Source organism: Arthrobacter oryzae, from assembly GCF_030718995.1.
GTDB lineage: Bacteria > Actinomycetota > Actinomycetes > Actinomycetales > Micrococcaceae > Arthrobacter > Arthrobacter oryzae_C.
Genome location: NZ_CP132204.1, coordinates 736,127 through 849,459 on the forward strand (window position 1 = coordinate 736,127; position 113,333 = coordinate 849,459).

Below are 113,333 nucleotides of genomic sequence, written 5' to 3' on the forward strand. Positions count from 1 at the left end.
CGGTCCGCTGGAGCACCGGTTCCAGGTCTGCGACGTCGCTGACGCGCAGCCAGCCAACCTCATTGCCCACCACCATCTGGTCGGCGTCGAAAATGGCCACGACGTCGAATCCCCGCGACTCAAATCCGCCGTACCGTGCCAAGGCCTTGCCGAGGTTGCCGGCGCCCACGATGGCCACTTTCCAGTCCCTGGTGAGCCCAAGCGCGGCTGAGATATGGCGGCTCAGGTACTGCACTTCGTAGCCGACGCCGCGGGTGCCGTACGACCCGACGTGGGAGAGGTCCTTGCGGAGGGTGGACGAACTCACGCCGGAGGCTTCCGCAAGGGATTCAGAGGAGACGCGCTCTACGCCTTCCGCCAGCATTGTGGTGAGGGCACGCAAATAGATGGTCAGCCGGGCCACGGCCGCGGGCGGAATCTGCTTGGCCGCAGTTCCGCTTTCCCCATGGACGGCCTCGGGGGATGAATCCAGCGAAGTCACTATCTGCTCCATTGCGTCGCGTTGTGAGTCCACTCTAGAGCCCCGTCCGTAATGCCAACAAAGCAGGAGTAGCCAAGCCTACTTGGCCGCTGCCTGTCGAAGGATCCGTTCCAGGCGGGTTTCGTCAATCTTCCAGAAGTCGCGCTGGACCCCGTCCACCAGGACCACGGGAATCTCCTCGGCATACCGCTCGCGGAGCTCCGGCAGGTTGTCCACCAGTTGTTCCGTCCACTCGAGTCCCAATGCGGCCGTGACCCGTCCGACGGCGTCGCGCGCCGCGTCGCAGAGGTGGCAGTCAGTTTTGGTGATGAGGACGACGTCGGGATGTGCCATGCATCAACCGTAGCCCGGGCTGCCGCCCCGCCGCGACGGCAGGATAGTCGCGCCGCGACAACACGGACATTGCCCATTGACTAGACTCGAGTCATGCCCGAGGAGAAGTACGTCGCCGTGATCCGGCAGCCGGCCGGTGCGTTGCAGCACGGCGAGGCCGCCTTCTTCGACGTCGACAACACCCTCATGAAGGGCGCCAGCCTGTTTCATGTGGCCCGGAAAATGCACCAGCGCGGCGCCTTCACGCTGCCGCAGGCGGCCGGGATGGCCTGGAAGCAGTTCAAGTTCGTCCTCCGCGGCGAGAACATGGACGACGTCCACGCGGTCCGCGATTCGGCCCTGACGCTGGCGGCCGGCATCACCGTGGAAGACATCAAAGCCCTCGGCGAAGAAGTCTTCGATGAGATGATCGAGTCCAGGATCTGGCCGGGCGCCAAGGCATTGGCCCAGCAGCACCTCCGGGTGGGCCGCATGGTGTGGCTGGTGACGGCGACCCCCATCGAGGTGGCCACGGTGATTTCCACCCGGCTGGGCCTGAGCGGCGCACTGGGAACCGTGGGCGAAATCAAGGACGGCGCGTACACCGGGCGGCTGGTGGGTGACATCCTGCATGGCCAGGCCAAGGCGGTGGCTGTCCAGGGCATCGCGGACGCGGAGGACCTGGATCTCAAGCGCTGCTGGGCCTACAGCGATTCCCACAATGACATTCCGCTGCTGAGCATGGTGGGCCATCCCGTGGCCATCAACCCTGATGCCCGCCTCCGCCGCCATGCGCGCGAAAACAACTGGCCGGTCTACGACTTCCGCTCCGGACGACGTGCCGCCACGCTTGGCCTCAAGGCCGCCACGGTTGGCGGGGCTGTCTACGGACTCTGGAGGGGCTTCACCCGCTTCCGCGGCCCCACGGTCTAACTCACTACAGAGTGGCGCGCCGGGCGCTGCTGCCGGCGGCTTCCCGCAAAAGAAAAATGCCCGCTGCCAAAGGCAACGGGCATCTCACGCTGTAGGAAGTATCTCTACTTCTTGTTACGGCGCTGGTGGCGGGTCTTACGAAGCAACTTGCGGTGCTTCTTCTTGGCCATACGCTTGCGACGCTTCTTAATAACTGAACCCACGAAAGTTCCTTACAAACTAGATGGAGTACCTGTCTGATGGAAGAGGTCCGTGGACTAGGCAACAGACTAAACAACAAACAGATTCTTACAATAACGAAAAACGTTCCCTAACAGGGTACCGCTTATCCGGCGGACTCACTGACCGACCGCCTGGCTGCGCACCTTGGGGCGGCCATACGGCGGGTTCGAGGGAGCTTACGCCGTGTCCGACTGGCCTTCCACAACAGCACCCTTGACGTACTGTTCGACGGCGGACTCCGGCACCCGGAAGGACCGGCCGAAACGGACGGCAGGCATCTCTCCGGAGTGAACAAGGCGATACACGGTCATTTTGGAAACACGCATGCGCTCGGCCACTTCGGCCACAGTCAGGAACTGAGCGTTCGAGAAGTTCGACTCTGCGGACATTTCCCTTATTCCTTTGTTGACAGCTGATAAAGGCAACCCCATTGAAACCCCATTGCGGTGTGCCGATGCTGAGCCATCAACCTACCCTGTGTTAGTTACTCTAGTGGCTGATGGTGCCATAGTGAAAGTCATTCGGCGTAACCAATTTTCCATGAACCCTCAGCGAATTCAGCCCGCCAGAGCGCTCCGGCGCTTGCGGGCGGATGCTGCCAGCTGGCCCAGCACGGAAGCCGTAACGTCCCACTCCATGCAGGCGTCCGTTACGCTCTGGCCGTAGACCAGCTCGTCAGTGCCGGAGGCGTGCTCAGCCACGTCCAGGTTCTGCGCCCCGCCCACCAGGAAGCTCTCAAGCATGACGCCGGCGATCACCGAAGCTGCAGCTCCGCCGTCTTCCAGCTGGGCGCCGATTTCCAGGGCAACCTCGGCCTGGCGGTGGTGGCTCTTGCCGCTGTTGGCGTGGCTGGCGTCCACGATGAGCCTGGGGTTGAGCTGCTTGGCGGCCAGTTTTGCCGATGCCGCCTCGACGTCCGCCGCGGAGTAGTTGGGGCCCTTGCGGCCGCCGCGGAGGATCACGTGGGTGTCCGGGTTGCCCGCCGTGGCCACGAGCGCCGCCCGGCCGTCACCGTCGATCCCGAGGAACGCCTGGGGCGCCGCGGCAGCGCTGCAGGCGTCCACGGCGACCTGGAGGTCGCCGTCGGTTCCGTTCTTGAATCCGATGGGCATGGACAGCCCGGACGCCAACTGGCGGTGGATCTGGCTTTCGGTGGTGCGGGCACCGATGGCTCCCCAGGAGACGAGGTCAGCCATGTACTGGGGGCTGATGGGCTCCAGGAACTCCGTGGCCGTGGGAAGGCCCAGGGAGGTGACCTGCTTCAGGAACTGGCGGGCCGCCCGCAGCCCGGTGGCGATGTCGTGGCTGCCGTCCAGCCGGGGATCGTTGATGAGGCCCTTCCAGCCCACCGTGGTGCGGGGCTTCTCGAAGTAGGTCCGCATGACCACCAGGAGGTCTTCCCGGTGCTTCTCCGCCTGGCTGACCAGCCTGCGGGCGTATTCCAGGCCTGCCTTGGGGTCGTGGATCGAGCAGGGGCCCACGATGACCAGCAGGCGGTCGTCCACGCCGTCCATGATGGCCCGGACTTCGTCCCGGCCGCGTTCGACGACGTCTGCCACCCGGGAGTCAAGCGGCAGTTCCGCGATCATGTCCTGGGGCGACGGCAGCGGCTTGAATTCACTGACGCGCAGGTTGGACGTGGAATGCTGTGTTTCGGTGGCTGCTGCGGTGCTCATGGTGCGGGTCCTGTTCCGGAAGAGGTGCGGAGCGGGCCCAGATCAGAACCCGCCGGAGAAATGGCGAAGGGCAGAGAATGATCTCTGCCCTGTTGGCTCTGAAGGTAAGTTGGATGCGTGTCAGTTAGACGCGGGCCCCTCCAGAGCCAACGAAAAATACGCATACCAACGGTTAGTCATAGCCAAGACCATAACCGCGGGGACGCCGGGTCCGCAAATCGAACCCGCGCGAACGGACATGTGGGGCCCCTTTCGGCGGGGCCTCAAGTGTCCGTTCGCGCTGGTCTGCGACTGGTGGAACCCGGTCCCCTCAGCCCAGCAGCTTGCGCAGGTACCGCAGCTGCCGGTTCCACTGGTGCTCCTGTCCGCCCTCATGGTTGTTGAAGCGGTACACCTCGATCTCCTTGGCCGGCGCCTCGTTTCCAGCGCCCGTTCCGTAGGCGTTGAAGCTGGCAAAAACGGTGGACGGCGGGCAGATGTCGTCCGCCTGTGCGGCCGAGAACAGCGCCGGCGCGGTTGCTGCCCGGCCAAGGTTGACGCCGTCGAAATAGTTCAGCACGGCAAGGACTGCCTCATAACGGTCCCGGTGGCGGGCCAGGAATGCGGCGATCTCCGGATAGGGCCCGCGCGGTGTGATGTCGATGGCGCGGGGGAAGTCCTGCAGGAACGGAACATCCGGCAGTGCGGCGATCACGCCGTCGAGCCTTCCGGCCGCGAGCCCGGCCACGGCAACTGTGATGCCGCCACCCTGGCTGACACCCGCCACCACCACCCGGGAGGGGTCGACGGCGGGATGGGCCTGCGCGGCTTCCACCGCGCGGAAGGCGTCCACATAGACCCGGCGATAGTAGTAGTCCTCGCGGCTTCCAGCGCCGCGGGTCATCAGTCCCGCATGCGCCACACCGCCCGCGGACGGGTGCGGGTCCGCGGTGTTCCCCAGCAGACCGCCGTAACCCTGCCCCCGGGTGTCCATGATGAAGTGCGCGTACCCGGCCTGCGCCCACTTGGTGTCCTGGTTGCACAGCCCGCGTCCGCCCGAATATCCCGCGTACTGCACGACGACGGGAAGCGGCTCGTCCGGCGAACGGTCCGCCGGCAGGTGCAGCCAGGCCTTCACCGGGGAACCGCCGAAGCCCGCGAACGTGACGTCGACGGTGTCGATCACCGTGAGGTAGTTGTCCACGGGCTCGAACACCACCTCCAGCGGGTACTCGCGGGCCTCGCTGATAGTGCGGTCCCAGAAGGCGTCAAGGTCCGCCGGGGCGGCGGCGCCGGACGTGTAGTTTCGGAGCTGCTCAAGCGGTAGGTCGAAGAGGGGCATCGGATTCCGGTTCTGTAATTGCTGGGCTGTAGATCGGACTGCGGCGACTCAGACCAGCGCCGCCTGATAGCTTTCCAACGGCTGCGAGCCACGCACCAGGGCCCGCAGCTCGGCGAGCCCGCCGGTGACCACGCCCGCCGCCCGGGCCTGGACCAGCACGTTGCCGAGTGCGGTGGCTTCCACGGGTCCGGCGATGACGCGTTTGCCGGTGGCGTCGGCGGTGAGCTGGCACAGCAGCCGGTTCTGCGAGCCTCCCCCGACGATGTGCACCACGTCCACGGGCACGTCTGCGAGGCGTTCGGCGTCGGCGATGGTCCGGGCGTAGCCGGCGGCGAGGCTGTCCAGGATGCAGCGGGTGATCGCCGCGGGGTTGTCGGGGAGGAGTGCGCCGGTGTTGCGGGCGGCCGCGCGGATCCGGTCCGGCATGTTGTCCGGGGCGATGAAGTACGGATCATCGGCGTTGACCTGCGGCCCGCCGAACGGCAGGGCAGCGGCCGCGGCCAGCAGTTCGTCCAGTGTCGCCGTATATCCCTGCTGGGCCCAGGTGCGCTGGCATTCGCTGAGCAGCCAGAGCCCGCCGACATTGCGGAGGTACCGGATGGTGCCGTCCACGCCGCGCTCGTTGGTGAAGTTCGCCTGCCGGCTCGCCTCGGTGAGCACGGGGTGGCTCAGCTCGACACCCACGAGGGACCACGTGCCGGAAGAGATGTAGGCGAAGTTCCCGGCCCCGGAGCCGGCTGCACCGGCCGGGACCGCGGCGACGGCGGAGGCGGTGTCATGTGAGCCGACGGCCGCCACCTTCGTGGCCTGGTCCAGGCCGGTGCGGGCGGCGATGCCGGGCAGCAGGGTGCCGATGGTTTCGCCGGGCTGGATCAGCGGCGGGAACAGGTCCTTCCGCAGGCCCAGGGCTGCCAGGAATTCGGTGGCCCACTCCCCCGCGACAGCGTCGAACAGCCCGGTGGTGGAGGCGTTGGTGGCCTCGGTGCGGCGGACCCCGGTGAGCAGGAACGCGATCAGGTCCGGGATGAGCAGGGCCTGCAGCCCCTCCAGGTCCGGTTCGCTGGCGAGCTGGTAGATCGTGTTGAACTGCAGGAACTGCAACCCGGTGGTGGCGTAGAGCCGGGCGGGGTCCAGTTTTTGGTGCACGGGCGCGACGGCGGCCCGGCTGCGGTCATCGCGGTAGCTGAACGGCTGCGCGGTGAGTTCCCCGGCCGCGTTGACCAGGCCGTAGTCCACCGCCCAGGTGTCGATCCCGATGCTGCTGATGGTTTCACCGCGCTCCGCGGCGACGCGGGCCGCGGCAGCCAGGCCGGCCAGCACCTCAGCGAACAGGGCGTCGAAGTCCCAGCGCAGGCCGCCGTCGGACTCCACCACGCCGTTCGGGAAACGGTGAACAGTCTCCAGCTTGGCACTTTCCGGGCCGGCGCCGCCGGAGACCCGTCCGAGGATGACGCGTCCGGAGGAGGCGCCGATGTCGACGGCGGCGAAGACCCGCCCGCTGGGATGAGCGGCGGACACCGCCCCGACCGTGACCGGAGCGGTGTCCTGGGTTGGTGGAACGCTGTTCATCGCAGGAAGGCGGCGGCCACACCGGCGTCCACGGGGATGTGAAGGCCGGTGGTGTGGGACAGTTCGGCGCTGGTGAGCACCGCGGCGGCGTTGGCCACGTGCTCGGGCAGGACTTCGCGCTTGAGCAGGGTCCGCTGGGCGTAATACTTGCCCAGCTCCTGCTCGTCCACGCCGTAGACCGCGGCGCGTTTGGCGCCCCAGCCGCCGGCGAAGATCCCGGAGCCGCGGACCACGCCGTCGGGGTTGATGCCGTTGACGCGGATGCCGTATTCGCCCAGTTCGGCTGCGAGGAGCCGGACCTGGTGTGCCTGGTCGGCCTTGGTGGCGGAGTAGGCGATGTTGTTCGGGCCGGCGAACACGGAGTTCTTGGAGGAGATGTAGATGATGTCCCCGCCCATGTCCTGGCCGATCATGACCTTCGCAGCGGCCTTGGCCACCAGGAAGGAGCCCTTGGCCATGACGTTGTGCTGCAGGTCCCAGTCCTTCTCGGTGGTTTCCAGCAGCGGCTTGGAGATCGACAGCCCGGCATTATTGACCACCAGGTCCAGCCCGCCGAAGGACAGCACGGCTTCCTGGATGGCGGCGGCGATCTGGGCTTCGTCGGTCACGTCCGCCTGGACGCCGATGGCGACGTCGGGGCCGCCCAGTTCCGCGGCGACGGCCTGTGCGTTCTCAAGGTTCAGGTCCGCGATGACGACGCAGGCGCCGTCCGCGGCGAGGCGCGTGGCGATGGCTTTGCCGATGCCGGACGCGGCCCCGGTCACCAGCGCGATGCGGGTGGCGTGGGACTTGGGTTTGGGCATCCGGGCGAGCTTGGCTTCTTCCAGGGCCCAGTACTCGATCCGGAACTTCTCGGATTCCTCGATCGGGGCGTAGGTGGAGATCGTCTCGGCACCGCGCATCACGTTGATGGCGTTGAGGTAGAACTCGCCGGCAACGCGGGCGGTCTGCTTGTTCGCACCGAAGGAGAACATGCCCACCCCGGGGACCAGCACAATGGCCGGGTCAGCGCCGCGCAGCGCCGGGGAATCCGGAGAAGCGTGCCGGTCGTAGTAGGCCTGGTAGTCCTCGCGGTAGTCGGCGTGCAGCTCCTGCAGCCGGGCGATCGAGTCCTCGACGGACGCGTCCGCGGGCAGGTCCAGGATCAGCGGCTTGACCTTGGTGCGCAGGAAGTGGTCCGGGCAGGACGTGCCCAGGGCCCCGAGCCTCGGGTGCTCGGCGGCTTCCAGGAAGTCCAGCACGACGGCGTCATCACTGAAGTGCCCCAGCTGCGGCTTGTCCGTGGACGCCAGCCCGCGGATGACCGGTGCCAGCGCGGCGGCCTTGGCGCGGCGTTCGGCCTCCGGCAGCGCGCCGAAGCCGGGCAGCTTGGGACCGAAGGGCTGCGGGCGGCCGTTTTCCGCGATGAACTTTTCGGCCTGCTCGATGATCCAAAGCGAGTTCTGCTCTGCTTCTTCGCTGGTGGCGCCCCAGGCGGTGATGCCGTGGCCGCCCAGGATGGTGCCGATGGCCTGCGGATTGGCGTCCTTGATCGCGGCGATGTCCAGGCCAAGCTGGAAACCGGGCCGGCGCCAGGGCACCCACACCACCTTGTTGCCGAAGATCTTGGTGGTCAGGGCCTCGCCGTCCACGGCGGTGGCGATCGCGATGCCGGAGTCCGGGTGCAGGTGGTCCACATGGGCCGCGTCCACCAGGCCATGCATGGCGGTGTCGATCGACGGCGCGGCGCCGCCCTTGCCGTGCAGGCAGTAATCAAAAGCGGCCACCATCTCATCTTCACGCTCAACGCCCGGGTAGACGTTCTTCAGGGCATTCAGCCGGTCCAGGCGGAGCACGGCGAGGTTCTGGGCCTTTAGCGTGCCGAGGTCCCCGCCGGAGCCCTTGACCCAAAGCAGCTGAACGTCCTCGCCCGTGACGGGGTCCTTCTCGGTGCCCTTCGCCGAGGTGTTGCCGCCGGCGAAGTTGGTGTTCCGATTGTCCGCACCCAGGCGGTTGGAACGGGAAATCAGGTCTTCAACAGTCTTGTTCGTGCTGCTCATGCTCTTATGCGCCCCATCCGGCTTGCTGGCCGCCGACGCGGTCCTCGTTGATCTGTTTCTGGTAACCGCTGGTCTTGAACGCGGCCATCGGGTCCGCGGGCAGACCGCGGGATTCACGCCACTGCGCCAGGGCCGGGCGGACGTCCGTGTAGAACGCGTCATTGAACACGGCGTTCGCAGCCAGGACATCCCCGGACCGCTGGGCCTCGCCCAGGGCAGCGGTGTCCACCATGAGGGCACGCGCCGTCATTTCCTGCACGTTCAGGACCGAGCGGATCTGGCCCGGAATCTTCTCCTCCAGGTTGTGGCACTGGTCCAGCATCAAAGCCACACCTGCATTCTCTCCTGCGGACTTGCCGAAGCCGCCGCCGCGGATGACCTCGTACATGATGCGGAACAGCTGGAACGGATCCGCGGCACCCACAATCAGGTCGTCATCGGCGTAGAAGCGCGAGTTGAAGTCAAAGGAACCCAGCTTGCCCAGGCGCAGCAGCTGCATCACGATGAACTCGATATTCGTGCCCGGAGCGTGGTGCCCGGTGTCCAGGCACACAAACGCCTTCTCCCCCAGGGCCAGGGTCTGGGCGTAGGAGGTGCCCCAGTCCGGGACGTCGGTGTGGTAGAAAGCCGGCTCGAAGAATTTGTACTCCAGCACCAGGCGCTGCTCCCCGCCCAGGCCGGCGTAGATCTCCTGCAGGGAATCCGCCAGCCGGTCCTGGCGGCCGCGCATGTCGTCCTGGCCCGGGTAGTTGGTGCCGTCCGCCAGCCAGATCTTCAGGTCCTTCGAGCCGGTGGCGTGCATGATCTCAATGCATTCCAGGTGGTGGTCGATAGCCCGGCGGCGGACGGACTCGTTGGAGGACGTCAGGGAACCGAACTTGTACTCGTCATCCTGGAAGGTGTTCGAGTTGATCGTCCCAAGGCCCACGCCGAGGCCTTCCGCGTACTCGCGCAGGACGGCGTAGTCGTCCACCTTGTCCCACGGAATGTGCAGCGCAACGGTGGGCGCCAGGCCCGTGAGCTCGTGCACTTTCGCGGCGTCCGCAATCTTCTCCAGCACCGTCCGCGGGGTGCCCGGCGTACCGAACACCTTGAAGCGCGTGCCTGAATTCCCATAGGCCCACGAGGGGACCTCGATGGCAAGCTCTCCGAGCCTGCCCAGCGCCGTTGCTACGTCATTCATGATGGTTCTTTCCGATGTCTTGTGGTGCTGCGGTTTGGGGTGGTGGTGCTGCGGCCCCGCTGCTGGAGCCCGGGTGGATCAGCTCGTCGTGGACTCCGCCGCCGCAAGCTGATCGTCAAGATTGAAGACTTCTTCGAGGACCAGGAACCCTTCGTCAGGGGCCTGGTCCGTGTTAGCGAACAATGTGGCCATTTCGGCCTGCCAACGTGCGTTGACTTCGGTGAGCGCCATCCGCGCCCGGACGGCGTCGAAATCGTCGCATTCCAGGTAGCCCACCAGCAGCCCGTCAGGGCCCAGGAAGAGCGAGTAGTTGTGCCAGCCCGCATCCTTCAGGGCCCGGAGCATGTCCGGCCAGACGGCGGCGTGCCGGCGCCTGTACTCATCGATCAGTCCGGGTTGGACCGAGGAGCGAAAACACACCCTCATCTGCGACTCTCCTGAATTTCAAATCTTTGAATCGTTTCATTGTTACGATTCAAAGTACTCTTGAAGTCGAGTAGGTGTCAAGCAATTGTCAGTGGATGAAAAGGGTTCATCCGGCCGCATGCCGTTTCGCTGGCCGGGGAACACGGGCCGGGCACGGACAATTGGGCCGGGGGGTTTGATCCAGGCGGTTGCACCCGCCGCCCCGCACGAGAGAGCTTGGAGAAACATGTCACGGTCAGCCAGCATCAAAGATGTTGCGAACCATGCCCGCGTGGCGGTGGGAACGGTGTCCAATGTCCTGAACTACCCGGACCGGGTGTCGCAGCGGACCAAGGAACGGGTTCTGCAGGCCATCGACGAGCTCGGCTTCATACGCAATGACGCCGCCCGCCAGCTCCGTGCCGGCCACAGCCGCACCATCGGCCTGATAGTCCTCGATGTCGGCAACCCCTTCTTCACGTCCGTGGTCCGCGCCGCCGAGGATGCTGCCGCCCTGCAGGGAAGCGCCGTCCTGCTCGGGGACAGCGGGCACGACGCGGGACGCGAGTCGAACTACATCGACCTCTTCCAGGAGCAGCGGGTCCAGGGCCTGCTGATTTCGCCGGTGGGCGACGTCACCGAACGGCTCGACCAGCTCCGCGAACGCGGCGTGCCCACGGTCCTGGTGGACCGGCTCGCCGATGAGGCGAAGTACAGTTCAGTTTCCGTCGACGACGACGCCGGCGGTTACCTTGCGGCGCGGCACCTGCTGGACATCGGCCGCCGTCGGCTGGCGTTCGTGGGAGGCCCGACGTCGATACGCCAGGTGGCTGACCGCCTCCAGGGGGCGCAGCGCGCCGTCGCCGAAGTTCCGGACGCGTCATTGGAGGTGCTGGATTCCGCAGGGCAAACGGTGCTGGCGGGCCGCGGCGTGGGCGACCAGCTGGCCCGCCGCAGCGCCGGGGAACTTCCGGACGGCGTGTTTTGCGCCAACGACCTGCTGGCGCTCGGCGTGATGCAGTCCCTCACCATGCTGCGCACGCTGCGGATCCCGGAGGACATCGCCCTGATCGGCTACGACGACATCGATTTCGCCGTGTCCGCCGTGGTGCCGCTGTCCTCGATCCGGCAGCCCACGGAAGCACTCGGACGGACCGCCATCGAGCTGCTGGCCGAGGAACTGGAATCCGACAAGCCCAAGCACCGGGCAGTGATCTTCACGCCGGAACTTGTGGTGCGCCAAAGCACCGCCGGCCCCGAGGCCGCCACCGCTGCCTGACGCGGGAGGGAGGCACTGGGAGTACGTGTATCAGCAGGCCCTTCCGCGCCGGGACCGGCGCCTGTTGGATGGACAGAAGTCACCAGGAAAGGAACGCCCCCATGGCTGCATGGCTCATCACAGGATGCTCCACCGGACTCGGCCGTGCCCTCGCCCAGGCGGTGCTCGCCCGCGGCCACAACGCCGTCGTCACCGCCCGGAACGCGGCCACGCTTGAGGACATCGCGGCTGCGTACCCCGACACGGCGCTTGCTACCGCTCCGCCGTGGAAGAAGCGGACGACGCCGACATCCGGCAGTTGTTCGACACGAACGTTTTCGGCGCCGTCGACATGATCAAGGCAGTCCTCCCGGACATGCGAGCCAAGCGGGCCGGGTCAATCCTGAACATCTCCTCCATCGGAGCGCGCATCTCGCCTGCCGGATCGGGCTACTACTCGGCAACCAAGGCGGCCCTGGAGGGCCTGTCCGGATCCCTCCACAAGGAACTGCAGCCGCTCGGCATCAATGTCACCGTCATTGAACCGGGCGCCTTCCGCACGGACTTCGCCGGCCGCTCACTCACCCAGTCGGCGACGCCGATCGATGATTACGCGGAGACGGCCGGGAAACGGCGCAAGGAGAACGACACCGTCCACGGCACCCAGCCGGGGGATCCTGCCAAGGCGGCGGAGGCCATCCTGGCCGTCACAGAAAGTCCGAACCCGCCGTCGCTGATGGTGCTCGGCAGGGACGCGTTCAACGCCTTTGCCGCCGTCGCCGAAGCGGAGCGCACGGAACTGGACAAGTGGCGGGACCTCAGCCTCAGCACCGGGATCGAGGGCTGAGCGATGGAGTACACCCGACTGGGCCAGTCCGGCCTGAAAGTCAGCCGCATCGCGCTGGGCTGCATGAGTTTCGGCGACACGTCCCAGGGCTTCAATGAATGGGCGCTCGGCGACGCGGAAGCGGAGCCGGTCTTCCGCCAGGCCGTGGAGCTGGGCATCACGTTCTGGGACACCGCCAATGTCTACGGTTTCGGCAGCTCCGAGGAAATCGTCGGGCGCGCCATCAGGAAGTACACCCGCCGGGAGGACGTGGTGCTCGCCACCAAGGTGCATTTCAAGATGCACGACGGCCCGGGCGGATCCGGCCTGTCGCGCAAAGCCGTCATGGAACAGGTGGATGCGTCGTTGTCCCGCCTCGGGACGGACTACGTGGACCTCTACCAGATCCATCGCTTCGATCCCGAGGTGCCGATCGAGGAAACGATGGAGGCCCTCCACGACGTGGTGAAGGCCGGCAAGGCACGGTACATCGGAGCGTCGTCGATGTGGGCGTGGCAGTTCGCCAAGATGCAGCACACCGCCAGCCTGCACGGCTGGACCAGGTTTGTCTCGATGCAAAACCAGTACAGCCTCATGCAGCGGGAGGAGGAACGCGAGATGTTCCCGCTCCTGGCCGACCAGGGCGTGGGCAGCATCCCGTGGAGCCCGCTTGCCAAGGGGCGGCTCGCCCGGCCCTGGGGCGAACACACCAAGCGCGCGGACACGGATCCGATGCAGCGCCGGTTCTTCAGCGATGACGACCAGCCCATCGCCGATGCCGTGCAGCGCGTCGCCCAGGAACAGGGCGTGCCCATGGCCCAGGTGGCCCTGGCATGGGTGCTGCGCAACCCCTCCGTGGCCGCCCCCATCGTGGGAGCGACCAAGAGCCGCCACCTCAGCGATGCCGCCGCCGCCCTCGACATCCAGCTCACCGAAGAACAGGTGGGCCGGCTGGAGGGGGCGTACACCCCGCGGATGCCCACCGGGTACTGAACCGGCACCGGACGGCAAGGCCGGTTTTCGCGGCGAGGGCTAGATTTTCTCGACCGTGAGGTCCCGGTAGGCGGCCCGGAGCGGTGCCATCTGCCGGAACCCGAGGTAGCCCCCGCCAAGGACCTTGTCCGAGGAGTCCCGCCACGCAAACAGCGGCAGTCCGTTGATGGAGAACCGCACGCGCGGCCCGTCCTTCACGAGTTCCATGCGGTAGAAATCCGTGGCGTCTTCCGCGGGCGGCAGCGGGTCCGCACCCTGGGCCACCAGCTCGAAACCGGCGCTCTTCCGCAGGTTGCAGGTACGGAAGGCCCGTTCGGAGGCGTACTTGTGCCGGAAGTAGGAAACGTGGAGGGCGTTGATGTCGCCCGAATGGTACTGCGGGTAGTAGCCGGTGCGCGGCGCGAGGTCCGCCGAAAACAGGTCCTGTCCCCCTTGGCCCGTTGCCGAAAAGAACAGCATGGCCAGCCCCGGCTCCGCGAGGGGCAGGAACTCCCAGGTGATCCGGATGCCGTCCGGGAACTCCACCGGGCACCAGAAGGTCCAGTGGGCGTGGTCGCCGAATTCCCCGTCGTCCAGGGAGCCGGAGAGTTCGAGCGCGCCGTCGCGGGCACCCAGGCTGAGCGGTCCTTCCGCCACCCAGCCAGACACGTCCGCCGGTCCGGCCAGGGGGTTGCTGTACAGAGTGCCCGTGGCGGCCGGTGGCGTCCCCACCTAGCCGCGCCCCGCCGTCGTGAGTCCCGCCGTCGTGCTTTCACGGGATCCCGGCTTCTCACGGGAGCCCGGCCGGGCATCCGGCCCGAAGCCGAACAGCCCGAGCTGCCTGGCAACTTCCCCGGCGACCAGGGACGCGCCACGCCGGGAGAAATGCGTGTTGTCCGTCAGCCCGGCCGGCCAGTGCGCGTGCTCGCCGGAGCCGAAATGGCAGAACAGCGACGTCGATTCCTCAACTCCCAGCTGCATGTACAGGGACCGGGTCCAGGCGTTGAGGTCCACGACGGCGACGTGCAGTTCGAGTGCGATCTCGCGGACCACTTCGGGATAGTCCTCAAGGCTTTCCTCCAGGCTGGCTTGGACACCGGCGCCCGGGCCGGCCAGGAAGTGCCGGCGCTCCACCGGCGTGCAGAGCACCGGCACCGCGCCGTGTTCCCGGACCTCCGCCACCATGCGGCGGAGGTTGGCCGCGTAGCCGGTCCTGGCTGCGAGGTGGGGGCGCTTCTGGTCGTTGTGGCCGAACTGGATGAGCACCAGGTCGCCCGCCCCGGCAGTTTCGAGGAGCTGCCCCCAGAGCCCGTCTTCGCGGAAGGATTCGGTGCTGGCCCCGCCTTTGGCGAAGTTGTGCACGGCGGCCCAGGCGTAGACATACCGGGGCAGCCGGGCGCCCCAGCCGCTCATGGGGTACTCGTGGGTGGGACAGTTGGCCACCGTGGAATCGCCGGCGAGCAGGATTTTCATGCTGTGCTTTCTGTTGGAGTGGATGCCTGTGCCTTCAGGGCCGTGCGGGTGCCGGCTCAGCCCTTGACGGAGCCGATCAGCAGGCCCTTGGCGAAATGCTTCTGCAGGAACGGGTAGAAGATCAGGATGGGCAGTGTGGCCACCACAATCACGGCGAATTTGATGCCCTGTTCGGGCGGGATGTAGTTCGGATCCACGTTGCCCGTGCCGAGGAGGTCGCTGGACGCGGTGACCTGGCGCAGGTACATCTGCAGGGTCCACTTGGAGTTGTCGCTCAGGTACAGCAGTGGCGACATGAAGTCGTTCCAGATGCCCACGGCATAGAACAGCGCGAACGTGGCCAGCACCGGTTTGGACAGCGGCAGCAGGATCCGCCAGAGGATCCCGATTTCCGTGGCGCCGTCCATCTTGGCGGACTCTTCCAGCTCGGCGGGGAGCTCCTGGAAGAAGTTCTTGATGATGATCAGGCTGAACGGGTTGATCGCAGCAGGCAGGATCAGCGCCCAGTAGCTGTTGAGCAGGCCGAGGTCTTTGATCAGCAGGAACGTGGGAATCATGCCGCCGGAGAACACCATGGCAAAAACCACCAGGGACAGGATCAGCTGCCGGCCGCGCAGGTTCCGCTTGGCCAGCGGGTAGGCCATGGTGACTGTCAGGACCAGCTGGACCACGGTGCCCACTGCCGTGACCAGCACGGTAGTGACCAGCGCCCGGATGAACGCGGGGGTGGAGAAGATGTACTCGTAGGAGCCCAGGCTGAACTGCTCCGGCCAGACGAAGAAGGCCCGGCGGGTGATCTCCGCTTCGGTGGCAAAGGAGCCGGCGAACACGTAGACGAAGGGCAGCAGCGTCAGGACGCCGATCAGCACCAGGAAGACGTAGTTGGCGGCGTCGAAGATCCGGCCGCCGGTGGTGTTGTGAATCTTCATTAGAACAGTCCGCTCTGGTTGAATCGCTTGGCCAGCCAGTTGGTGCCGAAGATCAGCACAATGCCCACCAGGGATTTGAAGAGTCCGACGGCGGTGCTGTAGCTGTAGGCGCCCTGGGTGATGCCCACGAAGTACACGTAGGTATCGAAGACGTCGGCCACGCTCCGGTTGAGGGCGTTGGTCATGAGGTAGATCTGTTCGAAGCCGGTGTTCAGCATCTGCCCGATCGCAAGGATGAGCATCACGATGATGGTGGAGCGGATGCCCGGCAGCGTGATGTGCCAGACCCGGCGGAACCGGCCGGCGCCGTCGATGATGGCGGCCTCGTACTGGTCCTGGTCGACGGTGGCCAGGGCAGCCAGGAAGATGATGGTTCCCCAGCCGGTGTTCTTCCAGATTTCCTGGAGCACAATGAGCGGCCGGAACCAGTTCGGATCGGACAGGAAGTCGATGTTGGTGCCCAGCGCGGAGTTGAGGAACAGGAACAGCGGCCCGAAGTCCAGCGCGAACAGCAGGAAGCTCAGCGACGCCACGATGGTCCAGGACAGGAAGTGCGGGATGTAGACAAGCGTCTGGACCGTGCGCTTGAGGATCGAGAGGCGGACCTCATTGAGCAGCAGCGCCAGCACGATGGTCAACGGAAACGCGATGCCCAGGTTCAGGAATGCCAGGATCAGGGTGTTGCCCAGCAGCCGGCCGAAGTCCGGGTTGGAGAAGAAGTCCTGGAAATGCTGGAACCCCACCCACGGGCTGGCGTTGACGCCCAGGAACGGAACGTAGTCCTTGAAGGCAATGCTGACCCCGTACATGGGGGCGTACCGGAAGACGGCAAAGTAGATGACGCCCGGGAGCAGGAGAAGGTAGAGCCACTTGTAGTGAGCGAAGTGGACGGCGAAACGGCGTCGCCGCCCCGGGGCAGGCGCGGGTGGCGGCGCCTGCTCCGGGGCTTTGACGTCAAGGGCGGACGTTGTCACTTGCTGTCCTGCCACAGCTTGTTGATCTCTTCCTGGACTTTGTCGCCGCCGCTGGTCTTCCACAGCTTGATGGCATCCTTCAGGCCCTGCTCATCGATCTGGCCGGCCAGGTACTTGATCCGGGCGTCGGCCACAATGTTGTCCAGCTGCGCGCCCTTGGCCACGTAGGTGGGTGAGACGAAGGCCGCGGCAGGGTTGTAGACGGCGCTCTTCAGGTCCGCGGCCATGACCTCAACCCGCTTGTCGAACACTTCCTGCTCGTAGTCCGAGGCCTGCTTGACCGGGTAGAAGTTGTTGCCGGTGACGTTGGTGCCCAGCTGGGCGTAGCTCTTGATATCGGTGGAGACGGCCTTGCTCTCGGCCGTTTCCGGCTTGATGGTGGCTGCCTTGCCGTCCTCGACAGTGAAGTTCACGCCTTCGATGCCGTTGTTGAGCAGTGTGGCCACTTCCTTGCCGTTCATGGTGTTCAGGAATTCCAGGACGTTCTTCAGCTCAGCCTCGGTGCGGACGCTGGTCTTGGGAACGGCCAGGAAGCCGGAGTAGCCGTCGGTGGGGTGGGCGTGTAGTTCGCCGTCCGGTCCCTTGAGGTTGCCGACGAAGCCCACCTTGTTCTGGAAATCGTTCGGGTTGGCCTGCTTGAACAGGTTGATCAGCACGCTGACGCGGGAGTCGACGTCGACAATGATGCCGCCCTTGCCGTTGAAGAACGGCTCATTCCATTTAGTGCCGTCGAAGGTGGCGAAGTCCGGGTTGATGAGCTTCTCGTCCACCATCTTCTTGACGAACCGGTTGGCTTCCAGGAACTCTTCGGTGTCGAAGCTCGGGATCAGCTTGCCGTCTTTTTCGGTCCACCGGTTGCCGGCCCCGTACCACTCCTCGATGATGTCGTACGGGCTGTTGGAGCCCAGGGCGCCCCACTTGGGAATGGTGATGCCCCAGGTGTCGTTCTGGCCGTTGCCGTCCGGATCCTGCTCGGTGAAGGCCTTGGCCACCTTGTACAGGTCTTCGGTAGTTTCAGGTGCCGCCAGTCCGAGCTTGTCCAGCCAGTCCTGGCGGAACATCACGGCCGCCCGGATGGGATTACGGGCACGGAAGACGCCGTAGACCTTGCCGTTGACACTGGCATTGTTCTGCACGTCCGGGAACGTCGTCTTCAGGTTCGGGTAATCGGCGAGCTTGTCGGTGAGGTCCCAGAAAGCGCCGGCCTCGGCGTTCTTGACGAAGCCGGGCGACTTGCTCTGCACCACCATGACCTGGGGGATCTCGGAGGAGGCCAGGGTGATGTTCATCTTGTCCTCGTAGGAGGCATTCGGCGTCCAGGTGATGCTCACGTCCTTGCCGGTGAGCTCCTCGAGCTTCTGCTGCACGGCGCCGTCGGCCGCCGGCGGCTGCGCTTCAAGGAACGGCGCCATGATGCTGATCTTCGACGAATCCGCTGCCGGCGCTTCACCTCCGCTGCATGCCGTGAGGGCCAGTGCGGCGGCGGTCACGACGGCGGCCGCCAGGCTGAGGTTTCTAGGGATCATCATGTTTCCGTTTCCACTTCTTCGGGGTTGGTTTCGGGGTTGGTGCGGGGTGTTCGGGGTTGGTGCGGGTGTCGATGCCGGTCAGCTGGCGCTTTGATACGTTTCATTCAGAGGGCCGTGTGCGGGTGCGTGCGCACCCCCTGCAGGGCCGGTCACGGATTCGTCATTGGCAGTGAAGAACCGGTCGCACAGCCAGCCGGTGACGTAGAGCCAGGCTCCGATGCTGAAGAAAGGGATCAGCCCCGGCAGCGACTGGCTGGCGAAGTAGGCGGCGGCCGTCACGAAGAGCAGGATCGCCGTGCCGGCAAGGTGCCGGAGGGCGAACCGCGAGGACATCAGGAGGTACTGCGCCAGAGGGAGTTCATAGCGGGCAAACAGGGGAAACAGGTGGCACGCAACGGCCGCCAGGAAGATGGCGCCCGCAAAGGTGCCGGCCGCCAGCAGCTGCGACGGGAGGTCGGCGGAGCGGGAGAAGTAGTTCCAGTTCAGGGCAAGGGCCGCTCCGGCCAGCAGGACCGGGAGCGCCAGGCCGTTGCCGCGGCCGAAGTTGCGGCCGTATTCCCTCGCGAACGACCGGAGCAGCGGAGCAGCCTCGCCCCGGACCCGGCGGCGCACCAGGACCTGCGCCGCCGCCGTGGCAGGCCCCACCCCGAACACGCCCAGTCCGGCCAGTGAGAACACGATCCACAGCAGGTTCAGGCAGGCAATCCACAGCAGGGTGTCGAAAAATGAGTATGCCTTGGCGCTAAAACTTCCAGCCAGCACAGCCAGCCCCCTTCAGATCTCCATCGTTGCAGAAACGGGGGCCATAGTGGTCCACGTCACGTCAGTAAGCGGTTTCTGGAAAATCTAGACGCATTTGCAGCGGCGGTCAAGGCAAGATTTGAATCGTTACATAAGTCGGCGGCTAGCGGTACACTGGCCACAGCAGTACTGTGGAAAGCGCTTGCCAGCCATGGTGTGGGCCTAACCCGGCCTTCGGCGCATGGCGAAGCAACGGGCCCTGCCCGGCTAAGTTCCGCAGAGAAATTCCCACAACGACACCGACGTCACCCCCATCCCGGGGAGAGAAGAATTCCGGGACAGCACAGTCCCGGGGACAGAAGAGGAGAGCCATGGGCACCCTGTCCGCGCCCGTCCCGGAGGAACCCGCCATCCCCGCTGCAGAACACAAAAGCGCCTCAGCCCCTGCCGCGCCCAGGGTGGCACTCGTTGGCGTCCATGGTTTCGGCACCCACCACCTCCGCAACCTCGAAAGGCTCCAGGCCAGCGGGGCCGTGACGCTCGCAGCTGTGGCCGATCCGAATCCCCCGGCCGCCGGCGCGCTTCCCCCCGAAACGGCAGTCTTCAGCACGCTCGACGAACTCCTTGCGGCAACGCCGGAGCTCGACCTCGTCATAGTGGCCACACCCATCCAGACGCATGCACCCCTGGCACTCGCCGCCCTCCCCTACGCCGACCTGTATCTCGAGAAGCCCCCGGTCGCCTCCCTGGCGGACTTCAACCGCCTCCAGGACGCCGCGGCGGCGGCGGGGCGGAGTGTCCAGATAGGTTTCCAGAGCCTGGGCTCGCATGCCCTCCAAGCCATCGGGGAACTGCTCGCGGCTGGCGAAATCGGCTCCCTCCTGGGAGTCACCGCCACCGGGCGCTGGATACGCGACCGCGCCTACTACAAGCGGTCCCGCTGGGCGGGCAAGCGAAACCTGGACGGCGTTGACGTGGTGGACGGAGTGGCCACGAATCCGCTGGCCCACGCGATCGCCACTGCCTTGCGAATCGCCGGGGCACGGACCGTCGATGACATCGCGTCGGTGGAAACGGACCTTTACCGCGCCAACGACATCGAATCCGACGACACCTCCGTCATCCGCGTCCGCACCGCCTCCGGCCTTCCCATCACATGCGCGCTGACCCTTTGCGCCACTGAATCCGTGGAACCTTATGTCACGCTGCAGGGCAGCGAAGGCACCGCGGTGTTCCACTACACCGAGGACCGACTGACCGTGAGCACCCCAGCGGGCGAGCGCCATCAGGTCTTCGGCCGGGACGACCTCACGGAGAACCTCCTGGACCATCTGCGGAACCGCCGCTCGCCTGGCCACCCCGGCAGCGCTCCCCTGACCAGTTCCCTCGCGGACAGCGGCGCCTTCATGCGTGTGCTGGAAGCCATCCGGACCGCCGACGCTCCGGCACTGATCCCTACGCAGTTCATCGACTGGGTGGGCGACGGCGACTCCGCGCACCCGGTGATCACCGGCATCGAAGATGCCCTGGAACGCGCGACGGCGGCGCACGCCACATTCAGTGAACTCGGCCTGCCCTGGGCGCGGCCGGCCGCCGCTAACGCGGACGCCCTGTCGCTTTCCGTGCACGACGGCGGTACGGAAGCTGGCGCGCGGAGCGGCGCCCGGGCGCTCGCTTCCGTGGCCCTCGCCACCGTCTGCGACGGGTCGGCCGTCGCGGCGCGGCTCTCCCCCCGACCCTACCTGCACCCCGTGCGTACACTCGGCGGTGTCACCGTCACGGACCACCTGCCGGCGGACCACCCGTGGCACCTGGGCGCCGGCATCGCCCTGCAGGATGTGAACGGCACGAATTTCTGGGGCGGCAAAACCTACATCCGCGGCTCCGGACGGTACGAGGAACGCCCGGACCACGGCAGGATCGTGCAGCTCGCCGCCACTTTGGAACCAGCCTCGCCGGGCAGCGACGCCCTGCACCAGGAACTGGGCTGGCAGGCACTGGACGGCAGCGAAGTCCTCCGCGAGCGCCGCATCACCCGCAGCAGCCAGGTGGACCAGCGCACGTGGCGCCTGGACCTTGCAACGGAACTGACCGCCGTCGTCGACGCCTCGCTGGGCGGACCCGGTTCCAACGGGGCCGCCGGAAGCGGCTACGGCGGATTCTTCTGGCGGCTTCCCGCCTGCACGGGGGCCGCGGTGTTCACGGCAGACCACCAGGGTGAGGCCGGGGTCCACGGCTCCGTGTCGCCCTGGCTGGCATGGACGGCGGACTTCGCGGCGGGCGCGGCCAGCCTCCTGTTCGCCGCCCCCGCCGAGGCCCCCGACCCCTGGTTCGTCAGGTTGTCCGGCTACCCCGGTGTGGGCTCGGCACTGGCCTGGGACCGGCCGGTGATCCTCGCCGCAGGGGAATCGGTCCGGCGTTCCTTCTCTGTCTGGATCGCGGACGGCATTCTCACCCCGGCTGAAGCTGCGGCCTTGGCCGGAAGCAAGTGACGGGCCCGCTTGCCGCCGTCGCACTTCTCACGGACGGACTGGAAGCCTGCCTGACGGCCTCAAAACGCCCGCACTTCGGCTGGGAACTGGAGGCCGGGGCGGGCAGCGACCCCGCCTTCTCCTATCAGACCGCCTACCAGCTCCGGCTGAGCGATGCGGGCGGAGCGCAGCTCTGGGATTCGGGCATCGTCGTCTCCCGCCAGCAGCACTACGTGGTTTATGGCGGCCCGGAGCTCGCGCCCGACGCCGACTTCCGCTGGACCGTCCGCGTACACGACGCCGCCGGCGTGCCCGGGCACTGGTCCCCGCCGCAGGAGTTCAGCACGGGACTCGATGCGCCGGACTGGGACGCGGAGTGGATCTGCAGGCAACCCGGCGGCAGGGCTCCGCTGGAAGTCTTTGACGGCGCATTGCGGGTCGCCGGTTCGCCCTACCTCCCCCTCCCCTGCCCGCCCGTCCGCCGGGTCAGGCTGGAAGTGCGCCTTCGGCCGGTCATGGGCTGGGCCGGCGTCCTGCTGCGCGCCACCGGTCCCGGCACCGGCCTGCTGCTGGAGCTGGATTCCGCCGGCAGCGTGGTCCTCCGGCGTGCTGCCCAGTGGGAGATCCCCTCCCCTGCCGTGCCCGCCACCGAGATCCTTGCGAGCGCCCGGCTGGACCGCCCTGCGAAGGCCGGCCAGGAACGGCTGCCCGGCAAGGATCTGGTCCCCGGATGCTGGCATGACCTGGCAGTCACGGATGACGGCCGCAGCGTTGCGGTGACACTCGACGGCGTGGGGCTCTTCAGCGCGGACGTGCCCGCCCCCGCCGGGTTCCGCGGAAGCCTGGCCCTCCACCAGGGCCCGCGCAGCCAGGCCGAATACGCCTCCTTCCTCGTCACAGACTCCACTCCGGGAGTCATGGCCGGTGGCAACCGCAGCACGGCCGGCGCTGCGCTCCTGAACCATCGCTTTGACGCCGGAGCCGGCCGCGCCCGCGCGTGCCTCGACGAGTGGACCCGCACCACCACCCACCGCCAGCCCGACGAGTGGACGCTGGCCCGCACGGACGTAACGCTTTCCGGCAACGTGGTGCGCGCCAGGCTGTTTGCCGCGGCCAGCCACCAGGCGGAGTTCCGCATCGACGGCGCAACCTGTCTGGAGACCTCCTCCTTCGGCTACCCCGGCGAAGGCTATTACGACGCCGCCGACGTCACCGCCCTGCTGCAGGCGGAACCCGGACAGAACGGCCGGCGTGGCGCAGTCCTCTCGGCCCGGGTGCACTGGTACGGGCCGGGCCAGGGCAGGGCTGCCGGTGTTCCCGGGCTGCTGGCCCAGCTTCACGTCGACTACGACGACGGCCGTCGCGAGGTTTTCGGCTCGGGGCCGGACTGGCAGGTGGCCGAGGGCCCCTACCGGCAGTCCGGTTACCGGAACGACGAAGGCGATCCGGTGGAACACCTGGATGCCACCGCTCCCGGCGCTCCTCAAGCCCCCGGGTCCGCCACCTGGGAACAGGCGACGACGCTCGGCAGGCACCCGGTTGCGGACTTCCCGGCCATACGTCCCCGGCGCACCTTCCTGGCCAGGACACCCTCCGCCGCCGCCCGGCTTCTCACAGCCCGGGACGGAACGGTGGTTGCCGACTTCGGGCGCGTACTGCCCGCCCGGCCGGTAGTGGACTTCTCCGCCGGACAGGCCGGCCGCACGGTCATGATCCGCGCCGGCTACACGCTGGCCCCGGACGGCCGGGTTGACCGCGGCAAGTCCGCCAGCCAGAACACGGACATGTCGTTCCCCTATACTCAGGCCGACGGTCCGCAGCGCTACGAAGCCGCCGTTCACCTGGGGTTCCGGTACCTCGAAGTGCCCGGAATCCCGGCGGACGAAATCACCGCGGCGGGCGCCGTCGTCGTACATTCCGGGCATTCCCGTGAAGGTTCCTTCAGTAGTTCCGATCCGGTGCTGGACGCCGTGTTCACGCTGCTTCGCGATTCCGCCCTGTACGGCGCGCAGGAACAGTTCGTGGACACTCCCACCCGCGAAAAAGGCCAGTTCCTGGGCGATGCCGTGAACATTTCGTACGCCACCATGGCACTGTTCGGCGAGCGCAACCTGACGGCCCAGGCCCTGCGGGAGTTTGCTGCGTCGGCCACGAGGTACTGGTCCGACGGCGATGACCACGGCCGCTACAACGCGGTTTATCCCAACGGCGACGGCAAGCGCGACATCCCGGATTTCTCCCTGATGATGCCCGAATGGGTGGAGGACTACCACCGGAACAGCGGCGACACCGCCCTCGTGGAGGAGCTGCTGCCGGCGCTGCGTGCCACCGCCGGTTACGTGTTGCGGCACATCGCGGTTGACGGCCCGACGGCGGGACTCATCACCTGCCTCGGCGGCGGGTCCGGCCCGTACCTGCACGGGATTGTGGACTGGCCGGCGCCCGGGCGGTTCGGCTACGACATGGAGTGTGCCGCGAAAACCACGGTCAATGCCCAGGCCGTGTCCGTCCTGGACGCGGTGGCCGGGCTGTGCGAAGTGACGGGGCGGACGCGGGAAGCCGCCGGGTACCGCTCCCACTCGGCTGACCTTGCTGCCGCGATTAACGCCCGCCTGCGCGTGGATGGCGTGATGGTGGACGGGCTGAAGCCGGACGGATCCCCCACCGGCCACGCGTCCCAGCACGCCACGTCGTTCCCGTTGTCGCTTGGCATCACCCCGGCGGAGTGGGTCCAGCGCGACGGCCGGCGCCTGGCAGGGATGGGGATGCGCCAGGGACCCATGACGGTGCACCGGCTGGTCCGCGCCCTGCTCGCAGCGGGGCTGGTGGACGACGTGCTGGACCTGCTGACCGACTCCGGGCAGCCCGGCTGGGCGCGGCTGCTGGCATCCGGGGCCAGCTTCACCTGGGAAGCCTGGGAGTTGGACGAGGACACGGACTACAGCCAGTCGCACGCCTGGTCCGCTTCGGTAATCCGGGAAATCCTTGCCCACCTGCTCGGCATCAGGGTTACGGCAGGGGGTGCGGAGGTTTCCGTCGAACCGCCCGCCTGCCGGCTGGAGCACGCCCGCGGAAGTGTCCCGCTCCAGCGCGGCACGGTATCGGCCAGCTGGCGCCGCGGGCCGGCCGGGACGGAATTGAGCTGCACGGTCCCCGCCGGAGTCCGCGCTGTGGTGGTGCTGCCGGCCGGCCGCTACGCGGTGGAAGGCCCGACGCCGGGTGCCGCCGCCGTCGAATTCTCCACCGGAGCCGGGGCCGGCACCGTCAGGTTCCGGATCCACCCGGGAACCTGGCACTTCCGCCCGGAATAGCCGGCCACCTCTCTACCCGGGCCGCCCGTTTGCCACTTTTGGTCGCTCTGCGCGGCCCGAAGCGGCCAAAATCGTCAAATTGCCGCGGCCAGTTCACAAAGCCGCGGACCGTCGCCGGGCGTTCAGCCACAGCAGCAGTCCGATGACGACGGCGGACACCATGCCGAGCGCCCCGGTCACGACCAGGCCGGCCCGGACGCCGAACTCTTCCGTGAGCCACCCGGCCAGCAGTCCGCCGAGCGCGTGCCCGCCCAGCAGCAGCGGCAGGTAGAGCGCCAGGACGCGGCCTCGGACGTCCGCGCCCGCTTCCAGCTGCACGGTGGTGGCCGCACCGGTCAGGAAGAGCAGCGTCATCACGCCCACCAGCACCAGCATCGCCACAAACAGCTCCTGCGTGGGCATGAGGGCAGCCACCAGCTGGGTCAGCCCGAACAGCCCGGCACTCACCACGATCCCGCGTCGGCCCAGGGTGCGCAGGCGCGCCGCCAGCAGCGCGCCGATGAGGGCACCGGCGGCACTGAAGGTGTTGAACATGCCGAAGCCGGCGGCACCGCTGTGCCAGATGTCTTCGGCGAAAGCCGCAAGCACCACGGGTCCGTTCATGCCGAAGGCGCCCAGGAGTCCCGCCAGCAGCATCACCAGCAGGAGGGAGGGCCGGCGGCGGACGTAGCGGAAGCCGGCGAGGATTTGCCCGCGGCCGCGCAGGGGCGGTGCGCTGGGGTGGAGCTGGGACGTCCGGATGGCGGTGATGAGGCCCAGCACCGCGAGGCACACCAGCGCGTTCGCGGCGAAGGCGGCGGCCGAACCGGCGCTGGCAATCACCAGGCCGCCGAGCGCCGGTCCCGCCATGGCGCCGAGCTGTCCGATCGCGTTGTTCAGCCCGATCGCGGGGCGCAGCGCGGCGTCCCCCACCACCTCGTTGACGAACACCTGGCGGGCCGGGCCGTCCACGGCGGACGTGATGCCGAGGGCAACGCAGCATGCATACACGGCCCAGACGGTGATTCCGCCGCCGGCATCCAGGACGGCGAGGGTCAGTGCCAGCAGGGCGGTGACGGACTGGCAGATCAGCAGGATGCGGCGCTTGGGGTAAACGTCCACCAGGATGCCGCTCAGCGGACCCACCACCAGCATGGGCAGGAACTGCAGCGCCACCGCGACGCCCACGGCTGCCGGGCTGCCGGTGAGCTGCAGGACCAGCCAGTCCTGGGCGAGGCGCTGCATCCACACACCGGTACTGCCGGCGAGCTGGATGGCGACGAAAAGGCGGTAGTTGCGCTGCGCCAGCGGGTGGTACCAGCGGCTCGGTTCGGCGGCTGGCTCAACGGCTGGCTCAACGGCCTGGCCGGTGGCTTGGAGGGACTCAGCGGACTGCGGGCGGTCGGAAGACACGTCTGGGCTCAACTCGGTAGTGACGGGGAACTGCGGGGACGGTAACAATGGCGCTATGTGGCATAGCGGAGCGAACCCGGCTGCGGGGCTAAACGCGGGTTGACCGCATCTTCACCGCGGCCGAGGCGAGGATCAGGGTGCCGGGAACCACCACGAAAAGCGCGGCCAGCATCCACACGAACACCACGGCGGCAAACAGTGCGGCGGCCAGCAGGAGCGACCCCGTCCAGTCGCGGAGCGAGAGCATCTTGGCGGCATCAAGGGCTGCGGGCCAGGCGGTCTTCGAGGCCCCGGTCTTTGAGGCCGTCGCGCTTGCGGCACCAACTTTTGGTGCACCGGCCGCGCTGCCCGCATCGTCCGACCACGCCGCGGCGGTGCGCAGGAGCAGGACGGCACCTGCCGCTGCCAGGATGAGCGTGGCCGGCAGGACCACCGCCTGGCCGGGCAGCTGCCCGGCCAGCGCCAGCAGGAGGTTCAGGACAATCACGACGGCGGCTGCCGCCGTCGTGATTCCCAGCTTCCAGCTGCCCGGCAGCGCCGAGCGGAACGTGCCCCGGAGGGCACGCAGGGAGTCGTCCCGGCCGGACAGGTGCCGCCCGAGGTGCGCGATCCCCGCGGCGTACGCGGCAGGAATGGTGACCAGCGGAAGGGACAGCACCAGCACCAGCACGCCGGCAAGGAGGGTCTCGGAGAACAAGGCGAAGCGGTTGACCGGGATCGGTTCGTTGCGGCCTGCGGGCGTGGTGCTGTCCATGGTGCTCATTTCCTGGCTGTGCCTTCCATCGCTGTTAGCCCTTCAGGCCCTGGGTGGAGACGCCTTCAACAATGTAGCGCTGGAATACCAGGAAGAACACAAGAACCGGCAGCAGGGCCAGGACGGACATGGCGATCATGGCGCCGTAGTCCGAGCTCTGGGTCTGGTCCACGAAGAGGCGCAGGGCCAGCGGCAGCGGGTACTTCTCCGGCGTGTTCAGGTAGAGCAGCGGGCCCAGGAAGTCGTTCCAGCTCCAGATGAAGGAGAAGATCGACGTCGAGATGAGCGCCGGCTTCATCAGCGGAAGCATGATGGAGGTGAAGATCCGGACGTGGCCGGCGCCGTCGATGCGGGCCGCCTCGTCCAGTTCGGCCGGCAGGTTGCGCATGAACTGGACCATCAGGAAGACAAAGAACGCGTCCGCCGCCAGGAACTTGCCGATGAGCAGCGGGATGTAGGTATCCACCAGGCCCAGCTGCTGGAACACGATGTACTGCGGAATGATCACCACGTGGAACGGCAGGAGCAGGGTGGCGATCATCATGCCGAAGAACACGCTGCGGCCGGGGAACTTGATCCGGGCGAAGGCGTATGCGGACACGCTGGCCGACAGAACGGTTCCTACCACGGCGCCGATGGCCAGGACCAGGGAGTTGGTGAAGAACTGGAGCGTGGACACGCCGCCGATCCCGTCCATGGCGGTGACGAAGTTGTCGAAGCTGAAGTTGTTCGACCACAGCGACGTGTTGGCGCCGCCGATTTCGGCATTCGGCTTGAAGGATGACGCGAGCATCCACAGGGCCGGGTAGAGGACCACCGCTGTGAGGGCCAATGCCACGGCGTGGAAGATGATGCTCTTGGCGCGCTTGGCACCCGCTGACTCGGACTTCGGGTTGTAGTCCGGAGCCGGCGCGGCAATGCCGCTGCCTGTTTTTGGCTGTGTGGGAGTTGCCATAGTTGTCATTTTGCATCACCGCTGTAGTGGACCCAGGACTTGGACGTGCGGAAGAAGATCAGCGTGATGATTCCGACGACGATCACCAGGAGCCAGGCCATCGCCGAGGCGTAGCCCATCCGGAAGTCGCTGAAACCGCGCAGGTACAGGTAGAGGGTGTAGAAGAGGGTGGAGCCTGCCGGGCCGCCTTCGCCGTTGGAGATGATGTAGGCCGAGGCGAAGATCTGGAACGCGTGGATGGTTTCCATCAGCAGGTTGAAGAAGATCACCGGCGACAGCATGGGCCAGGTGATATTGAAGAACTTGCGGACCGGGCCCGCGCCGTCCATCGAGGCGGCTTCGTAGAGGTCGGCCGGGATCTGCTTCAGGCCGGCCAGGAAGATCACCATCGGGGCGCCGAACTGCCAGACGGTCAGCAGGATGAACATCGGCATGGTCATGGACGGGTTGCCCACCCAGCCGCCGAGGTTGATGCCGAAGAAGGACAAGCCCTGGTCCACGGGGCCCGCATCCCCGAACATCGCCTTCCACACAATCGCAATGGACACGGACGCGCCGATCAGGGACGGGGCGTAGAACGCTGAACGGTAGAAGCCCTGGCCCTTGCGCTTGCTGTTCAGCAGCATGGCGACTGCCAGTGCGGCGGCGAGCTTGAGCGGGGTGCCGAAGACCACGTAGCCCACGGTCACGCCCACGGACTGCAGGAACCGCTCGTCCTGGAACAAGGTGGTGTAGTTGTCCAGCCCGATCCATTTGGGCGGGTCGAACAGGTTGTAGTTGGTGAAGGACAGGTAGAGCGAGGAGATCATGGGGCCCACGGTGAGGGCGATGAATCCCAGCAGCCAGGGCAACAGGAAGGTGTAGCCGGCGCGGGCGTCGGCCCCGCGCTGCTTGGATTTGCGCAGCACGGGGGCCGACGACGAACGCCTGCTGAGGGTTGGGCTTTGAGTCATGTGAATATTCCGTCAGTTGCGAACGACTGGATCAGGCGTTCTGCTTGATGAGGTCTTCGGCTTCCTTGAACCAGGCGTCAGCCGCGGAGTCGACGGTCAGCTTGCCGTAGTTGAGGTCGGCGGCGATGCGCTTGAAAGAGGCTTCCAGCGTGCCGAAGCCGACGATGGGCGGCTCGGGGGCGTCCTTGAGGTACTTCTCGATCGACTTCTCGTACTCAACCACCAGCTTGTCGGTGCCTTCGAAGGTGGTGCCGTCACGCTGGGTCTTGGACGCCGGGACGCCGCGGGAGGTCTTGAAGATCTGGCCCACTTCGGGGTCGTTGACCATGAAGTCGATGAACCGGGCGGCCGCGTCCTTGTACTTGGTCTTGGCGCTGGCAACCATCAGCATGGAGGGCTTGAGGAAGAGGCCCAGGTTGTCCTTGTCATCGGAGGGAACCGGAACGAGTTTGAGTTCCTTGGCACCGCTGTCCCCGAGGTACGCGGCCATGAAGTTGTCCCAGGTGGCTTCCGTTGCCGTGACGTTGGAGCCGAACGGGGATTTGGGTGCCAGCTGGGTGACTCTTTCCTCCGAGACAAGGGCGGGAGTGCCGCGCAGGTCGGCGGTGACGTTCCACCACTTCTTGAGGTCGTCCTTGGTGAAGCCGAGCTTGCCGTCCTCGGTGAAGGCTTCGATGTTGTTCTGGCGCAGCCAGATGTTGAACATCCACCAGATGGAGGTGTAGTCCGTGCCACCGAACAGGGCGCCGTTGCCCTTGGCGCCGACCTCTGCCAGGAACGCGTTGTATTCCTCGTAGGTCCAGGTGCCGTCCGGCTCGGCAATGCCCAGGGACGCGAGCTTGGCCGGATCGTAGTACACGGCGAAGGCGTTGGTGCTGGTGGGGATGCCGTAGGTTTTGCCGCGGATCTGGCCGGAGGGGAGGAGTGACTTCTCGAAAGCGTCGGTGTTGATCTTCACCGTGCCCAGGTCCAGGAGCTGGTTCCGCTGGCCGTAGTCCCTCAGGTAGGAAAGGTCCCACTGCATGACGTCGGGCAGGCCGCCGCCGGCCGCCTCGGTGGCGCGCTTCTGCCAGTAGCCGGCGAAGTCGGTGAAGTTGCCGTTGACCTTGATATCCGGGTTCTTTGACTCGAACAGGTCGATGGCCTGGCGGGTGCGCTTTGCGCGATCGTCGTTGCCCCACCAGGTGTAGTTGATGGTGACCGGATTCTCCGCCGAACCTGTCTGGGCGGGAGCCGGGGATCCACAAGCCGCCAGCGCGGCGGCGGACGCGGTGCCCAGGGCCACGGTGGTGAGGAAATTCCTTCTGCTGATCATAAGAGCCTCCTTGCTCAGTTGTGTAAGCGCGATTCCTAGTATTCTCTACAACGTGAGTAGTGATCCGGCTTACACGCGCTTTCTGAAACGATACAATATCCCCATTCCCAGATTTGGGCAAGCGTTTTCCAAAGATCTGTTTTCACGCCGGGAACGCATACCGGAACCGACAAAGGAGTCTCATGTCACCGCAGGAACAATCCGCTCCGCCAGCTGTTTGGAAGCGCCTCGACGGCATCGCCTACGGCGGCGACTACAACCCGGAGCAGTGGCCGGTGAGCACGCGGCTGGAGGATCTGGAGCTGATGAAGGAAGCAGGCGTCACTTTCCTCAGCGTCGGCATCTTCTCGTGGGGGCTGCTCGAGCCGGCGGAGGGCACATACGACTTTGGCTGGCTGGACGAGGTCCTGGATAACCTGGCGACGTCTGGCATCAAAGTGGCCCTCGCCACCGCCACGGCCGCTCCCCCGGCCTGGCTTGTCCGCAAACACCCGGAAATCCTCCCGGTCACGGCTGACGGAACCGTGCTGGGGCCGGGCTCGCGTCGGCACTACTCGCCGTCGTCGGCCGTTTACCGGCGGTACGCCGCCGGCATCACCAGGGTGCTGGCAGAACGATACAAGGACCACCCGGCGCTGGCGCTGTGGCATGTGGACAACGAACTCGGCTGCCACGTATCGGAGTTTTACGGGGACGAGGACGCGGCGGCCTTCCGCGCCTGGCTGGAACGGCGCTACGGGAACATTGAGGCGCTGAACGCGTCGTGGGGAACGGCCTTCTGGTCCCAGCATTACGCCTCGTTCGAGGAGATCCTGCCGCCCGGCGCCGCACCGTCCACCCTGAATCCGGGGCAGCAGCTCGACTTCCAGCGCTTCAGTTCCTGGTCCCTGATGGACTACTACCGCACCCTGCTCGACGTGCTGCGTGACGTGACGCCGGGCGTGCCGGCCACCACCAACCTCATGGTGTCCAGCGCCACCAAGTCCATGGACTATTTCGACTGGGCCAAGGACCTGGACGTGATCGCCAACGACCACTACCTCGTGGCCGCCGATCCCGAGCGGCAGATCGAACTCGCGTTCAGCGCGGACCTTACGCGGGGCGTTGCCGGCGGCCACCCGTGGATCCTGATGGAACATTCGACGTCGGCCGTCAACTGGCAGCCCCGCAACCAGCCCAAGATGCCCGGCGAAATGCTCCGCAATTCCCTGGCTCACGTGGCCCGCGGCGCGGACGCCGTGATGTTTTTCCAGTGGCGGCAGAGCTTCGCCGGCTCGGAGAAATTCCACTCCGCCATGGTTCCGCACGGCGGGCGGGAAACCCGGGTCTTCCGGGAGGTTGCGGGCCTGGGGGCGGCGCTGCGGAAGCTGGCGTCGGTCAAGGGCTCCCGCGTCGAATCCCGGGTGGCGGTCGTGTTCGATTACGAGGCCTGGTGGGCCAGCGAAATCGACTCCAAGCCCAGCGTTGACGTGAAATACCTGGACCTGCTGCGCGACTTCCACCGTTCACTGTTCCTGCGCGGGGTGTCGGTGGACTTCGTGCACCCTTCCGCGTCCCTGGAGGGCTACGCACTGGTGCTGGTATGCACCCTGTACAACGTCACCGACGCCGCCGCCGCGAACATCGCTTCCGCCGCCCAAGCCGGGGCGACGGTCCTGGTCAGCTACTTCAGCGGGATTGTCGACGAGCAGGACCATGTCCGGCTCGGCGGCTATCCGGGCGCGTTCCGTGACCTGCTGGGCGTCAGCGTAGAGGAATTCCATCCGCTGCTGGCCGGGTCCACCGCCAAGCTCAGCGACGGCGGTGTGGGACGCGTGTGGAGCGAGCATGTGCACGCGGCCGGCGCGGAGCTTGTTTCGGCATTCACCGAATACCCGCTTGAAGGCGTTCCTGCCCTGACGCGGCGCTCCGTGGGAGCCGGGTCGGCCTGGTACCTGGCCACCTTCCCCGACCGGGACGGCATCGAGGCGTTGGTCGATCGGCTGCTGGACGAGTCGGGAGTTGCCGCAGTGGCCGGGGCGGACCAGGGAGTCGAGTTGACGCGGCGGCGCCACGCGGATGGCACAAGCTTCGTGTTCGCCATCAACCACTCGCGCGCCGACGCAACCGTCCGGGTGGCAGGGACTGAGCTGCTGTCCGGCGAACGGTTCACCGGGACGGTTCCTGCCGGTGCCGTGGTGGTGGTCGCGGAGGACTGACCTCGCACCAAGAAGCACCATGCAGAAGTGCCCCCACCCGATTCACAAGGATCGGATGGGGGCACGTTCAGCAGGAACTGCTAGCTGATGGCCGACTTCATTTCGTCAACCGCCTTCTTGCCGGCCTCCTCGGTGGACAGCCGGTCGAAGAGGACCTCGGAGGTGTACCGCTTGACGATCTCCTGGATGGCGCCGGCACCCTTCGGCGGAGGCGCCGGGGCTTCACCGAGCTCGTCCTTGATCTGGTCGATGAACTTGACCACCTTGATATCGGCGGGGGTCAGCTTGGGTTCGATGGCCGCCCGGACCTCGGAGTTGGGGTAGACGCCGCGGTCGGCCAGGAGAGCTTCGCCGGCCTTGGTGTTGTTGGCCAGGAAGTTGATGAACTTGGCGGTTTCTTCAGGATGCTTGGTGCGGGAAGAGGCGGACCAGAACTGGGAGGCCTTGTACCAAAGGTTCGCATCGGCAGACGTGCCGGTCTTGGACGGGAACCGCAGGATCTGCAGCTCTCCGCCGGCAGCCTTCTCCAGCGCAGGCAGCTGGTTGGACCACCAGAATGCGAGCCCGTTCTTGCCGGTCGCCAGGCCGCTCTGGTCCAGCGGTGCCGCCTCGGCCTCGACCACCTCGGAGGCCGACGGGACGGCCTTCTTCTCGCTCAGCTGCTTCAGGAACGCCCACCATTCGGCGATGTCGCCCGGCTCGAAGCCGAGTTTCCCGTCGCTGGTGTACAGCGACTTGCCGTTCTGCCGGAGCCATACTCCGAGCGACGCTTCGTCCGTGCCGTAGGCCGCCGCACCGTAGGTGCCCTTCGGCGACTTCGCGGTGACCTCGGCGGAAATGCGCTCGAAGTCTTCCCAGGTCCAGGTGCTGTCGTCCGGAAGTTCCACTCCCGCAGCCTTGAAAACGGCCGGGTTGGCCAGGATGGTCGCTGCGTTGATGCCTGCGGCTATGCCCGTCAGGCCGTCCTCGTTCTTGCCGGCGTTGAGGGCGGCTTCGTCAAACTTGGACGTGTCGATGTCGTACTTCGAAAGGTCCAGCAGGGCACCGCGGCTCGAGTACTCCGTGATGTATTTTTCGTCCATCTGGATGATGTCCGGGGCGTCGTTGGCCGCGACCTGGGTGGCCAGCTTGTCCCAGTAGCCGCTCCAGTCGCCGAACTCCGGCTTGATCGTGATGTTCGGGTTCTCGGCTTCGAAGGCAGCAATCGCGGCCTGCGTCAGCTGCGCCCGCTTGTCCCCTCCCCACCAGGAGAAACGGAGTTCAACTTTGCCGTCGGCACTCTGCGGGGCGGCTCCCCCGCCGCAGGCGCTGAGGGCCAGCACGACGGCGGCAGCTGCGGCGACTGCGCCGGTTCGGCGCAGCCTCCGTCCGGCCCGGGCGGACGTTGCCTCTGCTGCGCCACGACTGGCGGCTGAGGCAGGGCGGGAAAATAGCGGCACTGGATTCTCCGATCTTCTTTGATCTTGAAAGCTGATGGGTTCGACGTTGGAGGGTCTGGAAAGTCGCTCAGAAAACGCTTTCTCATCCCCAAGAATACAAGCGGGTTACTTGTAATACAAGATGTTCGGCGGGTCAATTTCAAGTGCACGGCCCCACGAGTCGGGGTGGACGGGCAACGAACGCCCATCCACCCCGGAGGAACTGCAAGAACCAGCAGGATCTACTTGATGCCGGTCGTCGCGATCCCCTTGATGAGGAAGCGCTGGCCGAAAAGGAACACCAGGAACACCGGCAGCAGGGACACGATGGACATGGCGAAGAGCGAGCCCCAGCTGGTGGCCGACTGCGAGTCCACAAACGCCCGCAGGGCAACCGGGACGGTGAACATCTCCGGATCCGTCAGGTAGATCAGCGCGCCGAAGAAGTCGTTCCAGGTCCAGATGAACGTGAAGATGGTGGTGGTGGCGAGCGCCGGCACCATCAGCGGCAGGATGACGCGGAGGAAGATGCGCGGGTGGCCGGCGCCGTCGATCCTCGCCGCCTCATCCAGTTCCTTGGGAATGCCCCGGATGAACTGCACCATCAGGAACACGAAGAACGCGTCCGTGGCCAGGAGCTTGGGCACAATCAGCGGCCAGAAGGTGTTCACCCAGCCGATCTGCGAGAACAGGATGTACTGCGGCACGATGATCACGTGGAACGGCAGCATGATGGTCAGGAGCATCACGCCGAAGAACAGCTTCTTGCCGCTGAACTGCAGCCGGGCGAAGGCGTAGGCGGCCATGGAGCAGGAGATCAGGTTGCCCAGGATGGAGCCGATCACCACCACTGCCGAATTGAGCATGTAATGCCCGAAGGGGTGGGTCAGCGCGGACCAGCCGTCGGTGTAGTTGCCCAATTCCAGGCTGTTGAGCCAGAGTCCGGGTTCGCGGAAGATCAGCTCGTTGGGGCGGAGTGAGGACACCACCATCCACAGCAGCGGGTAGATCATGATGCCGCCGGTGATGATCAGGACGGCATGCTTGGCCAGGGCCTTGATGCGCGCGCTGCGGCTGAAGGCCAGCGATCCGCGGGATTCGCGTTTCCGGCTGCCGCCCTGGGGGCCTTTGCCCTTCGTTTTGCCTCCGGAGGACGGCAGTTTCTCCGGAGCCTGCAAGGTCTGTAGTTCAGTCATCGTAGAACACCCAATACTTTGAAGCGATGAAGTTGATGGCCGTGAAAGCGCCGATGATCACCAGGAGGAACCAGGCCATCGCGGAGGCGTACCCCATGTCGAACTGGCCGAATCCCTTCTGGTAGAGGTAAAGCGTGAAGAACATGGTGGAGTCGGACGGCCCGCCGTTGCCTCCCGAGACGATGAACGCCTGGGTGAAGGATTGGAATGACCCGATGATCTGCAGCACGAGGTTGAAGAAGATGATCGGGCTCAGCATCGGCAGGGTGATGCGCCAGAATTTCTGCAGGGTGGTGGCTCCGTCAACCTCGGCCGCCTCGTAGTACATGTTGGGAATCTGGCGGAGCCCGGCCAGGAAAATGATCATGGGGCTTCCGAAAGTCCATACGTGGAGCAGGATGATGGATCCCAGCGACGTGGACGGATCCGAGATCCAGCCGGGTCCGGTGATACCGAACATGGCCAGCACCTGGTTCACCAGGCCGGAGGTTCCGAAGATCTGCTTCCAGAGGATGGCCACGGCCACCGAGCCGCCGAGCAGGGACGGCAAGTAGAAGATTGACCGGTAGAACGGCAGGCCGCGCAGGCCCTTGTCCAGCACCAGGGCAATCAACAGCGCAACGGCCAGCTGCAACGGGACGCCGACCAGCACATACGTGAAGGTCACGCGGAGTGAGTTATGGAGCCGTGCGTCCTCCAGCATGCGGGTGAAGTTGTCCAGCCCCACCCATTCCGGCGGCTGCAGCAGGTTGTAGTCCGTAAAGGACAGGTAGAGGGACATGATCATGGGGCCGATGGTGATGGCCACAAGACCAATCAGCCATGGCAGCAGGAAGATGTAGGCCGCCTTGTTGTCGCGGCGGTTCGCGCGTTTCTCCTCGGCTGTCGCCGGCCCTTTGCGCCGGCTGATGGAGGACAATTCGCTGATGGCGCTCATTGCCTCCCCCTCGGCTGACGGACGCCTGCCGGCGTCCCGGGGTAATGCTGTGCGGCCATGTGGTCTCCTTTGGTCATCGTGGCCTTCCACGGCGTGCTGGTGTGAAGTGCATTCGCCGTCACGGGCCCGCGCCGATCAGTTCCGGCACCACCCGCCTGACTGGCTTCCGGAGTGACCGGGCCAACAGCGGCTTTGTACCAAAGTAAACGCTTTCTTGACCGCTGTACAGCCTTTTGCTAATTTTTGAGAAAGCGTTTTCTGACTTCGGTACCTTCCCGGTCAGAGCATCTGCGAGAGGCAGGACAATGATGTTTGCACCCGGCAGGCCGCCCCGATGAATCCCGGCACCCCTGACATTACCGGCACGCAGGACCCAGCCGGCATCCCGGACTCCCTTGGCACCCGGGACTCTCCAGGCACCGGCCCGGAGCGGCCCAGCGCCATCGGCGGCTATGAGGACTGGCCTTCCTACGTGGGCACCCGCCGGCGGCACATCGCGGAAACCTCCGCCGGGCAGGAACTGGCAGACGCCCTGGGAGTTCCGGCCGCCCCGGCAGACCCCGCCGCGGTGCGGGATTCCGTGGTGCTGGAGTCGGAGGAAACGCACGACGGCGTCACTACTTCGCGGGTCAGCTGGCAGTTGGGCTTTGGCCCCCGCACCGGTGCCTGGTTTGTGCGGCCGGCCGGGCGGACCGGATCATTGCCCGGAGTGCTGGCGCTCCATTGCCACGCCGGCATTAAGTCCGGCGGCGCGGACCGCCTGGTGGACCCGCGGGTCGCGGACCTCCAGCAGCGGCTCTATGGCGGCCGCCCGTTTGCCACCTGGCTAGCGGCGCAGGGCTTCGCCGTCCTGGCCCACGACACGTTCTCCTGGGGCAGCCGCCGTTTCGATCTCGGCACCCCGCCGTGGCGGACAGCCGCCGTCGTCGAGGGCCGCGAGGCACTGTGGCGGGAGGCCGGCGTCGTGCCTTCCGCAGCGGAACTGTATGACGCCGCCGCGGCGGCGCACGAGGACACCGTGGCGAAGGCGTCCGGCCTGCTGGGAACGAGCTTCGCCGGAATGGTGGCGCACGACGACCTCGCTGCCCTCAAGGTGCTTGCCGGCCTCCCGGGCGTGGACGCCGGGCGGCTGGGGAGCATCGGATTCTCCGGCGGAGGCGGGCGGTCCCTGATGCTGGCCGCGCTCAGCCCGCTCATCCGCAGTTTCGTGGTCACGTGCATGATGACCACGTACCGGTCGCTGGTCCCGGCCTACCTGGATGCGCATTCCTGGCTCCTGCAGACGCCGGGCCTGTCACGGCTGGGCGACTTTCCCGAACTGGCAGCACGCTCCACGGCGGACCGCTTCCTGGTGCAGTACGCGCTGGCCGACGAGCTGTTCCCCGAGGACGGGATGCGCGACGCCGACGCCATCCTGGGAGCCAGTGGCAGCGGCCGCTACACCGGCAGTTTCTGGCCGGGCGGGCACGCTTTCACCAGAGACATGCAGGACGAGGCCGCCGCCTTCCTGCGGCAGCATCTTTCCCCCGCGCCCCTTGCCTCCGCCCGCCAGAACGGACAGTCATGACACCCGAAAACTTCAGCGCCGGCACAACCTACGGTGCCGCATCAACGGACGGTGCCGCATCAACGGACGGTGCCGCATCAACGGACAGTGCCGGCACAACTGATGCCCCGGCCGCGGTTGACCGCGCCGTCCCGCGGGTGGCGCTCGTCGGCGCGCACGGCTACGGGGCCCGCCACCTGGACAACCTTGCCCGCCTCGCCGGACTGGACCGTGTGGAACTTGTGTCGGTGGCGGACCCCCGCCCGCCGGCCGAGGGGACGCTTCCTCACGGCGTGGCCACGTTCACCTCGCTGGAGGAGCTCCTCGCCGCGGACCCTGCGCCGGACGTCGTCATCCTGGCCACCCCCATCCAGACGCACGCGCCGCTGGCGCTGGCGGCCATCGCCGCCGGGGCGGACGTCTACGTGGAGAAACCGCCCATGGCGTCGCTGGCCCAGTTCAGCGATGTCCTGGCCGCCGCGCAGGAGTCGGGCAGGCTGGTCCAGGTGGGTTTCCAAAGCCTCGGCTCCCATGCCCTTCCGGCGCTGGACCGGCTCGTTGCGTCCGGTGAAATCGGTGAGGTCCGCGGCGTGGGCGCCGTCGGCACCTGGGTTCGCACCAGGGGCTACTTCAAACGTTCACGCTGGGCGGGGAAACGCAGCCTGGACGGTACCGATGTGGTGGACGGGGTGGCCACCAATGCCCTGGCGCATGCGGTGGCCACCGGGTTGCGGATGGCCGGCGCGGCGTTGGCCGAAGACGTCGAATCAGTGGAGACGGACCTGTACCGTGCCCACGCGACCGAAAGCGATGACACCTCGGTGATCCGGGTGCGCACGGCCGGCGGAGTGGTCCTCCTGTGCGCCCTCACCCTGTGCGCCGACAAACAGACCCCACCCTGTGTCACCATCCACGGCACCCTGGGACGGGCTGAATTCTTTTACACCGAGGACCGCCTGACGGTCACAACGCCCGACGGCGAGCGCACCGAAACATTCGGCCGCACCGATCTGCTGGAAAACCTCCTGGCGGCCCGGCGCTCCCCCGGGGCCCATGGACTACTCAGCCCGCTGGCCGGGAACGGCGCCTTCATGACAGTGCTCGAAGCCATCCGGACAGCGGAGCCGCCCCGCGCGATTGGCGCCAGGCACGTGTCCTGGCAGGGCGAGGGCGACGACGCCCGCCCGGTTGTCCGCGGGATCAGCCACCTGGTGCGCCAGGCCGCGGCGGCACAGGCCACCTTTGCGGAGCTGGGCGTGCCCTGGGCGCGCGAGCTGCCGGCAGCCGGGACGCAACCGGTGTTTGCGGTGAACGGGAAGGTTGTGGCTAGGAGGGCGGACGGTGGCCGGATCACTCCGACGTCATCGCCGCGCCCGTATCTGCATCCGGTAGCAACGCTGGCCGGCACCGTGGTGACTGACCATCTGCCGGAGGACCACGTCTGGCACCTGGGCGCGGGCGTGGCCATCCAGGACGTGGACGGCGTCAACTTCTGGGGCGGCCGCACCTTTACCCCCGGCGCTGGAGCCTATGTGTGGCGGAAGGACCACGGGCGGGTCGTTACGCTTGCGGTGGAGCACGACAGTGCCGGCAGCAGGCTGGCCGAAACCCTGGGCTGGCTCGGGCCGGACGGAACACCCCTCCTCCACGAACAGCGCACGTGGAGCTGGGCCGCCGTCGACTCCTCCACCTGGCGGCTCACGCTCGACTTCATCCTCGCGCCGGCAGGGCCGGACCCGGTCACGCTGGGCAGCCCGGGCTCCAACGGCCGGCCTCAGGGCGGCTACGGCGGCTTCTTCTGGCGCCTTCCCGCCGTCGCCGCGGCACAGGTTTGGACAGCCGCCGGGGACGGGGAGGATGCCGTGCACGGCACGGTCCCCTCCGTTGAGGCGCCGTGGCTGGCGTGGTCGGGAACCTTCCGGAACGGGGAGCACGACGGCGGTCCGGCCACCCTCGTCTTCCTGCCCCGGCAGGAACCGGAGCAGCCCGGCGACCCGTGGTTTGTCCGCCTCGCAGGGTATCCCGGCGTCGGACTGTCGCTGGCGTGGGAGCAGCGGGCAACGGCCAGCCACGCCCGGCCGCTGCACCGGACCGTCACGGTCCTCGTGGCCGACGGCCTCCTGTCCACCCGCGAAATAGAACAGCTGATCACTACCTTGGGGGAATCCGCATGAACACCGTTACACCGCAAACACAGCAGGCACCGCTCGCTGCCGCAGCAGGAGAAGGAGCCGCGGGAAATGCGGCCGACCGCGCCGTCAAACGCCGGCGGGTCCTGGACATCCTGGACGCAGCGGGCCGGGACTCGATCCTGCTCACCACCAACACGGCGCTGACCTGGTACCTGGACGGAAGCCGCGTCCATATCAGCCTGGCCGGCGACCCCATCGCCGCGATGCTGGTGGACCGCGACGGCGATCACCTGGTCACCTTCAACAACGAGGCCGCCCGGATCGCCGCGGAGGAACTGCCCGACGGCGTCGCCCTCCACATAGTGCCGTGGCACGGTCAGCTGCACGCTGCCGCAGCCATGCTCGCCCCCGGCGGCACGCCGCTTGCCGAAGCCGATGTTGCCGCGGAACTGCGGACCGCCCGCCAACAGTTCCTGCCAGGCGAGAGTGCGCGGTACGCCCGGCTGTGCGCCGAGGCGGCGGCCGCAATGACCGATGTCCTCTCGGAAGCCACGCCGGAAACCACGGAGTTCGGTGTTGCCTCCGCCCTGGCCGCGCGGATCGTGGCGATGGGGGCCGAGCCGCTGGTGCTCCTCTGCAATGGCGCCGGCCGCAGCGGGTTCCGGCATCCGCTGCCCACGCACGCGCCGATCGGCCGGCGGGCCATGGCGGTGGTGTGCGCACGCCGCAACGGCCTGGTGGCCAACGTGACCCGCTGGGTGCGGTTCGACGCCGGAACACCGGACGAGCTCGACGCTGAAGTCCGGATTGCCGCGGTGGAGGCGGACATCTTTGATGCCACCGTCCCGGGGGCACGGCTCGACGGCGTCTTCGCGGAAATCCAGGAAGCCTACTTGCGGCACGGCTTCGGCGCCGACCAGTGGACCCGCCACCATCAGGGCGGTCCGGCCGGCTATGCAGGCCGGGATCCCCGGGCAACCCCGGCCACCAACGACACCGTGGTGCTCGGCCAGACTTTCACGTGGAACCCCTCCGGCCCGGGAGTCAAGATCGAGGACACGGTGCAGCTCACCGACTCGGGGCTCACCGTCCTCAGCGTGGATCCCCGCTGGCCTGCCGCCGTCGTCAACGGCATCCTGCGGCCGCTGACCCTGGAACTGTGAGTACGCAACATGGAGTCACCGGTATAGACCGGTGAGTGCGTTTGGCCGAAACCAGCGGAAAATTTTTCCGTCCCGGAAGCCCAGGTGATACCCCATCCATTGGATTTGACTTGAAAACCGAGTCAGATTCGGCGGGGTGCCCGGCGGCTGTCAGCGGAGCGGATCCGCCGGCCGAAGGTGGCGGAACTCCGGGACTGTTGAGCCTCCGTTACGTGGCCCGGGGCTGGTTTCCGGCGTGTTTTTTCTCACGACATGTGCCCTTGCGGGCTGAACTGGAGCGTCAATAGCGTGGCACGGGACCGCGACGTACCAGCGAAGGACTGCCATGCCATCAGCACCCGCCACAACGGACCCGCCCGCCCCGCACCCCGATGCTCCACCAAGCCCCCATCCCGCCGGGCGCGATCCAAAAGGCCTCCGCACGTTCTTGGCAACCGGACTCCGCTGGGACCTGCCGGCATCGCTGGTGGTGTTCCTCGTGGCCGTCCCGCTGTCGCTGGGTATCGCGGCCGCTTCCGGCGCCCCGGTCATGGCCGGCCTGATTGCGGCTGCCGTGGGCGGGATCGTCGCCGGCAGCCTGGGCGGTTCACCGCTGCAGGTCAGCGGACCCGCTGCCGGGCTGACGGTCATTGTTGCCGGCCTGATCGACCAGTTCGGCTGGCCGGCCACCTGCGCCATTACGGCGGCCGCCGGCGTTCTCCAGGCACTGCTCGGCCTCGCCCGGGTGGGCCGCGTTGCACTGGCTATTGCACCGGTGGTGGTCCATGCCATGCTCGCCGGCATCGGCATCACCATCGTGCTGCAGCAGGTGCACGTCATGCTTGGCGCCGAGTCGGCCAGCGAGGTCTGGGAGAACATCATGGCCATGCCGGGCAGCTTTTTCGCCGCCGACATCGCCGCAGCCGTCCTTGGCGCGGTGGTGATCGCCCTGCTGCTCGCCTGGAAGCACCTTCCCGCAGCCCTTCGCCGGGTTCCCGGTCCGCTGGTGGCAGTGATCGCCGCCACCGCCCTCTCCCTGCCCTTCAACGTGGACCGGATCACCTTTGACGGTTCCCTCCTCGCCGCGCTGTCGCTTCCCGAGATGCCGGGCGGGAACTGGACCGCCGTGGTCATTGGCGTGATGACCGTGGCGCTGATTGGCAGCGTTGAATCCCTGCTCTCCGCCGTGGCCGTGGACAAGATGCACCACGGGCCGCGGACGGACTTCAACCGCGAACTCCTGGGCCAGGGCGCCGCCAATGTGACTTCCGGAATGCTGGGCGGCCTGCCCGTCACCGGAGTCATCGTCCGGAGTGCCACCAACCTCGAGGCCGGCGCCCGGACGCGTAAGTCCGCAATACTCCACGGCGTCTGGGTGCTGGTCTTCTCGCTGCTGCTGGCGGGACTCATCCAGCTGATTCCCCAGGCTGTCCTCGCAGGCCTGTTGATTGTGATCGGCTCCCGCCTGGTCCGGGCGGCCGATATCCGGACGGCACGGCGGACCGGGGACCTCACCGTCTACGGCGTCACCCTGTTCTGCGTGGTGTTCGTCAACCTGCTCGCGGGCGTCCTGACCGGCCTGGTCCTGGCCGTTGCCCTGGTTCTCTGGCGTGTGGCGCGGGCAAGCATCCACGCGGAACCGACCGGCGCCGGCGACGGGAACCGCTGGCGCGTTGTCATCGACGGGTCCTGCAGTTTCCTCTCGCTCCCGCGGTTGAGTGCAGTATTGGCCTCGGTTCCCGCCGGCGCCCACGTGACGGTGGAGCTGGAAGTGGACTTCCTGGACCACCCCGTCCACGACACCCTGGATGCCTGGCGTAACCGGCATGTGGGCAACGGCGGCACAGTGGTCATTGAGGAGAGCGGCACTGCATCGCTGCACGATGCACAGGCCGGCCCGCCGAGCCGCGGCAGTTCGCGCTCCGCCCTGCGGAGCGGGTTTGCCCCCTGGCGCAGCTGGCAACGGCGGCTCCTCTCCGGGCACGCAGCCCACGGAACCGACGGTGCGGGGCAGGAAATTCCCGGGCCCTTGCGCTCGGTGCTCACAGGCGTCGACAACTACCACCGCCGCAACGCCCACCTGGTGCGTCCGCATGTGGAGGAACTGTCCACGTTCCAGGATCCAGGCACACTGTTTGTTGCCTGCGCGGACTCCCGCGTGGTTCCGAACCTCATCACCAGCAGCGGCCCCGGCGACCTCTTCACGGTCCGGAACGTGGGCAACGTAGTGGGCGACGACGGCCGCGACGCCTCCATCGAGGCAGCCCTTGAGTTTGCCATCAACGAACTCTCCGTGGAGTCCATCGTGATCTGCGGGCATTCCGCCTGTGGCGCCATGACCGCCCTGTGGGCGGATGCGGAAGGCTCCGGCGGGCGCGGTGCCATCGACGTCTGGCTTGACCATGCACGGCCAAGCCTCGAGGCCTTCCGCGAAGGGCACCCCGTCCAAGCGGCCGCAGCGGAGGCCGGGTACGGCGCCGTTGACCAGCTGGCCATGGTGAACGTTGCCGTCCAGCTGGACAGGCTGCGGCGCCACCCCGGCCTGCGGGAACCGCTCGGGTCAGGACGGGTCCATGTCGCGGGGCTGTTCTATGACATCTCCACGGCGCGGGTGCTGCAGGTTACGCCTGAGGGCATCAGCCACCTCGACCCCGCCGCAAGCAGCCGCTGAACAGACGGCGCCTTAGGCGTTGGAGAACCACACGACGTGCGGTTCACGCCGGGCCGCGCGCGGAGCGGGCACCCGCTCCGCGCGAACCGCCTTGTCCAACCTGCCTGATTCGCGGATGGCAGGTTCCAGCCGGGCAGGTTCAACCGCCGCTACCTCATCGACCCTGATGATCTCGAGTGCTTCCACGTCCAACAGCTTGCGCGACCCGGTCCGCGAGTCCACGATCCAGAACAGGTCCGTTGTGGGAATCGTTTCAGTCACCCGTCCCCGGTGAAACAACCGGCCCTTGTGCCAGGCCTCGATTTCCTCCCCCACCGACAACTCCGAACTTGTCCTGACGATCGTATTGCCGCCTGTATCCACGATGAGCCCCTCCCCTGGTGCCGCTCCTGGGATCAGCATCCCCCGGCAAGATTGCAGCAACGTTTCCGGAGGGTGATTTTCCTGTGTCGCCTTCCCGCGAACCGGTCAGCACAGCCGGGCCGGTACCGCTAGGGCAGCACCAGCACACCGTCCACCCGGCGCGGGATGCCCAGCGGGTTGTCTTCCCGCAGGGCGGGATGCAGCACTGTCTCCGGAGCGTCCTGGTAGGCCACGGGGCGCTGGAAGCGCCGTACCGCCGTCGCCCCCACCGAGGTGAACAGCGATGTGGTGGCCGGATACGGCCCGCCGTGCTGCTGGCCCCAGTTCACCGCAACGCCGGTGGGCCAGCCGCCGAACAGCACCCGGCCGGCAAGGCCTGACAGCTGCTCCACAAGCTCCGAAACGTCCTCGCCCGGCTGCGCGTGGACGGTGGCGGTCAGGCTGCCGGGCACCACGGCCAGCGCCGCGCCCAGCTGGTCCGGGTCCGAATATTCAATCAGCAGGGTAGTGGGACCGAAACACTCCTCCAGCAGCTCCTCCGGTTGTTCCAGCACATCGGCCGCACCCGTCACGAAGACCACCGGCGCAGCACCGTTCGCCGCAGCGTCCTGGTCCACCGGGCCGCTGACCACCCGGACGGCGGGCAACCCCGCCGTCGTACGCAGTGCAGCCAGGGCTTTGAGCCCGTCCGGGTAGGCCTCGGCTATGCGGTCCGTCAGCATGGGTGCCGCGTCCTTGTCCCGGACGGCATCCGCCAGCAGCGCCGGAAAACCGGTGCCGGCCGGGATGAACACCAGCCCCGGCTTGGTGCAGAACTGCCCGGCGCCAAGGGTGAACGACCCCGCCAGCCCGGAAGCCAGCTCACCGGCACGCTCCTGCAGCGCCGCGGCGGTGACCACCACGGGGTTGAGGCTGCCGAGTTCGCCGTAGAACGGAATGGGATCCGGCCGCGATACCGCCAGGTCGAAGAGCGCCCGACCGCCGGGGATGGAGCCGGTGAAGCCCACGGCCTTGATGGCGGGATCCTGCACCAGCGCCGTGCCGGCCTCCCGGCCGCTGACCAGCGCGAACAGGCCTGCGGGAGCACCGGCCGCGGCCAGGGCGTCCGTCACGATTTCCGCCGTGCGCTGGGAGAGCCCGGGGTGGCCGGAGTGCCCTTTCACAATGACTGAACAGCCGACGGCGAGCGCCGACGCTGTGTCCCCGCCCGCCACCGAGAACGCGAACGGGAAGTTCGACGCCGAGAAGACCGCCACCGGGCCGATCGGCTTCAGCAGCCGCCGCAGGTCAGGCCTGGGCGGTGTGGCTGAAGGATCGGCATGGTCGATGACCGCCTCAAGGTAGGAGCCTTCGGTGGTCACCGCAGCGAAGAGTCGCAGCTGTCCGGTGGTGCGGGCCACCTCGCCGGTGAGCCGCGCCGTCCCCAGCCGGGTCTCCGCATCGGCAATGGCCACCAGTTCCGTCACATTGGCGTCCAGCGCATCGGCGACGGCGTTCAGCCAGCCGGCCCGTTCGACGTCGGACGCTGCTGCCGCGGCGTTGGCCGCCCGGGTGGCTGCAGCCGTCAGGGCGCTGAGTTCGAGGGTTGCTGTTGTCACAGTGAATTCCTGTTCTGGTGATCGGACGATGGCCCGGAGAAGACGAACCCCAGCCCCGGCCTGCCCGCGAGGGTGAGCCGGCTGTTACGGACCTGCACGGGCGACGGCGCGTCGAGCACGCCGAGTTGTTCGAAGGAGGCGTCCTCGACGTCCTCCACCAGGGTGGGTTCGGCCATGGTCAGGGCGAGCTGGCCGGAGAGTTCCGGCAGCAGGTGCGGCATGACTCGGATGCTGTGCGTGCGGGCGAGTTCCACGATGCGGCGGAACGGGGTGATCCCGCCGACGCGGATGATGTTGGGCTGGATGATGTCCACCGCTTCCGCCTCGATGAAATCGCGGAAGCGGTAGATGGTGTGCAGGTTCTCGCCGAGCGCGATGGGCACCGGTGAGTGTTTGCGCAGCCGCCGGTAGGCCCAGAGGTCGTCCGCCCGGAGGGGTTCTTCGAGCCATTCGAGGTCGAACTCCGACAGGACGTCCAGGGCACGGAACGTGGCGGGGAGGTCCCACCGCTGGTTGGCGTCAACCATGAGCTTCCGGTCCGGGCCCAGGACTTTCCGGACAGCCGCCACGCGTTCCGCGTCTTCCCGGATGTCCGGTTTGCCCACCTTGATCTTGACGGCGTTGTGCCCGGCGGCCACCCATCGTTCCACCTGCGCGATCAGCTCCCCGAGGGAATAGTGCAGGTTCACGCCGGAACCGTACATTTCCACGGAATCCTGGCGCTTGCCCAGCAGCCCGGTCACTGAGGTCCCAGCCCGGCGCGCCTGCAGGTCCCACAGGGCAAGGTCCGCTCCGGCCATGGCGATGGTGGTCAGTCCCCCGCCGCCGGCTTCGTGCAGCCGCTTCCACAGCGCGTCCCACACCGTCTCGGGGTGCGCAGGCAGCCCCGTAACGAAGGGGGCGACGTCGAAGTCCAGGAGCGCTTTGACCGCCTGCGGGCCGATGGTGGGGGTCCAGGAGAAACCGTGCCCCGTGCCGCCGTCGTCCGTTCGGATTTCGGTGACGATGACGTGGTTTTCCGGCGCCTCCGCCCCCCAGCTCCGCAGGAGCGGGACCGTGAGGAGGCGGCTGGACAGACTGGCGATGCGCGGCGCTGTCCGGACGGCTTCGGCGACCGGCGCTTCGGCGACTGGCGAGCCCATTAGCGGCCGGCCAGCTCGTAGCCCTTGGCCAGGATGGATTTGAGCTGGACCAGCTGATCCTCGGTGGGGTCAACCAGCGGGGCGCGGACCGGGCCAACCGGGAGGCCGCCCAGGCGCAGCCCGGCCTTGATCAGGGACACGCCGAAGCCCGGGGTCTGGTCGCGGAGCCGGACCAGCGGCGCATAGAAGCCTTCGAGCAGGGCGTGCCGGCGGTCCTCGTCGCCGGACATGTAGGCGTCGTAGTAGGCCTTGGCGATTTCCGGAGCCATGGCAAACGCGGCCGAGGAGTACAGCGGGATGCCCAGGCCCCGGTAGGCGCCCTGGGTCAGTTCGGCGGTAAGCAGGCCGTTGAAGAGCAGGAAGTCCTGTCGTCCGCTGGCGTTGATGGCGCTGACGATCTCCTGGGCCAGGCCAACATCGCCCAGCCCGTCCTTGAAGCCGATCACCTTGGGGTTGGCGGCCAGGCGGGTCATGGAAGCGGCGGTGTACTTGGCGTTGCCCCGGTGGTAGACGATCACCGGCAGGCTGCTGGCCGCGGCCACTGCCTCGATGTATGCCATCAGGCCGTCGGCGGGTCCGGTCACGAGGTACGGCGGCAGGACCAGGAGGGCGTCGGCACCGGCTTCCTCGGCCACCCGGGCGGCGGCAAGCGCGTGGCCCAGCGGACCGCCGGCGCCGGCAACCACCGGCACCTGGCCCGCCACGGCCTCGACGGCGGCGGTCACCACGGTGCGCACCTCGTCAATGCTCAGTGCGTGGAATTCGCCGGTGCCGCAGGCCGGGAACACGCCGCCCGGGCCGTGGGGCAGGCGGGAGGTGATGTGTTCCTTGAGGATGTCCACGTCCACGGTCCCTTCCGGTGTGAAGGGTGTGACGGGGAAGAACAGTACGCCGTCGAATTTCATGGGGTCTCCTTTGATCCTGTGCCGGCCGCGACCAGCACGGCGGGGGTCTCGTCATTGAGGGTGGTTTCAGTCTTGAGTTCGGTCCGCCAGCTGCGTTTCGGTTCCCAGCCGAGCATCTCGCGGGCCTTGGCGATCGAGAATGCCGGGGTGGTGCCGGTGAGCCCGGCGGCAAGCTCCGCGCTGCCGGGCAGGAACTGCGGCATCAATTCGGCCAGCGGCGCGGTGGCCAGCGCATCGGCGGCTCCCACGAAGAAGGTCTGGCCGTTGGGGATGGAGTCCATCCTGGCCAGCAGCAGGTCCAGGAAGTCCGCCACATCGCGTGCATCCACATAGTTGAAGAGCGCCGGCGCGGACAATGCAGGATCGGCCAGCCGCTCGCGGACAGTGTGGCCCTGCTGGGTGGGTGCGCCTTCCCACTCCTCCGGCGAGATCACGTAGCACGGCCGGAATGCCGCGTAGCGGATGGCATCCCCCTGCGCGGCGGCGAACATCTGCACGGTCTGTTCGGCAATGAGCTTGGAGAGCGCGTAGGCGTTCCAGGGTTTTGGCGTGGTGCGCTCGTCCACCGGGAAGCCCTCCGGCAGCCAGCCCGCGGGCGAGCCGTACCCCAGGACGGTGGGGCTGCTCGCCGTGACGATCTTGCCGATGCGCAGTTCGGTGGCCGCGCTGATCACGGCATACGCCAGCCTCGTGTTGGTGCTGAAGATGACGTCTTCCGGCGCGCTGAACGGCACGGCGATCGCGGCGAGGTGGACCACGGCGTCGGGCACGGTGTCCCGCAGGAGGCGCAGGGCCTCCCCCGGGGCCAGGAGGTCGGCAGCGTGCTGCTCGACGCCGTCGGGCAGCTGCACGGCGGGAACGGCCTCGCGGTCAACGGAGATGACGTGGTGGCCCGCGGCCGCAAGGCCGGCGACGACGCTGCGGCCCAGCCGGCCGGAGCCGCCGGTGACAAAAATCCTGCTCATGGTGGTTGTTCCTTTAGGTTGTCGGACGCCTGGATTGTCGGACGCCGGGTTGTCTGACGCAGGCTAGGCGCCGCGGCGGAGGTCGGCGCCGAGCTCCAGGTCCGCGGTGCGGACCGGGAGCCCGGATTCCAGGGACGCGTTGCCCGCGATGCCCACCGAAACGGAGCGAAGTCCGTCCAGGTAGCCGGAGGGCCGTCCCAGGGGGTCGTCGCCGGGGCCGTTGAAGAGATCGGACAGGAGCAGCGCGTCGCCGCCGCCGTGGCCGCCCTCGCCGTTGACGATCGGAACCTCGTAGGCCGCCTCCCAGTGCCGCTGGACCACCAGGCGCTCGCCATTGCGGCGGACCGCGTCGTCTTCCTCGACCGGCGTGGCCGACGGGTCCACCACGGTCTTCTTGTCGGTGCTGTGCACCACAGCCGCGCGTTCCACCACTTCGAGTTCCGCCCGGCCTTCGGTGCCGTTGACTGCCACGCGGTAGCCTTCCCACGGGCTGTGGGCGTTCAGGGAGTAGCTCAGGCGCGGACCGCCGGAGTACTCCACCACGAGTGCCAGGTTGTCCTCGATGGTGATGCCGGCCGTGAACACATCCTGGTCGCGGCGGTAGCCGTCGAAGTGCTCGTTATCGAGGAAGAGCGCCTTGAGCCGCTCGTCTTCGCGCAGGTCCAGTGCGAAGGGATCCCGGACTTCCGTGTCCACGGTTCCCCGCTCCGGGCGGGGGCCGAGGCCTCGTTCGGCGGCGTTCCTGTCCCCGTAGAACTTCAGTCCGCCGGATGCGAAGACCCGCTCCGGGACGTCGTCGATCCACCAATTGACCAGGTCGAAGTGGTGGGATGCCTTGTGGATCAGCAGGCCGCCGGAGTTCTTCTTTTCGCGGTGCCAGCGGCGGAAGTAGTCGGCTCCGTGGACGGTGTCCAGGACCCAGCTGAAATCGATCGAAGTGACCTTGCCGATCACGCCGCTCTGGATGATTTCCTTCAGGGCGCTGTTGCGTGGCGAGTAGCGGTAGTTGAAGGTGACCACCACGTTCCGGTCCGTTTCCGCGACGGCCCTGGTGATCCGGCGGCAGCCCTCGGCGTCGATGGTGAGCGGCTTTTCGACGACGACGTCCGCTCCGGCCTCCAGCCCTTCCACGATGTAGTCGGCGTGCGTGTAGTCGGGGGTGGTCACCACCACCCGGTCAATGTCGTTGTCCCTGATGAAGGCGGTGAGGTCGGCGGGATCGAAGGACGCCACGGGGCCGGGAGCGCCGAGTTCCTGAATGAGCTTCTGGTAGAACTCCACCCGGCCGGGGTTGACGTCGGAGAAGGCCACCAGTTCGGCGGCGTCCGAGTGCTCGCCCAGAATGGCCCGGATATACATTTCGGAACGGCCGCCCGTGCCGATCAGGACGATCCGCGCCTTGCGGACCGGGCTGGCGGCGGAGCGGACCGGGCTGGCGGCTGTGCCGGCGGCTTTGTCATCGGCTGCGACGGCGCTGCCGGCGGTTGTGACGGCGGTCGTGACGGCGCTGCCCGGAGTGACGGTGTTGGCTGTGTTGCCCATTGCGGTGTAACCCTTTCGAAGGCAGGAACGCTGGCCGCTTGACGGCCGGTAGTGGTGCGGGGAGAATTATGAGAAAGCGTTTTCTCGGAGCGTTATAAGCTTTGTATCAAGACTCTGGCGGTCACGTCAACCATCGGAGAAGCCCGGAAAGGGGCCACATGGGCAGGAGAGCCACCACCAGGCGAATCGGCATTGCCGATGTCGCCCTCAAGGCCGGCGTTTCGCATGCGACCGTTTCGCGTGTCATGAACGGCAACTTCACGGTCGACCCCGCGATCGCCGCCAGGGTCCGGGCTGCAGCCACGGAGCTGAATTACCAGCCGAACCCGGTGGGCCGCAGCCTGGCGCTGGGCAAGACGGACACCATCGGGATTGTGGTGCCGGACCTCTCCAACCCCACGTTCCAGGCCATCCTCCGCGGCCTCAGCATGGCGGCCGCCCAGGATGGCTACCGCGTCCTGATCGCCGATTCCTCCGAAGTGTCCAGCGAGGAAGCCATCCTTGCCGGCGAGGCACGCCGCCGCTGCGACGGCCTGGTGCTGTGCGCGCCGCGCATGGCCGACGCCGAACTGGAGGAGCTGGCGCCGTCGCTCCAGCCCATGGTGCTGATCAACCGCACCACCGTGGACACGCACACGCCCAGCCTCATGGTGGATTACGGCCAGGGCATCCAGGAACTGGCGGAGCACCTCGTGGGCCTGGGCCACACCCGGCTCGCGTTCCTGGCCGGCCCGGCCCGCAGCGCATCGAACGGCCTGCGCCTCGCCGGGCTGGAAAAGTTCACCAGGGCCCACCCTGGGATCGAGCTGCAAATGCTCGACGGCGGCTCCACTTTCGAGGCGGGGCACCAGTCAGTGGATGCGGTCGTTGGCAGCGGGGCCACGGGCATCCTGGCCTTCAACGACCTCGTGGCCATGGGCTTGCTGAGCGGGCTCCACGAACGCGGCGTCAGCGTCCCGGAGGATATCTCCGTGACCGGCTTCGACGATATTCCCTTTGCCCGCTACACCACCCCCACGCTCACCACGGCGGCGGTTCCGATCACCGAACTGGGCCAGCAGGCGTGGCACCGGATGCGGGACCAGATCCGCAACGTCACTTCCGACGCAACAGCCGAAGGACCTACCGTGTTCCAGCCGCGGCTCGAAGCCCGCGGCAGCACGGGACCGGCGAAGCCCTAACCCCTCCTCGGGAGAGTTTTTGTCCAGATAATGGCACTTGGGACCCGTTTTGGAGCCATTATCTGGACAAAAACTCTCCGCCGGGTCCGCTTAGGCTGCGGGCGGAGCGAGCAGGACGTCGACGAGCTGCGTCAGGCCGTCGGCCATATCGACGCTCTTGTCATAGAGCCACTGCAGCTGCAGGCCGTCGAAGGTCGCCACCACCAGCCGGGCCAGCATCGTGGCGGATACGTCCGTGCGCACTTCGCCGGCGCGCTGGCGCCGGCCAATGTCCTCGGCCAGCTCCGCCACCACCTGGGCGTAGCGTTCCTGGAAATACGGGTGGGAATCGTGCCCGGGATCATTCGCCGTCGCCGAAGCCACGGCATAGAGCGTGGTGAGACCCGGCTCTTTGCGGTTACGCTCGGCGATCGGCGCCAACAGCCGAAGGCCCACGTCCTCCTGGTCACTGTCGGCCAGGCTGCGCCGGTCCCGCTCCGCCAGGACCGCCGTCAGGAGCTCCTGCTTGCCCCGGAAGTAGTGGAACAGGGTAGCTTCCTTGACCCCCACCAGCTCGGCTACGCGCTTGAGCGCCGTCCCCTCGAAGCCTTCCGTGGCAAAAACATCGGTGGCCGTCTGGATGATCTGTTCGCGGCGCTCCGCTCCCTTGGCGTACTGGCCGCGTGGCTTCGACGTTGACATTGAGTCAGTGTATTTCACTTTTTTCCGCGAAAATCTAGTCACACTCGGTTTTTATCGCTACCATCATTGTCAGGACCCAACGGAGGGTCACTTTTCGTCAGGAGGCAATGTGGCCGTCAAGACCATTTCCCAGGATTCCGCTGCTTCTCCGGCCAGCGGAACGCCACTCATCAGCACCACCCCTTCGCCCCCGGCGCCCGCCAAGGCATCCCGCGCCTACGTCATCGGCATGCCGATCGCCAGCGCTGGCCTCTGGATGGCCGTGCTCGCACCCGCCCTGGTGGTACTGGCCATCAAGGTTTCCGAAATCACGACGCCGGACACCCGGGCCGGCGCACTGAGCCTCGTTGCGGGCGTCGGCGCCCTGGTGGCCCTGCTCGCAAACCCGCTCTTCGGCCGGCTCAGCGACCGCACCACGTCACGGTTCGGAATGCGCAAGCCCTGGATCGTGGGCGGTTCCCTTGTGGGGCTGGCCTCCCTGTTCCTGCTGGGATCCGCCGCGGATGTAGCCACCGTGCTGGTTGCCTGGGTCATTGCCCAGCTCGGGTTCAACGCCGCCCTTGCGGCCCTGGTGGCAACACTTCCGGACCAGGCCGCCCCGGCTGAGCGCGGGCGCCTGTCCGGCCTGATCGGCATGACCCTTCCCATCGGCCTGGTCGCTGCTGCCTTCTTCGCGCAGCTCTTCGATAACGCGCTGCAGATGGCCGTCGTGCCCGGTGTCGTGGGCACCGCTGTGGCCATCGCGTTCGCCTTCACCTTCAAGGACCGCGTGCTGACGGAAAAGCCCGCCCCGCTGAACCTGAAGGAAATCCTGGGTTCGTTCTACTTCAACCCGCGCATCCACCCGGGGCTGGGCTGGGCCTGGCTCACCAAGTTCATGGTCTACATCGGCTACTGCGCCGGGCTGCTCTACCTGCCGTACTTCTTCACGGACCACCTGCACGTCGCCGAAAGCGAAGTCACCAGCCTGGTATTCCAGGCAACGCTCGTCAGTGCCGCAGGCACCGTGGCCACCAGCCTCCTCGGCGGCTGGATCAGCGACCGCATCGGCAAGCGCAAGGGCATGGTGATCCTCTCCGCCCTGATCATGATGGCGGGCCTGGTCGTTATCGCCACCAGCTCCACCACCGGCCAGGTCCTGGTAGGCCAGGCGATCGCCGGCCTGGGGCTGGGCTGCTTCAGCGCCGTGGACGTCGCCCTCATCGCCGACCTCCTGCCCGGCACCCAGAGCGAAAACGCCAAGACTTTCGGCGTCTTCAACATCGCCCAGGCCCTCCCGCAGTCGCTGGTCCCCGCTGTCGCGTTCCCGGTGATCACCTTCGGCGGCTACCCCACGCTTTTCCTCGGCGGCGCAGTTGTCGGCATCGTCGGAGCCATCCTCGTCACCCGCATCAAAGGAGTCAAGTAAATGAATTCCGCCCTCTCGCCCGCCGTCCTGGCCCCTGCTTCGGCCAACCCGGATGCCGAGGCACGGATCCGCGAACTCGCGAACAGCCTGACCCTCGAGCAGCAGGTCCAGCTGCTGACCGGCGCAGACGTCTGGGCCACCCACGCCATCCCCGAGATCGGGCTGAACCGCGTGGTGATGTCGGACGGGCCGTCCGGCGTCCGCGGCGAAGACTTCGATGAGCGTCACGACTCCGTCTCCCTGCCGTCGTCGTCCGCCCTGTCCGCCACCTGGAGCGTGGAAACGGCGCGCCGCTACGGCCAGGTGCTGGGCCAGGAGGCGCGCCGCAAGGGCGTCCACGCCGTCCTCGGCCCCACCATCAACCTGCACCGTTCCCCGCTGGGCGGCCGCCACTTTGAATGCATGAGCGAGGATCCGCGGCTCACTGCAACCATGGCCGCCGGGTACGTTGCCGGCGTGCAGTCCATGGGCGTCGGCGCCACCCCCAAGCACTACCTGGCCAACGAGGCCGAGACGGACCGGTTCACGGCGGACTCGGTGGTGGACGAACGTCCGCTGCGCGAGCTCTACCTGGCCGCCTTCGAGGACGCCATCACGGAGGCCCGCGCGTGGCTGGTGATGAGCTCCTACAACTCCATCAACGGCACCACAGCGAGCGAAAACAAGCTCCTCGAAACTCCGCTGTCCACGGAATGGGGTTTCGACGGCGTCGTGGTCTCTGACTGGACCGGCGTCCGGTCCGTGGATGCGGCCAACGCGCACCAGGACCTGGAAATGCCGGGACCGGTGGGCCACTGGGGACCCAAGTTGCTGGCCGCCGTCGAGGACGGGCGGGTCAGCCGGGCCGCCATCCTGGAAAAGGTGACCCGCATCCTGCGGCTGGCCGCCCGCGTCGGTTCGCTCGAGGGGTTCACGCCCGCCGTAACGGAGCTTCCCGCGCAGCTGAACGGTGCCGCCGTCGCCCGTGAAGTGGCTGTGCGCGGCGCGGTGCTGGTCCGCAACGAGGGCGGCATCCTGCCGCTGGACGCCTCGAAGCTCGGCAGCGTGGCGGTGATCGGCCACAACGCCGAGGAGGCACGGACCCAGGGCGGCGGCAGCGCCACCGTGATGCCGAAGTACACTGTCTCGCCGCTGCAGGGACTGCGGAGGGCACTGCCCGGCGACGTCAAGGTCACCTATGTCCGGGGCGCCAAGGTGGCAGAGGGCCTCCAGCCTTTCCCCCGCACCTCGCTGCGCAACCCGGTCTCCGGCGTCCCGGGAATCCGCGTCACGTTCCTTGCCGCGGACGGCACGGAGATCTCCGGTGAGGACCGCCTGGCAACGCACCTGATCTGGTTCGGCATTGGAATTCCCGACGGCGCTGCCTCCATTCGCATGGAAGCGGACTGGACCGCCGAAACGGCAGGTGTCCACCACCTCGGCGTCGGGACGGTGGGGCAGATCAGGCTCACGCTTGACGGCGCCGACGTCTTCAACAGCGAGCTGGAGGACGATACGGACGTCCTCGGCGCGGCCCTGTTCGATCCGCCCAAGACCGTCCACGCCATCGAGACCACGGCCGGCCAGAGCGTGCGGATCGAGGCCGAGTACCAGCTGCCGAAGGAACAGGTCATCCCGTTCACCGCCATCCTGCTCGGTGAAGAGACCGTGGTGGCCGATCCGCAGGCGGAGATCGACGCCGCCGTGGAAGCCGCCCGGACCGCCGACGTGGCAGTCGTGGTGGTGGGCACCAATGCGGCCATCGAGTCCGAGGGCTTCGACCGCAAGGACCTGGATCTTCCCGGCCGGCAGAACCAGCTGGTCGAGGCCGTGGCCGCAGTGAATCCGCGCACGGTGGTGGTGGTCAACTCCGGCTCTCCCGTGCTCATGCCGTGGCTGGACAAGGTGGGCGCCGTCCTGCTGGGCTGGTTCGGCGGCCAGGAATTCGGCACCGCCATCGCCGACATCCTGTTGGGCGCCGAGGAGCCCGGCGGACGCCTGCCCACCACGTGGCCGGCAGCCCTGGAGGATGTCCCGGTCCTGAATACCACGCCGGTCGACGGCAAGGTGGTCTACTCCGAGGGAGTCCACATGGGCTACAAGGCGTGGCTCAAGCAGGAAGCTGCCGGCGGGGCTGCCCCGGCGCTCCCGTTCGGCTTCGGCCTGGGCTACACCACGTTCGAGCTGGGCACCGCCCACGCTCCCCGGTCGGTGCCGGCCGGGCAGGACGTTGTGATGCACGTTCCGGTCCGGAACACCGGCACGCGCACGGGCCGCGAAGTGGTCCAGGTGTACCTCGACCGTGCCGACAGCGCAGTGGAGCGGCCGGTCCGCTGGCTCGCCGGCTACGCCGGAACGCACCTTGCGCCGGGCGGAACGGACAGCGTTGAAGTGCGCATTCCGGCGAAGGCGTTCGGACATTACGACGGCGGCTGGAGGTTTGAGCAGGGCGCCTACCGCCTGCTGGTGGGCCGGCACGCGGCCGACGACTTCCAGGTGCTGGAGATCGAACTGCGCTAGTCACCTCCACCCCTCCCCACCGAGTTTTTGTCCAGCTAACGCGAGATAAACGCACCTTCGGCCCGTTATCTGGACAAAAACTCCAGGGCTACTGCCGGGCTGGGTCCGAATCCATCGGGCCCAGCCCGGCTTCTTTGTAGTACCCCTCGATGTGGGCTGCCACGAGGTCGGCCGCCCTGCCGCCGTCGTGCTTGTTGATGGCCGCGAGGATGTCGCGGTGTTCGGCGCGGAGCCGGGCGGCGGTGGCGTCCCAGTCAGGAAGGTTTGCCGTGAGTTTGCCGGCGTAGCTTTGGATCGCCTCGCGCAGGGAGCCCATCATGGCACTGACCACCGCGTTCCCCGCGGCTTCGGCGAGGGCGAGGTGGAAGCGGACGTCGAGGGCAAGGAATTCGTCGGTGTCCGGGCACGCCTCCATCTTTTCCAGAAGCGCGGCGGCCTCTGCCAGGGCCGGGGAGTCCGTGCGGGCGCGGGCAACGGCCCAGGATTCGAGCAGGACGCGGGTCTGCACAATGTCCGCAACCGGCAGGTGCGAGGTGGCCACATGGAGGCGCAGCGCCGAGCCGAGGGCAGCCGTCGGATCGGCAATGACCACGGTGCCCGCCTCGGGACCGGAGCCCACCCCGGCGCGCACAACCCCCATGGCCTCCAGGACCCGGATTGCTTCACGGACCGAGGTGCGCGAGACCTGCAGCTGTTCGGCCAGCGTCCGCTCCGCCGGCAGCCGGCCGCCCAGGGCCAGCTGGCCGCTGGAGAGCTGGTTCTCGATCCACTGCAGGACCAATTGATGGGTTCGCATGGGCCAATGGTACTTGATGTGGTTGGACCACATCCTCTAGAGTGTGGTTAGACCACACCCCGGGGCAGTCAGCCAGACTGTCCGGAGCCACTCCAGACCTACGCCGCGGAGGCCGCAATGACGCACACCATCCAGCCCAGCAACCCCGAGGCCACCCCGGCACCGGAAGCAAGGGACGTACCGGCTGCTGCGGGCGCACCTGCCGGCAGCGAGCCCGCCGGCACCTCACTGACGGGCGCCGTGAACCGGGCCGCAGCCGCGGTCCCGGCCGCGCTCAAGCGCCGTGTGCCGAAATACTCGGACCTGGCTCCGCTGATGCAGTTCAAGAAGCCCGAGTTCAACCGCGCCGCGAAACTCCAGCGCGCCAGCACCATCTGGGAACTGCGGGACATGGCCAAGCGCCGCACCCCGCAGGCGCCCTTCGACTACACCGACGGCGCAGCGGAAGCCGAGATTACGCTGCGCCGTGCCCGCGAGGCCTTCCTGGACATCGAGTTCCGTCCGGGCATCCTCCGGAATGTCTCGAGTATCGACCTGAGCACTGACATCCTGGGCAAGCCGTCCCGCCTGCCCGTCGGCATCGCCCCCACCGGCTTCACCCGGATGATGCAGTCCGAAGGCGAATACGCCGGCTCGCAGGCGGCTGAGGCGGCAGGCATTCCCTACACGCTTTCCACCATGGGCACGGCATCCATCGAGGACGTCGCCGAGGCCGCACCGAACGGCCGGAACTGGTTCCAGCTGTACCTGTGGACGGACCGCGACCGTTCCCTCGAACTCATCGAACGCGCCGCCAAGGCCGGGAACGACACCCTGATGGTCACGGTGGACACCGCCGTCGCCGGTGCCCGCCTCCGCGACGTCCGCAACGGCATGACCATCCCGCCGGCGCTGACGCTGAAGACCGTGCTTGACGCGTCCTACCGCCCGGCGTGGTGGTTCAACTTCCTTACCCACGAGCCGCTGACGTTCGCGTCGCTGTCCCGCTACACCGGCACGGTGGCGGACCTGATCAACTCCATGTTCGACCCCACGCTGACCTTCGAGGACCTGGACTGGCTGCGCGAAACCTGGAAGGGCAAGCTGGTGGTCAAGGGCATCCAGACAGTCGACGACGCCCGCAAAGTGGTGGACCACGGTGCCGACGGCGTGGTGCTCTCCAACCACGGCGGACGCCAGCTGGACCGTGCCCCCATCCCGTTCCACCTGCTGCCCGGCGTCAAGGAAGCGTTCACCAAGGACAACTCCGACGCCGCGATCATGCTGGACACCGGCATCATGAGCGGTGCGGACATCATCGCCGCGCTTGCCCTGGGCGCCGACTTCACGCTGATTGGCCGCGCCTACCTGTACGGCCTCATGGCCGGCGGCCGCGCCGGCGTGGACCGCGCCCTCCAGATCCTGGAAAAGGACATGACGCGCACCATGGCGCTGCTGGGCGTCAGCAAACTGTCCGAGCTGACCCCGGACCACGTGCGGATCCTCGGTAAGTAGGCCGGCTCCGCTTTCGTCAGCCCCGCCGGGCTACTTCTTGCGGCCGAACTTCGGCAGGTTCGCGATGAGGTCGGCGGCTTTGGTTGCGGCCCGGCCCACGGTGCGGCCGATCTGCTGCGGGACGGTGTCATCCCCGGCCGTGGCCACGGGGATCGCGACGGCGGGGCTCAGCTGGCCGCCTTCCGAGACGCCCGACACCGCCGCGGCGGCCGGGCGGGCTGTGCCGGCAGCAGCCGGCACCGGTGACGGCGCCGCCGTTTCCCCCGCCGGTTGCGTTTTTTCCTCCAGGATCTGCGCTGCCGGAGAGCTGACGACGGCGGCCCGCGGCCCGACGTCGAACGTCTCCAGCCAGCTGGCGACGCCGGCCAGCGGCTTGGGGTTCAGCGCGTAGTAGCGCTTCTGGCCCTGGGCGCGCATGCTGACAAGGTCGGCCTCGCGCAGCACCTTCAAATGCTTGGAAATGGTGGGCTGGCTGGCGTCCAGTTCCTCAACCAGCTCCCCCACCGCTTTGTCCCCCGAGCGGAGGGATACCAGAATGTCACGCCGGGTTGCCTCAGCAATGACGGCAAATACGTCGTCTGTCACCATGAGATCCACCCTAGCGACATATACGCCGGATGGCATCCACTATTTCGCCCCGCTCCCGGAGGCCATTGCCCCGCCAGTGCCCCGGTGCTACAACGGACTCACGGTTGCCCCGGGCTGTCCGGCTGCGGCCGCTCGAACATGAGGGGTGGGTGGCCATGGATTTCCTGCGCCAGCAGCTGTTCAACATCATCGCTTTTGTGTTTTTGGGCTTGTTTGTGGCGGTCTGGGGCTCCGTGCTGCTGCGCGTCGGGTTCTGGGTGCCCGACGGCCGGACGGCCGCTCCCCCGCTGAACGGAGCCCTGGTCACTGCGGCGGGTGTCCTGGCGACGTCATTGAGCTCGCTGACGGCATCGGCGCTGGGGTTCACCATTGCGGAGGTCCGCCGCGATGAAGAAGTCCGCCGCGACCTCGCCCCGGGCGATGCGGACGCAAACGTTGCCTTCAACCCGGCCGAGGTCACTGCCCGCCTGTCCGGCCGGATTGTGGCCGCAGTGGTGGTGTACCTTGCGGTGGGGCTGCTGGTCCTGCTGCTCTGGCTGGTGAAAGGAACCGCGTCCACAGACCTGATCGGCGCCTTTGCGCTGTCCCTGCTGGGCTGGCTGATCGGCGCCGCGGGGGTGGTCTTCCAGACGGAGAAACCGCTCAGTTGAATGGTCGCACTTAGTCGAACCAGGGATCCAGTCCGTACAGCGGAAACACTTCCTTGCGGGTGGCCATCACCGTGCGGTCCACCTCGTCGTTGGGATCGAAGCCCACTTCCCACGAGCGCCACCACACGTCCACGTCGTCGCCCATGAACTCCGGCGCCGAGACCCCGTAGATGGCCCCGTACTTGTCCTGGACGTACTGCCGCCAATCCCCGGGGACCGGCGTGCGAAGCGGAACCGGCCTGCCGGCCGCGATGGCAATCAGGTGGCTCCAGGAGCGCGGCACCACACTGATCACGTTGTAGCCCCCGCCGCCAGTGGCAATCCACCTGTCGCCGCAGTAGCGCGCAGCCAGATTCCCGACGGCGGTGGCCGCCTCGCGCTGGCCGTCCACACTGATGTTGAGGTGTGTCAGGGGATCCAGCCGGTGCGAGTCGCAGCCGTGCTGGCTCACAATCACCTCGGGTTCGAAGGCGCCGATCAGTTGCGGCACCACGGCATGGAACGCCCGCAGCCAGCCGGCGTCGCCCGTTCCTGCCGGCAGCGCCACGTTGACCGCGCTGCCCTGGGCATTGGGGCCGCCGATCTCGTTGGCGAAACCTGTCCCGGGGAACAGCGTCAGGCCGGTCTCGTGCAGGGAAATGGTGAGGACGCGAGGATCATCCCAGAAGATGCTCTGCGTCCCGTCGCCGTGGTGGGCGTCAACGTCGATATATGCCACACGCTGCACACCGCCGTCGAGCAGTTTCTGGATGGCCAGGGCAGCGTCGTTGTAAATACAAAACCCGCTGGCCCGTTCCCGTGCCGCGTGATGCATGCCGCCGCCGAAATTGACCGCCCGGACGGCACTGCCGTCCAGGATCGCGCCGGCTGCCATCAACGAACCGCCAGCCAGCCTCGCACTGGCCTCGTGCATGCCGGCAAAGGCGGGGTCGTCCTCAGTGCCCAGGCCCCGTTCAAGGTCGGGTACCTCCGGGTTTGAGCTGACGCGCCGGACCGCCGCCACGAATTCGGGGCTGTGGACAGTGGACAGTTCATCATCACTGGCCACTTCCGGGGCGGCCACGGTCACGTGCCCCAGGTCAAACAGGCCCAGGCTCCGGGCCAGGCGGGCGGTAAGTTCCATGCGTTCCGGCGCCATCGGGTGCCCGTGGCCGAAGTTGTAGGCGGTCATGGCCATGTCCCACACCACCATCGTTGGCAGTGCGGGCTGAGCGAGTCCGGGCACGAATGTCATCAAGGACAGGCTACCTGAGACGGGCAGCCCCATTTCCCCGTCACCGCGCGGAAAATAGTGGTTTACTACTGAAGGAAGCAGTTTCAACCGAGGATAAGCCGCACATGACGCAAAGCCAGCCGAGGTCCAAGAGCCCGGCAAACTGGCACCCCGGCATGCCCGAGCGTGAGGGCCTGTGGATTTTCACGGGTATCCGCGACTTTATCGACAACATCGCCAACACCTCGCCGGCGCGGCTGGCACTGACGGCGTTCGGCGTCGTCATCGTTGTCTTTACCCTGCTCCTTTCCCTGCCGGCGTCCTCGGCCACCGGCGATTTCACGCCCCTGCACCAGGCCCTGTTCACGGCGGTGTCCGCCGTCTGCGTCACCGGCCTCACCGTGGTGTCCACCGCCGTGCACTGGTCCTTCTTTGGCCAGCTGGTCATCCTGGTGGGCATTTTCGTCGGCGGCCTGGGCACGCTGACCCTCGCCTCGCTGCTGGCGCTGATGGTCAGCAAGAAGCTCGGTGTGCGTGGCAAGCTCATTGCCCAGGAAGCCATGAACAACGCCGGCCGCCTTGGCGAAGTGGGTACCCTGCTGCGGATCGTCATCACCACCTCCGTGGTCATTGAGGCAGCCCTCGCCGTCGTACTGATCCCCCGCTTCCTGACGCTCGGCGAGAGCTTCGGCCAGTCGGTATGGCACGGCGTCTTTTATTCCATCTCGTCCTTCAACAACGCGGGATTCACACCGCACTCGGACGGCATCGTCCCCTACGAGACCGATCTCTGGATCCTGGTCCCGCTGATGCTCGGAGTCTTCCTGGGCAGCCTGGGGTTTCCTGTGGTGATGGTGCTGCAGCAGAACGGGCTGAACTGGAAGAAATGGAACCTGCACACCAAGCTGACCATCCAGGTGTCGTTCATCCTCCTGGCGGCCGGGACCGTGCTGTGGGGGCTGATGGAATGGGAAAACGTGCGGACCATCGGTTCCATGGACGTGGGCGACAAAATTACGCACTCCCTCTTCGCCTCCGTAATGACCCGGTCCGGCGGCTTCAACCTGGTGGACCAGAACCACATGGAATCCACCACCATGCTCCTCACTGACGCCCTCATGTTCGCCGGCGGCGGTTCAGCCTCCACGGCCGGCGGCATCAAAGTGACCACCATCGCCGTCATGTTCCTGGCCATCGCGGCGGAGGCCCGCGGCGACTCCGATGTGAAGGTCTACGGGCGCACCATTCCACAGGGAACCATGCGGGTGGCCATCTCGGTGATCGTCGCGGGCGCCACCCTCGTTTCCGTTTCAGCCTTCCTGCTCCTGCACATCAGCGGGGCGTCCCTGGACCGGGTGCTCTTCGAAACCATCTCAGCCTTCGCCACCGTGGGCCTCAGCACGAACCTCAGTGCCGAGCTGCCGCCGTCGGGCGTTTATGTCCTGTCCGCGCTGATGTTCGCCGGACGCGTGGGCACCGTGACCCTTGCCGCTGCGCTGGCGTTGCGCCAGCGCAGCCAGCTGTACCACTACCCGGAAGAGAGGCCCATCATTGGCTGATTCCTCAGGCGCCGTAAATCGCCCCGCCCACAATGCCCCCGTGCTGGTGATCGGGCTGGGCCGCTTTGGCTCATCCACCGCCGAACAGCTGGTCAAGCAGGGACGCGAGGTCCTAGCGATCGAACGCGACCGCAACCTGGTGCAGAAATGGGCCCCGGTGCTCACCCATGTCGTGGAGGCCGACGCCACGAACATCGACGCCCTGCGGCAGCTCGGCGCGCAGGAGTTCAGCTCGGCCGTGGTGGGGGTTGGCACGTCCATCGAGTCGTCGGTGCTGATCACCGTGAACCTCGTGGACCTCGGGATCCAGCACCTCTGGGTCAAGGCGATCACACCGTCACATGGCAAGATCCTGACCCGGATCGGCGCCAACCACGTGATCTATCCGGAGGCCGACGCCGGCGTCAGGGCCGCGCACCTGGTGTCCGGACGCATGCTGGACTTCATCGAGTTCGACGACGACTACGCGATCGTGAAGATGTATCCGCCGCGGGAAACCGTGGGCTTCACCCTGGACGAGTCCAAGGTCCGCTCCAAGTACGGCGTGACCATCGTCGGCGTGAAGTCACCCGGCGAGGACTTCACTTACGCCCGTCCGGAAACCAAAGTGTCCTCGCGGGACATGCTGATCGTGTCCGGCCACGTTGACCTGCTGGAACGGTTCGCCGCCCGCCCGTAGCCCTGGCCCCTAACCCCCGGAGTTGGTGCGGCGCGGAGCGTGGCCGCCGTCCCGGCGGTCAGGCGAGTTGCTTGGTGATTTCGGCGGCGCGGGCGGCAGCGGCCCGGGCGCCCTCGGCGATGATCGCAGGAAGTCCGCGTTCGTCGAAGGTGGCAATGGCGCGTTCAGTGGTGCCGTTCGGGCTGGTCACAGCCTTGCGCAGGGCAGCGGGGTCGGCGCCCGGTTCGGTCAGCATCAGGCCGGCTCCCGCCACGGTTTCGCGCGCCAGCAGCAGCGACAAGTCAGGATCCAGGCCGAGCTCCACGCCGGCAGCCGCCATCGCTTCGGCCAGGTAGAACGCGTAGGCCGGACCCGAACCGCTGATGGCCGAGAGCGCATCGACCTGTTCCTCGGGCACCTCCACCACAGTTCCGGCGCCCTTGAGGATGTCTTTGGCCAGCTGCAGCTGTTCTGCCGAGCAGTTGGTTCCCGGTGAGACGGACACGACGCCGCGCCCCAGTTTGGCGGGAGTGTTCGGCATGGAGCGGATCACCGGCTGCCCGGCCGGCAGCGCGGCTTCCAGCTGGGCGATGGACACCGCGGCGGCCACGCTGATCACGATGGCTTTCGGGGAAAGGGAACCGCTGATCTCCCGCGCGAGGTCGGCAATGCCTACGGGCTTGACCCCGAGAATCACGACGTCCGAGCCGGTGGCCGCCTGCTTGTTGTTTTCCGGCTCCTCTTCCCCGGCGATGGCCGTAATGCCGGGGTGCCGCTGTGCGAGTTCGGCAGCACGCTCCGCGCGCCGGACCGTGGCCACGACGTCCGCCGGGTCTGTTCCGGCCTCCAGCATGCCGGTCATGACGGCCTCGTTCATGGATCCACAGCCAAGGAATGCGATTCGGTTGCTCATGGGTCCATCATTGCAGTTCGGCGCGCGTTGCCGCACGCGGGGCTTACAGTCCGGACCTCAACTGCGGCGGAGGGCCTCCATTCACAGCTGGCTCACATGTTCGCCGCAGCTTCTTCACAAAGTGGGCCCCTAACGTAGTTATTACCTCATTGAGGGTGCGAGTGATGAGGCAAGCATGGGGATGTTTGCCCGGCACCGGTGGTCTGACGCAGGTTTCCCCCATTTTCCTGCCACGGCCGCCGGTGCTTTCTCGTTTAACGGCGCTTCTCCGAACGGTTTCAGGCGTCCCGCGCGCCGACCAGCGGATGGCTCAGGTGCTGGCGCGCGAACTCCAGCGTTTCGTTGAGCCACTGTTCGCGCTCTCCCGCAAACCTCGCCCGTCGGGTGGAAATTTCCGCCACCACCACGCCGTCGAATCCGCTCCTTGCCAGGTGCTGAAGCGCTTCCGCGCAGCCCTGGTTGCCGCGGCCGGGAATAAGGTGCTCGTCCCTGCCCGAGCCCGACCCGTCCGTGAGGTGGATGTGCCTGAGCTTGCTGCCGAGGGCCTTGATCGCTTCAACGCTGTTGGCCCCCGCGGTGGCGGCGTGCGAGAAGTCCCAGGTGACGTCGTCGTAATCCTGGCCCACGGGGTCCCAGTGCGGCAGGTACGCGACCGTCTCCCGGCCCCGCACGCGCCACGGGTACATGTTTTCGACGGCGATCCGGACCTGGTACATGTCGGCGAGCTGCCGGATGCCGGCGGGAAAGTTCTCCGCGTAGTTGTTCTGCCAGCGGAACGGCGGATGGACCACCACGGTGCCGCAGCCCACCTCCCGGGCCATCCGGCAGGACATCTCGATCTTGTTCCATGCCGATCCCCACACCTTCTGCGTCAGCAGCAGCGTGGGTGCATGGATGGAGACGATGGGCTGCCGGTAACGGTGGCTGAGTTCAAGGAGGGAGTGCGGGCTCTGGCTGGTGGTGTTGTTGGTGACCATCACTTCCACGCCGTCAAAGCCAAGGTCCTGCGCCACGGCGAAAGCATCATGCACGGTCAGCGGGTACACGGACGCGCTGGACAGCGCGACCGGAATCACCCGGTCTTCTTCAGGGGAACGTTCGACGCCGGGACTCATCTCAGTCAGCCTTCCCGCCGGAAAGGACCGCTGGGGCCGCGGCAGGGGCGGACGTGCCCGCCTCAACCGGCGGCAGCACGACGTGGTGCGCCGGTTCCAGCGGCCCTTCAAAGATCAGCTGGTCCAGCCTGCGGAGGATCAGTCCTTCCCGCAGCGCCCATGGGCAGATCTTGACCTTCTTGAATTCAAAGAGTTCCAGAGCCGCCTCGGCCACGAGCGCTCCGGCAAGGAGCTGGTTCGCGCGGGCCTCGGAAACGCCGGGGAGGTGCAGCCGGTCCTCGGTCTTCATGGCGGAGATCCGCTGCGCCCAGAGGCCAAGGTCCGTGGCGCCGAGTTCGCGCTTGACGTATGGTCCGGCCGCGCTCGGTGCTGCCCCGGCGATGCGGGCCAGCGAACGGAAGGTCTTGGACGTCCCCGCCACCACGTTTGCCCGGCCGAGCTCGTTGAAGCTTCGGACGGCAGGTTTGAGGGTGGCGCGGATGTAGCGCCGGAGTTCCTTCACGCTCTTGGCCGTGGGCGGATCCTCGTGCAGCCAGTCGCGGGTGAGGCGGCTGGCGCCGAGCGGCACGGACGTCGCGAGTTCCGGCAGCTCGTCCTGGCCCAACGCCATTTCGAACGAGCCGCCGCCGATATCGAGGTTCAGGATGGGTCCGGCTCCCCAGCCATACCAGCGGCGGACGGCAAAGAACGTCATGGACGCTTCTTCGCTGCCGGTGAGTTCCTGGAGCGTCACCGTGGTTTCGTGCTTGACCCGGGCCAGCACCGCCGGGCCGTTGGTGGCTTCCCTGATGGCGGAGGTGCAGAAGGCCAGAAGGTCCTGGGCTTTGTGTTTGGCCGCGAACTCCCACGCTTCCAGGACGAATTCGATGAGTTCGTGCTGGCCGGCCTCGTTGATGTTTCCCTCGGCGTCGAGGAACTGCACCAGTGAGAGCGGGCGTTTGTGCGAGGCGAAAGGCACCGGCCGTGCGCCGGGGTGCGCATCAACCAGGAGCAGGTGGACAGTGTTTGAACCGATGTCGAGGACGCCTAGACGCATTCTGCCATTATTCACCGACAGCAAGCCGCCGGCGCAAACTGCGTCGGCGGCTTGCCGGTTCGAGTCGGGATCCCGCCGGCAACTACTCAGCCGGAGCTGCGGAGTCTTCCGAGGGCTGGTCCGCGCGCTTGAAGTCGCGCCGGATGTTGGCCACGCCTTCGGGATCGATTTCGAAGCCGAAGGCGCTGCCGGGGTTGATCACCATGCCCAGCTCATCACCAAGGTTGCCGATGATTGCGGCTCCCTGGGTCCCCAGCACGTTGGGGGCTGCGTCGAGGAACTGCTGGTCCACGCGGCTCGGGTGCGAGAACACGGCCAGCACGGGCTTGCCTTCGGCGTTGGAGAGCACCAGTGGCTCCACCTGCGCGTCTTCACCCTCAAGCGCGTCGGAGCTGATGATGTAGACCTCGTTGTTGAGGAACGACAGGATGACGTCCACCGGGTTGGCATCCGGCTGGTCACCAGTGGCGAGCTTCTCTTCGAGGTCGTTCAGGGGCTGGATTTCCGCGGGTGCAGGCTGTTCAGTCATGTATCTACTCGATCACGTTGCACCCGCGGCGCGCAATTCCTTCACCATCCGGGGGACACTACTACTTCTTGGCGACGGCTTTCTTCTTCGCAGGGGCCTTGCGCGCCGCGGGACGCTTGGCCGGTCCCTTGGCTCGCTTTTCCGCCAGGAGTTCCACGGCCTGTTCCCTGGTCAGTTCCTCCAGCGAAGTGGAGCGCGGAACAGTGATGTTGGTGATGCCGTCGGTGATGTAAGGACCGAACCGGCCTTCCTTCACCACGATGTTTTTCTCCGATACCGGGTCCGGGCCGAACTCGGCGAGCGGCGGGACGGCGGCACGGGCTCCGCGCTGCTTGGGCTGCGAGTAGATCTCCAGTGCCTGCTCCAGCGTGATCGTGAAGATTTCCTCTTCGGAGCCGATGGAGCGGGAGTCCGTGCCCTTCTTCAGGTACGGGCCGAAGCGGCCGTTCTGCACCGTGATGACGTTGCCTTCGGCGTCCTCGCCGAGCACGCGCGGCAGGCTCATCAGCTGCATCGCCTCGTCAAGGGTGACCGAATCCACGCTCATCGAGGCGAACAGCGAACCAGTGCGCGGCTTGGCTTTGACGGGCTTCTTCGGAGGCTTCGGCTTGCCGTTCTTGTAGTACTCCACGGGCTGGTTGGCCAGCTGTTCGTCGGTCATCTCCGGAATGATTTCCGTGACGTAAGCGCCGTAGCGGCCGTTCTTGGCCACGACCGTATGACCGGTGTGCGGGTCCTCACCGAGCACACGTTCCTCGGGCGCAGCCGTTTCCATCAGCTCAAGGGCCTTGGCCGGCGTCAGCTCGTCCGGCGCAAGGTCCTCAGGAACGTTGGCGCGGGCGGACTCAACAACTTCACCGGTCTTCGGATCAACCGTCGGGACGGAGCTTTCCAGGTACGGGCCGAACTTGCCGACCCTCAGGGTGATGCCCTCAGCGATCGGCACGGAGTTGATTTCCTTGGCATCGATTTCGCCAAGGTTGTTCACGATGCTCAACAGGCCCGGATCGGAATCCTCGCCGTAATAGAAGTGCTTGAGCCAGGCCGCGCCCACGGCCTGGCCGTTCGCGATCTTGTCCAGGTCACCTTCCATGTCAGCCGTGAACTCGTAGTCCACGTAGTCATGGAAGTGCTGTTCCAGCAGCCTGATCACCGAGAACGCGATCCAGCTCGGAACCAGCGCGGAGCCCTGCTTACGCACGTAGCCGCGGTCCTGGATGGTGGAGATGGTGGAGGCATAGGTGGACGGGCGTCCGATGCCCTTCTTTTCCAGCTCGGCCGTCAGGGAGGCTTCGGTGTAGCGCGGCGGCGGGGAGGTCTCGTGGCCAACGGCGATGATGTCCGCCGCGGTGAGGGAGTCGCCCTTGGCCACGTTGGGCAGGCGGCGGGCTTCCTCGGAGTCGTCGTCCCCGCGGCTTTCGTCCTTGCCTTCTTCGTAGGCGGCAAGGAAGCCGGGGAAGGTGATCACAGTACCCGAAGCGGAGAACTCGGCGTCCCTGCCGTCCGTCGCTGTTGCACCGAGGCGGATGGTGGCAGTGGAGCCCTTGGCGTCTGCCATCTGGGAGGCGACGGTGCGCTTCCAGATGAGCTCGTAGAGCCGGAATTCGTCGCCGGAGAGCTGCTTGGCCACCTGCGCCGGAGTGCGGAAGGAGTCGCCGGCGGGGCGGATGGCTTCGTGGGCTTCCTGCGCGTTGGCGGCCTTGCCGGTGTAGACGCGGGGCGACTGCGGCACGTATTCCGGGCCGTAGAGCTCGGAGGCCTGGCGCCGGGCAGCCGTGACGGCCTCGTCACTCAGCGCGGACGAGTCCGTACGCATATAGGTGATGTAGCCGTTTTCGTAGAGGCGCTGGGCCACCTGCATGGTGCTCTTGGACGAGAAACGCAGCTTGCGGCCGGCTTCCTGCTGCAGCGTCGACGTCGTAAACGGAGCTGCCGGACGGCGGGTGTACGGCTTCGTGTCGACGGAGCGGACCTGGAAATCCGCGGTCTGCAGTCCCGCCGCCAGGGACGTGGCGAGTTCCTCGTTCAGGTGCGTGACGTTGCGCGAGGTGAGTTCGCCGTCGTCGTTGAAGTCGCGGCCGCTGGCCACCTTGGCGCCGTCGACGGCGGCCAGTTTGGCTTTGAAAGAAGCAGATGCGGACCCGGCGCCGAACTGGCCGGTGAGGTCCCAGTAGGACGCGGCCTTGAACGCCATGCGTTCCCGTTCCCGGTCCACCACCATGCGCGTGACCACGGACTGGACACGGCCTGCGGACAGTCCGCGGGCCACCTTGCGCCACAGGACCGGGGAAATTTCGTAACCGTACAGGCGGTCCAGCACGCGGCGGGTTTCCTGGGCATCCACGAGGTCCTGGTCAACATCGCGCAGGTTGCCCATGGCGCGCTGGATGGCTTCTTTGGTGATTTCACCGAAGGTCATCCGGTACACCGGCACCTTGGGCTTGAGCACTTCGAGCAGGTGCCACGCGATGGCCTCGCCCTCGCGGTCCCCATCGGTTGCGAGATAAAGTTCGTCGGCGTCCTTGAGCGCCGCTTTGAGCTCGGTCACCTTCTTCTTCTTGTCCGCGGACACAACGTAGTACGGCTTGAAGTCGTGTTCGATGTCGACGGCGAACTTGCCGATGGAGGTTTTCTTGAGTTCGGCAGGGAGCTCGGACGGCTGCGGCAGATCACGGATGTGACCGATGGAGGCCTCAACGATGAAGCCCTCGCCCAGGTACTTGGCGATGGTCTTGCTCTTGGCCGGAGACTCCACAATCACGAGTTTCTTGCCGGTTTTGGCCTTGCTTGGCACGGTGCTCCTACAGAAAAAGGTTGGCTCGGGCAGATGAGCCCATACTCGCCTAGTTCACCATATTTTGCAGAATGATGCGCATTCATGTGGAAAACGGGTGCGGGGCATCACTTACGGTCGTCCGGAATTAAGGACCACATTGTGGCTATGCGCTCGGCACCCCCGGGAACCTGGTCCGGGACCTCCAACTCGTATTCCTTCAGCAGGCCCAGCACCTTCGCGGTCAGCTCCGAGCGCTGCGCGGGGGTCAGGTACAGCAGGTGGCTGGAGAGCACCACTATGCCGGGCGCCTCGGTGGATTCGTCGTTGTTCCGGCGCTCGTCCCGGACCTTGGCGTAAGCACTGACCCGTCGCCTAAAGGCGTCCAGTTCCAGGTCGAGGACTGCAAACTCGGGGCTGGCCACTCCGCCGCCCGAGTTGATGGTGAAATCCGTTCCGGCGGCCCGCCAGCGGCGTTCCCGCGCATCGCCGGCAGTGGCGGCAGGCTCCACGATGCCCCACTTCTCCAAGGCACGCAGGTGGTAGCTCATCGCGCTCGGGGTCAGGCCTGTCTGCACGGCAAGCTCCGTGGCCGTCCGGCTGACCTGGGTGGAATACAGCTCGGAGATCACTTCCAGGCGTGCCGCGTGGGCCAGCGCGCGGATGGCCTTGGGATCGGTGATCTCCACCTTCTTCTCCGGCCGTACCCTGCGTCTGGCGCCCTCTTCCGCGGCCGGGGCCGGCTCTGGAATCTCTGCATTCACGCCTCCATTCTATCGGCCGTCCGGCAACTCTGAAAGAAACGCTTGACATCCACTGGCGCCGGGAGTAGTTTCGCGGACATGGGGGACACGGCCGGGAGATCGCCTGCCTTATTACGAAGAGATTCAGCGCTTTGGCGAAGCCGGGACTTCCTGCTCGCAAGCAGCGCGCGCTTTATGGCTGCCGCCGGCATGGGTGCTGTCGTGGTCAGCGTGATGCTGCATCTCCAAGCGGCTGCCGAAGCAGGCACTGTGGCCTTGGCGGGCTCCTGGCTGGTCGCCTTCTACCTGCTGTGTGCGGCCCTGCCGCTGGTGGTCCTCGCCCCCTGGGCGGGCCGGCTGGCGGACACCAGGGATTCCCGGACCCTCGCGACGGCGGCTTCCGGGGTCAGTGCCGCGGCTGTCGCAGGCATGGGCCTGAGCATGCACTTCCTGGAAAACTACATCCCCGCGGTCTTCGTGCTGACTATCGTGCTGAACGCGTGCCAGGCGGTGGCCGGCCCCACATTCCAGGCGCTGTTGCCCCGCATTGTTGGTGAAGAGCGGACGCCCCGCGCTGTCGGCACCATGCAGGCGACCATCATGATCGCGGGAATGGCCGGTCCCGCTGCCGGCGGGCTGTTAAGTGGCTGGGGCGGCCCGGTACTGGTGTTTTCCGTCGCAACCGGCTGTTACATCCTGATGGGAGCCGGCGCCTTCCTGATCCGGACCCGCCGTGGCACTGCCGCTGAACGCGCCGGCCGCGGCCAGCCCGCACTCATGGACGGGCTCCGGCTTATCAGGCGGGACAGCCTGGTGTGGGCACTCGTGCTCGGCGCCCTGTTTTTCATTGCCGTGGGAGAAGCCACCAACGTCCTTGAAGTGTTCCTGCTCAGGGGCGAGATGGGCGCCTCCAAAGAGCAGTACGGCCTGCTTATTGCCGCGTTTGCGCTGGGAATGGCCGCCGGGGCCGCCCTCGCCGGGCTGATCAAGACATCCCCGGTCCGGCTCCGGGTCCTGCTGGGGTCCATGGCGCTAACGTCCGCGGTGCTCGCATTCATCGGGCTGGTGCCGACCGTGGACATCATGTTCGTCGCCTACACCGGGATGGGCGTCTCCTGCGGTGTCCTCAACGCCTGCTTCGGGGCCATCGTGATCCTCCGGATGCCCGAGGAAGGCCGCGGTCAGGCGATGTCCATGATCGGCGGCCTGACCCGTGCCATCACCGTTGCAGCGCTGGCGTTGGGCGGCCTCTTAGGGGCGATGCTTCCGATCCGCTCCGGTTTCCTGCTGATCGGCGGGATTGGTGCGCTGGTGTCCCTCACCATCGCCATCACCGTGCTCTGGCGCTTCGGTTCAAATGATGGAGCTCCTGCCGTGCCGGGTGGTGCCGGAATCGAAGCCGCGGACCACAAAGACCCGGAAGAGGGCGGCCCCGCACCGGCCATTCCCGGTTCAGGCGGGCAGGAGGAACCCGTCGCGGACCAGGTTCCCGACTTCGGCGAGGAGCCCGTTCCGGAACGCTTCGCCGTCGAACCCGTCGCCCCCGCCCAGCAGCGCTTCAAGGGCGCCGATGATCTGCCCGACGGACAGATCGCCGTCGCACGCTGACACGAAACCGGCGAGTTCGGTGCTCAGCAGGTTGGTGCGCCGAAGTCCTGCACCCTGGCGCAACAGGATCACGCCGGGGTGCTCCGCGCCCGGGCGCTGGTGCCGCTCCTCCGTGACGTCCTCCGCCACCAGCAAGTGGGTGGCGGCGAGGTTGTTGGCCGCCAGCCAGTCGGCCCGCTCCACTGCTGCGCCCAGGTGCGGACCCACGGGCTGTTCGATGGGATAAGTGATCTCCTCGAAGCGGCTGATGACCCGTGCAGCGCCGGCAGCAGGGCGGCGCAGGAAGACCATGCCGAATCCGATCCCCGCCACGTTTCGTGAGGCGAAGTCGTCCAGGTAGGCGGCGTAGGCGTCCTGGTAGTGCCGCCGGTCGCGCGATTGGGAGGCGTCCTGCAGCCAGGTTTCGGCGTACTGTTCAGGCCCCACCAGTTCCCGCTGGATGAACCAGGCGTCCACGTCCGGACCAGCCCAGCTTTGCGGCCTTTCCTGCCACTCCGTGCCCGCCGCGACCTCCCAGTTGCCCAGCAGCTGGGCGGTTCCGGCGGGGGCGAGAACGGACGGCAGTTCCCTGACCAGTGATGCGACAATGTCGTCTCCGGGCAGGCCACCGTCCCGATAGGTGAACTGGTCGGCGGCGGCTTCGCCCTGGCTCCGGGGCGTGATGACGAACGGTGGGTTGGACACCGCCAGGTCGAAGGTTTCACCGGCCACGGGCTCCAGCAGCGAGCCAAGGCGCAGGCTCACCCGGTCTTCCAGCCTGGCCGGATCGATGCGGAGCGCGTCGGCGTTGAGCAGCAGGTTGAACCGGGTAAAGGCCAGCGCCCGGGCGGAGATGTCCGTGGCTGTCACGTGGTCCGAGTGATGCAAGAGGTGGAAGGACTGGATGCCGCAGCCGGTGCCCAGGTCAAGGGCCCTTGGCACCGGGCGGCGGATGGTGGTCTGCACCAGCGTGGTGGAGGCCTGCCCGATCCCCAGCACATGGTCGTGGCGGAGGACGCCGGGCTGCTGGTGTGCCGCGAGGTCGCTGGCCACCCAGAGGTCGGCGCCGGGCGCATCGCTGCCGTTCCCGCCCCACCCGTAGGGCCGCAGATCGGCTTTCGCCGTGATGGCCTCCGTGCCGGTCCCTCCCGGCGATGCGGGAGCTTCAACGAGCCCCAGCGTGAGGAGACCCTCCGTGCGGATCCCCGGCAGGGCGGCGTCGAGCACGTCTGCGCGCTGCGGCACCGCCAACAGCCACAGGCGTACGACGGCGGCCAGCGCCGCTGCGTCCGGGTCGCCCTTCGCGGCGGCTTCGGTGGCTATCAACGCCGGGATGAGCTGGTCGCGGCCGAGCGCGGAGTAGGCGGACTCCCCCAGCAGCCCCGCCACTCCGTCCACGGTGTACCCGATGGCAAGCAGGTCCGTGGCGAGCGCGGAGAGCAGTTCCGGGAGGTCGCTGCGCGGGGCGTCGGAAGTGTTGCCGGCCGTGAAGTGCATCGCTGTTTCAGTCACTGTGCAAGTCTATGGTTCGGGCCGCGCCAGCCGGGCTGCGATCATCAGGCTCGCACCCCGTACGGCGGAATTGTCGGCGGCACCACCTATGCTTCAGAGCATGAGCCGCAAAAGTGTGATCTTCGTTGACGCAGGTTTTCTCCTGGCCACGGGCGGTCTTCGGGTCACGGGGAATTCGCTGCGTTCTGCGTTTTCCGTCCAGTACAAGAGCCTCGCGGACGGCATCCAGTCTTTTGTGAGCGAGCGCGACAGCCGGGATCTGCTGAGGATGTACTGGTATGACGCCGCCAAGGATGGCGTGTTCAGCGATGAGCACAAGCGGATCGGCCTGCTGCCGGGCGTCAAAGTACGGCTGGGGCGGATGTCCTACAACGGCGAGCAGAAGGGTGTTGACCTCAAGCTCGGCCTGGACCTTGTGGGGGTCGCCCGGAACCGTTCGGCCGACGTCGCCTATCTGCTCTCCGGCGACGACGACCTCGCCGAAGCGGTGGAAGCCGCCCAGGACCTCGGCATGAAGGTGGTGCTGCTGGGGATCGAGAACCAGGGCCACCGGCTGGGAGTCACTGCGGTGGCGGAGCACCTGGCCCTGCAGGTGGACGACATCGCCACCCTGCCGCAATCGCTCCTGGACCGTTGCTTTGCCAAGTCGGCCCCGGTGGTTGCTGCCTATGCTGCCGCGTCCTCTGAAACCGGGGTTGAAGTCAGCGTGTCCGGCAACGGCGCGGGCCCCGCTCCCGGCACGCGACCTTTCCCGGGGCCGGGCATGGTTCCCGCCCTGGGAGCTGTAGCGGCCGAAGAGGGAGAAGCCGCTGCCGATGCGGAAGCTGCCGCCGGTGCCGGCACGGAGGCCGCCGAATCCCCCGCGGCTGCAGCGCGCGCCGCTGCTTCCGTTGCCGCCGGGCCGACCGGTCCATCAGGGAGGCCGGTGCCCACGCCGGGTCCGAGACGTGTGCCGCAGGATGTGCGGCCTGTTCCGGCAGCCGGCGCCGTGCGGCGGGAGCCCGTGTATTCCACTGCAACCGGCGCACCTGCAGCCCAAAGCCCCTGGTTCGACCTCGTGGAGAGTGCCGAAGCAGTGGCTGTCAGCCTCGCGGACAACTGGCACGGCAGCGTCAGCCAGCGTGAACTGAGCGAACTCCTTGCCGAACGCCCGCTGCTCCCGCCGACCATAGACCGGGTCCTGATCAAGGACTGTGCCGCGAAGATCGGTGAGGCGAAGACCGACCTCCAGGACATCCGCAAGGCCATCCGGGCAGCGTTCTGGCGCCGACTCGATGAGCTCGTGTAACAGCACCGGTCACAGCATTAGGCAGTGAGCGCCGGGCGGCGCTGAGCGGTCAACTCCAGGCCCGCCAGGGGTCCGGGCGGGACCGTCGCAACGGGTAAGTTGGAAGTATGTTTCCACGTACCTCCGGGCCCCGGCGGCCCGCGCTGAGTCGCGTCGCCGGCACGGCGGCCGCGGCCGCCTGCCTCGTAATTGCCGCCTCGGCCTGCTCGTCAGCCGTATCGATCGAGAATGCCGACGTTCCCGCCTGGCGGGCCACGGCCCTGCCGACAGCCAGCGGAACCGTCCTTGAGGACGCCGGCAAGATCCTCAACCGTGAGCCACTGGTCAAGGACGCGGCGGACGTTCCGGCCGGTGTGTACACCCTGACCATGACGTGCGACGGCGGAGGCAAGGCCTTCTTCACCGTCACCGCGGGCGGCACGAAGCTCGCCGAAGCGGGCGCCGCCTGCAACGGCAGCCGCGAGCGCGCAAAGATAACCGTGCCCGCCGCCGGCCGCGTGCAGGTCAGCACGGCCAGCGTGGATGCACCGCTCATCTACGCCTATCACCTGGCGGCAGGAAGCTAGCTTCGGCTGGCGGGGGTGTGACTTGCATCGTCCGCATGGGTGCGTATGCTCAGGGGCATGTCAGCTCTTTGGGGGAAGCGGATGTTGGGCGTCAGGGCGATTATGCCCGTTCTGATCCCGCTTGTGGCGGCGCTGGCAGGTTGTGAATACCCGGACGACCGTGAGGTGACGGGCGGCGCTGTATCCCCGCCGCCGTCGGACTCCAGCCCGGAGAGCCGGGTTACGCCCCACAGCCAGCAGGCCTACATCGATGCACTGTCGGAGCTGCTCGGGCCGCCGGGCGACGACCGCCTTCCTTATGCTGCGGGAAACGCGGCGTCGTGGGCGGCGGACATTTCCGCAGGAGAATATTTCCTCACGGCTGCCTGCGTGGCCGCGCCGGGTGCCGAGCTCACGGTGCAGTCAGGCAGTGCCGAGCCGGAACGCACATCATTCAGGTGCGGCATGGGCAAGGTGCTGTACCTGGATCACAAAGGCGGCCCGATCAACGCCCGAGTTGTTCCGTCCCCGGATGCGCCGTATGGGTACACAGGCCTCAGGCTGGACCCGGATCCGGCTCCCCGGGGTCCGTCCGCCGCTGAAACGACTGCCTGGGCGGCCGGGATGCTCGGCGCCGAACGGCCAGGCGAATTCCGGGGCTACCCCTGGGCAGGCAAGTGGCATCATTCCGGGCCGGTCGACGTGCCGGGGATGCTCACCATGACGTTAGTTTGCCAAGGCCCGGCCACCGTCGACGTCACCGTTCTCCAGCCCAGGGGTGAGGACCTTTTCTCCGGCACCGTTCCCTGCGGCAGGCCGTTTCCCGCGGACGTTCCGGTCGGTCGGGAGGGAGTTATGGTGATGGTGGACTCGAACAACTATCCCGTCCAGGCCGCCTACAGCCTGGTGCCCGCCGCCGGGAGCGGGCAGTAATGGCTGACCGGGTGGGACAGGGCGCGGTGTTCCTGGCCGCTGTCCTGCTCGCCGCCGGCGCGGCCGGGTGTGAATACGCGAACGACGTCGGGCCAGACCCGTCGCGACCGTCCGGGACAGGAACCACCGCGGCAGCCGGCCCCTTTCCGATCGCCTCCGTCGATCCCGAACTTGAGGCTGAGCTGGAACGCAACAAGGGCGCCGTGGAACTGATGATGGCGGACGTTCCCGCGGGTGCGGGCGGGGCAGCCGGTGGCATCAGCGGGCACAGTGCAGCCGGAGGCGGTTTGACGTACAACGGCGTCCTCACGAACGCGGGCACGTACACGGTGACGGCGGCCTGTATGGGCGCAGTGGAGGCGCAGTTGGTGATCACCTCGCGCGGAGCCGCGGGCAACTCCGAGGTCATCGATGTGCCGTGCGGGGAACCGGTCAGGCGGCAGCTTCAGCTTGGCACCGGGCCTGTGACTGCCTACCTGGTCAGTCCGGACGAAAGCCGGGTGCACAAAGCGGCTGTGGGCGCTGTACGCATCGGTTCAGCGCCCTGACACCGCGTTCTGACGTTACGTGCCGACAGGGACGGCGCTGTTTTGGTGCCGTCCGGAACCTCTCTGGTTTGAAGCTGGCGGCAGGCCTAGAGTCGGAGTATGCACACTGTGCAGGCACCCCGGGTGCCACGGCGGACGGCCGCGGCGGCCGCCGTCGTGCTTTCCGGGGTGCTGGCCGGCGCGGTTGCGCTGAGCGGTTGTGAGTACGTGTACGACGACGGCCGCGGGCCGTTGCCCACCGCGACGTCGCCGCCGTTCACGGACGCGGCGCTCCCGCAGGATCCCCGGCGGAACCTCCCGGTGACCGGGGCGGAACTTGACGACTGGGTTGAGCGGGTCCTCCCGGACACGGCGGGCCAGGTCTTCCACACGGGCTTCGGACTGCTCAAAGCGGGCACCACACGCCAGGAGAGCACAGGGCATCTGCCCAGCGGGACATACTCGCTGACGCTAGCCTGCAAGAGCCAGCGCAGAGTGTCGTTCACGGTGCGCAACGGGGAACTGGCGCTCGTGGACCTGAGCCTGCGGTGTGGAACGTCCAGGGTGAACGTGATCTATGTTTCCGAGGACGCCGTGCTCAGCGTGGAGGTGGCGGCCCAGACCGCTGCGAACTTCGCCTACCGGTTCAGCCGGATCTGAACACCGGTCTAATCCGAAAACCGGCTACGCGGCGCATCCTTCCGGGCACCGGAGGGTCTCCGGGCTGGAGGCGCAGTCCGGGCAGTAGAGCGTGAGGGTGCGGCAGCTCGGGTTGGAGCAATTCTCGAACTTGCTGGTGGGGGCCGAACAGCGCACACATTCACCGATGGTCTTGGCGTCCTCGCTGAATTCGAGGTGCATGCGCTTGTCGAAGACGTAGAGGGAACCCTCCCAGAGGCCCTGGTCCTTGAAGGTTTCGCCATAGCGGACGATCCCGCCGTCGAGCTGGTACACCTCCTTGAACCCCCGGTTCACCATGAGGCTGGAGAGAACTTCGCAGCGGATGCCGCCGGTGCAGTAGGTCACCACGGGCTTGTCCTTGAGGGCGTCGTACTTGCCGGACTCAAGTTCCTTGATGAAGTCGTGGGTGGTGGCCACGTCCGGAACGATGGCGTCCTTGAATTTGCCGATCTGGGCTTCGAACGCGTTGCGGCCGTCGAAGAACACCACGTCCTCGCCGCGTTCCTTCTTGGCGTCCACCAGCTGGTGGAGTTCCTCAGGCTTGAGGTGGGTGCCTCCGCCCACGACGCCGTCGGCATTGACCTTGAGTTCGCCGGGGGCTCCGAAGGACACGATCTCGTCCCGGACTTTGACACTGAGGCGGGGAAAGTCGGCAGCTCCGCCGTCGGACCACTTGACGTCAATTCCGTGGAAGCCCTTGTATTCGCGTGTTGTCTTCACGTACTGCTTGACGGCGTTCAGCTCGCCGCCTACGGTCGCGTTGATGCCGTCCTTGGAGATGAGGATGCGTCCGGTCAGGCCCAGCTTCTCGCAGAGGGCACGCTGCCAGAGGCGCACGGCGTCGGGGTCGGCGAGCGGAGTAAAGCCGTAAAAGAGCACAATCCTGTTTAGAGCCACGCATTTAAGGGTACTTGTTGACTGAAAGCGCCCGAAACGGGGCCTTAGACCCTACCGGCGGCGTCGGTCACAATTCGGTAAGCAAGACTGTTTCCCGAACCCTGACCCCTGTTGCTGAGGGCACCGCTGGAATACTCTCATCACATGAGCCCAGACGCCATGGTTGAAGACATCACCCGCCTCGTGGAAATCTGGGTGACCGGATGGGCCGGTTGCCGAGGCTACGAGACGCGGATGGAAGGCCGCTTCCCGGCGGTCCTGCGCGCGGACACCACCGGGGACTGGGAATACTTCGCCCACGATCCGTCGGACACCGAATTCTCCGAGCTTGCAGCCAGGACCGCTGAAGCACCGGCCCGGATCCTGACCGTCCTCACCAACGATGTGCAGCGATATTCCTATCTGGCCCAGCAGGTGGGCCTCAAGGTCACCTCCGCCTCCCAGACAATGATGATCGTGGACATGGAAACCCAGGACTCCGAAGATCCCTGGCTCTCGGATGATGACCTGAAACTGACCACATCCAAGAGCGACGGCGTCCACCATGCCGTGGTGCGCGCCGGCGAATCCCTGGCGGCGAGCGGTCGCGTATTCGTGGTGGGCCACACCGCGGTGTTCGACAAGATCGTCACCGAACCGGCCTATCAGCGGCGCGGGCTGGGCAGTTTCATCATGAAGGCGCTGGCGGCGCAGGCCTTCGAACACGATGTGGAAAACGGTCTGTTGCTGGCGTCCCTGGACGGTCAGAAGCTGTATTCGCACCTGGGCTGGACAACGCTGTGCCATGTGCTCATGCTGTCTGCCTCCGACGAGGGCGCCGACCTTTCCGTCGGCTGACCCCGCGTCCTGCACGTCGGCTGCCCCTGCCGGCGCTGCCGGCTGCTGATGCTGCCAGGTGCTGATCCGGGCTTCTCCTGCGGGCGATTTGAGCCCGGATGAAACAATATTGAAGTGAACCCGCATGACTCCCTGATTCCGCTGCTGGGCCGTGGCCCGGACCCGGAGCAGCTGCGTCATGTCCGCACCATTCCCGCGCGGCAGGCCGTGAACGAGCCCTGGCCGGAATGGGCCCACCCCGATCTCATCGAGGCCTACGGGTCCCTGGGCATCCACGAGCCGTACCGTCACCAGATCCAGGCAGCGAACCTTGCCCACGGTGGCGAACATGTGGTGATCGCCACCGGCACCGCCTCCGGTAAATCGCTGGCCTATCAGCTGCCTGCCCTGGACGCCATCCACCGCTCGGAGCTGCGGGTGCTATCCGAGCCGGGGAAAATCCACGACGACGGTGCGGTGGGCCTGTACCTCTCCCCCACCAAGGCACTGGCTGCCGACCAGCTCGCGGCCATCCGCTCGCTCAGGCTCCCGACTGTCCGGGCAGAAACGTACGACGGTGACACTGACCCGGCGTCGCGGCGCTGGATCCGGGACCACGCAAACCTGATCCTGGCCAACCCAGACATGCTGCACTTCGGCATCCTGCCCAACCACGCCTGGTGGGCCAGCTTCTTCCGCCGGCTCAAGTACGTCATCGTGGACGAGGCCCACAGCTACCGGGGCGTCTTCGGCTCCCACGTGGCCAACCTGATGCGCCGGCTGCGGCGCATCTGCGCCTACTACAGCGCCAATACCTCCCAACCCGGTCCAGTGTTCATCGCGGCCTCGGCAACGGCATCCGAACCGGGAACGTCTTTCGGCCGGCTCATCGGCGCACCCGTCCGGGCCGTGTCCGAGGATTCCTCACCCCACGGCTCCACCACTGTTGCCTTCTGGGAGCCGGCACTCACGGAGCTGCGCGGCGAGAACGGCGCCAAAGAGCGCCGTACCGCCGTGGCCGAAACCGCCGACTTGCTGGCCAACCTTGTCTCTTCCCGTGTCCGGACCATCGCGTTCATCAAGTCCCGGCGCGGCGCTGAGACCATTTCGGCCATTACCAAGCGGCTCCTGGACGAGGTGGATCCCAGCCTCCCCCAACGGGTGGCGGCGTACCGTTCCGGGTACCTGCCCGAGGAGCGGCGGGCGCTGGAGAAGGCCCTGAGGTCAGGGGAACTCCTCGGTGTCTCCAGCACGTCCGCCCTTGAACTCGGGATCGACATCTCCGGGCTCGACGCCGTCCTGGTTGCCGGCTGGCCCGGCACCAGGGCGTCCCTCTTCCAGCAGATCGGCCGGGCGGGGCGCGCCGGCCAGGACGCCATCGCCGCTTTCGTGGCCAGCGACGATCCGCTGGACACTTACCTGGTGAACCATCCGGAAGCCATCTTTGATGTCTCCGTGGAAGCCACGGTGTTCGATCCCTCCAATCCGTACGTGCTCGGGCCCCATCTGTGCGCCGCCGCAGCCGAACTTCCCCTCGGTTACGCGGAGCTTGATCTGTTCGGCCCGACGTCGGAGAAACTGCTGGACCAGCTCGTGTCGCAGGGCTACCTCCGCAAACGTCCGGCCGGCTGGTTCTGGACGCACCCGCAGAGCGCGGCGGCCATGGTGAACCTGAGGGCCGACGGCGGCGGCCCGGTGAGCATCGTCGACGCCGAAACGGGCTCACTGCTTGGGACCATGGACTCGCCCCAGACGCACTACCAGGCCCACACGGGTGCCGTCTATGTGCATCAAGGCGACAGCTACGTGGTGGAAGACCTGAACGAGGCGGACCACTGCGTGATGGTGCGCCGGGCCAACCCCGACTACTACACGACGGCCCGTGACGTGACCCAGATCGAAGTCCTGGAGACGCAGCGGACAGCTCAGTGGGGCGACGTCGCCGTGCACTTCGGGGACGTGAAGGTGACAACACAGGTGGTCTCCTTCCAGCGCAAGGCACTGATTTCGAATGAGATCCTGGGCGAAGAACCTTTGGAGCTCGGCGCCAGGGACCTGTTCACGAAGGCTGTCTGGTTCGTGGTGGACAACCGGTCGCTGACCGGTGCCGGACTGATCGAAGCCCAGTTCCCCGGCGCACTGCACGCAGCCGAACACGCTGCGATCGGGCTGCTCCCGCTCGTGGCGTCCAGCGACCGCTGGGATATCGGCGGTGTGTCCACCGCCATCCACGCCGACACCGGGGTGCCCACGATCTTTGTGTACGACGGGCACCCCGGCGGCGCCGGCTTTGCCGAACGCGGCTTCGACAAAGCCAAGGTGTGGCTCTCCGCCACCCGTGACGCCATCGCAGCCTGCGAATGCGACGCCGGGTGCCCGTCCTGCGTTCAGTCGCCCAAATGCGGCAACAAGAACAACCCGCTGGACAAGGCGGCGGCCATCACCCTGATCGACGTCCTCCTGAAGGACGCCACCGAACAGCCGGATGCTGCCCGGGCGGAAGAGCACGCAACCCCGTTCTGAGCCGGCTCATCGCTGCGTGGTCATCGGAGGGGGTCATGGAGTGCGGCTTATGGTGCGCGCTCATGGCGGCGGTCCCGCCCTGGCGTGGCCGGTAGCGGCGCCGAACATACTTCGGTGCAGGAGTTCCGTCCGGACTTCCACGGTGTCACCTCCCCCTTCGATGCAACGTGATATTTTCGCCCCGTGCCGGGCCGCAACGTTGGCTGCAACGGAGCACGGCACACCCTGGGTGATCCCGCGCAGCGCGTCGGCTGCCGCGAGCGCGGCGAGGTCGGCGGCCGAAGCAGCCCTGGACGCCATCACGGCGGACTGGGCCAGCAGCAACATGAGCGCCATGGCAACCATCACCACCATTCCGAGCCCGGCGGCCAGAACTGTTCCGGATCCACGCTCACGGGCAGTCCGCCGGTCGCGTTGCAGATGACCCGTCTGAGGGATGCCCTGGTCCGGACTCCTCCGGGCTATCACGAGGCCGCGGCTTCCGAAATGTGTTCCCGAGCCGGTACGGGCAATACATCTTCGCTCAATGCAAGGACGGGCAACGCCGCCACGGACTGGCTCTCCGCCGGATGCAGGCTTGCGGACCGGGCGGTTTCTCCCCGTGCCAGGGCCCGGGCGGAGAGCGTCCACGGCAACATTGAGCCGACGGGGCCGGAGACCCTGCCTGAAACGGTGACGCTTAGCCATTCGCCCTCGGCCACGATCGACGATGATGCCGAGGCACCGGCAAGCTGCCGAACTATCCCCTGCACAGCTCCGGAATCCTCGCCGCGCGCCAGTGCCCTCGCTCCGGCCCGTGCCGCCTCCTCGAGCCGTAGCTGGGTAATCCCCGCCGCCGAGCCCGCGAGCAGGAGCGCCAGGAGCAGAAGGACTGCCGGCAGCGCCACCGCGAACTCGGCAGTGACAGCTCCACAGTCCTTCCCCGAACCGCGGACCCCCTTCATCGCCGTTTCCCGGCCGCGCACGCCCATCGTCATGGCAGCGCCAGCGCCGTCCGGATCAGGGTCAACAGGAATCCCCTGACTTCATCACTGCGAAGGATGAACACCAGTATCCCGGCAAAACCCACGGCGGCGAGGGTGGCGATGGCATATTCCGCGGTGGCCATTCCCACCTCGGATCCCATCAGCCGTCTGCGCGTCCGGGTCGCCGCGGGCGCCGCGGGCGCCGCGTCCCTGGCACCGGGGTAGAGCTCCACGACGTCCGCATCTGCGGGACCGGAGGGCTCGGACTGGGCGTACGAACGGTGGTTGGATGTGGTTGACATGGCAGTTCCTTTCATTTTCTCCGGCGGATTTGCCGGCTGTTTCGACTCTCCCGGCCCGCCCGAAGCGAGATAAGGGAGAAGTTTGGCTAAGTGGAAAAGACTGCTGCGCGGCGGCTGTGGAGGAACACTTGGGCACCATGCGCCCCCGTTCATGACCTCTGTGTCAGGGCCCGGGTCAGCTTCCGGTCGGAAGCATCGCGAGCAGTACCGGCACCACGCCGAGGCAGATGAAGGCGGGGAGCGAACAGAGGCCTAGCGGGACCACCAGCCGGACGCCGAGGGCAGCCGCACGCTTTTCCGCCGCCCGATAGCGTTCGCGCCGCAGCCTTGCTGCCTGGGCGTAAAGAATGGCCGACGACGGCGCCCCGGTGAGGGCGGCGAAACCGAGAGCCTGCCGCAGGACCAACAGTTCAGGAGTCCGGGACTCGGAACTGCGCCAGGCTGTTTCCCAGTCGGCACCGATAGCCAGCGCTGACACCACCGGCCGTAGTGAGCGGTGATATTCCGGTGACGCCGAGTGTGCAATGAGCTCCAAGGCACGCCCGATCCCCGATCCGGCATCCAGCATGGCACCGATCAGCTCCAGCATCATGGCAGTGTCGCGGAGGCCCCCGCCGGAGAGCCCCGGCGGCCCGGCCGTTGTTGTTCCGCCGTCACCGTTCCTTCCGCCCTCCGGCTGCAAACGGCGCTGCCGGAGCAGCCGCCTGTGCGCGCCACCGCGCCCGGACACCGCCAGCATCGCGGCCAGGGCCAACACCAGTGCCACGCCCACGGACGGCAGCCATGGCGCTGTCATGGCGCTGTCATGGCGTGCCAATTGCGGAGCGGACGAGCCTGGCGGACCAGATCCGGCCTGCGACTGTCAGCACCATACCTGCTGCAAGTGCAGCCATCCCCCACGGCGTGCCAAGCAGGATCGACAGCGGATCCACCCCAAGCAGGACCCCGAGCCCAAGACCCAGCAGCGGCAGCCATGTCAGGAGGGTAACGGTGGCCTTCGGTCCCGCCAGGGCGGTCTGGCGGGCGGCTTCGGCGTCGTCCTCCACTTCGAGCTGCGCGGCCAGACGGGTCAGGACGTCCGCCAGCGGGCATCCACTCGCTGCCGCAATGTCAAAACAGGCTGCAAGCTCGCCCCAGATTCGCTGTTCCCGGCTGTGGCTCCCGTGGAAGGCCGTCGCGGACGCCGCCCGGATGGCGTCCGCGACGGTAGCGCCCCGCTTCGCGGCTCCCCGGGCCACCGACACCATGGACAATGACGCAGGCGAGAGTCCGGGCCCGTCGTCAGGTCCGTCCCCGGTCCGCTCCTCCACGGCATAGACCAGCCAGAGTTCATCCCAGAGCCGCGACGGTGTCCGGCCGCCTTTGAGGAGGGCGGCCAACTGCTGGACAACGACTGTCATGGACACGCAGTCCGGGCGTTGACGGGACTTTCCGTGCCAACCGGCGCGCCGGTTCCCCGGGGCACCGCGCCGGCCGCCACCGGAGCCCCGCCCGCCAGAGCCTTTCCCGCCGCTGGCGCGCAACGGCGGATACCCGGTGTTCAGCGCCCTGCGGATCCTTCCTGAACGGCCGCCAGGGGGCCTTACCAACAGCCACGCGGCGAGTGCAAGCGCTGTGACAAGGAGAACCATCATCCGCCGGCTCCGGTCACGGGTAGCGGCGGCATCGCATCGCCGTCGGCTGTTTCGAAGTCGTCGATCCCAAGCCGCCGGGCCAACCTTGGCCACGAAGGCCCCAGGCTGACATTGCCCGCGCGGACGGCAACGGCCACCGAGACCTCCAAGCCGTGGGCGCCGTCTTCAACGACACCGATGCACGCCACGTGACGTACACCGTGCGCACGCTCAACATGCACCACCACGTCCAGGGCGCTGGCCACCTGCAGGCGCATGGCGTCCTGGCCCATGCCGGCGAGGGCGCCCAGGGCTGTGAGCCGGGCAGGCACGGCGGCAGCCGTGTTGGCGTGGATGGTGCCGCCGCCTCCGGTGTGTCCGGTGTTCATGGCCGTCAGCAGTTCGCGGACCTCGGCTCCGCGGCACTCGCCAACCACCAGGCGGTCGGGCCTCATCCGGAGGGCCTGCCGGACCAATTCCGCTAAATCCACGGCACCGCCGCCTTCGAGGTTGCCGTGCCTTGATTCGAGCGACACCACGTGCGGATGCACCGGGTTCAGCTCGGAAGCATCCTCGATCAAAACGAGCCGTTCACCGGGATGGCTCAGCCCCAGCAGGGTGGAGAGCAGCGTTGTCTTTCCTGATCCGGTGGCGCCGCTGATCAGGAAACTCAGGCGCCGGCTGAGCATGCGTTCCAGTACGTCCTGGACCATGGCTCCAAACATTCCGCCGTCCCGGAGCTCGTCCAGCGTGAACACCTCGTGACGGCGGATTCGAACGCTCAGAAGCGTGCCGGCCGTGGAGATGGGCGGCAGGACAGCGTGGATGCGGTATCCGGCCTCCAGCCGGACGTCGACGCACGGGGAACCGTCGTCGAGGCGCCGCCCGCCTGCCGCCACGAGCCGGGAAGCCAGGGCACGGACCTCACCTTCTGAGGAAAACGACACCGGTGCCTGCTCCAGGCCGTTCCCGCGGTCCAGCCAGACGGAATCCGGGGCGTTGACGAAGATGTCTGTCACGGCCCGGTCCCTGGTCAGCACCTGCAGCGGCCCCAGCCCATTGAGCTCCGCACTGATCTGTTCGACGGCCGCCAGCGCCCCTGCCGTCCCCAGCAGCCTGCCCGTGGCCTGCACCGCCACTGCCACCCGGGACGGCGTCACCGGGCCGGATTCGGCCATCACCGACTCCCTGACGGACTCGAGCAGCCCGGCGTCCAGAACCCTGCTTTGCCGCCGCCTCGGGCCGCCGGACGGACCAGGAAACCGTGCCGGCCCCGGCGCCTGCGAGGGGGCGCTCACGGAAGGTCACCGCCCAGCAGGTCCAGGACGGAGGCCGCAAACCGGCGCACGCTGCGCCGGCGGCCCATCTCCAGCAGGCGGCCGAGCTCCGTGGCGTTGGCCGCGCCCTTCACCTCCGGGACGAGTCCCTGCAGCGGCAGCCCAACGGATTCCGCGATCAGCGGCCCGTCGAGGACGGCCCCCGCCTTGCCCCGGATGACCAGGGCCGTCTCCACCGGCGGAAGTTCCTGCAGCAGCCGGGCGGCGGAAACGGCCGCTTTCAGTTGCGCGGGCGCCACCACCAGGATGCGGTCACAATCCCAGGCAAAGGTGCGCAGAGGTTCCGTTCCGCGGCCGATATCCACCAGCACCAGTTCATAGCCCCGCCGTGCGGCGTCAAGAACCCCGCCAACGGTGCCGGCTTCCACACCGGGTTGGCGTTCCCGGCTGCCCGGCCAGGACAGGAAGGAGAACCCTCCCGCTACGGGCAGCGCGTCCGACAATTGTTCGGGGTCGATGCTCCCGCTCGCCTCCGAAAGGTCGGTCCACCGCAGGCCCGGTGATTCCTCGGCAGCCAAGGCAAGCTCCAGGCCGCCGCCCCAGGGATCGCCATCGATCAACAGGACCCGGGCTCCCCACTCCGCCGCCGCCTGGGCGATCCAGATCGCAGCAGTGGTTGCGCCCGCTCCCCCGCACCCGCCGGTCACACCGAGGACGAGTCCGCCGGCTTCCGGAGACCGGGACCGGCTCAGGTATTCAGCCAGCCACGCGGCAGCATCCGGAAGAACAGCAACGCGTTCCGCGCCCAAGGCTGCGGCAAGGTGCCAGAGACTGTCACCCTCGCCGCCCAGGCCCACGAGGACGGCAGGTGACCGGCGGCGCGGCGGCAGCTCGCGGATATCGCTGCCTATGAGGACCGCGGCCGCGGTGTCCCAGAAAGGCGCCGCTTCGGTGGCATCGGCTGCCACGCGAAGCTGTCCGCCGGCAGCGGCGACGATCCGTTCCACCTCGCCGCGCAGGAAGTCGAAACCGGTCACCAGCAGTGTTTCCGCCGACTCGGCCGGGAGCCACGCCCCGGGAGCCCGCGCACCCGTCTGGACGTCCCTGGCGGCGGCAACACCGCGGGATGCGGCGCGGGCCGGTGCCGCCCGCGCTGACCGGCGCTGCGCGCGACCCGGCTCCCGCGCCCCCTCCGGTGCCCCGGGCGCTGGACGGTTAGCCGTCACGGGGCCGGAGCGGGTGGATTCGGGCGCGGACTCCGGAGTGGGTTCCTGAAGATGCTGCCTGCTCATCCTGCCACTGTGCCGGGCGGCCGGACCCTGCTGACAGACCCCCTGCACGCCATGTGGACAACCCCGCTGAACCGCACGCCTGTGGAGGAATTGTGGGGCGGCGCAAACAACGCCCTCCACAAGGCAGAATGATGACTATGTATCTGCTGCTGTCCGCCCACGCTGACGGCGCAGCCCTCCAAGAACTCGCGGCAGACGGCACTCCCGCCCCGGCCAACCCCGAACCGCGCCTCATCAGCTCCGGTGAGCTGGCCGGCGTCGTACATGAACTCGAAAAGCGCCGGCCGCGCTGGATCTGGCACCGGACGCAGGACTGGTACCCCGCGCTGCTGACCCAGGGGGTGGAGCTGGAGCGCTGCTACGACCTCACGCTCTGCGGCGCCATCCTGGCCCATTCGGAGTTCACGGCACACACGGCCTACGCCCGAACTGCGGAAAAGCTCACGCAGGACGACGATTCCCAGCAGCCGCCCCGCAGCCTGCAGCCACCACCCCAGCCGGCGCACCAGGGGGCCTTGTTCGAGGACTCCGGATTCAGCCGTGTGCCCAGGCACTCGCTTGAAGAGCTGCGGACCGAATACGCCGCCCAGCAGGAAGCGCTGAGCCAGGCGGGCACCGATGCGAACCGCAGGCACCGCCTGCAACTACTCCTTGCCGCGGAATCCGCCGGAGCCATGATCGCCTCGGAAATGCAGCACACCGGTGTGCCTTGGCGTGAAGAGCTGCACGAACAGATTCTGGTGGACTACCTCGGCCCGCGCCCGCAGCTTGGCCACCGGCCCGCCAAGCTTGAGGCGCTGAACACGGAGCTCCGACGGCTCCTGAACTCGCCGGGCCTGAACCCGGATTCGCCGCAGGAACTCATGCGCGCCCTGCACCGGAACGGCATCGAAGTGAAGACCACCCGGCAATGGGAGCTGAAGGAATCCAGCCATCCTGCCATCGAGCCGCTGCTGGCCTACAAGAAGTTGTCCCGGCTGCATACGGCCAACGGCTGGGCCTGGCTGGATGCCTGGGTGAACAACGGCCGCTTCCAGCCCGAGTATGTGGTGGGCGGCGTCGTTTCCGGACGGTGGGCTTCCCGTGGCGGAGGTGCCCTGCAGATTCCGCGACAGATCCGCGGCGCCGTCCACGCCGATCCCGGCCACAAACTCATCGTCGCCGACGCCTCGCAGCTGGAACCGCGGGTGCTGGTGGCCCTCGCCCAGGACTCCAAAATGGCGGAAGCAGCCCGCGATAAGGACCTCTATGCCGGCATCGCGGCACAGGGTTTCGGAGGTGACCGCGCCAAAGCAAAGGTAGCCCTGCTCGGTGCCATCTACGGTGCGACGACGGGTGAATCGGGACGACTCATGCCGCAGCTGACCCGCACATATCCTCGTGCCGTCGGCTTCGTGGAACAGGCCGCCCGTGACGGCGAAGCGGGCGGAACGGTCACGTCCCGGCTGGGCCGCAGCAGCCCGCCGCCGTCGGACCGCTGGCTGCGAAGCCAGCAGTCCACCACTGCTGAGGAACAGCGGCGGGCAGACGCGGTGGCCCGCTCCCGCGGCCGGTTCACCCGCAACTTCGTGGTCCAGGGGTCAGCCGCTGACTGGGCCGCCTGCTGGCTGGCGGAACTACGACGCCGGCTCCGGGCCATGCGGACGCCGGGCCAGCCGGCCGGCGAACTGGTGTTCTTCCTCCATGACGAGGTGATGGTTCACTGCCCCGACGATGCGGTGGACGCCTGCATCGCAGCCATCGAGGAGGCGGCCGCGGCAGCAAAGGAACTGCTGTTCGGCCGGATTCCGGTGGAGTTTCCGGTGAGCGTGGCAGTGGTGGACTCGTACGACAAGGCGAAATAGTCCCAAAAGTCGCCCTCCGTAACGTACCCGCTGGTAGCTTTGTGAACTGTCTCACGCTCCGGTTAAGCTCAATTAGCCGGTTCGCAGCAGTGGCAGTGCAGCACCGATAAGGAACCGGCCGATGCAATGACGCATGGAATCTTGGGGAGGCACCACACAGTGGCTGGCACTTTTGAAATTGTTAACGCCGAAGAAGAGAATTTTTACTTCCGGCTCAAGGCCGACGACGGCACGGTAGTGGCGGTTTCGCCACGGTTTAGGACACTGAAGGGCGTAGTCGCGGGCATCAATGCGGTGCGGGAAAGCGCAGCGACAGGACTAGTAGTGAACCGTTCCTAACCCGCCGGCAAAATCACACCTCACGGTCACACGTCGATGACGTGCATGCGGGTCCGATCCCACGGAACGGACCAGCCGAGGTGATCGAACAGTTCGTTGAGGATCATTCCGGTAAACCCCCACACCACCACCTTGTTCACCACGAAGGCGGGGCTGAGGAACGACTGGCTGCCCCGGCTGACGGAGGCCATGACCCGGTTGTCCGGGTCCAGCAGGTCCCGGACCGGGACCCGGAAAACCTGCGCCGACTCACCGTAGTCCACTACACGGACCGGGGAAGGCGAGTGCCACCAGGCGAGCACCGGCGTCACCAGGAAATTCCCGCGGGGCAACGCCAGTTGCGGCATGGCACCCAGTACTTCAACGCCGCCGGAGTCCAACCCGGTTTCCTCCTCTGCTTCACGGAGGGCGGCTTCAATGGGCGTCTCTCCGGGGTCGATCCCGCCGCCGGGAAATGCCACCTGGCCCGGGTGGTCGTCCAGGGTGTGGGCCCGTTCCAGCAGGAGGACGTCAAGGTCGGCCGGAGCCAACGGCTTGCCCGAAGCAGCGGGCACGTTATCCAGGGCGCCGAACAGCATCAGCACGGCGGCCTTGCGGGCAACGGCGTCATCAACGGAGAGATCGCGCCAGTACGGATTGCGCGCCGGACCGGTCCCGGCTTCGATGGCGGCAATAAGGTCGATGAGGTCCTGGCGGGCAGTCATTTCCCCCGCTTTTGTGATTCCATGCGGATTTCGGCAGCCCGGTGTGTTTCCGCCAGGAGCTGGGCCAAAAGGGCTTCCTGGCCCGGGGCGAGCTCGTATTTGAGCAGCTTGCCCGCCTTCTGCGGGTCCGTCTCCCCCGCCCCGTAGCTGGGGCACCAGGTGGCCACGGCACATGCACCACAGGCAGGTTTGCGCGCGTGGCAAACGCGCCGCCCGTGGAACACCACCCGGTGGGACAGCATGGTCCAGTCACGCGGTTCAAAGAGTTCTGCCACGTCCGCTTCGACCCGCACGGGATCATCCGATTCGGTCCAGCCGAACCGGCGTGCGAGCCGGCCAAAGTGCGTGTCCACGGTGATTCCGGGAATGCCGAAGGCGTTGCCCAGCACCACGTTGGCGGTTTTCCGCCCCACCCCGGGCAGCGTCACCAGGTCCTGCAGCCGGGGCGGAACTTCCCCGTCGTACTCGTCCACCAGCCGGTTGCACAGCGCCATCACGTTCCTCGCCTTCGCGCGGAAGAACCCGGTGGGCTTGAGGATCACTTCGAGCTCGGCAGGATCGGCCTCAGCCATGCTCCGGGCGTCCGGATACCGCGCGAACAGCATTGGCGTGATCTGGTTGACCACCACGTCGGTGGTCTGGGCCGAGAGCACCGTGGCCACCAGGAGCTCGAAGGGGCTGCGGAAATCCAGCTCGGCGTGTGCGTACGGATAGAGCTCCGCGAGCGCCCGGTTGATCCTGCGGGCGCGCCGCTTCAGCGCCAGCAGTGATTCCCCGGACGTCCGCGGAGTAATGCTGCCCGGCTTCGGTGTGCCGGAAACAGGGGCCATCAGGTACCCGGCTAGCCGCGCTCGATGTTGCTGAGGTCGCGCAGTACGCCCACCCGGCCATCAGTGTGCTGCACCAGGAATTCGTGTCCGCGGTCCTCCAGTGCCAGTACCCACCCACCCGGCTCGATCACGAAGGCGGGCATGCCCGTCCGCTCGTCGACGGCCGTCCGCGGCTGGGCCACGGCGAACCAGAACGCCTCATGGACCGGCTGTTCGTCGTGCTCCTCGGGACGGCTGGACGGGTCGACTGTGGCGCCGATCGGCTCCTGCGACCTGACCTGCGGGTTCAGCATCGTCGCAGCGGGCGCTGTCGCAGCGGGCGAGGCTGCGGACGCGGACGCAGTGGACGCCGAAGCGGCTGGCGCCGAAGCAGCCGGCTCCGCACCCGTGGCGGGACCGGAGGCGGACCCGCGGCCGGCCGCGGCGGGAACGGCCGCTGCCTGCGTCGCCTCCGCGGCGGGAACGGCCGCTGCCTGCGTCGCCTCCGCGGCGGAAGGAACGACGTCGGCGGCCTGCGTCGGGGGCGAAGCGTCGGTACCGCGGCTGGCGGCACCTGCACCTACTGCCGCTGCGGCCGTGGCGGCGGCGGCGTTGTTGCCGGACGCGTTGCCCGGCGTGGCCGCGGCAGCTGCCGCCGGAACGGCGTGTCCCAGCGGCGCACCTCCCTGCGGCGCGGCGCCCTGCGTTGTCCCCCTCGGCGTTGCTGCATGCTGTGTTGTCCCGTAAGGGGTTGCGCTGTAAGGGGTTGCGCTGTGAGGAGCTTCAGTGGCAGCCGCGCCAGCGGCGCCCCGGCTGGCGTTTCCTGCGCCACCGGGCGTCAGCCGCTTCGACCAGCCAGCCAGCGCGCTGGAGCCCGGTTCCTTGGCTGCTTTGGGCTCCTTCGGGGCGCTTGGCTTGCGGAACGGCGCGGCGGACTCACGTGCCACAACATGCGCGGGAACCTCGGCCCGGTCCAGGAAGTCACCGGCAAAGAACGGAATGAAGCGTGCAAGCACAGTGGCGACGAAGAGGCCCACGGATCCAATCAGCCCCACCAGCATGACGGGAGCGAAGTCCTCGGCGGCAGCAAGGAAGAAAAAGCCAAGTGCGAAGGACGCGACTACGGAGGCGAACTGGTCAATGGACAGTGAGCCGATCCGCACCTTGGATGCGGGGCTCAGCCGGCGGGCGGCAAAAAGGGCTGTCACGATCAGCGGCAGGATGACTCCCAGGCCCAGGAAGAAAAGGCTGCCCAGGTTCCACAGGTTGTACCGGGACTCGAACATCGGGATCAGCGAGGCTACCAACAGAATCAGCGTCGAGGCCATGACGGTGAGGTCGCGCACAGTGAACGGACCGAGGACGGTTTCGTTCTTCGTGGCCGTCAGGCTGCTTCGCGCGGACTTGGACCCGTCCGCGCCGGCCGGCTTGCCGGATTTCGCCGGTTCAGATGCCTGGCCGGGGTGATGGACAGCTTTGTGCTGCCCATGGCTTTGCTGGTTCATTCTGTTCTCCTTAGCACGGCGGCGCCCTGGACAGCGCCTCCTAACGGCAGGCAGAAACAGGACCGCAAGCGGTCCTGTCGCCTCCATCGGATGTCACAACTCCATCTCAGCCTAGCCAAGTGACTGGCTGATCACTAGCTGACGGGCCGGGGGCGGGCGCGGCGGAATTTCCGTGGAATCCGACTAGCACACCCGCCTATTGGCGGGGTGGACGTACCCCTTGAGGACAGGCCGGCCCCGCCCGGTTTCCGCACCGGAGGCCGTTGCCCCGGCCGCCGGCGTAACCATTCGGCGCTAAATAAACACCGCTCACGGTTCACTATGTGACGGGGCACACGTCTGGCGCAGGGCAGGCGTTAGTGTGTATTTCGGAACAGCTCTTTGCGGTACAGCCGCGACCAGCCGCTGCCCGATGCCGCGCATGCGGCACGGCTGCGGACCGGTGGCGGCCCGTCCCGCGCAGCAAGGATCGATGAATGATGAGGTTCACCATGTCCCAGGACACACCCAGCTCCACGGCCACCGCTGCACACACCGACGTGCCGGCCAATCTGTCCCCCGCCGGAGCCGACGCATTCTCCGGCGCAGCAGCCGCAAGCCCTTCAGCCAACGGCGCCTCGGCCACCAGCGCCCACACCGGGAACGGCGACGCGTTCGAGAACCTCTCCCAGGAGGACCGGAAGTTCGCCCCTTCGCCGGAGTTCGCCGCGAATGCGGTGGTCACGGCTGCGGATTATGCGGAGGCCGACGCCGGCCGTCCGGCGTTCTGGGCGAAGCAGGCCCGCGAACTGCTCACGTGGAGCAAGGACTTCACCGAGACCCTGGACTGGTCCAACCCGCCCTTCGCGAAGTGGTTCGTCGGCGGCGAGATCAACGCCGCATACAACGCGCTGGACCGGCACGTGGAGAACGGCCTCGGGGACCGGGTGGCCATCTACTTCGAAGGCGAACCCGGCGACACCCGCACTTACACGTATGCGCAGCTCACCGAAGAGGTCAAGAAGGCCGCGAACGCGTTTGAATCCCTCGGCGTGGCCAAGGGCGACCGGGTGGCCGTGTATCTGCCCATGATTCCCGAGGCCGTGATCACCCTGCTGGCCTGCGCCCGGATCGGCGCCGTCCATTCGGTGGTGTTCGGCGGGTTCTCCGCCGAAGCCCTGCGGTCCCGGATCGACGACGCCGGAGCCACACTCGTCGTCACGGCCGACGGCACCTACCGCCGCGGCAAGCCGAGTTCCCTGAAGCACGCGGTGGACGACGCTCTGTCCCACGAAGGAGACGGCAGCGGCCACACCGTGCAGAACGTCGTCGTGGTCAAGCGCAACGGCCAGGACGTTGACTGGCACGAGGGCCGGGACCACTGGTGGGCCGACACCGTCGGGGCGGCGTCCGCTGAGCACACCGCCGTGGGCCATGACTCCGAACACCCGCTGTTCATCCTTTACACCTCCGGCACCACGGGTAAGCCCAAGGGCATCCTGCACACCACCGGCGGGTACCTTGCCCAGGGCGCCTACACCCACAAGGCCGTGTTCGACCTGCACCCGGAAACGGACGTGTACTGGTGCACGGCCGACGTCGGCTGGATCACCGGCCACTCGTACGTCGCCTACGCTCCGCTGATCAACGGCGCCACCCAGGTCATGTACGAAGGCACCCCGGACTCCCCGCACCAGGGCCGCTGGTGGGAGATCGTGGAGAAGTACAAGGTCTCCATCCTCTACACCGCCCCCACCGCCATCCGGACCTTCATGAAATGGGGCAAGGAGATCCCGGCCAAGTTCGACCTCTCCTCCATCCGGGTCCTCGGCTCCGTGGGCGAACCCATCAACCCCGAAGCCTGGATGTGGTACCGCGACGTCATCGGCGCCAACGCCGGCAAGAACGGCGAGAAGAAGGAGCACCCCGCGCCGATCGTGGACACCTGGTGGCAGACCGAAACCGGCGCCCAGATGATCGCCCCCCTGCCCGGCGTCACCGCCACCAAGCCCGGCTCCGCGCAGGTACCGCTGCCCGGCATCGCCGTGGACGTCGTCGATGAGCTCGGTGAGTCCGTGCCCAACGGCCACGGCGGCTTCCTCGTCATCCGCGAACCCTGGCCGGCCATGCTCCGCGGCATCTGGGGTGATCCGGAGCGGTTCAAGGACACCTACTGGTCCCGTTTCGAGACCATGTACTTCGCCGGTGACGGCGCCAAGAAGGACGACGACGGCGACGTCTGGCTCCTGGGCCGCGTGGACGACGTCATGAACATCTCCGGCCACCGCCTCTCCACCGCAGAAATCGAATCGGCCCTGGTGTCCCACCCGGCCGTCGCGGAAGCCGCCGTCGTGGGCGCCGCCGATGAGACCACCGGCCAGGCAGTCGTCGCGTTCGTGATCCTCCGTGAGGATGCCGTGGACTCCGGCGACGCGATCGTCCAGGAACTCCGCAACCACGTGGGCAAGGAAATCGGCCCGATCGCCAAGCCCAAGACCATCCTGGTTGTCCCGGAACTGCCCAAGACCCGGTCCGGCAAGATCATGCGCCGCCTCCTCAAGGACGTCGCCGAAGGCCGCGACCCCGGCGACGCCACCACCCTCGCCGACAACACCGTCATGGCACAGATCGCAGCGTCGCTGCGCAAGTAGTCTCCGCTCAGCAAACATCAGCCCCGGCCCCTTATGGGCCCCAGCCGGCCCCGTTTCCCCGCTCCGCGGCGGGAAAACGGGGCCGCAGTGCTTTGTGACGATTCAAAGACCAGCCTCAAACAAAATGTTAGTTCCCGTTCTTTCCTGTTCTCTTTTGAGACGTTATAGTCATGAGCATGTGAGGTGTCTCACATGCAGCTATTTTTCAAGGGAGAGAACATGGCAGCACAGTTTGATGCGTCGGCAACCGCTTTTCCAAGCCGTCGGACCATCCTCAAGACCGTCGGCGTCGGCGCAGCAGGCCTTGCCGGGATTCCGTTCCTCGCGGCCTGTACCGGCGGGAGCGGGCCGTCGGCCACGGGGTCCGACTCCCCCGGCCTGACGTTCGGTTCCGGGTCCTCGGATGACGTCCCCAAGCGTGCCTACCAGGCCGTCACGGATGCCTTTACCGCCAAAACCGGCAAGAAGGTCACCACCAACGTTGTGCCGCACAACGATTTCCAGAACAAGATCAATTCCTACCTGCAGGGCTCCCCGGACGATACCTTCACGTGGTTCGCCGGCTACCGCATGCAGTACTACGCAGGCAAGGGACTCCTGGCACCCATCGACGACGTCTGGGAGAGCATCGGCGCCAACTACTCGGACGCGCTGAAGAAGGCTTCCACCGGACCTGACGGCAAGCTGTACTTCGTCCCCAACTACAACTACCCGTGGGGCTTCTTCTACCGAAAGAGCCTCTGGGCGGAGAAGGGCTACGAGGTTCCGGAGACCTTCGACGCGCTCAAGTCCCTGGCCACGAAGATGAAGGCTGACGGCATCATTCCCATCGGTTTCGCCGACAAGGACGGCTGGCCTGCCATGGGCACCTTCGACTACATCAACATGCGGCTCAACGGCTACCAGTTCCACGTGGACCTTTGCGCGCACAAGGAATCCTGGGACCAACAGAAGGTCAGCGCCGTTTTTGACACCTGGGCCGAACTTCTTCCGTTCCAGGACCCGGCAGCCCTGGGCCAGACCTGGCAGGACGCGGCAAAGGCCTTGGAAGCCAAGAAGACCGGCATGTATCTCCTTGGTTCGTTCGTGACCCAGCAGTTCACTGATCCCGCCGTCCTGGCGGACATCGAGTTCTTTGCCTTCCCCGAGATCGCCATGGAAGGCCGCGACGCCGTCGAAGCCCCCATCGACGGCCTCCTGCTGTCCAAGAAGGGCGGCGAAAACAAGGCGGCCCGGGACTTCATGGCTTTCCTGGGATCTGCCGAGGCCCAGGACGCGTACGCCGCGGTGGATTCGTCGAACATCGCCACGGCCAAGGGCACGGACACGTCCAAGTTCACGCCGCTCAACAAGACGTGTGCGGACACCATCGCGAACGCAAAGTACATCAGCCAGTTCTTCGACCGCGATGCCCTTCCCGCCATGGCCAATAACGTGATGATTCCTGCCCTGCAGAGCTTCATCAAGGACGGCAGGATGGACGTCAAGAACCTCGAAGCGCAGGCCAAGACGCTGTACGCCGCCCAATAGCGAGGGAAGACTTCCATGAGCAGCACTGCACGAGAACTGATTCCGCCGGAATCCCGGGAGCCCGAGGGGGCTTCGTCGAAGCGGGGGAGAACCACCAAGGCCAAGGGCGGGCGGGTCCGCCGCCTGTCCGGGCGGGACAAGCTTGTTTTGTCCCTGATGGTAGGCATCCCCACCCTGATCGAACTGACCCTGGTGTGGCTGCCCATGCTGATGTCGGTGGGCCTGAGCTTCACCCGGTGGAACGGCCTGGACCTGGGTGACATCCGCCCCGCCGGCCTGGACAACTACCAGTACATCACCCAGGATTACCCGCCGTTCTGGCCGGCGGTGCAGCACAACATGCTGTGGCTCCTGTTCCTGGCACTCATCGCAACGCCGCTGGGCCTGCTGCTGGCGGTGCTGCTGGACCAGAACATCCGCGGCAGCAAGATCTACCAGAGCATCTTCTTCGCCCCCGTGATGCTTTCCCTGGCTCTCATCGGCATCATCTGGCAGCTCTTCTACCAGCGCGATAACGGGCTGCTGAACTTCCTCTTGGGCACCGCGGGGACGCCGCAGGCCGTGGACTGGTTCGGCGATTCATCGGTCAACATCTGGGCCGCCATGATCGCAGCCACCTGGCGGCACGCGGGCTACGTCATGCTCCTGTACCTGGCCGGGCTCAAAGGGGTGGACCCCAGTCTCAAGGAGGCGGCCGCGATCGACGGCGCCAACGGGGTCCAGACCTTCTTCCGCGTGGTCTTTCCGGCCATGCGCCCCATCAACATCGTCATCGTGGTCATCACCATCATCGAGTCGCTGCGGGCCTTCGACGTGGTGTACGTGATCAACCGCGGCACAAACGGCCTGGAAATGCTCAGCGCCCTGGTGATCCAGAACCTCGTAGGCGAAGGCCAGGTGATCGGCGTCGGCTCGGCCCTGGCAGTGGTTCTGCTGGTCATTTCCCTCGTCCCCATCGTCTTCTACCTCAGCCGCACCTTCGGCAAGGAGAACAAAGCATGAGCACCACCGCAGCCCGCGCCGGCAGAAAAGATGCCACCCCCGCCGCTAGATCCGGCAGCCGGCCGAAGCGCCACTACGGGACCCACATCTTCCTGACGGCGATGGCCGTCATGTGGCTGATCCCCCTGGGCTGGTCGGTCTTCACGGCCCTCCGGCCGGTGGCGTCCACCAACGAGCACGGCTATTTCAGCTTTGCCGGCGCATTCAGTTTCGATAACTTCATCCAGGCCTGGACGCAGGGCGGATTCGCCACCTATTTCTGGAACTCGGTCATCATTACGGTTCCGGCCGTGCTCGTGACCCTGTTCCTGGCGTCCCTGATGGCGTTCGCCGTGAGCCGGGTGAGCTGGAAGTTCAACATGACCCTGCTCATCATGTTCACCGCCGGCAACCTGCTGCCGCCGCAGGTCCTGGCCGCACCGTTGTTCGAGATGGCCAAGCACTTCGAGGTGCCCTACTCCTTCAGTGATTCCGGCAACATGCTGAACACGTACATCATCGTCATCGCCGTCAATACCGCTTTCCAAATGGGGTTCTGCACATTCGTACTCTCCAATTACATGAAGGCACTCTCCGCCGACCTGACCGAGGCCGCCCTGGTGGACGGTGCCGGAATCTGGCGGCAGTACCGGGAGATCATCCTGCCGCTGTGCCGTCCGGCGTTTGCTGCGCTCGGCACCCTGCAGGTCATCTTCATCTACAACGACTACTTCTGGCCGCTCCTGTTCATCCAGAGCGGCAACCGGCTCCCGATCACCACGGCCATCAACAACCTCCAGGGCCAGTTCCTGAACAATTACAACCTGCTGGCTGCCGGTGCCGTGATCACGGTCATCCCTACTCTGGTGATCTACCTGCTCCTGCAGCGGCAGTTTGTTGCGGGGCTGACTCTTGGTTCTTCCAAGGGGTAGACCATGATGGAACCTGACGGGGGCAGCACTCCCCCGGCCACAGCCCGAAAGGAATTCCATGCTCCCCGCAGCACGCCATCAGGCAATCGTGGACGCCGTCCAGCGCGAGAGGGTGGTCCGCGTCTCGGACCTGGCCCAGCAGCTGGGTGTGTCGCTCATGACCGTCCGGCGGGACATCGAGCTGCTCGAGGAGGGCGGCCGGGTGGAGCGGATCCACGGCGGTGCCAAGCTGCCCGGCGACGCCAGCACCCACGAGCCCGGCTTCGAACAGAAATCCACGCAGCTCACGGCGGAGAAACGGGCCATTGCCCTGGAAGCGGCATCCCTGGTCCATGAGGGGATGGCAGTGGGGCTGGGCGCCGGAACCACCACGTGGGCACTGGCCAAGGAACTGGTGAACGGACCGCGCATCACCGTGGTGACCAACTCCATCCGCATAGCCGACGTGTTCCATCACGGCTCCTCCTCCGGTGCCGGACGGTACGGGTCCACGGTGATCCTGATCGGCGGCGAACGCACGCCGTCGGACGCGCTGGTTGGACCGATTGCGACGGCGGCGCTGAAGCAGCTGCACCTGGACCTGCTGTTCCTGGGCGTGCACGGCATGGATCCCGATGCCGGCTTCACCACTCCCAACCTGCTGGAGGCCGAGACCGACCGCGCGTTCGTGGCGGCCTCGCGCAAGGTGGTGGTGGTGGCCGACCACACCAAATGGGGAACCCAGGGCATGAGCACCATCGCGGAGTTCGAGGAGGCGGACGAGGTCATCAGCGATGCCGGCCTCAGCCCGGAGGCGCGGCGGATCCTGCAGGAAAGCGTCAGCCGGTTGCGGATCGTCGACGCGGACTAGCGGTGTTAACGGGAAGCTCTACGGGCAGCCGCAGGACTGCCTGACCAGCAGCCGCGTGGGGAAGACGTGGTGGCGGGGCGGCTCGCCGCGGCCCGCACCGACCAGCGCGCGCACTGCGGCGTCCGCCATCGCGCGGACCGGCTGTTCCACGGTGGTCAGCGGGGGCCACGAATATTCCGCCTCCACCGAGCCGTCGAACGCGGCCAGGGCAATGTCCCCCGGTACGGTGAGTCCCGCTTCATGCAGGGCACGGAGGATGCCCACCGCCTGCATGTCCGAACTCGCGAAGATGGCGGTGGGCCGGTGCCCCGATGCCAACAGACGTTTTCCTGCCGCGTACCCGCCGTCCCGGGTGAACGCGCTGCGCGCGATCGGGCCCTCGGGCAGGCCGGCGGCCTTGAGCGCCTGCAGCCAGCCCTGTTCGCGGTCATCGGCCTCGTTGGCCGTGGTGGTACCCATGGCGAGTCCGATGTTGGTGTGGCCGTGGCCGATGAGGTGTTCGACGGCGGTGCGGGCGCCGGCGGCGAGGTCCACGCCGACGCTGGTGACGCCGGCGGGCCTCTCGCTGTGGCTCAGCAGGACCGATGAAATCTCCGCCGATTCCAGGTCCGCCAGGTCGGGTTCGGAGAGGACGCTCGCAAGCACCACCCCGTCGACCTGGCGGGCGGCCAGGTTGCGAAGGTGCCGGCGTTCCTTGGCGAGATCGCCGTCGGAGTTGGTCAGGAACAACGCGTAGCCGAGTTCGCCGGCGGCGTCCTCCACAGCGTGCGCCAGCAGGGAGAAGAACGGGTTGCTGTTGTCCGGAATGATCAGGCCGATGGTCTCACTGGACCCCAGTTTGAGCGCCCGTGCCGCGGCGTTGGGGCGGTAGCCCAGGACGCGGATCGCGTCCTGGACCTTCGCCTCAGTGGCAGGCGCAACCCGTTTGGGCCCGCCATTAACCACGTAGCTGACCACCGCCGTACTCACGCCTGCATAGCGGGCAACATCCTTGCGGGTTACCGGGCCTCGGGGCGGGAGAGTTGCGGAAGTGGTCATGGAGTACATGCTAGCTATCCACCCTGCGGAGCGTCGCCAAAATCGCGGATGGGGAGGCGCGCGCCGTTCTGCTGGGCCGAGGCATGGGCCACGATCCCGGGAAGCGTGAACCGCGCCGCTGCCCAGGCATTGACCGGAGGGAGCGTTCCTTCGTTGACTGCGGTCACGAAATCGTCCACCAGGAACTGGTGGCTTCCCTCGTGGCCGTTCGGGGCACCGCGGAATTCCTCGGGCAGGCGTCCGCGGTCGTGCACGGGGGCGAGACCGGAGATGAACGCATCACGCAGTTCCGGGGCGACGTCGGCGAGCGAGGGGTCATCGAGCGGGATGCTGGGCTTGGTCTCCACCTGCTCGGAGATGTCGTGGACGTTCTCCTTGTCCTGCCACACCGTGACCTTCGCGAGCTGCTCGAAGCTGGCCTCGGTGCCGAAGAAGCGGAACCGCGACTCACGGATGTGGGATGGGTATCCGACGCGGCGCATCTCGTTGGTGCGCATGGCGCCGCCGTCGTTCAGCTCAAAGAGCGCGGTGGCGTTGGAGAAGTCGTTGCCGAACATGCTGACTTCCTTGTCGAAGACGCCGTCCTCGCGGTCGTCCTTGACGCCGATGCAACTGACACTGACCGCATGGGATGGCAGCGCACCCAGGACACCGCCGATGGCATGCGTCGGGTACAGCATCGGAGGGTAGCTCGCCGTCGACTTCCATGCGTCTCCGCCGCTGTACTGGTAGGCGTCATAGAATCCGAGGTCCATGTCGTGGACGTAGTCGCCTTCGCTGTAGAAGATCCGGCCGAACTTGCCGGCGGCGTGCTGGTTGCGGGCATAGACCGTCGCCGGGTTGTAGTAGCTGGTCTCCCCCATGGCGTAGACAAGCCCGGTTTCCTTCACGGCGTCGATGATGCGCTCGATCTCTTCCTCCGAAACGGCCATCGGAACAGCCGAATAGACATGCTTGCCAGCGCGCAGCGCCTGCTCCACGAGGGGCCCGTGGGTCCAGCGCTGCGTGAAAATGGCGACGGCGTCGACGTCGGACGCCAGCAACTCCTCGAAGCTCGCCTTGGTGCCGTCAAGCCCCCAGCGTTCGTGCGCCGCGGCCGCGCGTTCCGGCCGTTCGTCGACGACGTAAACCTCGCTGACTCCCGGGTGGAGCTTGAAGAGGTGGGCGAAATGGCCGCCGAACTGTCCGACGCCGACGACTCCGATTGAAAACGTCATTGTTTACCTTTCCCTGGCTGGCCCGCAGTTCCGGGCGCGAAAGGCCCTTGGTGGGCTTACCGAGAGTCTTTCACCACAATCTACTCGAGTCAACGAAATAGACGAGTTGATGTGCACCTTTCAATGTTTGCAGGGAAAAAAGCTTGCGACACTCTATCTACTCGTGTAGATTCATTTTCAGTTGTTACCCACATCACAGTCAGGAAAGGGTCGAAGATGACCACCCTTACCAAGCAGCAACAGGACCCGGCAGCCCGGGCCGGACTCCCCAAGGCTGGGAAGCCCGCCCGCAGGAGCCTCACCAACCGCCTCGGCGACATGAAGGTCGCCCTGTTCTTCATCTTCCCGGCGATGATCGGCTTTGTTCTCTTCTATCTGGTCCCCACCATCCGGGGCGTCTACCTCAGCTTCACCGAGTACAGCATTCTGGGTGAGCCCACCTGGATCGGCATCAAAAACTACAGCGCCATGCTCGGCGATGAACTGTTCTGGAACGCCATGGCAGTCACCGTCCAGTACGTCGGGCTGAACATCGGATTCCAGACCGTGATCGCCCTCGGCCTGGCACTGCTGATGCACCGGGTTGCAAAGTCCACGTTTATCCGCGGCGCGCTACTGCTGCCCTTCCTGGTGGCCAATGTGATCGTCGCGCTCCTATGGTTCTGGATGCTGGACTACCAGATGGGCATCGTCAACGAGATCATCAGCTGGATGGGGTTGCCGCGCATCGCCTTCTTCGGCAGCGAACAGTGGGCCATTCCCACGATCGCGGCCGTGAACGTCTGGCGCCACATGGGCTACACCGCGCTGCTGCTCTTCGCCGGCCTCCAGTCGATCCCCAACCATGTCTACGAGGTCGCGTCACTCGACGGCGCTTCTCCCACCAGGACCTTCTGGAGCATCACCATGCCCCTCCTGCGCCCCGTCTTGGTGCTGGTGCTGGTGGTCACAGTGATCGGTTCATTCCAGGTGTTCGACACCGTGGCCGTCACTACCGCCGGCGGCCCCATCAACGCCTCCCGCGTCATCCAGATGTACATCTACCAAAAGGCCTTCGGCGAATCGGACTTCGGCTACGCATCGGCACTGTCCGTCATTCTCTTCCTCATTCTTGCCCTGGTGGCCTTCGTGCAAATGAAGTTCCTCAAGGGCAACGAATCGGATCTGGACTAAGGAACCCCAGCCATGAGCACCTCCACACTCACCCGCAAGAAGTCCATCAATAACATTGCCGTCCATAAGAAGCCGGTCAACTGGCGCCGCGTCGGCGCCTGGGCCCTGGTCGCCGTCGCGGTCGCCGTCACCGTCGCGCCCTTCCTCTGGATGCTCCGCACCGCACTGTCCACCAACGCCTCACTGGCCTCCAATGCCAGCAACCTGCTGCCCGCAGACTTCAACCTCGGCGCCTTCAAACGGGTCCTCGGAATGCAGAGCCCCGAAGAGGCCATCGCGGAGGGAGGCTCGGGAGCGGCGATCAACTTCTGGCTCTACCTGCGGAACTCGGTTATCTTCGCCACCGTCACCACCGCGGGGCAGGTCTTCTTCAGCGCGATGGCCGCCTACGCCTTCTCCCGGCTCCGCTGGCCCGGACGGAACGTGGTATTCAGCCTCTTCCTTGCCACGATGATGGTCCCGCCGATCTTCACCGCACTGCCCAACTTCCTCATGATCAAGAACCTGGGACTGCTCAACACGTTCGCCGGCATGACGCTGCCGTTCCTGTTCATGACACCGTTCGCAATCTTCTTCCTGCGGCAGTTCTTCCTGAGCATGTCCCGGGAAGTCGAGGAAGCCGCCATGCTCGACGGCGCCAAGCACCTCCGCATCTTCTTCCAGATCGTCCTGCCCAACGCCGCCGCGCCGCTGGCCACCCTGGCCCTGCTGACGTTCATCGGCCAGTGGAACGAATACTTCTGGCCCCTGCTGGTGGGCCAGGACGAAAGCGTCCGCGTCCTCACTGTGGGGCTGGGCGTCTTCAAGTCCCAGTCCCCCCAGGGCGCCCCCGACTGGACCGGACTCATGGCCGCAACCCTGGTGGCCGCCATCCCGGTACTCCTGCTGTTCATTGCCTTCGGCAAGAAGGTGGTCAACTCCATCGGCTTCTCCGGCATCAAGTAACCCCTTCACTTCACCCCTCCCCTGAAACACCCTCGAAAGGTCCATCATGAAGAAAACCATCGGCGCCGCAGCTGTCGCCGCAGCCATCGCGCTCTCCCTCTCCGCCTGTGGCGGCGGAAGTCCCGCCTCCACCGAGGCCAAGGGCGAGATCAACTACTGGCTCTGGGACGCCAACCAGCTTCCCGCGTACCAGCAGTGCGCTGACGACTTCACCAAGGCGAACCCGGACATCAAGGTCAAGATCACCCAGCGCGGCTGGGACGACTACTGGACCACCCTCACCAACGGCTTTGTCGCCGGCACCGCCCCGGATGTTTTCACAAACCACCTCTCGAAGTACCCGGAGTACGCCGCCAAGAAGCAGCTGCTCTCCCTCGATGAAGCCGTGGCCAAGGACGGCATCAAGCTGGACAGCTACACCAAGGGCCTTCCCGAGCTCTGGGTCGGCCAGGACGGCAAGCGTTACGGCCTGCCCAAGGACTGGGACACCGTAGGCCTGTTCTACAACACGGCCCTGACCGACTCCGCAGGCATCAGCGCCGAGCAGATGGCCAACCTCGAGTGGAACCCGAAGGACGGCGGCAGCTACGAGAAGGCCATCGCCCACCTGACTGTGGATAAGAACGGCGTCCGCGGCGACGAGGCAGGCTTCGACAAGAACAACGTGGCCACCTACGGGCTGGGCCTGGCGGGCAGCGGCTCCGGCCAGGGCCAGACCGAGTGGAGCTTCCTGAGCGCCACCACGGGTTGGACCCACACGGACAAGAACCCCTGGGGCACCAAGTTCAACTACGACGACCCCAAGTTCCAGGAGACCATCGCCTGGTGGGCCGGACTCATCGAGAAGGGCTACATGCCCAAGCTCGAAACTACCGTCGGCGCCAGCATGGCTGACAACTTCGGCGCAGGCAAAGCGGCCATCAACACTACCGGCGACTGGCTGATCGGCCAGTACCAGACCTACAAGGGCGTGAAAACCGCGTTCGCCCCTACCCCCAAGGGTCCTGACGGCAAGCGCGCCAGCATGTTCAACGGCCTGGCCGACTCCGTCTGGGCAGGCACCAAAAACCCGGCCGCATCCGTCAAGTGGGTTGAATACCTCGCCTCCACTGATTGCCAGGACGTTGTGGCCTCAAAGGCCGTAGTCTTCCCTGCCATCACCAGCTCCTCCGAGAAGGCAGCCGAGGCATTCAAAGCCAAGGGCACCGATGTCTCGGCCTTCACAACGCACGTAAAGGAAGGCACCACCTTCCTCTTCCCCATCGCGGACAAAGCGGCCAAAGTGGATGGCATCATGAAGCCTGCAATGGACGCCGTGCTATCCGGCAAGAAGCCCGCCAGCTCCTTGACCGAAGCCAACAACCAGGTGAACGCCCTCTTCAAGTAGGCCCACCCTGACGTGGCTGCGTAAGTGGTCGCAGTCACAGCCCCGGGTGCCGCCGTTTCCTCCTCGCGAAACGGCGGCACCCGGGACACACCTTTCCCACACACATTCAGAACCCACCATACGAGCCCCGCCGGCAGCGTCACCGGACGCCCGCCACAACGAAAGTGAACCCCTTATGAACCCCCTGCACCTCCGCTCCGCCGGCACCAGCCTGGTGATCAGCTTCGACAGCGGGGAGGCCGAGGTCATTCACTGGGGTGCCGACCTGGGCGCAACACTGCCCGATCTGGCCATCCTCGGCGAACCCATCCCGCCCTCCGCCGCCGACGCCACCGTCCCCGCGGGGCTCCTGCCGCAGGCATCCTCGAGCTGGCGCGGACGGCCGGCCCTCCGTGGCCACCGGATCGCCGACGGCGTCCCCGGCTACGACTTCTCCGTCCGCCTCCGCGTCGCAGAGGTCAAAACGGGAGGAACCTCCGCCGTCGGGAATTCAGCTGTGATCGTCCAGTCCGATGCGGACGCCGGCATCACCGTCGAATCCACGCTGGAACTGCACGACGGCGGCCTGCTGGAAATGCGCCATACCGTCACCAACACCGGGACCTCACCCTTTCAGCTCGACGAACTGGCCACCGTCCTGCCGGTGGCTCCTGACGCCGTCGAACTCCTTGACCTGACCGGACGCTGGTGCCGCGAACGCCACCCGCAGCGCCGCGCCATCCAGCAGGGCACCTGGGTGCGCACCGGGCGGCACGGCCGCACGGGCCACGATTCCTCGCTGCTGCTGGCCGCCGGCACGGCAGGCTTCGGCAACCGCCACGGCAAGGTCTGGGCCACCCACCTCGCCTGGAGCGGCAACCACGAGCAGTTCGCGGACACCATTGGGGACGGGCGCACCGTGATGGGCGGCTCCGAACTGCTGGGCCCCGCCGAAGTGGTCCTCCAGCCGAACGGCAGCTACACCACTCCCGCCCTCTTCGCGGCGTACTCGGACCGCGGCCTGGACGGCATCAGCGAATCCTTCTACAGCTGGTTCAGGAACCGTCCGCACCATGTGCTGCCCGCGGCGTCAGCTAATGCGGGCACCGGCAAGGCCCGCCCGGTAGTGCTGAACGTCTGGGAGGCCGTCTACTTCAACCACGATCTCGGCACCCTGATCGAACTCGCGGATTCCGCGGCGGACCTGGGCGTGGAACGCTTCGTGCTCGACGACGGCTGGTTCCGCGGCCGCCGGCACGACCAGGCCGGCCTGGGCGACTGGTACGTCGACGAAGGCCTGTGGCCGGACGGCCTCACCCCGCTGATCGACGCCGTCACCTCCCGCGGCATGGAGTTCGGCCTCTGGGTTGAGCCGGAAATGATCAACCTGGATTCCGACGTGGCACGCGCCCACCCGGACTGGATCGTCGGCCCCGCCGCACGCTCCCACAAGGACGGCGGCCGCCTGCCGCTGACCTGGCGCCACCAGCACGTTATCGACCTGGTCAATCCCGAGGCCTGGCAGTACGTCTTCAACCGCATCGACGCCCTGCTCCGCGAGAACAACATCAGCTACCTGAAGTGGGACCAGAACCGGGACTTGACCGAACACGGCCACGCCGGGCGCTCCTCCGTGCACGAGCAGACGCTGGCCGCCTACCGCCTCTTTGCCGAGCTCAAGCAGGCCCACCCGGGCCTGGAAATTGAGAGCTGTTCGTCCGGCGGCGCCCGCGTGGACCTCGGGATCCTGGAAACGACCGACCGGATCTGGGCTTCGGACTGCAACGACGCCCTGGAACGCCAGACCATCCAGCGCTGGACCGGGCTGGTGGTGCCGCCGGAGCTGGTCGGAGGACACATCGGTCCCACCACCTCCCACACCACGGCCCGCACGCACGACATTTCGTTCCGCGCCATCACGGCATTCTTCGGGCACTTCGGCCTGGAATGGGACGTCCGCCAGGTCCACGGCGCCGAACGGGAGGAACTCAAGCGGTTCATCGGCCTCTACAAGGAGCACCGCGGCCTGATCCACTCCGGCCGGATGGTCCGCGCGGACGTGGCCGACGATTCGCTGATGCTGCACGGCGTCGTTTCCCAGGGCACCCCGGCGACCGGAGACACGGCAGCACTGTTCGCGCTGGTCAGCACCAGGACCTCGTTCGCGGAGCGTCCGGGACGCATCACCATCCCCGGCCTGGACCAGGACCGCAGCTACCGCGTTGAAGCGATCTTCCCGACGCCCGGCGACGCGGACTACGCGCACAACTTCATCCAGGCGCAACCACCCGCCTGGCTGGCCGCCGGTGCAGAAGCCAGCGGCCGGTTCCTGGCCGAGGTGGGCCTGCCGATGCCCGTCCTCAACCCGGAACACGCGCTGCTGCTGCGCTTCACCGCCTCATAACTACACCGCCGTGCAGGTTCACAGCCGCCGAAGATGGCCTGCCGGCCGGGCACAAACCCGGCCGGCAGGCCACCTTGCTTTTTCGGACGCTTTGCGGGCGTCCAAAGTCCGCTTAGCGGGCGTCGACAAGGACCACTTCGTACTTGCTGGCCCCCTGGACGCCGAACTTCGCATTGACTACGGCGAGCGTGTCGCCGAACAGGGCCGCCGTCGTCGGGACCTGGAAGTCCGGGCTGGTGATGACGTCCTTGACTTCGAAGGAATCCAGCCGGGAGTCCAGCCGGACTCGGCTCACCTGGTTGATCATGTTCTGCACGGCCCAGAGGGTGTTCCCCCTCACCACAATCCCGTCCACGTTGGGCAACTTGATGCCAGTGATCTCCGAACTGATGCCGGAGCCCGGATCCACCGTATACAGTGCCTCGTTCGCGGTGTGGGCCACAATCAGTGTCCGGTTGCCCCGGACGGCCGCAATGCCGTTCAGGTTGAAGTCGGCGGGAGTCTCTGCAGCCGGACCGGTCAGCGTGAGCGTCCGGACCTCGTCACCCGGCTTGCCACGGCGGTCGACCGGGACGAAGTACAGCTCGCCCTTCATGGAGTTGGTGAACCATGCCCCGCGGGGAGTCACCGCGACGTCGTTGATGAACGCCGGATCAGGGGTCAGCTGGTAGGTGGCCACAGTCTTCCGGGAGTCGGTGTCATAGACGTAGGCCTTGCCGCTGGTGCCGCCGGCAACGAAGAGCAGGCCGTTCTCCACGTCCACTTTCATGCCCACCGCCATCCGGCCGTCCGGAACATCAATAAAAAGCCTGGCAGTTCCGCGGCGGGTATCTCCGCGGAAGATGTCCCCCTTGAACAGGTCCCCGGCGAAAAAGGTGGTGCCCTCGCCCTCGGCAATGCCTTCGGCGGACGAAGCGCCGGGAAGCTCAATGACCTTGTCATCGCCCTTCGTAGACGGCGGCCCGGCGGACGCTACGGGTGCCGGAATGATGAGTGCTGCGAGGGCAATTAGTCCCACGGCGGCACGGCGAATTGCTGTTCCTGAATCCACATTTTTGCAGCGCATGATGACGCTCTTTCCAGATCGGGCTTTTCGCGCGAGCTGACCGGTACGGGAGCTCCGCACGATGGTCCTTCAAGTCTAGGCACCGCCGCGAAGGGTGGCCAGAGGCACGGACCGGCCGCACGCGCCCGCCTCCCGGCAACGCTCCTGGCGGGCGTGCCAAGATGAACCATGACCGATTCGTGTGAGGTTCTGGTGGTCGGTGCCGGGCTCGCGGGGCTCCAGTGCGCCCGCGAGCTGCAGGCCGCCGGACGTGATGTGCAGGTGTGGGAGGCAGCCGACGACATCGGGGGCCGGATCCGGACGGAGCAGGTGGACGGTTTCCTGGTGGACCGCGGATTCCAGGTGCTGAATCCCGCCTACCCGGCTGTCCGCCGCTGGGTGGACGTCGGTGCACTTGAGCTGCAGCACTTCGGCTCCGGGCTCGGGGTCCGGCGTGACGACGGGTTCGCCGTTCTTGCCCACCCCCTGCGCGAACCGCGGCTGATTGCCGGGACCGTGGGCAGCGGCATCGCGACGCCGCACGATGTAGCGGCCCTCCTGCGCTGGGCGGCTCCCGCCGTCGTCCGGTCCTGGGGGCGTGACGATGACGCGCGTCGCCCCGGCCGGCGGCCTGGGCGCGACGTCACGCTGCGGCAGGCGCTGGACGACGCGCGGCTGGCGGGCGAACTCCGCCGGGTGGTGGAACAGTTCTTCGCCGGGGTGCTTTTGGAAGACGACGGCAGTACCTCCAATGACTTCGCGCGGCTCCTGCTGCGCACCTTCGCGCTGGGGGTGCCCGGACTGCCGCGCCTGGGCATGCAGGCGCTGCCGCGGCAGCTGGCGGCGTCCCTCGCAGCGCCGGTCCGCACCGGGACCCGGGTGGAGTCCGTTGCGCGGGAGGCTGGCTCCATGCTGGTCCGCGCCTCCGGCGCCGAGCTCCGGGCCGAACAGGTGGTGGTGGCCACGGACCCGGCCAGCGCCGAAACCCTGGCATTCGGAAACCACGGGGGCGGCGCAACGGGAAGCGGCGTCCCCGCCATGAAGGGCGTGCTGACGCACTGGTTCGCGGCGCGTGAGCCTCCATCCCGGCTCAATCTGCTCTGCGTTGATGCCCGGAAGCGGCCCGGCGGCCCCTTGGTCAATACCGCCGTCGTTTCCAATGCAGCCCCGGCTTACGTCCCCGCCGGGCGGCACCTCGTGCAGGCGTCGGCACTGCTCGGACCTGGGCGGCCTGTGCCCGGCGATGATGAGGTCCGCCGGCACGCAGCCGAAATCTTCGGGGCGGATGCGTCCGGTTGGGAACTGGTGGCCAGGCACGAAGTTCCGGACGCCCTGCCCGCCCAGCCGCCACCGCTCCGGCCTCCAGGGCCGGCGGAAATCTCGCCGGGTGTCTTTGTCTGCGGCGACCACCGCTCCACCGCGTCCATCCAGGGTGCCCTCGAAAGCGGCCACCGCGCAGCACAGGCCGTCCTGCGCCCGGACTTCGGGTAGCCGCGTGCGGTTCGCCGTCTCACGGCATATCGCGGCGCCCGCCGGGGCTGTGTGGGAGCTGCTCACCGACGTCGGACGCTGGCCGGAGTGGGGGCCCTCCGTGCGGGGCGCCGAACTGGATTCCGCCGGCTTCACCGCTGGCAGCAGCGGACGCGTTCGAACGGCAGCCGGCGCCACCCTGCCGTTCACGGTGACGGAATTCCGTGAGGGCCGCTCCTGGTCCTGGTCAGTGGCCGGCATCCGCGCCACCGGGCACCGTGTGGTTCCGGAGGACGACGGCTGCCGGGTCACCTTCACCGTTCCGTGGTGGGCGCCGGCGTACCTCCCCGTCTGCGCAGCGGCCCTTCGGCGCATCGCCAGGATCACCGTCCCGCCCGTCAGCCCGCCGTAAAAAACCCCGAACGCTGCCCGCTAAGCGATAGATTGGCTCCCATGACTGAAGCCTCCCCCGCCACCGAAGCCGGCCGCGGCACTATCCTTGTCCTGAACGGTCCCAACCTGAACCTGCTGGGAACGCGGGAACCGGAGAAGTACGGCACGGCCACGCTGGCCGACGTCGAACAGCTCGCCAAGGACACCGCTGCCGGGTACGGCCTGGACGTCGACTGCTTCCAGTCGAACCACGAGGGCGCGCTGGTGGACGCCATCCACGCCGCCCGCGGCAGGGCGGTCGGCATCGTCCTCAACGCCGGTGCGTACACCCACACCTCCGTGGCCATCCGCGATGCCATCTCCGCGGTGCAGATTCCCGCCGTCGAGGTCCACATCACCAACGTCCATGCCCGCGAGGAATTCCGGCACCACTCCTACCTTTCGGACATCAGCAAGGCCGTGATCGCCGGCGCGGGAGTGATGGGCTACCGGTTCGCCGTCGAATACCTCGCAGAGCTGAACGCCGGCAGGGCCTGATCATGGGCAGGCCCTGACATGCCCGGCGGCACGGGACCGGCGGGAACGGCGGACTGGTACCGGAGCTTCGGCATTGTCGATGCGCCAGCTTCCTCGCCGTGCTACGCGGAATGGTCCCTTGGAATCGCCGACGATCCTGAACTTATCCGCCGCATTGAACAGTGGCCGCATAACAAACGCCAGCCCCTGCTGGTCCTGGCCGCCGCGCGCTTCCTCGGGGCGGGCATCACCCCGTACCCCGAGTTCCGGGAGTTCCTCCTGGCCCGCTGGGACGACGTCTCCCGGACTGTGCTCGCCCGCGCCACCCAGACCAACGAGACAGGCAGGTGCGCCACGCTGCTGCCGTCCCTCGCCGCCATCGCCGCTTCAACGGGCCGTCCCCTGGCCCTGATCGAGGTGGGCGCCTCTGCCGGCCTGGCCCTGTTCCCGGACAAGTACGCCTATGAGTACGACGACGGCACCTCAGTCATGCGGCTGCGTCCGCAACCGGACGTGGCCGGGTCCCCGGCGGACGGACCTCCCGTTCTCCGGTGCACCGTGGAAGGGGCAGTCCCGCTTCCCGCCGCGCTCCCCCACGTGGTCTGGCGGGCCGGGATAGACCTGAACCCCCTGGACATCAACAACCCCGACGACGTCGCGTGGCTGGAAGCGCTCATCTGGCCGGAGCAGGAATTCCGCCGCGAGAGGCTGCGCCGGGCCATAGCCATCGCTCGACAGGACCCGCCGCTGCTGCTGGCAGGAGACCTCAACGAGCAGCTGGTCCCGCTGGCGGACCAGGCCCCGCCGGACGCAACCCTTGTGGTGTTCCACAGCGCGGTGATGGCGTACCTAAGCTCCGCCCGGCGGGAAGCCTTCCGGGCCACGATCGGCACCCTTGCGGCCGAGCGCGGCTGCCACTGGCTGTCCAACGAGGGCCACACGGTGCTTGCCCAGGCGGACGGCTCCGTAGTGGTGCCGGAAATGGATGACGCCCGGCTGCGGGGCCGGTTCCTCCTGCTTCAGGACGGCGTCCCCATGGCCATCGCCGGACCGCACGGCCAGAGCCTGGAATGGCTCTAGGCGGCCGGGGACCTCTAGGGCCGCCCCGTCGGCTGCCCGGTAGCTACTTCTGGATGCACTGCCCGGATGACACGGGGCTGCTGAGCCCCGGCGCCTGGGCGGCAACCGGACCGAGGTCATCCATGGTGATGGCGAAGCCCATGTCGGAGTCCGAGGTTGCCTTGGCGAAGATCACACCGGCAACCTGGCCCTCGGTGGTCAGGAGCGGCCCGCCGGAGTTGCCCGGCTGGACGTCGCCGGCGAGCCGGTAGACGTCCTCGGGTGCCGGGTTCCCGCCATAAATATCCGGAACCAGGACGGAGGCGATGTCCTGCACTGTTGCCGGTTTGGACTGGAACGGACCGCCGTGCGGGTAGCCGGCGAAAGCGGCCGCGCTTCCGGCCGGCAGGTCCGCGCTCAGCTGGAGCGGTGACGACGGGAGGCCGTCCACGGCCAGGACGGCAAGGTCATGCTGGCCGTCGAAGTAGACCACCCGGCCGGGCATGGCTCCGCCGCCGGGAATCTCCACCACCGGCTGCGACACGCCCGCCACCACATGGGCGTTCGTCACAACGCGTCCCGGCGACACCACAAAGCCGCTTCCGGTCTGGTTCTGGCCGCATTGGTATGCGGTGCCCGCAATCTTCAGGACCGATTCCGCCGCGCGGTTCAGGGCAGGCGTGTCCGTGCTCGCGTTGGGAATGGCCACTTGCTGGCCCTGCCCGAGCCCCTCGATAAGTGTGGGTATGCCGTCCCCGATCACGGTGGAGCGCAGCTGCGCCACGGCAGTTTTCACCGGCACGGGCGTGAGGCCGTCGATGAAGCGGATGACTTTGGACTCCGCCAGCTGCTGGGAAACGAACGGGACGCCCAGCGCACTGATGCTGAAGGCGAGCATGGACATGACCAGCGCCGACACCACCACGTTGACTGCGCCGCCCACCACGCGGTCCATGGCCCGCAGCGGCTGGATCCGCACCGCGCTGCGGATTTTGCGGCCGATCATGGTTCCCAGCGCATGGCCCAGGACAATCAGCACGACGGCGGCGCCCACGATCGCGGTCAGCCGCCAGCCGCTGTCCTCTACGAGGTCGCTGACGATGGGTACGGAAACAAACGCGGCCACGGCGCCAACAATGAACCCGGCTATGCCGCCGAGGGTCACCAGGAAGCCGTTGCGCAGGCCGTAGATCAAATAGGACAGCAGCGTCAGGATCAAGGCCAGGTCCAGGATGGTCAAGCCGAACACAGGGGCTCCTCACAGAAACAGGTAAGTCCCAATTCTAAGTGCGGACCCTGACAGTTTGCCGTGACGTGGGGGCGCCCCGCATCACCGGCAAAATGCTGCGAAAACCGGAGCAGCGCCGTCGCAATATTTCCACCAAAGCGCCCCGCGTGGGCCTCAAACGCCCCGTTTCAGGCGTTTCACGTGCCAAGTACGTCACAGAACCTTGAAAATTCTGAAACAATGGCTGAAGCGCCCCAGCCGACACATTTACTCAGGAGATTTCATGGACATCGAGGTATTGCGCCGCGCACCCCTATTCGCCACGCTCGACGACGAGGCATTCCGTCTACTCACGGACGAGCTCACGGAGGTGGACCTGTCGCGCGGAGCCTCGGTCTTCCGCGAAGGCGACCAGGGTGATCAGCTGTACTTCATCGTATCCGGCAAGGTTAAGCTGGGCCGCACGTCCCCCGATGGCCGCGAGTCCCTGCTGGCCATCCTCGGCCCGGGCGAACTCTTCGGCGAAATGGCGCTCTTCGATCCGAGCCCCCGCACGGCCACCGCGACCGCGGTTTCGGAGACCCGCCTGGCCGGCCTGAAGAACGAAAGCCTCAACGCCCTGCTGCGCACCCGCCCGGAGGTCTCGGCCCAGCTCCTGCAGGCCCTGGCCCGCCGCCTGCGCCGCACCAACGACTCCCTGTCCGACCTCGTGTTCTCCGACGTTCCGGGCCGAGTGGCCAAGGCACTGCTGGACCTGGCCGACCGCTTCGGCCGCCCGGCAACCGACGGCGTCCTGGTGGCCCACGAGCTCACGCAGGAAGAGCTGGCCCAGCTGGTGGGTGCCTCCCGCGAAACCGTGAACAAGGCGCTGGCCGAGTTCGTGCAGCGCGGCTGGCTCCGCCTCGAAGCCCGCGCCGTCGTGATCCTTGACATGCAGCGCCTCCGCCAGCGCTCCCGCTAGGTTTATCCGCGATCCCGCGACACAGAAAATGCCTGGCGACACCCGGATTCC

98 protein-coding genes and 1 pseudogene (1 of these 99 cut by a window edge) are annotated in these 113,333 nt (G+C 67.0%); 43 read left to right on the forward strand and 56 right to left on the reverse strand.

Annotated features, from left to right (window positions below; all coding sequences use genetic code 11):
- Window positions 1-481, reverse strand: the 5' portion of a protein-coding gene (locus Q8Z05_RS03450; protein WP_305942103.1) for a redox-sensing transcriptional repressor Rex. Its footprint begins 215 nt before the window's first position; only the first 481 of its 696 coding nucleotides appear in the window; it begins with the start codon at window positions 479-481; its stop codon lies off the left edge, out of view.
- A gap of 78 nt (window positions 482-559) precedes the next feature.
- Window positions 560-814, reverse strand: a complete 255-nt coding sequence (locus tag Q8Z05_RS03455; protein ID WP_305942104.1) for a glutaredoxin family protein — start codon at window positions 812-814, stop codon at window positions 560-562.
- 93 nt (window positions 815-907) lie between these two features.
- On the opposite strand from Q8Z05_RS03455, the gene Q8Z05_RS03460 reads away from it, so the two are divergent.
- Window positions 908-1,726 (forward strand): HAD family hydrolase, encoded by an 819-nt coding sequence (locus Q8Z05_RS03460; RefSeq protein WP_305942105.1) that lies wholly within the window; start codon window positions 908-910, stop codon window positions 1,724-1,726.
- 104 nt (window positions 1,727-1,830) lie between these two features.
- On the opposite strand, the gene Q8Z05_RS03465 is transcribed toward Q8Z05_RS03460, so the two are convergent.
- From Q8Z05_RS03465 to Q8Z05_RS03500, 8 genes are all read right to left on the reverse strand, one after another.
- Window positions 1,831-1,929 carry a 30S ribosomal protein bS22 gene (locus tag Q8Z05_RS03465; protein WP_003792170.1) on the reverse strand — a complete coding sequence of 33 codons (99 nt, stop codon included), beginning with the start codon at window positions 1,927-1,929 and terminating at the stop codon, window positions 1,831-1,833.
- A gap of 195 nt (window positions 1,930-2,124) precedes the next feature.
- Window positions 2,125-2,337 (reverse strand): helix-turn-helix domain-containing protein, encoded by a 213-nt coding sequence (locus Q8Z05_RS03470; RefSeq protein WP_305942106.1) that lies wholly within the window; start codon window positions 2,335-2,337, stop codon window positions 2,125-2,127.
- A gap of 168 nt (window positions 2,338-2,505) precedes the next feature.
- The gene (locus Q8Z05_RS03475; RefSeq protein WP_305942107.1) at window positions 2,506-3,624 is read right to left on the reverse strand and encodes a 3-deoxy-7-phosphoheptulonate synthase; all 1,119 of its coding nucleotides are present in this window, start codon (window positions 3,622-3,624) and stop codon (window positions 2,506-2,508) included.
- Window positions 3,625-3,934: 310 nt separating this feature from the next.
- Window positions 3,935-4,945 carry an acetylxylan esterase gene (locus tag Q8Z05_RS03480; protein WP_305942108.1) on the reverse strand — a complete coding sequence of 337 codons (1,011 nt, stop codon included), beginning with the start codon at window positions 4,943-4,945 and terminating at the stop codon, window positions 3,935-3,937.
- Window positions 4,946-4,993: 48 nt separating this feature from the next.
- Window positions 4,994-6,514: a rhamnulokinase gene (locus tag Q8Z05_RS03485; protein WP_305942109.1), complete on the reverse strand. Its 1,521-nt coding sequence runs from the start codon at window positions 6,512-6,514 to the stop codon at window positions 4,994-4,996.
- On the reverse strand, window positions 6,511-8,553 hold the full coding sequence (locus Q8Z05_RS03490) for a bifunctional aldolase/short-chain dehydrogenase (RefSeq protein ID WP_305942110.1): 2,043 nt from the start codon (window positions 8,551-8,553) through the stop codon (window positions 6,511-6,513). The genes Q8Z05_RS03485 and Q8Z05_RS03490 overlap by 4 nt, the downstream gene beginning before the upstream one ends.
- Window positions 8,554-8,557: 4 nt before the next feature.
- A complete protein-coding gene (gene rhaI, locus Q8Z05_RS03495; RefSeq protein WP_305942111.1) occupies window positions 8,558-9,736 on the reverse strand; it encodes an L-rhamnose isomerase in 1,179 nt (392 codons plus the stop codon).
- A 78-nt stretch (window positions 9,737-9,814) separates the two neighbouring features.
- The gene (locus tag Q8Z05_RS03500; RefSeq protein ID WP_305942112.1) at window positions 9,815-10,162 is read right to left on the reverse strand and encodes an L-rhamnose mutarotase; all 348 of its coding nucleotides are present in this window, start codon (window positions 10,160-10,162) and stop codon (window positions 9,815-9,817) included.
- Window positions 10,163-10,388: 226 nt separating this feature from the next.
- Between Q8Z05_RS03500 and Q8Z05_RS03505 the strand changes: the two genes are divergently transcribed.
- From Q8Z05_RS03505 to Q8Z05_RS03515, 4 genes are all read left to right on the forward strand, one after another.
- On the forward strand, window positions 10,389-11,420 hold the full coding sequence (locus Q8Z05_RS03505) for a LacI family DNA-binding transcriptional regulator (protein ID WP_305942113.1): 1,032 nt from the start codon (window positions 10,389-10,391) through the stop codon (window positions 11,418-11,420).
- A gap of 101 nt (window positions 11,421-11,521) precedes the next feature.
- A complete protein-coding gene (locus Q8Z05_RS21535; protein ID WP_442781326.1) occupies window positions 11,522-11,755 on the forward strand; it encodes an SDR family NAD(P)-dependent oxidoreductase in 234 nt (77 codons plus the stop codon).
- The gene (locus tag Q8Z05_RS03510) at window positions 11,686-12,246 is read left to right on the forward strand and encodes an SDR family NAD(P)-dependent oxidoreductase (RefSeq protein WP_442781328.1); all 561 of its coding nucleotides are present in this window, start codon (window positions 11,686-11,688) and stop codon (window positions 12,244-12,246) included. The genes Q8Z05_RS21535 and Q8Z05_RS03510 overlap by 70 nt, the downstream gene beginning before the upstream one ends.
- A gap of 3 nt (window positions 12,247-12,249) precedes the next feature.
- On the forward strand, window positions 12,250-13,218 hold the full coding sequence (locus Q8Z05_RS03515; RefSeq protein WP_305942114.1) for an aldo/keto reductase: 969 nt from the start codon (window positions 12,250-12,252) through the stop codon (window positions 13,216-13,218).
- A 39-nt stretch (window positions 13,219-13,257) separates the two neighbouring features.
- On the opposite strand, the gene Q8Z05_RS03520 is transcribed toward Q8Z05_RS03515, so the two are convergent.
- From Q8Z05_RS03520 to Q8Z05_RS03545, 6 genes are all read right to left on the reverse strand, one after another.
- Window positions 13,258-13,929: a DUF1961 family protein gene (locus Q8Z05_RS03520; RefSeq protein ID WP_305942115.1), complete on the reverse strand. Its 672-nt coding sequence runs from the start codon at window positions 13,927-13,929 to the stop codon at window positions 13,258-13,260.
- Entirely contained in the window at window positions 13,930-14,670 is a 741-nt protein-coding gene (locus Q8Z05_RS03525) for a rhamnogalacturonan acetylesterase (protein ID WP_305942116.1), read from the reverse strand.
- A 56-nt stretch (window positions 14,671-14,726) separates the two neighbouring features.
- Window positions 14,727-15,599, reverse strand: coding sequence for a carbohydrate ABC transporter permease (locus tag Q8Z05_RS03530; protein ID WP_305942117.1), 873 nt, complete (start codon window positions 15,597-15,599; stop codon window positions 14,727-14,729).
- Window positions 15,599-16,573, reverse strand: a complete 975-nt coding sequence (locus Q8Z05_RS03535) for an ABC transporter permease (protein WP_305942118.1) — start codon at window positions 16,571-16,573, stop codon at window positions 15,599-15,601. The genes Q8Z05_RS03530 and Q8Z05_RS03535 overlap by 1 nt, the downstream gene beginning before the upstream one ends.
- Window positions 16,570-18,102: an extracellular solute-binding protein gene (locus Q8Z05_RS03540; protein WP_305942119.1), complete on the reverse strand. Its 1,533-nt coding sequence runs from the start codon at window positions 18,100-18,102 to the stop codon at window positions 16,570-16,572. Before Q8Z05_RS03540 ends, Q8Z05_RS03535 begins: the two co-directional genes overlap by 4 nt.
- Window positions 18,103-18,180: 78 nt before the next feature.
- On the reverse strand, window positions 18,181-18,864 hold the full coding sequence (locus tag Q8Z05_RS03545) for a YesL family protein (protein ID WP_305942120.1): 684 nt from the start codon (window positions 18,862-18,864) through the stop codon (window positions 18,181-18,183).
- Window positions 18,865-19,214: 350 nt separating this feature from the next.
- On the opposite strand from Q8Z05_RS03545, the gene Q8Z05_RS03550 reads away from it, so the two are divergent.
- Both Q8Z05_RS03550 and Q8Z05_RS03555 read left to right on the forward strand, forming a co-directional pair.
- Entirely contained in the window at window positions 19,215-21,335 is a 2,121-nt protein-coding gene (locus Q8Z05_RS03550; RefSeq protein WP_305942121.1) for a DUF6807 family protein, read from the forward strand.
- Window positions 21,332-24,625, forward strand: coding sequence for a family 78 glycoside hydrolase catalytic domain (locus Q8Z05_RS03555; RefSeq protein ID WP_305942122.1), 3,294 nt, complete (start codon window positions 21,332-21,334; stop codon window positions 24,623-24,625). The genes Q8Z05_RS03550 and Q8Z05_RS03555 overlap by 4 nt, the downstream gene beginning before the upstream one ends.
- A gap of 93 nt (window positions 24,626-24,718) precedes the next feature.
- Here the strand turns inward: Q8Z05_RS03555 and Q8Z05_RS03560 are convergent, their stop codons facing one another.
- The 5 genes from Q8Z05_RS03560 to Q8Z05_RS03580 all read right to left on the reverse strand — a co-directional run bounded on the left by Q8Z05_RS03560 (window position 24,719) and on the right by Q8Z05_RS03580 (window position 29,994).
- Window positions 24,719-26,017, reverse strand: a complete 1,299-nt coding sequence (locus Q8Z05_RS03560) for an MFS transporter (RefSeq protein WP_371745919.1) — start codon at window positions 26,015-26,017, stop codon at window positions 24,719-24,721.
- 88 nt (window positions 26,018-26,105) lie between these two features.
- Window positions 26,106-26,780, reverse strand: a complete 675-nt coding sequence (locus Q8Z05_RS03565; RefSeq protein ID WP_305942123.1) for a Poxvirus protein I5 — start codon at window positions 26,778-26,780, stop codon at window positions 26,106-26,108.
- A 25-nt stretch (window positions 26,781-26,805) separates the two neighbouring features.
- Complete coding sequence (locus tag Q8Z05_RS03570; protein ID WP_305942124.1) at window positions 26,806-27,735, reverse strand: carbohydrate ABC transporter permease; 930 nt, start codon at window positions 27,733-27,735, stop codon at window positions 26,806-26,808.
- Window positions 27,732-28,679 carry a carbohydrate ABC transporter permease gene (locus tag Q8Z05_RS03575; protein ID WP_305942125.1) on the reverse strand — a complete coding sequence of 316 codons (948 nt, stop codon included), beginning with the start codon at window positions 28,677-28,679 and terminating at the stop codon, window positions 27,732-27,734. The genes Q8Z05_RS03570 and Q8Z05_RS03575 overlap by 4 nt, the downstream gene beginning before the upstream one ends.
- Before the next feature lie 31 nt (window positions 28,680-28,710).
- The gene (locus tag Q8Z05_RS03580) at window positions 28,711-29,994 is read right to left on the reverse strand and encodes an ABC transporter substrate-binding protein (protein ID WP_305942126.1); all 1,284 of its coding nucleotides are present in this window, start codon (window positions 29,992-29,994) and stop codon (window positions 28,711-28,713) included.
- Between the two features lie 182 nt (window positions 29,995-30,176).
- On the opposite strand from Q8Z05_RS03580, the gene Q8Z05_RS03585 reads away from it, so the two are divergent.
- The gene (locus Q8Z05_RS03585) at window positions 30,177-32,192 is read left to right on the forward strand and encodes a beta-galactosidase (RefSeq protein WP_305942127.1); all 2,016 of its coding nucleotides are present in this window, start codon (window positions 30,177-30,179) and stop codon (window positions 32,190-32,192) included.
- Between the two features lie 80 nt (window positions 32,193-32,272).
- On the opposite strand, the gene Q8Z05_RS03590 is transcribed toward Q8Z05_RS03585, so the two are convergent.
- The 3 genes from Q8Z05_RS03590 to Q8Z05_RS03600 all read right to left on the reverse strand — a co-directional run bounded on the left by Q8Z05_RS03590 (window position 32,273) and on the right by Q8Z05_RS03600 (window position 35,743).
- A complete protein-coding gene (locus Q8Z05_RS03590) occupies window positions 32,273-33,631 on the reverse strand; it encodes an ABC transporter substrate-binding protein (RefSeq protein WP_305942128.1) in 1,359 nt (452 codons plus the stop codon).
- 221 nt (window positions 33,632-33,852) lie between these two features.
- Window positions 33,853-34,806, reverse strand: a complete 954-nt coding sequence (locus tag Q8Z05_RS03595; RefSeq protein WP_305942129.1) for a carbohydrate ABC transporter permease — start codon at window positions 34,804-34,806, stop codon at window positions 33,853-33,855.
- A complete protein-coding gene (locus tag Q8Z05_RS03600) occupies window positions 34,799-35,743 on the reverse strand; it encodes a carbohydrate ABC transporter permease (protein ID WP_305942130.1) in 945 nt (314 codons plus the stop codon). Before Q8Z05_RS03600 ends, Q8Z05_RS03595 begins: the two co-directional genes overlap by 8 nt.
- 334 nt (window positions 35,744-36,077) lie before the next feature.
- Between Q8Z05_RS03600 and Q8Z05_RS03605 the strand changes: the two genes are divergently transcribed.
- From Q8Z05_RS03605 to Q8Z05_RS03620, 4 genes are all read left to right on the forward strand, one after another.
- On the forward strand, window positions 36,078-37,310 hold the full coding sequence (locus Q8Z05_RS03605; RefSeq protein ID WP_305942131.1) for an acetylesterase: 1,233 nt from the start codon (window positions 36,078-36,080) through the stop codon (window positions 37,308-37,310).
- Window positions 37,307-39,463: a DUF6807 family protein gene (locus Q8Z05_RS03610; RefSeq protein ID WP_305942132.1), complete on the forward strand. Its 2,157-nt coding sequence runs from the start codon at window positions 37,307-37,309 to the stop codon at window positions 39,461-39,463. Before Q8Z05_RS03605 ends, Q8Z05_RS03610 begins: the two co-directional genes overlap by 4 nt.
- Window positions 39,460-40,584 carry a M24 family metallopeptidase gene (locus Q8Z05_RS03615; RefSeq protein ID WP_305942133.1) on the forward strand — a complete coding sequence of 375 codons (1,125 nt, stop codon included), beginning with the start codon at window positions 39,460-39,462 and terminating at the stop codon, window positions 40,582-40,584. Before Q8Z05_RS03610 ends, Q8Z05_RS03615 begins: the two co-directional genes overlap by 4 nt.
- Window positions 40,585-40,909: 325 nt before the next feature.
- The gene (locus Q8Z05_RS03620) at window positions 40,910-43,234 is read left to right on the forward strand and encodes a bifunctional SulP family inorganic anion transporter/carbonic anhydrase (protein ID WP_305942134.1); all 2,325 of its coding nucleotides are present in this window, start codon (window positions 40,910-40,912) and stop codon (window positions 43,232-43,234) included.
- Window positions 43,235-43,246: 12 nt separating this feature from the next.
- On the opposite strand, the gene Q8Z05_RS03625 is transcribed toward Q8Z05_RS03620, so the two are convergent.
- The 6 genes from Q8Z05_RS03625 to Q8Z05_RS03650 all read right to left on the reverse strand — a co-directional run bounded on the left by Q8Z05_RS03625 (window position 43,247) and on the right by Q8Z05_RS03650 (window position 49,749).
- Entirely contained in the window at window positions 43,247-43,636 is a 390-nt protein-coding gene (locus Q8Z05_RS03625) for a hypothetical protein (protein ID WP_305942135.1), read from the reverse strand.
- Window positions 43,637-43,725: 89 nt separating this feature from the next.
- On the reverse strand, window positions 43,726-45,195 hold the full coding sequence (locus Q8Z05_RS03630) for an aldehyde dehydrogenase (NADP(+)) (protein ID WP_305942136.1): 1,470 nt from the start codon (window positions 45,193-45,195) through the stop codon (window positions 43,726-43,728).
- Entirely contained in the window at window positions 45,192-46,337 is a 1,146-nt protein-coding gene (locus Q8Z05_RS03635) for a mandelate racemase/muconate lactonizing enzyme family protein (RefSeq protein WP_305942137.1), read from the reverse strand. The genes Q8Z05_RS03630 and Q8Z05_RS03635 overlap by 4 nt, the downstream gene beginning before the upstream one ends.
- Window positions 46,337-47,242 carry a 5-dehydro-4-deoxyglucarate dehydratase gene (locus tag Q8Z05_RS03640; RefSeq protein ID WP_305942138.1) on the reverse strand — a complete coding sequence of 302 codons (906 nt, stop codon included), beginning with the start codon at window positions 47,240-47,242 and terminating at the stop codon, window positions 46,337-46,339. The genes Q8Z05_RS03635 and Q8Z05_RS03640 overlap by 1 nt, the downstream gene beginning before the upstream one ends.
- Window positions 47,239-48,207 carry an NAD-dependent epimerase/dehydratase family protein gene (locus Q8Z05_RS03645; protein ID WP_305942139.1) on the reverse strand — a complete coding sequence of 323 codons (969 nt, stop codon included), beginning with the start codon at window positions 48,205-48,207 and terminating at the stop codon, window positions 47,239-47,241. The genes Q8Z05_RS03640 and Q8Z05_RS03645 overlap by 4 nt, the downstream gene beginning before the upstream one ends.
- A gap of 63 nt (window positions 48,208-48,270) precedes the next feature.
- Complete coding sequence (locus Q8Z05_RS03650; protein WP_305942140.1) at window positions 48,271-49,749, reverse strand: Gfo/Idh/MocA family protein; 1,479 nt, start codon at window positions 49,747-49,749, stop codon at window positions 48,271-48,273.
- 158 nt (window positions 49,750-49,907) lie between these two features.
- On the opposite strand from Q8Z05_RS03650, the gene Q8Z05_RS03655 reads away from it, so the two are divergent.
- On the forward strand, window positions 49,908-50,930 hold the full coding sequence (locus Q8Z05_RS03655; RefSeq protein ID WP_305942141.1) for a LacI family DNA-binding transcriptional regulator: 1,023 nt from the start codon (window positions 49,908-49,910) through the stop codon (window positions 50,928-50,930).
- A 90-nt stretch (window positions 50,931-51,020) separates the two neighbouring features.
- Here the strand turns inward: Q8Z05_RS03655 and Q8Z05_RS03660 are convergent, their stop codons facing one another.
- On the reverse strand, window positions 51,021-51,611 hold the full coding sequence (locus tag Q8Z05_RS03660) for a TetR/AcrR family transcriptional regulator (protein ID WP_305942142.1): 591 nt from the start codon (window positions 51,609-51,611) through the stop codon (window positions 51,021-51,023).
- 109 nt (window positions 51,612-51,720) lie between these two features.
- Here Q8Z05_RS03660 and Q8Z05_RS03665 point away from each other — a divergent pair, with 109 nt between their 5' ends.
- Window positions 51,721-53,019, forward strand: coding sequence for an MFS transporter (locus tag Q8Z05_RS03665; RefSeq protein ID WP_305942143.1), 1,299 nt, complete (start codon window positions 51,721-51,723; stop codon window positions 53,017-53,019).
- Window positions 53,020-55,518 carry a beta-glucosidase family protein gene (locus tag Q8Z05_RS03670; RefSeq protein WP_305942144.1) on the forward strand — a complete coding sequence of 833 codons (2,499 nt, stop codon included), beginning with the start codon at window positions 53,020-53,022 and terminating at the stop codon, window positions 55,516-55,518. It begins immediately after the preceding gene.
- An 88-nt stretch (window positions 55,519-55,606) separates the two neighbouring features.
- On the opposite strand, the gene Q8Z05_RS03675 is transcribed toward Q8Z05_RS03670, so the two are convergent.
- Window positions 55,607-56,314 carry a FadR/GntR family transcriptional regulator gene (locus tag Q8Z05_RS03675; protein ID WP_305942145.1) on the reverse strand — a complete coding sequence of 236 codons (708 nt, stop codon included), beginning with the start codon at window positions 56,312-56,314 and terminating at the stop codon, window positions 55,607-55,609.
- A 117-nt stretch (window positions 56,315-56,431) separates the two neighbouring features.
- Between Q8Z05_RS03675 and Q8Z05_RS03680 the strand changes: the two genes are divergently transcribed.
- Window positions 56,432-57,808, forward strand: coding sequence for an alpha-hydroxy acid oxidase (locus Q8Z05_RS03680; RefSeq protein ID WP_305942146.1), 1,377 nt, complete (start codon window positions 56,432-56,434; stop codon window positions 57,806-57,808).
- A gap of 30 nt (window positions 57,809-57,838) precedes the next feature.
- On the opposite strand, the gene Q8Z05_RS03685 is transcribed toward Q8Z05_RS03680, so the two are convergent.
- A complete protein-coding gene (locus Q8Z05_RS03685; protein ID WP_305942147.1) occupies window positions 57,839-58,396 on the reverse strand; it encodes an ArsR/SmtB family transcription factor in 558 nt (185 codons plus the stop codon).
- Between the two features lie 104 nt (window positions 58,397-58,500).
- Between Q8Z05_RS03685 and Q8Z05_RS03690 the strand changes: the two genes are divergently transcribed.
- Window positions 58,501-59,046 carry a hypothetical protein gene (locus Q8Z05_RS03690; RefSeq protein WP_305942148.1) on the forward strand — a complete coding sequence of 182 codons (546 nt, stop codon included), beginning with the start codon at window positions 58,501-58,503 and terminating at the stop codon, window positions 59,044-59,046.
- Window positions 59,047-59,056: 10 nt separating this feature from the next.
- Here Q8Z05_RS03690 and Q8Z05_RS03695 read toward each other — a convergent pair whose 3' ends face one another.
- Window positions 59,057-60,280, reverse strand: coding sequence for an acetoin utilization protein AcuC (locus Q8Z05_RS03695; RefSeq protein ID WP_305942149.1), 1,224 nt, complete (start codon window positions 60,278-60,280; stop codon window positions 59,057-59,059).
- A 104-nt stretch (window positions 60,281-60,384) separates the two neighbouring features.
- Between Q8Z05_RS03695 and Q8Z05_RS03700 the strand changes: the two genes are divergently transcribed.
- Window positions 60,385-61,818, forward strand: coding sequence for a TrkH family potassium uptake protein (locus Q8Z05_RS03700; protein WP_305942150.1), 1,434 nt, complete (start codon window positions 60,385-60,387; stop codon window positions 61,816-61,818).
- Window positions 61,811-62,497, forward strand: a complete 687-nt coding sequence (locus Q8Z05_RS03705; protein WP_305942151.1) for a potassium channel family protein — start codon at window positions 61,811-61,813, stop codon at window positions 62,495-62,497. Before Q8Z05_RS03700 ends, Q8Z05_RS03705 begins: the two co-directional genes overlap by 8 nt.
- 58 nt (window positions 62,498-62,555) lie before the next feature.
- Here the strand turns inward: Q8Z05_RS03705 and proC are convergent, their stop codons facing one another.
- The 6 genes from proC to Q8Z05_RS03735 form a co-directional block, all read right to left on the reverse strand.
- Window positions 62,556-63,389, reverse strand: coding sequence for a pyrroline-5-carboxylate reductase (gene proC, locus Q8Z05_RS03710; protein ID WP_305942152.1), 834 nt, complete (start codon window positions 63,387-63,389; stop codon window positions 62,556-62,558).
- A gap of 278 nt (window positions 63,390-63,667) precedes the next feature.
- Complete coding sequence (locus tag Q8Z05_RS03715; RefSeq protein WP_305942153.1) at window positions 63,668-64,504, reverse strand: sugar phosphate isomerase/epimerase family protein; 837 nt, start codon at window positions 64,502-64,504, stop codon at window positions 63,668-63,670.
- Window position 64,505: 1 nt separating this feature from the next.
- Complete coding sequence (locus tag Q8Z05_RS03720; protein WP_305942154.1) at window positions 64,506-65,540, reverse strand: Ppx/GppA phosphatase family protein; 1,035 nt, start codon at window positions 65,538-65,540, stop codon at window positions 64,506-64,508.
- 82 nt (window positions 65,541-65,622) lie between these two features.
- Window positions 65,623-66,069, reverse strand: coding sequence for an SseB family protein (locus tag Q8Z05_RS03725; protein ID WP_305942155.1), 447 nt, complete (start codon window positions 66,067-66,069; stop codon window positions 65,623-65,625).
- A gap of 61 nt (window positions 66,070-66,130) precedes the next feature.
- The gene (topA, locus tag Q8Z05_RS03730) at window positions 66,131-68,863 is read right to left on the reverse strand and encodes a type I DNA topoisomerase (protein ID WP_305942156.1); all 2,733 of its coding nucleotides are present in this window, start codon (window positions 68,861-68,863) and stop codon (window positions 66,131-66,133) included.
- A 107-nt stretch (window positions 68,864-68,970) separates the two neighbouring features.
- Window positions 68,971-69,606: an ArsR/SmtB family transcription factor gene (locus tag Q8Z05_RS03735; protein WP_305942157.1), complete on the reverse strand. Its 636-nt coding sequence runs from the start codon at window positions 69,604-69,606 to the stop codon at window positions 68,971-68,973.
- A gap of 213 nt (window positions 69,607-69,819) precedes the next feature.
- On the opposite strand from Q8Z05_RS03735, the pseudogene Q8Z05_RS03740 reads away from it, so the two are divergent.
- Window positions 69,820-70,899 (forward strand): annotated as a pseudogene (locus Q8Z05_RS03740) (MFS transporter); the annotation flags it as partial.
- A gap of 138 nt (window positions 70,900-71,037) precedes the next feature.
- On the opposite strand, the gene Q8Z05_RS03745 reads toward Q8Z05_RS03740, so the two are convergent.
- Window positions 71,038-72,669: a DUF7059 domain-containing protein gene (locus tag Q8Z05_RS03745; protein ID WP_305943472.1), complete on the reverse strand. Its 1,632-nt coding sequence runs from the start codon at window positions 72,667-72,669 to the stop codon at window positions 71,038-71,040.
- 115 nt (window positions 72,670-72,784) lie between these two features.
- Here Q8Z05_RS03745 and Q8Z05_RS03750 point away from each other — a divergent pair, with 115 nt between their 5' ends.
- From Q8Z05_RS03750 to Q8Z05_RS03770, 5 genes are all read left to right on the forward strand, one after another.
- Window positions 72,785-73,972 (forward strand): NYN domain-containing protein, encoded by a 1,188-nt coding sequence (locus Q8Z05_RS03750; RefSeq protein ID WP_305942158.1) that lies wholly within the window; start codon window positions 72,785-72,787, stop codon window positions 73,970-73,972.
- Window positions 73,973-74,079: 107 nt separating this feature from the next.
- Window positions 74,080-74,538 carry a hypothetical protein gene (locus tag Q8Z05_RS03755; RefSeq protein ID WP_305942159.1) on the forward strand — a complete coding sequence of 153 codons (459 nt, stop codon included), beginning with the start codon at window positions 74,080-74,082 and terminating at the stop codon, window positions 74,536-74,538.
- Between the two features lie 57 nt (window positions 74,539-74,595).
- Window positions 74,596-75,450, forward strand: coding sequence for a hypothetical protein (locus Q8Z05_RS03760; RefSeq protein WP_305942160.1), 855 nt, complete (start codon window positions 74,596-74,598; stop codon window positions 75,448-75,450).
- Window positions 75,450-75,998: a hypothetical protein gene (locus tag Q8Z05_RS03765; protein WP_305942161.1), complete on the forward strand. Its 549-nt coding sequence runs from the start codon at window positions 75,450-75,452 to the stop codon at window positions 75,996-75,998. Before Q8Z05_RS03760 ends, Q8Z05_RS03765 begins: the two co-directional genes overlap by 1 nt.
- Window positions 75,999-76,097: 99 nt before the next feature.
- Window positions 76,098-76,637, forward strand: coding sequence for a hypothetical protein (locus Q8Z05_RS03770; protein WP_305942162.1), 540 nt, complete (start codon window positions 76,098-76,100; stop codon window positions 76,635-76,637).
- A 24-nt stretch (window positions 76,638-76,661) separates the two neighbouring features.
- Here Q8Z05_RS03770 and trhO read toward each other — a convergent pair whose 3' ends face one another.
- Window positions 76,662-77,555 (reverse strand): oxygen-dependent tRNA uridine(34) hydroxylase TrhO, encoded by an 894-nt coding sequence (gene trhO / locus Q8Z05_RS03775; protein WP_305942163.1) that lies wholly within the window; start codon window positions 77,553-77,555, stop codon window positions 76,662-76,664.
- Window positions 77,556-77,699: 144 nt separating this feature from the next.
- On the opposite strand from trhO, the gene Q8Z05_RS03780 reads away from it, so the two are divergent.
- A complete protein-coding gene (locus Q8Z05_RS03780) occupies window positions 77,700-78,392 on the forward strand; it encodes a GNAT family N-acetyltransferase (protein ID WP_305942164.1) in 693 nt (230 codons plus the stop codon).
- A 114-nt stretch (window positions 78,393-78,506) separates the two neighbouring features.
- Window positions 78,507-80,894, forward strand: a complete 2,388-nt coding sequence (locus tag Q8Z05_RS03785) for a DEAD/DEAH box helicase (protein WP_305942165.1) — start codon at window positions 78,507-78,509, stop codon at window positions 80,892-80,894.
- 60 nt (window positions 80,895-80,954) lie between these two features.
- Here Q8Z05_RS03785 and Q8Z05_RS03790 read toward each other — a convergent pair whose 3' ends face one another.
- From Q8Z05_RS03790 to ssd, 7 genes are all read right to left on the reverse strand, one after another.
- Window positions 80,955-81,230 carry an Rv3654c family TadE-like protein gene (locus Q8Z05_RS03790; protein ID WP_371745920.1) on the reverse strand — a complete coding sequence of 92 codons (276 nt, stop codon included), beginning with the start codon at window positions 81,228-81,230 and terminating at the stop codon, window positions 80,955-80,957.
- A gap of 128 nt (window positions 81,231-81,358) precedes the next feature.
- Entirely contained in the window at window positions 81,359-81,871 is a 513-nt protein-coding gene (locus tag Q8Z05_RS03795; RefSeq protein WP_305942167.1) for a TadE family type IV pilus minor pilin, read from the reverse strand.
- On the reverse strand, window positions 81,868-82,176 hold the full coding sequence (locus tag Q8Z05_RS03800; protein WP_371745921.1) for a DUF4244 domain-containing protein: 309 nt from the start codon (window positions 82,174-82,176) through the stop codon (window positions 81,868-81,870). Before Q8Z05_RS03800 ends, Q8Z05_RS03795 begins: the two co-directional genes overlap by 4 nt.
- Window positions 82,177-82,336: 160 nt before the next feature.
- A complete protein-coding gene (locus Q8Z05_RS03805; RefSeq protein ID WP_305942169.1) occupies window positions 82,337-82,957 on the reverse strand; it encodes a type II secretion system F family protein in 621 nt (206 codons plus the stop codon).
- Window positions 82,958-82,964: 7 nt separating this feature from the next.
- A complete protein-coding gene (locus tag Q8Z05_RS03810) occupies window positions 82,965-83,561 on the reverse strand; it encodes a hypothetical protein (protein WP_371745922.1) in 597 nt (198 codons plus the stop codon).
- Between the two features lie 230 nt (window positions 83,562-83,791).
- On the reverse strand, window positions 83,792-85,072 hold the full coding sequence (locus tag Q8Z05_RS03815) for a TadA family conjugal transfer-associated ATPase (protein ID WP_371745923.1): 1,281 nt from the start codon (window positions 85,070-85,072) through the stop codon (window positions 83,792-83,794).
- On the reverse strand, window positions 85,069-86,343 hold the full coding sequence (ssd, locus tag Q8Z05_RS03820) for a septum site-determining protein Ssd (protein ID WP_305942171.1): 1,275 nt from the start codon (window positions 86,341-86,343) through the stop codon (window positions 85,069-85,071). The genes Q8Z05_RS03815 and ssd overlap by 4 nt, the downstream gene beginning before the upstream one ends.
- Before the next feature lie 137 nt (window positions 86,344-86,480).
- Between ssd and Q8Z05_RS03825 the strand changes: the two genes are divergently transcribed.
- Window positions 86,481-88,187 (forward strand): bifunctional 3'-5' exonuclease/DNA polymerase, encoded by a 1,707-nt coding sequence (locus Q8Z05_RS03825; RefSeq protein ID WP_305943474.1) that lies wholly within the window; start codon window positions 86,481-86,483, stop codon window positions 88,185-88,187.
- A gap of 159 nt (window positions 88,188-88,346) precedes the next feature.
- Entirely contained in the window at window positions 88,347-88,526 is a 180-nt protein-coding gene (locus Q8Z05_RS03830) for a YegP family protein (protein ID WP_305942172.1), read from the forward strand.
- A 26-nt stretch (window positions 88,527-88,552) separates the two neighbouring features.
- Here Q8Z05_RS03830 and Q8Z05_RS03835 read toward each other — a convergent pair whose 3' ends face one another.
- The 3 genes from Q8Z05_RS03835 to Q8Z05_RS03845 are packed head-to-tail and all read right to left on the reverse strand — an operon-like array spanning window position 88,553 to window position 91,544.
- A complete protein-coding gene (locus tag Q8Z05_RS03835; protein ID WP_305942173.1) occupies window positions 88,553-89,230 on the reverse strand; it encodes an NUDIX hydrolase in 678 nt (225 codons plus the stop codon).
- The gene (gene nth / locus Q8Z05_RS03840) at window positions 89,227-90,060 is read right to left on the reverse strand and encodes an endonuclease III (RefSeq protein WP_305942174.1); all 834 of its coding nucleotides are present in this window, start codon (window positions 90,058-90,060) and stop codon (window positions 89,227-89,229) included. The genes Q8Z05_RS03835 and nth overlap by 4 nt, the downstream gene beginning before the upstream one ends.
- An 11-nt stretch (window positions 90,061-90,071) precedes the next feature.
- The gene (locus Q8Z05_RS03845; protein WP_305942175.1) at window positions 90,072-91,544 is read right to left on the reverse strand and encodes a hypothetical protein; all 1,473 of its coding nucleotides are present in this window, start codon (window positions 91,542-91,544) and stop codon (window positions 90,072-90,074) included.
- Between the two features lie 491 nt (window positions 91,545-92,035).
- On the opposite strand from Q8Z05_RS03845, the gene acs reads away from it, so the two are divergent.
- The 5 genes from acs to Q8Z05_RS03870 all read left to right on the forward strand — a co-directional run bounded on the left by acs (window position 92,036) and on the right by Q8Z05_RS03870 (window position 98,467).
- Window positions 92,036-94,174: an acetate--CoA ligase gene (acs, locus tag Q8Z05_RS03850; RefSeq protein ID WP_371745967.1), complete on the forward strand. Its 2,139-nt coding sequence runs from the start codon at window positions 92,036-92,038 to the stop codon at window positions 94,172-94,174.
- Between the two features lie 219 nt (window positions 94,175-94,393).
- Entirely contained in the window at window positions 94,394-95,704 is a 1,311-nt protein-coding gene (locus tag Q8Z05_RS03855) for an ABC transporter substrate-binding protein (RefSeq protein WP_305942177.1), read from the forward strand.
- A gap of 15 nt (window positions 95,705-95,719) precedes the next feature.
- A complete protein-coding gene (locus Q8Z05_RS03860) occupies window positions 95,720-96,706 on the forward strand; it encodes a carbohydrate ABC transporter permease (RefSeq protein WP_305942178.1) in 987 nt (328 codons plus the stop codon).
- Window positions 96,703-97,617 carry a carbohydrate ABC transporter permease gene (locus Q8Z05_RS03865; protein ID WP_305942179.1) on the forward strand — a complete coding sequence of 305 codons (915 nt, stop codon included), beginning with the start codon at window positions 96,703-96,705 and terminating at the stop codon, window positions 97,615-97,617. The genes Q8Z05_RS03860 and Q8Z05_RS03865 overlap by 4 nt, the downstream gene beginning before the upstream one ends.
- A gap of 58 nt (window positions 97,618-97,675) precedes the next feature.
- Window positions 97,676-98,467, forward strand: a complete 792-nt coding sequence (locus Q8Z05_RS03870; RefSeq protein WP_305942180.1) for a DeoR/GlpR family DNA-binding transcription regulator — start codon at window positions 97,676-97,678, stop codon at window positions 98,465-98,467.
- Window positions 98,468-98,485: 18 nt separating this feature from the next.
- On the opposite strand, the gene Q8Z05_RS03875 is transcribed toward Q8Z05_RS03870, so the two are convergent.
- Both Q8Z05_RS03875 and Q8Z05_RS03880 read right to left on the reverse strand, forming a co-directional pair.
- Window positions 98,486-99,514 carry a LacI family DNA-binding transcriptional regulator gene (locus Q8Z05_RS03875; protein WP_305942181.1) on the reverse strand — a complete coding sequence of 343 codons (1,029 nt, stop codon included), beginning with the start codon at window positions 99,512-99,514 and terminating at the stop codon, window positions 98,486-98,488.
- Window positions 99,515-99,519: 5 nt separating this feature from the next.
- Window positions 99,520-100,722, reverse strand: a complete 1,203-nt coding sequence (locus tag Q8Z05_RS03880) for a Gfo/Idh/MocA family protein (RefSeq protein WP_305942182.1) — start codon at window positions 100,720-100,722, stop codon at window positions 99,520-99,522.
- Window positions 100,723-100,938: 216 nt separating this feature from the next.
- Between Q8Z05_RS03880 and Q8Z05_RS03885 the strand changes: the two genes are divergently transcribed.
- From Q8Z05_RS03885 to Q8Z05_RS03900, 4 genes are all read left to right on the forward strand, one after another.
- On the forward strand, window positions 100,939-101,895 hold the full coding sequence (locus Q8Z05_RS03885; protein ID WP_305942183.1) for a carbohydrate ABC transporter permease: 957 nt from the start codon (window positions 100,939-100,941) through the stop codon (window positions 101,893-101,895).
- 12 nt (window positions 101,896-101,907) lie between these two features.
- Window positions 101,908-102,840: a carbohydrate ABC transporter permease gene (locus tag Q8Z05_RS03890; protein WP_305942184.1), complete on the forward strand. Its 933-nt coding sequence runs from the start codon at window positions 101,908-101,910 to the stop codon at window positions 102,838-102,840.
- A gap of 46 nt (window positions 102,841-102,886) precedes the next feature.
- Entirely contained in the window at window positions 102,887-104,227 is a 1,341-nt protein-coding gene (locus tag Q8Z05_RS03895) for an ABC transporter substrate-binding protein (protein WP_305942185.1), read from the forward strand.
- Window positions 104,228-104,402: 175 nt separating this feature from the next.
- On the forward strand, window positions 104,403-106,610 hold the full coding sequence (locus Q8Z05_RS03900; protein WP_305942186.1) for an alpha-galactosidase: 2,208 nt from the start codon (window positions 104,403-104,405) through the stop codon (window positions 106,608-106,610).
- Window positions 106,611-106,722: 112 nt separating this feature from the next.
- On the opposite strand, the gene Q8Z05_RS03905 is transcribed toward Q8Z05_RS03900, so the two are convergent.
- Complete coding sequence (locus Q8Z05_RS03905) at window positions 106,723-107,676, reverse strand: hypothetical protein (protein ID WP_305942187.1); 954 nt, start codon at window positions 107,674-107,676, stop codon at window positions 106,723-106,725.
- A gap of 168 nt (window positions 107,677-107,844) precedes the next feature.
- On the opposite strand from Q8Z05_RS03905, the gene Q8Z05_RS03910 reads away from it, so the two are divergent.
- The 4 genes from Q8Z05_RS03910 to Q8Z05_RS03925 are packed head-to-tail and all read left to right on the forward strand — an operon-like array spanning window position 107,845 to window position 111,114.
- On the forward strand, window positions 107,845-109,146 hold the full coding sequence (locus Q8Z05_RS03910) for an NAD(P)/FAD-dependent oxidoreductase (RefSeq protein WP_305942188.1): 1,302 nt from the start codon (window positions 107,845-107,847) through the stop codon (window positions 109,144-109,146).
- Between the two features lie 4 nt (window positions 109,147-109,150).
- Window positions 109,151-109,537, forward strand: coding sequence for an SRPBCC family protein (locus Q8Z05_RS03915; protein ID WP_305942189.1), 387 nt, complete (start codon window positions 109,151-109,153; stop codon window positions 109,535-109,537).
- Between the two features lie 41 nt (window positions 109,538-109,578).
- Window positions 109,579-110,055 (forward strand): type II 3-dehydroquinate dehydratase, encoded by a 477-nt coding sequence (aroQ, locus tag Q8Z05_RS03920; protein ID WP_305942190.1) that lies wholly within the window; start codon window positions 109,579-109,581, stop codon window positions 110,053-110,055.
- An 18-nt stretch (window positions 110,056-110,073) separates the two neighbouring features.
- Window positions 110,074-111,114: a DUF2332 domain-containing protein gene (locus Q8Z05_RS03925; RefSeq protein WP_305942191.1), complete on the forward strand. Its 1,041-nt coding sequence runs from the start codon at window positions 110,074-110,076 to the stop codon at window positions 111,112-111,114.
- A 43-nt stretch (window positions 111,115-111,157) separates the two neighbouring features.
- On the opposite strand, the gene Q8Z05_RS03930 is transcribed toward Q8Z05_RS03925, so the two are convergent.
- On the reverse strand, window positions 111,158-112,342 hold the full coding sequence (locus Q8Z05_RS03930) for a MarP family serine protease (RefSeq protein ID WP_305942192.1): 1,185 nt from the start codon (window positions 112,340-112,342) through the stop codon (window positions 111,158-111,160).
- A 262-nt stretch (window positions 112,343-112,604) separates the two neighbouring features.
- On the opposite strand from Q8Z05_RS03930, the gene Q8Z05_RS03935 reads away from it, so the two are divergent.
- A complete protein-coding gene (locus tag Q8Z05_RS03935; RefSeq protein WP_011693220.1) occupies window positions 112,605-113,282 on the forward strand; it encodes a Crp/Fnr family transcriptional regulator in 678 nt (225 codons plus the stop codon).
- The last annotated feature ends 51 nt before the right edge of the window (window positions 113,283-113,333 follow it).

Bases quoted from the DNA above. Each gene is read 5' to 3' on its own strand.
- Q8Z05_RS03860 (WP_305942178.1), top strand. From the start codon at position 95,720: ATGAGCAGCACTGCACGAGAACTGATTCCGCCGGAATCCCGGGAGCCC.
- nth (WP_305942174.1), bottom strand. From the start codon at position 90,060: ATGGCCCCTGTTTCCGGCACACCGAAGCCGGGCAGCATTACTCCGCGG.
- Q8Z05_RS03715 (WP_305942153.1), bottom strand. From the start codon at position 64,504: ATGAGTCCCGGCGTCGAACGTTCCCCTGAAGAAGACCGGGTGATTCCG.
- Q8Z05_RS03650 (WP_305942140.1), bottom strand. From the start codon at position 49,749: ATGGGCAACACAGCCAACACCGTCACTCCGGGCAGCGCCGTCACGACC.
- Q8Z05_RS03635 (WP_305942137.1), bottom strand. From the start codon at position 46,337: ATGGGCTCGCCAGTCGCCGAAGCGCCGGTCGCCGAAGCCGTCCGGACA.
- Q8Z05_RS03685 (WP_305942147.1), bottom strand. From the start codon at position 58,396: ATGGTGACAGACGACGTATTTGCCGTCATTGCTGAGGCAACCCGGCGT.
- Q8Z05_RS03750 (WP_305942158.1), top strand. From the start codon at position 72,785: ATGAGCCGCAAAAGTGTGATCTTCGTTGACGCAGGTTTTCTCCTGGCC.
- Q8Z05_RS03640 (WP_305942138.1), bottom strand. From the start codon at position 47,242: ATGAAATTCGACGGCGTACTGTTCTTCCCCGTCACACCCTTCACACCG.
- Q8Z05_RS03700 (WP_305942150.1), top strand. From the start codon at position 60,385: ATGACGCAAAGCCAGCCGAGGTCCAAGAGCCCGGCAAACTGGCACCCC.
- Q8Z05_RS03935 (WP_011693220.1), top strand. From the start codon at position 112,605: ATGGACATCGAGGTATTGCGCCGCGCACCCCTATTCGCCACGCTCGAC.
- Q8Z05_RS03890 (WP_305942184.1), top strand. From the start codon at position 101,908: ATGAGCACCTCCACACTCACCCGCAAGAAGTCCATCAATAACATTGCC.
- Q8Z05_RS03620 (WP_305942134.1), top strand. From the start codon at position 40,910: ATGCCATCAGCACCCGCCACAACGGACCCGCCCGCCCCGCACCCCGAT.
- Q8Z05_RS03615 (WP_305942133.1), top strand. From the start codon at position 39,460: ATGAACACCGTTACACCGCAAACACAGCAGGCACCGCTCGCTGCCGCA.
- Q8Z05_RS03680 (WP_305942146.1), top strand. From the start codon at position 56,432: ATGACGCACACCATCCAGCCCAGCAACCCCGAGGCCACCCCGGCACCG.
- Q8Z05_RS03610 (WP_305942132.1), top strand. From the start codon at position 37,307: ATGACACCCGAAAACTTCAGCGCCGGCACAACCTACGGTGCCGCATCA.
- Q8Z05_RS03875 (WP_305942181.1), bottom strand. From the start codon at position 99,514: ATGTACTCCATGACCACTTCCGCAACTCTCCCGCCCCGAGGCCCGGTA.
- Q8Z05_RS03790 (WP_371745920.1), bottom strand. From the start codon at position 81,230: ATGGCGCTCATGTTGCTGCTGGCCCAGTCCGCCGTGATGGCGTCCAGG.
- Q8Z05_RS03895 (WP_305942185.1), top strand. From the start codon at position 102,887: ATGAAGAAAACCATCGGCGCCGCAGCTGTCGCCGCAGCCATCGCGCTC.
- Q8Z05_RS03540 (WP_305942119.1), bottom strand. From the start codon at position 18,102: ATGATGATCCCTAGAAACCTCAGCCTGGCGGCCGCCGTCGTGACCGCC.
- Q8Z05_RS03755 (WP_305942159.1), top strand. From the start codon at position 74,080: ATGTTTCCACGTACCTCCGGGCCCCGGCGGCCCGCGCTGAGTCGCGTC.
- Q8Z05_RS03845 (WP_305942175.1), bottom strand. From the start codon at position 91,544: ATGAACCAGCAAAGCCATGGGCAGCACAAAGCTGTCCATCACCCCGGC.
- ssd (WP_305942171.1), bottom strand. From the start codon at position 86,343: ATGAGCAGGCAGCATCTTCAGGAACCCACTCCGGAGTCCGCGCCCGAA.
- Q8Z05_RS03595 (WP_305942129.1), bottom strand. From the start codon at position 34,806: ATGACTGAACTACAGACCTTGCAGGCTCCGGAGAAACTGCCGTCCTCC.
- Q8Z05_RS03770 (WP_305942162.1), top strand. From the start codon at position 76,098: ATGCACACTGTGCAGGCACCCCGGGTGCCACGGCGGACGGCCGCGGCG.
- Q8Z05_RS03475 (WP_305942107.1), bottom strand. From the start codon at position 3,624: ATGAGCACCGCAGCAGCCACCGAAACACAGCATTCCACGTCCAACCTG.
- Q8Z05_RS03835 (WP_305942173.1), bottom strand. From the start codon at position 89,230: ATGACTGCCCGCCAGGACCTCATCGACCTTATTGCCGCCATCGAAGCC.
- Q8Z05_RS03655 (WP_305942141.1), top strand. From the start codon at position 49,908: ATGGGCAGGAGAGCCACCACCAGGCGAATCGGCATTGCCGATGTCGCC.
- Q8Z05_RS03565 (WP_305942123.1), bottom strand. From the start codon at position 26,780: ATGAGCACCATGGACAGCACCACGCCCGCAGGCCGCAACGAACCGATC.
- Q8Z05_RS03910 (WP_305942188.1), top strand. From the start codon at position 107,845: ATGACCGATTCGTGTGAGGTTCTGGTGGTCGGTGCCGGGCTCGCGGGG.
- Q8Z05_RS03660 (WP_305942142.1), bottom strand. From the start codon at position 51,611: ATGTCAACGTCGAAGCCACGCGGCCAGTACGCCAAGGGAGCGGAGCGC.
- Q8Z05_RS03625 (WP_305942135.1), bottom strand. From the start codon at position 43,636: ATGCTGATCCCAGGAGCGGCACCAGGGGAGGGGCTCATCGTGGATACA.
- Q8Z05_RS03825 (WP_305943474.1), top strand. From the start codon at position 86,481: ATGTATCTGCTGCTGTCCGCCCACGCTGACGGCGCAGCCCTCCAAGAA.
- Q8Z05_RS03605 (WP_305942131.1), top strand. From the start codon at position 36,078: ATGAATCCCGGCACCCCTGACATTACCGGCACGCAGGACCCAGCCGGC.
- Q8Z05_RS03480 (WP_305942108.1), bottom strand. From the start codon at position 4,945: ATGCCCCTCTTCGACCTACCGCTTGAGCAGCTCCGAAACTACACGTCC.
- Q8Z05_RS03500 (WP_305942112.1), bottom strand. From the start codon at position 10,162: ATGAGGGTGTGTTTTCGCTCCTCGGTCCAACCCGGACTGATCGATGAG.
- Q8Z05_RS03580 (WP_305942126.1), bottom strand. From the start codon at position 29,994: ATGATCAGCAGAAGGAATTTCCTCACCACCGTGGCCCTGGGCACCGCG.
- Q8Z05_RS03600 (WP_305942130.1), bottom strand. From the start codon at position 35,743: ATGAGCGCCATCAGCGAATTGTCCTCCATCAGCCGGCGCAAAGGGCCG.
- Q8Z05_RS03515 (WP_305942114.1), top strand. From the start codon at position 12,250: ATGGAGTACACCCGACTGGGCCAGTCCGGCCTGAAAGTCAGCCGCATC.
- Q8Z05_RS03880 (WP_305942182.1), bottom strand. From the start codon at position 100,722: ATGACGTTTTCAATCGGAGTCGTCGGCGTCGGACAGTTCGGCGGCCAT.
- aroQ (WP_305942190.1), top strand. From the start codon at position 109,579: ATGACTGAAGCCTCCCCCGCCACCGAAGCCGGCCGCGGCACTATCCTT.
- Q8Z05_RS03865 (WP_305942179.1), top strand. From the start codon at position 96,703: ATGAGCACCACCGCAGCCCGCGCCGGCAGAAAAGATGCCACCCCCGCC.
- Q8Z05_RS03780 (WP_305942164.1), top strand. From the start codon at position 77,700: ATGAGCCCAGACGCCATGGTTGAAGACATCACCCGCCTCGTGGAAATC.
- Q8Z05_RS03720 (WP_305942154.1), bottom strand. From the start codon at position 65,540: ATGCGTCTAGGCGTCCTCGACATCGGTTCAAACACTGTCCACCTGCTC.
- Q8Z05_RS03905 (WP_305942187.1), bottom strand. From the start codon at position 107,676: ATGCGCTGCAAAAATGTGGATTCAGGAACAGCAATTCGCCGTGCCGCC.
- Q8Z05_RS03765 (WP_305942161.1), top strand. From the start codon at position 75,450: ATGGCTGACCGGGTGGGACAGGGCGCGGTGTTCCTGGCCGCTGTCCTG.
- Q8Z05_RS03900 (WP_305942186.1), top strand. From the start codon at position 104,403: ATGAACCCCCTGCACCTCCGCTCCGCCGGCACCAGCCTGGTGATCAGC.
- Q8Z05_RS03805 (WP_305942169.1), bottom strand. From the start codon at position 82,957: ATGACAGCGCCATGGCTGCCGTCCGTGGGCGTGGCACTGGTGTTGGCC.
- Q8Z05_RS03795 (WP_305942167.1), bottom strand. From the start codon at position 81,871: ATGACGATGGGCGTGCGCGGCCGGGAAACGGCGATGAAGGGGGTCCGC.
- Q8Z05_RS03455 (WP_305942104.1), bottom strand. From the start codon at position 814: ATGGCACATCCCGACGTCGTCCTCATCACCAAAACTGACTGCCACCTC.
- Q8Z05_RS03885 (WP_305942183.1), top strand. From the start codon at position 100,939: ATGACCACCCTTACCAAGCAGCAACAGGACCCGGCAGCCCGGGCCGGA.
- Q8Z05_RS03800 (WP_371745921.1), bottom strand. From the start codon at position 82,176: ATGAAAGGAACTGCCATGTCAACCACATCCAACCACCGTTCGTACGCC.
- acs (WP_371745967.1), top strand. From the start codon at position 92,036: ATGTCCCAGGACACACCCAGCTCCACGGCCACCGCTGCACACACCGAC.
- Q8Z05_RS03460 (WP_305942105.1), top strand. From the start codon at position 908: ATGCCCGAGGAGAAGTACGTCGCCGTGATCCGGCAGCCGGCCGGTGCG.
- Q8Z05_RS21535 (WP_442781326.1), top strand. From the start codon at position 11,522: ATGGCTGCATGGCTCATCACAGGATGCTCCACCGGACTCGGCCGTGCC.
- Q8Z05_RS03575 (WP_305942125.1), bottom strand. From the start codon at position 28,679: ATGACTCAAAGCCCAACCCTCAGCAGGCGTTCGTCGTCGGCCCCCGTG.
- Q8Z05_RS03810 (WP_371745922.1), bottom strand. From the start codon at position 83,561: ATGACAGTCGTTGTCCAGCAGTTGGCCGCCCTCCTCAAAGGCGGCCGG.
- Q8Z05_RS03855 (WP_305942177.1), top strand. From the start codon at position 94,394: ATGGCAGCACAGTTTGATGCGTCGGCAACCGCTTTTCCAAGCCGTCGG.
- Q8Z05_RS03570 (WP_305942124.1), bottom strand. From the start codon at position 27,735: ATGACAACTATGGCAACTCCCACACAGCCAAAAACAGGCAGCGGCATT.
- Q8Z05_RS03745 (WP_305943472.1), bottom strand. From the start codon at position 72,669: ATGCACTTCACGGCCGGCAACACTTCCGACGCCCCGCGCAGCGACCTC.
- Q8Z05_RS03485 (WP_305942109.1), bottom strand. From the start codon at position 6,514: ATGAACAGCGTTCCACCAACCCAGGACACCGCTCCGGTCACGGTCGGG.
- Q8Z05_RS03670 (WP_305942144.1), top strand. From the start codon at position 53,020: ATGAATTCCGCCCTCTCGCCCGCCGTCCTGGCCCCTGCTTCGGCCAAC.
- Q8Z05_RS03760 (WP_305942160.1), top strand. From the start codon at position 74,596: ATGTCAGCTCTTTGGGGGAAGCGGATGTTGGGCGTCAGGGCGATTATG.
- Q8Z05_RS03870 (WP_305942180.1), top strand. From the start codon at position 97,676: ATGCTCCCCGCAGCACGCCATCAGGCAATCGTGGACGCCGTCCAGCGC.
- Q8Z05_RS03470 (WP_305942106.1), bottom strand. From the start codon at position 2,337: ATGTCCGCAGAGTCGAACTTCTCGAACGCTCAGTTCCTGACTGTGGCC.
- Q8Z05_RS03645 (WP_305942139.1), bottom strand. From the start codon at position 48,207: ATGAGCAGGATTTTTGTCACCGGCGGCTCCGGCCGGCTGGGCCGCAGC.
- Q8Z05_RS03505 (WP_305942113.1), top strand. From the start codon at position 10,389: ATGTCACGGTCAGCCAGCATCAAAGATGTTGCGAACCATGCCCGCGTG.
- Q8Z05_RS03530 (WP_305942117.1), bottom strand. From the start codon at position 15,599: ATGAAGATTCACAACACCACCGGCGGCCGGATCTTCGACGCCGCCAAC.
- Q8Z05_RS03675 (WP_305942145.1), bottom strand. From the start codon at position 56,314: ATGCGAACCCATCAATTGGTCCTGCAGTGGATCGAGAACCAGCTCTCC.
- Q8Z05_RS03925 (WP_305942191.1), top strand. From the start codon at position 110,074: ATGCCCGGCGGCACGGGACCGGCGGGAACGGCGGACTGGTACCGGAGC.
- rhaI (WP_305942111.1), bottom strand. From the start codon at position 9,736: ATGAATGACGTAGCAACGGCGCTGGGCAGGCTCGGAGAGCTTGCCATC.
- Q8Z05_RS03585 (WP_305942127.1), top strand. From the start codon at position 30,177: ATGTCACCGCAGGAACAATCCGCTCCGCCAGCTGTTTGGAAGCGCCTC.
- Q8Z05_RS03550 (WP_305942121.1), top strand. From the start codon at position 19,215: ATGGGCACCCTGTCCGCGCCCGTCCCGGAGGAACCCGCCATCCCCGCT.
- Q8Z05_RS03695 (WP_305942149.1), bottom strand. From the start codon at position 60,280: ATGACATTCGTGCCCGGACTCGCTCAGCCCGCACTGCCAACGATGGTG.
- Q8Z05_RS03525 (WP_305942116.1), bottom strand. From the start codon at position 14,670: ATGAAAATCCTGCTCGCCGGCGATTCCACGGTGGCCAACTGTCCCACC.
- Q8Z05_RS03490 (WP_305942110.1), bottom strand. From the start codon at position 8,553: ATGAGCAGCACGAACAAGACTGTTGAAGACCTGATTTCCCGTTCCAAC.
- Q8Z05_RS03725 (WP_305942155.1), bottom strand. From the start codon at position 66,069: ATGACTGAACAGCCTGCACCCGCGGAAATCCAGCCCCTGAACGACCTC.
- proC (WP_305942152.1), bottom strand. From the start codon at position 63,389: ATGAGCAACCGAATCGCATTCCTTGGCTGTGGATCCATGAACGAGGCC.